The following is a 115,343-nucleotide window of genomic DNA, read 5'->3' as shown; positions in this document are numbered from 1 at the left end:
TTTGTATCATTCCTTTTACATATTCTTTGGATGTCAATACAACGTCATACGACGGTGAGGTATGTACAGTTCCTAATAATATACTTCGATTACTTCCAAGTAAGGATAGCTTTCTGACTAATACAGGTCTATAAGGCGTCCATTCACATTGTTGGGCATGATATACAAGTTCATAACAGTCCTTCTCCCTTATTATGATGGATCTATCACCAAGATACTTGTATTGGTCAATTACGGCAGATTTAGATCTTTCTTCTTTTTTATCAAGACTAACGTTTTTGTTTGCTTCCTCATAAATTTTAATCTCGTTACAGATGATATCGTCAAGAGCAAATTTGTCTTTTAAATAAAATAAAACATAATACTCATACTGAGCGCTTTGTTTTTGTGAGGTATACTGAGTCGATCCAGTTTTGAACTCTATTCCTTTATCAGCACTGTATCCAAGTTTTTGGATTGTATCTAAAAAACATGAATCGAAAGTTTTATCAAATTCATTGACCTCCTGTATTACTAGCAGATCTATTTTAGGTTTCCTATCCAATAATTTTAGAATACATTGTTTTTTATTATTTATATCTTTATTTCCAGAGCTTAGGTGACCAATGTTCCAAGTGCCAACTGTTATTTGATATATATCTATATCTAGGTTTTTATCAGCCTTTCTTTTTCCAATCAATGTAGGTCTGTTACTTTTATGCGTAGGTCTGTTGCTTTTTTTACTTTCCATTTTTGAATCCTGAACTAAAAAGAAGACAATAAAATTTATTGTATTTTGGCACTTTTATACCTTACCTGAGTGCCTAAGTATTCCTTTCTTAAGTACCCACTCCAATAAAGTGAGCCACAGTAGGAACCGGAAAATAAACCGATCGCTCAGACAATTGCATCACCTGTCCATTCCCATCCGTCTGTTCCACTTTTTTCAGTACCACTTGCTGCAATTTCATTTCCGGGTACGCCCACAGCGCCACCGCATCCCCCCGATGTCCTTCAAATTGCACCTTGTTTTGTGCCACTTGGCTAAAACTATCTTTAAATTCCGAAGACATCAGCGCCGCCAATTCTGCTTCCTCCAGTTGGGGATAGCTGGAAATTTTCCCGATTAAATCGTTCAATTCATAAGGACTCATAATTAACCCCGTTTTCATCCGCCCCGATCGCCTGGTAGAATCTTGGTCGTCAATAATGCTCACCGTTTCCATCCTGGCGTTGCTGTTGCGTTCTGGTTCCAGGGCAAAGTAATACTTGCAATCCCAAGAAATCCGCCGCATATTTTCGGTAAAGTTGCCGTGCCAAACCTTGTGCCAGTAGGCGCGGTGCTGTTCTACATCGTTGAGGGGAATCACCTCTCCAGCATTACCCATGCGGTCAAAGCAATATTCCCTGGTAAAATTAACCAACTGAGTCGCATTGCTGCCCAATCGCTTTTGCGCCTGACTGGTTTTCGATTTCGCCACCCACACCAAAGCCACAGAAACAATATAATCTTCATTCGGCTTCAGCCTGGACAACTGCCGCCAACTCAGCCTCGGTACTGCCGCTAACCTGCCAGAAGTAACATTCTCGACCTGATATCTATCCTCAATTAAAATTTCCAAAGTCGTCGCATTAGTAACTAACAAGTGCAGTTCCCCTCTGCTAATCGTCCGAGGCGTATCCACAATTAAAGGAAAATCCACATCCGCGTCACAGCGATACAGCGCCTTCTCCCGCCCCCGAATCATCTGAGGTCTGATATTGGCAAATTGCAACCGCACCCCATCCACCCGCTCAAAATCCGGCACTTGGGTAGGCGCAGCTAATCCCTGACTGAAATGGCGGGTACTGTAATGGACATCTGAACCATTGCTATCTAATGAAGCCGCCACTGACAGTAATTTAGGGCTTTCTAGCATTAAATTGGTCATAGCCGAGAAAGTTTGTAACAAAGGATGGTTAGCATCCTCCCATGTACTCCCCGACTCAACCGTAAATGCTCTCACTACATCAACTAACTCCTGTTGCTGGCTAATATCCAGGCTCATCGCCCCAGCGGTTTCGCTATCCGCATCCGCTGGTGTTTCCTGGGCAGCTTTGGCAGCTTGTTTGAGCAATTTAGCCAAAATTTCAGCTACAGAATCATCGCTTTTAGATTTCTTGGCTTTTTTCTGCAATAAGCTTGTCAGTTGCTTGATAGTTTCCCCATCGGAGAGCAACTTAGCTAAAATAGCCGTTCCATTATCAGCACCCGCCTTTTCCGCCACATCACCGTTGCTAGACCCCCCACCTAAAAAGCTGCCAATAGCCGGGAGTATGTGGGGCAAAGCTTTTGCGACAGTAGGTAAAAGTCTGCTAGCCACACCAGAGACTACACTAGCTAACGTACCCAAAAACATCGCCTCGCTAACAGGAGTCTGCTCCTGATAAGCAAACGGCACAGTTTCCACAACGGGCGGATTTGTTCGTCGATCGGAATCAGTAACAGTTGGTGTTTCCATCACAGCAGTCTCACTGGAAGACATAATAGGCAAATCATCATTATTAGGGGGGTTAGTTGCCAACACTTCCACAATATCAGAAACGGCAGGTCCCTCTTGCGTCTGGGTTCTAAAAGAAGTGATTTGAATAAATCTGTTTTTGCGATCGAAGTCTTTTTTTGGTACTTCCAGAACAGTCCGTCCCAAATTACTTTCTGGCAGAGGGCCAATTAAAGGCGAAGTAGATTTAGGATTTTTTATCAGCGTCAGCCCTTTAGCATGAAGTAATTCCCCGTCCCCAATGGTATAGAAATAAAATGTGTTTGTACCCAGATCGACTTGAAAGCGATCGTGAACCTCATCACTACTTTGAAATCGAAGAAACGCTAATGCCATCGCTTGCAACTCCATCAACTAACGGCTTCAGCCGATTCTGATGCTTGACCATCAGCGTTGCTACCTCCGGGCGATTTTTTGTCTTGGTTCCGCTGCCCTGATGGTTGCAAAATATCTTTAAAGTTATCAAGTTTGAAGTAGTCTGATTTGAAATTAATTTCTACTTCCCCATGCACCTTAGTGGATGAATCTGTTGTAGAGGTACTGTTTGCATTAGCCGTTGAAATAGCAATATTAGTGTGGGTGTCAGTGGTTTGAGTCCCAGCATCAAATCTGACTCCCAACCAAGAAAGAAATGAAACACCTCCTCCATAATTGTCAGTTCTACCTTGTGAATGAATATTTTGCTCGTGGGCGTTATCCGACTTTCTAATGTTTTCCTTTGCCGTGATATTGAAATCAACAGAAGCTTTAATTTTACCGTTCTCTACGACCATGCGGTTCACGCCCATTAACAGCATTTCTTCTAGCAAGCGTTGATTCTGCCGCACAATCTCTAACTTAGCTCTAGCAATCTCGCCTTCAAGTTCTGCTTTGTCTATTTCATTTCCATCCTTATCAGCTAATTGCATCTTTCCACTATTCCCTTCATCAAAGCCTCTCACACCGGGATTAGTAGAACTAGCTAATATCTGGAATTTATCACTGAACTTCTCAGCTAAAAACAGCTTGGCAGATTCGTCATCAATAGTCTTTATCAACTCAGAAACTGGCTTAGTCAGTTGTTTAACTAACTCCACATAGGAATTCATCTGGTCTTGGGTGACCTGGAGGTTAGCATCGAAAACCGATTTGAGTAAATCTTTAACAAACTTAGGAAAATCAATTTGCCGCAGTGTGTTACCAGCCAGTTCTCCCTGTTGTTCAATTCGCCGATTCAGGTGACGGTTGTCATTAATCATGTCACCTGCTGCCATCGCTCCCGAAAAGCTTTGCTCGGCAGCTAATTGTTTATTCCGGCTTTCTATTTCTTTATCTCGTTCCTTTTCTTTATCTCGTTCGTCGTTAACCAATTTGTTATATTCAGTCCTAACTAAATCTTTGTACTGTTCAAATTGTTGCTCCCGGTCTTTTTGGCTAAAATCTGGATCTCGGCTTAACTGCTCGCGAGCTTGTTGGCGAGCTTGGGCTTCCAGTTTTGGATCTGTCGGCATTGGTACTTTTCCTCTCTAAAACTTGATGAACTTCGATGAGTATTGTCCTGATTTACCAATCGTCAAAATCGTTATCCACAGAACCCGCCCCAGCTAGACCCCTGCCGTTGTTAGAGGGAGTAGTTTGACTGTGGGCAGACAGTCTGCTACTGGGAGCCAAGGCAAGCTGACCAGATGAAAGAGAAGCCTGAGAAATAATCCAAGCCTCCGCTGCTTTGCGGAATTCATTGAACTGTTCGCTCGTAACTGTCCTTTCATCAAACTCTGCAATCCACTCAAAAACCCTATTTCCTTGAATTGCTAGAGTTTTAATCGCTTCGGTTTGAAGAGGAATACCCAATCCTTCTTTAACCACTCGTTCGATAATATCCCATAAAGTTTGGCGACGACCGCCAAAGTAGTTACGAATTTCCTCACTGTTGATAATGTCTAAAGCGTCTTGCAAGTGGGCATAGTCTTATTGAACCTGCAAGTGGGCCATACCTGTCATGTGTTCAGTCAGATTTTGCTGTAAATTTCTAGTCAATTGATAAAGCCGTGTTCGGGAAATTCCATTGTTGTTTAATGAGTCTAGATGAGATTTACTTTCTGACTTTTGAATGTACTGAAGCATTTCAGACATCAACTGCTCCCAGTAGATGGGGAAGGCTTCATTAACCACCATATTTTGGAGGACTTGCCCCTCACCTTTATTCAGCACCCGCTTATACAACATGGCCCTTTCTTCTGGGCTATTGCGATTGTCTCGCAGCTTGTGGAAGCCGTAAAGTTTTCCAGCCGTTTCGCCTTCAGGAATATTTAATGTTCCGCCTGCCCACTTCATAATTAGCAGATTTGCGACATCGAAGGCATGAAAGTAGCGATCGAAGTAGTAAATGTAATCCAGCATTCCCGCCGCTTTGATATTTTCTTTTACAATCTCCTGATACTCGTGTTCTGCTTCATCAAAGCGATTGACTGATAAGTTCAACTTAGAACTTCTACCACCACCAAGTACGCTCTTGACAGGATCGTTGTTAGTATGGCTAGGTTTAGTAAGTTTTTTGGCCTCGTTATAAACTGTAGGTAAATGCTGCTTAATGCTTTCTTCATTAAAGGCATTTAACTCGATCAATTCCTCGATCATTTCCTGTCTAATCCTCCGCCTAGCCGAGGCACTGTTGGAAATATCGTATTGATTCAAATAATCATCTACATAAAAAGGAATATCTCCTTCTCTCAGGAAACCTTCAAACAATTTCATAAATGAGGGAATTAATTCTCCCTCTTTAATAGAAATAGGAATATTTTCAGTTAAGAGCAAGTCTCTTAATTGCTTTTGCTTACTTTCAGTATTAATCTGAGTTATGCAAATTAATTTTTTCTTAAAAATATCTGCTGCAAGATACGCCAAAAATTTTCTTCTTGGTCGGTTTGCGACTTTGTTTAAAACTGAAGTGCGAAGAGATGCTACATCCGCAACATTGTCTTCCTCTTTAGCTAATTGAATAATAGCCACATAAATAGCGTCTCTTGAAAGTAAAAAGCGGTTGATGGACTCTAGAGCGATGCTTCTATTAAGTAGGTCTACAACTTGAATAGCATCTGATGTTAATCCACGATGTTTATTAATAAAGTCTCTAGAGTTTGGATGTTCTGCTTCAATTTCTTTTTCTGTCTTATTCAAAGCCTCAACTGCTATCTGATCTATATCCTCAAAAGGTTTGTTGAGTTTCAAGGACTGTCCATTATTAGAAGTATAATTAAGAGCCATTATTTCCTCCTCTATATCATTTCAACTGAATACACTTCATTAGTTCTCTGGTCACTTTATTTTGAGCTGGGCTACAACAAAGACCACTCAATTATGAGGTCGCCTGTCCATTCTTTATAAATATAAGAATGTGGTTTGTCATTACGAATAAAAGTAATTATTTCCATTGGTTCCAGTTTAATTTCGCATTCCAATTCCGAAAAAGCTTCCGGCTCTCGTTTGGAGGAGATACCCCTAGGTGATTGAATCACTAAACAATTTTCTTTAGCTGTTGGCAATAAATAACCTTCGCCTGCTTTTCCCTCAGAATTGCCTCTTGCATCGCATTCCTGGCCACTTCCTTTACGCGCCCAGCAACCTAAAGCTTTAAATTTTATTTGTCGCTCTTTTCCTGAAAAATTTTGAAACTGAGTTCCTGTTAGTGAATCAGCAGATACAGTAAAAATACCTTCAGTAATCAGATAGATAATCTGTTTTTCCAAAGATGGATTAGGAGGATGAGACGGAACTGGTTTTTCGGGTTTTGGATTCAGTTTTTCATCAGTATCAGTTTCAAGTAAATTCTTCATAAAGCCGATAGTTTCATCATTACTGTCCTGGTTAGCAATTTGTGCTTGCATCGTAAGTCTCCATTAATTAAGTTTGTAGTTCAGCATTCGTAGAGCATCAGGCAAATTCAATCTACCAAAACCAGCTTTCTGATGCTTAAACTTGGGATCTATCTTGTCAGCAGTATGCTGCAAAATATGCTTTACCTGGCTATCGGATAAGCGGTGTTTCCACTTTTGCAATGCGTAAGATTTTAGCATAGCAACTGCCCCGGTAACAAACGGAGCGGCTTGAGAAGTCCCGGTAGAAAAAGCATATTTTTTTTCTACCCAAGTGCTAAAGACATTAGTTCCTGGTGCTACAATATCCACTTTGCTGTAGTTAGAAAAATTGGCTATTTCCCCACGTTCGTCAACTGCACCCACAGTAATGACATGGGGGAAAGCACCGGGGTAGTATGACTCTTCAAGACCGTCATTGCCTGATGCGGCAACAATAGTTACATCTTTGCGCTGGGCATAATCCACAATTTCTTGATGAGGAAATGCGCCACCTGTGTGCTTGATTCCCAGACTCATATTAATCACATCGGCCCCTTGGTCGATGGCCCATTTCAATCCAGCATTAATGTTATCAATCAACCCCGCCCCCACTCGTTTATTGCCGGACTTCATCGTTCCCAATACCCGCACTGGCAAAATTCGACATTGAGGGACAATTCCGACTGGAGCTGTTTCTCCCTTAGCAGCGATAATACCTGTTACATGAGTTCCGTGACCAACTTCATCATCAGGACAGCGATCGTAACCCAAGTGCTTTCCGATAAATTGCCCAGCCCCATCAATAATATGAACGAAGTCATCTCCTGGCAGCAAAGCATCTGTTAATTCAGGATGATCTAATTCAACACCAGTATCCAGAACTGCAATGATAATCTGCGGATCGCCACGAGTAAATAACTGGTGAGCAATATCTAAACCAATTGCTTGTCGAGCATGACAATTGATAGTCATGCTCATCTCACTCGCATAAATATCAGGTAAATTAGATTCAACAAGTTGACCAATTTCTATAGTTTCTACGATAGGAAGTATAGAAATTTCTAGGATTGTTTGCTCAGGAATGGGAATATTTTTCTGAACAATTAGTCGATAGACTCTATTAAGTCCACTCTCTAATTCTTCCTGTTTCCAGTCAACCCCGTCGAACTTATATTCCTTAGTTACCCAGACAGGAATATTGTATTTAGCTAAAACCGCATCGATATGAGGATGTATATTACTGGGCGCAGTCACTTCGTCTGACAGAAAATCCTGCCAATGAGGGACTGCCACCGTTGATAAACTTTTATGTAATTTTAACCTAATATGTTTTTTCATAATAATGTGTTTTACAAGCGACTCTAACGCCTTGCAACTGGGAAGCAAAGATCCATAAATCTGGCCATCAGTAAGATGAACTGCGGATAAAAAAATGCGTCCTGCTTGCTATCAAGAGAATACAAAGGCTCTTTCATAGGAAAGTATCAACTGCCCTCCAGGTAAGGTCAAGGGAGAAATCACTTTGCTATCAGCATCGGTTGGGTTCCCGCCCATCCACTTTATGGAGCAACGGTAAACATAATCTCGATACTCCTGCCAGTGAAGCCAAAATATTTGGCATATCTGACGATCGATCGCCACGTTCTGAAAAAATAGATGCGTGAGAATTCAATTTTTTATCCTCAACCTGGTAATGATGAAATACCTGCTGACAGAGGCAATACTTTTATCGGTTAGTTGGGAACCAGCTAACTGTCTTCTATCTTTCGATATAAAAACTCTATTTCTTTAGATAGATGCTTGTCAAGGGGGTTTTACCCCTTTTTTTGGTTATTTATATTAAGAAAATCTACAGACTGTAAAAATTTAACGCCTATTCGCAAACAATACCGTCTGAAGCGAATGAGCGATCGCCATCTAACTCTATAACTGTCACAATCTTGGAAATTTAACGAGTTTGCGCCATTTCAAGCAACGAAAAGTCGAGGTTCGATCCTTGGAAAGACAGCTATAGGATAATCTGGCATCTCCTTAAAAATCGCCTGTAAAAATGCCCCTCTAGCAATTTTTTTGCTTAGGCGGCTTTACGTTTCATCATTTCGGGGCGGATTGCGATCGCTTCTTTTCTGAAGTAAAAACGCCAGTTCCAGAATTCTGCGTGCATTTTTCAAGCGCCCTCCTGACGGCCCGCACCCCAACTGTTGCCCTAAACGGGTATCCCCAAATCCTGCCCTAGTGATGGAATAGTTTTTTGAGAGTATCAGATAAATGAAGCGGTGGACTCAGCCGTTGCAACCGGCACGAGTGAGGCGTCCTTCATCTTCGCCGATCGCATAAGGGGCGATCGCTCTCATCACCAGCAGCAAATGCTGAAGCTATCACGCCGACTGAGAATCAACACCGATACACTCACGGCTTTCCCCAAGCACTAAATCACATCTGGCAATTCATCTTCAACAAACCGCAAGCGCGGATATCGGTAAATAGCAACTGTTACCAGTATGGCTAGAATTTCCATCGTAATAAATAGCAAGCCAATACCGCGGCCCGGCCCCACACCAATGATTTGACCGATGCTTCCAGCTAATAAACCGTCCGCCGCCATTAAAGGTTCAAAGATTCGTTCGGCTAGGGGGCCAGCCATAGCATAAGCTAGGGGGATGCACGAGAAACAAATCATATTAATTGTGGCAAAGACTCGGCCTTGAATATCGGGAGCCACTTTTCGGAGCAAAATAGCATCACACCAACCATTGATAAAAGGTAAACTCAAGAAAAACAAGAAGTTAGCTAGAGCGAAAAGGGCAGTATCGGTGCGTAATCCCAATGTTAAGATGCACAGTTGACTGAGAAAGGTAAAACCAAATACACCACGAATTAAGGGTCTTGGCCCTCCCCAAACACTCATCACTACGCTGCCTACTAACATCCCTGCACCGCCAAGGGATTGAATCGTTCCGAGAACGGTAACTGAAGAGAAGGAAAGTACCAGAGGTGTGAATAAAACCTCAATCATTCCGAGTGCAACATTATTGATGGCAAATACAATGAGCAATGCGAACAGTCCAGGGCGAGTGTAAATGTAAGTCCAGCCTTCAATTGCTTCACGCCAGAGTGAAGGTTTCTCATCTTGGAAAACAGTAGCAGTTTTAACATTAGGAAAGCGAACGAGTAACAGAGTTGTTACAGCAAAGAGGAATGTGGCAAAGTCAATTAAAATAATCCCTTGAAGCTCGATGGTTCCTAGCAAGACCCCTGCCAACAGCGGTGAAATTAGCTGGGCGCACGCTTCTGCTGATTGAACCATACCACTAGCACGAGGGAGAAATTCTTTCGGCACTAATGAAGAGGTGGAAGCAGTGTAAGCGGGTAACTGAAACGCTTTGCAGATGGAACTGAGGCTGACAGCCAGGTAGATGTGCCAGATTTGAAGGCTTCCGGTAGCGAGTAATAGGGCGATCGCCACTGTGGTTATCGCCGCGCCGGAGTCAGACAGAATCATGCACCACCGCCGGTTCCATCGGTCAACTAAGGCACCCGCTACCGGGGAAATCAGGATACTGGGCAGCAGAGCCGATAGCAAAATTAGGGAGAATTCGGTGACTGATCCTGTACGCTGGTACACCCACACTCCCAATGCAAAGCTTGTCAGACCCGACCCGATGAGGGATATCAGTTGTCCGAACCAGACGAGAAAAAAAACACCCATTCCACCTTTTAAGGGGCGGAGATTCTTAAGACTACGCATGATGGCTAATTTTTGCTATTTGGCGGTTATTTTGGCTCAACTTCCAACACATAGCCTTCACAATGCAAGTCGGCTGCCTGGAAACCCAATCGTTCTAAACCTTGATAATGCTGCACGCAAGTTTTCAAATTTAGCAATCCTACAGTCGGTTGCATATCCTTAAAACGAGAAGAGAGGAGACTGGACATAACGCAGCCCATGATATTTAGGGGATTGGTAGGCTTAAACTCGTCTGACCATGAATCTTCATCCATGTTTTTCTTCATTGATTCGGGTAGGTAGATGACCGTTTCTATCGGGTCAGGTGCGTGAAGCGCTCCACCTTCGGTAAACAGAATATCTTTGTGTTTCTCAAAGCGCTCGATCGCCTGTTCTGGGGAAAAACAGTGTGGGCCAGAATCATCAACAATTAGAGTGCCTGGTTTCAGCCGCTTGATGTCGAGAATATCTGGGACGTTGGTTGCCCCAATTATTAAGGTAGCATCGTAGATTTCCCGTGGGAGTTCCGATGAAGAGGAAGAGGTAGCGATTTGAACAGAACCTCGAAATCCTAAATCATCGCTCAGTTCGCGTTGAAGATTTTGAAGCGATTCCAGTTTACTGTAAATATCGCACACTATAATCGATTGAGGATGCGGCAAACATTTTAACATCAGGCGCAGAGTATTAATTCCAATTGACCCCAATCCGATGAAAGCGACTTTCTCTCGCTGTAAAGAACGATTACTAATCTGTAAAATTTTCTTAATGGTCAGAACAACAGTAGAGCAGGTAGTAGCGTGTCCCGTAGTGATTTTCGGTAAGTCTGTACGCCCTTCAATAGCTTTTGCAATCGCACGACCGTAATCCGTTGCGGAGGGAATTAAACCCGTTAAGGAAACTGTTTTTGCACCGATTCGCCCTGCCATTTCTAAAGCTTCGACAACCATTTGGACAAGTGTCTGCTGGTCGCTGTATAGTTCATCCTCGAATATAGGGAGGATTAGACCCGCTATTCGACCCCATTTAGTTTCCATAACAGCATCCCACATCGGAAGGTTTTCAAACCACTTTTGAAGGATTTCATTGCGAGTCAAGCTTGTTTCTTTTAGTAAGGAAAAGGGAATATAACCCAGAGCTGCTGAATCAACTGGTGCTATTTTTCCTACAGCTAACAAGGATAGCAAGGAGCGCTGTTCTAGTTTAAAAAATGGAGAGGAGTCTGTGATTTTGGGTAAAGAAGCGGTCATCGGTTTTTCAACTTCGGTTTGAAGTTCTTTTGGGTTGACAGATGACTCAGTGGTGAACAGCGGCTCGATGGCTTTGGCTAATTTAGCTATAGTGGGATGCTCAAATAGAAGCTTGACTGAAACTTTAAGGTTCATCTCTACTGAGAGCTTGGATACGAGTGAAACTGCTTGCAGTGAATGTCCTCCTAGTTCAAAGAAATTATCATTAATGCTGACCTTTTCTAATCCCAGAACTTGAACCCAGATAGCAGCCAGTTTTGCTTCAGTCGGGGTGCCAGGGGCGACAAATTTGTCTTCCGGTTCGTTGTGAAAGTTATCTGGTGCGGGTAAGGCGCGACGGTCTATTTTGCCGTTGGGTGTCAGCGGCAGCGCTTTCATCAGCACAAACGCGCTCGGTATCATGTAATCAGGTAGCTTTTGTTTCAGGTAGTGGCGCAGGTTGCGAGTTACAGTGCGCTGCAACGTTTTCCACAAGTCTTGAGTGTCCAACTGATAATTTACGCTTTGCTCGATTTGAGCCTGTTCGCTGGGTGTAAGATGAAAGCGAATCCCAGCCTGTGGTGGACGTGACCAAACTACTGTCCCAGAAAGCCAGCGCGGTTCGCTCTCTCCAGGTAGTTGCATATGCACGCGGACGCTTTTACCTCGCTCGATAGCTGGCACCCCCACCAAACCAACGCCGCCAGTGGAGATATCCTGTGTGTGGATTGTGAGGGCGTTACCGTCTAGTTCTAGTTGGCATTCACTGTGATAAGGGACACGTTCTGGAATAAGGTTAGAGACTAGATAAGCTACGAGGCGCTTGTTTCCAGGTGCATCTTCTCGGTCAATGGCTGTCACTGAGCGCACGTTCGGATGTTTTGCCAGTACAGCCTCAATTTCTCCGAGTTCGATGCGGAATCCGCGAATCTTCACTTGGTCATCTATCCGACCTAGGTATTCGATATTGCCGTCGCTCAGGTAGCGAACCAAATCGCCAGTTTTGTAGAGACGTTCACCCGGGTGATTACTAAAGGGATTGCGAATGAACCGCTCATCGGTCAAATCGGGACGGTTGAGGTATCCTCGTGCTACACCAGCGCCACCGATGTGCAACTCACCAGGAATACCAATGGGTAAAGGCTGTCTGTTCCCATCTAAAATGTAGGTCTGGACATTACCAAGGGGACGACCGATGGGCAGATCCCTCAATGCCGTATCGTCGGGTGATAACTCGTATATCGTAGCTCCTATAGTCGCTTCTGTTGGGCCGTAATTATTTACCAGACGAACTTGCTCTCCCACACACTCAAGCCAAGTTTTCAGTCGTTCGGGCAGTGCTTTTTCTCCTCCAATGATTATTAAGCGCAATGATGGGGGTAATGCCACCGTTTTTTGACTCAAGAAAGCAGTCAGTTCGTGCCAGTAGGCTGTCGGCAAAGCCATTACAGTGATTCCCCAATTCTTGCACTTTTGCAAAAATCCCTCAATGGAGTCCAGCATGGAATCAGTACGCAAGACAAGCGTTGCACCCGATGTCAAGCTGGTATAGATTTCTTCAGCGCTAACATCAAAACTAATTGAGGAGAATTGGAGAATGCGATCGCACTTCTCTATCTCATACTCAATATTGACGGCAGTGGTATAGTTTATCAAAGATCGATGCTGAATAGTAACTCCCTTTGGTTTTCCAGTAGAGCCAGATGTATAAATAACATAGGCTAAGTTCTCGGCATTTACGCCGCAGGCAGTGTTTTCTTCGCTGTGTTGGGCGATCGCCTCCCATTGTGTATCCAAGCAGACTATTTGTGCTTCATGCTGGGCCAGTCTGTCAACTAATCGTTGTTGAGTCAGCAACACTGGTACAGCCGAGTCTTCTAGCATGAAAGCCAACCGCTCAGACGGGTATGCGGCATCGAGCGGAACGTATGCGCCCCCAGCTTTGAGAATCCCCAGAAGTCCTACTATCATCTCCAGAGAACGCTCGACACAGATGGCAACCAGTGTTTCTGGTTTTACCCCCAGTGCTTGTAAATGGTGTGCTAATTGGTTAGCTTTGGCATTTAGTTCTCGGTAGGTTAGCTGCTCCTCTTTAAAGATTACTGCTACTGCATCTGGTGTTTGTTCTACCTGCGCTTCAAATAATTGATGAATACATAGATTCTGAGGATAGTCTTGTTGAGTTTGATTCCACTCCACTAATAACTTGGATTGTTCAATTGCTGTCAAAATGGGTAAATCTGATAGTCTTTGTTCGGGATTCGCTACAATACCTGCCAATAGCGTTTGCCAATGCTCTATCATTCGAGCAATGGTCGTGGTATCCAAGAGGTCTGTACTATATTCAAAAGCTCCTGTTAATCCCTGCTTGGTTTTCTGTAAAGATAAGCTTAAATCAAACTTAGCCGTATCATTGCTTCCTGGTTCAGATATGTTAAGTTTTAAATCTTGGAGAGTAATATCAGACATTGATTCATGCTCCATATCGAAACTTATTTGAAACAAGGGCGAGTAGCTTAAGTGACGCTCTGGGTGTAGTGCTTCTACTAACTGATCAAATGGTAAGTCTTGATGATCGTAAGCTTCTAAAACAACTTGTTTAACTTGTTGTAATAACTGAAGAAAAGTAGGTTTTTCTGATAAATCTGTACGTAGCACTAAATTATTAACAAAAAATCCAATCATTCCTTGAATTTGAGGGTACTGACGATTAGCAACGCTCGAACCCACAACAATATCGGGGTGATTAGTGTAGCGATAAAGTAATATTTTAAATGCTGTGAGGAGCAACATAAAGAGCGTGACCCCCTGCTGCTGACTCAAATTTACGAGTGCTTCACTGATATCTTGCTCAATGGTAAAAACTTGAGTTTCTCCGCGAAAGGATTGTACAGCAGGTCGGGGACGGTCGGCTGGCAATTCTAACAACGCTGGCATTCCTGCTAGTTTTTGCTGCCAGTAAGCGAGTTGATACTGTAAAACTTCTCCCTGTAACCACTGCTGTTGCCACACAGCAAAGTCTACATACTGAAGACGGATTTCAGGCAGAGTTGGTGTATGAGTCTCAACTAAAGCTGAGTAAATTGTGGTTAACTCTTGAACAAAGATATTGACAGACCAACCATCAAAGATAATGTGGTGGACTGTTAGCAGTAGAACATTTGCTGTTGGAGTAAGCTGAACTAAGTGTGCTCGGAGTAGAGGCTCTTGGGCGAGATTAAACACATACATTACTGACTGAGAAGCTAATTTCTCATATTCAATCTCTCGTTCACTTGCTGGCAGAGGACGAAAATCCACGACTGGCAGCGTAAAATCTCTAGTGGCAGCGATCGCCTGAACGGGTTCTCCATCTACAGCAATAAAGTTAGTGCGTAAGATTTCATGGCGATTGATGAGTAATTGCAAGCTTGACTCTAAAGCTGCAATATTGAGTTGACCGCTAAAATGCAAGCCAAGAGGAATATTATAGAACGCGCTGTTCGGCTGCAATTGGTTTAGGAACCAAAGACGCTGTTGGGCAAAAGAAAGAGGGAAGGTGTTGTTTTCTGTTCTGGATATAGGAGCGATTGTACTGGCATTTTTCTGATTATTGGCTTGGTGCAAAAAGGAGATAATTTCAGCTTTACGCTCATTAATTTCTGACTTGAGAGCAGGGGTGAGTGTCCCTTCAGGAGCGTTGCAACGCAGGCGATCTCCTTCCATAAATAAGTTGATATCCAGCTTGCGTAGATTATTAAGAAACTCAATTGTATTCATCAAAATTCCACCTCTTCTCGGTTATTAATAGTTGTGTTGCTCGTTTCGATATTTTGATTCGCCCAAGAGATTGCTTCAATGTAGCTAGAAATACCCGCTACAGTGGGAGATTCAAACAACTTCGATAAAGGCAGATTCAGCCCAAAGGTATGACTCACTTTTGAGAGCAGTTGAGTCGCCAGTAAAGAATGCCCACCTGATTCAAAAAAATTGTCATTTATACTCACTTTCTCTACTCCCAAGACCTTAGCCCAGATGGATGCTAGTAATTCTTCTGTAGGAGTCCGAGGAGCTACAAAATCTCCTTTTTGAATCAAACTATTGAGGTCTGGTGCTGGCAATGATTTGCGGTCTACTTTGCCATTCGGTGTCACTGGCAAGCACTCCAAAATAACAAAAGCACTAGGCACCATATAGTCTGGTAATTGCTCTTTCAGAAAATGGCGCAGTTCACTAAAAGTGGGTGCTGGTTCCTGAAGAGGGACAATATAAGCCACTAAGCTCTTTTGACCCGGAATGTCTTCTCGAAGCGTAACAGCGACTTGGAGCAAGTTTGGATGTTGGCTGAGTGCTGCTTCGATTTCTCCGAGTTCGATACGAAAACCGCGCACCTTCACTTGGTCATCTATCCGACCTAAGTATTCAATATTACCATCGGGCAGATAGCGAACCTGATCTCCAGTTTTATAAAGGCGCTCAGTGGGAAAGTCACTAAAAGGATTGCGAATAAACCGCTCATCGGTCAACTCAGGACGGTTGAGATACCCCCGTGCTAAACCAGAACCACCGATATGCAACTCACCAGGAATACCAATGGGTACAGGCTGACGATTCCCATCTAAGATGTAGGTTTGGACATTACCAAGGGGACGACCGATGGGCAACTCCTTCAATGTCGTGTCCGCTACCGATAAATCATATATCGTTGCTCCCACAGTAGCTTCTGTAGGGCCGTAATTATTCACCAGACGAACTGGCTGTTCCACACACTCAAGCCAAGTTTTCAGTCGTTCGGGCAGTGCTTTTTCTCCGCCAATGATTATTAAGCGCAATGATGGGGGTAATGCCACCGTTTTTTGACTCAAGAAAGCAGTCAGTTCGTGCCAGTAGGCTGTCGGCAAAGCCATTACAGTGATTCCCCAATTCTTGCACTTTTGCAAAAATCCCTCAATGGAGTCCAGCATGGAATCAGTACGCAATACAAGTGTTGCCCCCGATGTCAAGCTGGTATAGATTTCTTCGGCGCTAACATCAAAACTGATTGAGGAGAATTGGAGAATGCGATCTGACTTCTCTATTTGATATTCAGCGATCGCAACCGTCGTGTAATTAACTAGGGATTTGTGTTCAATTAAAACACCTTTGGGTTTTCCAGTAGAGCCTGATGTGTAAATAACGTAAGCCAAGTTGTTTGACTTGACGCCACTCGAAAGGTTTTCTTCGCTGTAAGCAGCAATTTCTTCCCAATCAGAATCTAGCTTGATAACATGAGCCGAATTTAGAGGAAGTTTCTCTACTAGCTTCTGTTGAGTCAGTAGCACTGGTACTGAGGAGTCTTCTAGCATAAAAGCCAAACGTTCTTTTGGATATGCTGGATCGAGTGGCACATAAGCAGCGCCAGCTTTGAGGATGCCCAATAATCCGATTACCATTTCCAGAGAGCGCTCTACACAAATTCCCACTAAAACTTCAGGTTTTACCCCTAAAGTTTGCAAACAATGTGCTAGTTGATTGGCTTTTGAATTCAATTCTCGATAAGTTATTCGTTCCTGTTCAAAAACCACCGCCACAGCATCAGGAGTTAATTCCACTTGTTCTTCAAACAACTGATGAATGCACCGATCTTGAGGATAATTTTTCTGAGTATGATTCCACTCTATTAACAACTGATGCTGTTGGGTTGCACTCAGCAAAGATAACTCTGAAATTGGTGTTTTTGGATTGGCAACAATTTCTGATAATAATGTTTGTAGATATCCCGTCATCTGAGCGATAGTTGACCCATCAAACAAGTCAGTATTGTATTCCCATTGCCCGATAAAACCAGCATTAGTGTTTTGGAACGATAGATCCAAATCAAACTTAGCATAGCTAGTTTCTCCTATCAAGCGGCTGACTTCTAATGCAGGTAAAGAGAAGTTAGATATCGGCTCATTTTCAACCCCAAACATGACCTGAAATACAGGGGAATGACTTAGAGAACGCTCTGGTTGCAATGCTTCTACTAATTCCTCAAAAGGCATATCTTGATGAGCGTAGGCTTTCAATGTCACTTCTTTGACTTGATGTACTAACTCTTCAAAACTAGGATTTAAGGATAAATTAGTAACTCTCAGAGCTACAGTATTCACGAAAAATCCGATTAGCTGTTCTGTTTCTTGATAATGACGATTAGCGACTGGCGTACCTAATACAATATCATCTTGACCTGATAAGCGATAAAGTAACGTTTGAAATGCTGTTAAAAGCAACATAAATGGGGTAACAGCCATGCGTTTGCAGAGTGAAATAATAGCTTCACTTAGTTCAACAGGAAGTTGAAAAGATTGGTGTGTACCTTGGTAAGTTTGAATTGCTGGTCTTGTGTTCCGGTCTGTTGGTAATTCTAATAAAGCGGGAATCCCTTTGAGTTGTTCCTGCCAATAGTTAAGCTGTGTTTGGAATACTTCACCAGTTAACCAGTTGCGTTGCCAAACAGCAAAGTCAGCATATTGAATGGGTAATTCTGGCAAGACTGGAGTTTGATTATTACATAATGCTGTATAAATTGTGCTTAGTTCTCGTTCGAGTACTTCAATTGACCAGCCATCAGCAATAATATGGTGGAAGACTAATACAAAGATATAGTCTTGTTCACTTAATTTCAGTAAAGAACTTCTTAGTAAAGGTTCTTGTTGAAGGTTGAAAGGTTGATTTGCCAACTGAGTAACTAATCTTTTCGCTTCAATTTCTCTCGCTTCTTTAGATAAAGGTTCTAAATCTATAATCGGTAATTCCAGCTTGAGATTTGCCTGAATAATTTGAACGGCTTTACCATTTTGAGTAGTAAAGTTAGTCCGTAAAGCTTCGTGACGAAGAATAATCTCATTGATACTATCCTCTAAAGCACTGATATTGAGTTGACCGTTTAACCGTAAAATGTTCGGGATGTTGTAGAATCCACTTTCTGGTTGTAATTGGTCGAGGAACCACAATCTAGCTTGGGCAAAAGATAAGGGAATTTCAGTTGTGCGTTGAACTGGTAATATAGGCGGTCTTTGTACAGGGTTTTCGTGACTTAGTAAAATTTGAATCTGTTCTGCTAGTGAGGCAATAGTAGGGGATTCAAATAGGTGGCGTAACGGAACTTCCACAGCTAAACTTGTGCCAATTCTAGAGATAATTTGAGTCGCTAATAAGGAATGTCCTCCTAAGCTAAAGAAATTATCATTAACTCCTATTTGTTTAATTCCTAGTACCTCTGCCCAGATGTTTGCTAATATTTCTTCTAAAGGAGTGCGCGGTGCAACAAAAGTTAATTCGAGTTCCGGTCGAATTTCTGGGGCAGGTAAAGCACGACGGTCTACTTTACCATTTGGGGTTAAGGGTAAGTGTTCCAGTGTGACAAAAGCACTGGGTATCATATAATCGGGTAGTTGCTGTTTGAGGAAATGACGTAGGTCACTAATGCTGAGTGATACTTCTGTTTGGGGAACGAAATAAGCTACTAATTGTTGGGTGTCTGTGGTATTTTTAATGGCAACAACTACAGTTTCTCGTATAGCTGGGTGTTGGATTAATGTTGCTTCAATTTCGCCTAATTCAATGCGGAAACCTCGGATTTTTACTTGGTTGTCAATACGACCGAGAAATTCGATATTCCCATCGGGGAGATAACGGGCTAAATCTCCGGTTTTGTAGAGGCGAGAACCAGATTCGTCATCGCTAAAGGGATTAGGGATGAACTTTTGCTCAGTTAAATCGGGACGATTGAGATATCCTCGGGCTAAACCAACACCCCTAAGATGGATTTCTCCGGGAACCCCAATTGGTACAGGTTGCATCTGCTCATTAAGCAAATAGATTTTTGTATTCATTACAGGCTTACCAATTGGCGTATTGCCGCTTCTCAGTTCAAAAGAGCTAACAGAATACAGAGTGGCACAAATTGTAGTTTCTGTTGGTCCGTAACCGTTAATAATGTGTAATCCTGGGATTCCATTGCTTATGGATATCAACAACCGAGCGGGAATAGGTTCTACTCCTACGAGCAATCTACGCAAAGCAAACTTATCCGCTCCTGGCAAAACCATTTCAGAAAGCTGATTGAGCATGAACGGAGGAATGTAAGCACTGTGAATTTGATGAAAATTTAACCAGTCAAGAAATCTTTGAGTGTCTGAGCGTACATTGTTTGAAACTATATAGAGTGCTCCTCCGGCTAATAACCCTGAAAATATTTCATAGACAGAAACATCAAAACTAATTGCCGTCCATAAGCTACATCTATCCCCGACAGAAAGAGGCTGTTTGCTCTGAAAATCTGTGTATAGGTTAACGACTCCGGTATGACAGCAACAAACTCCTTTTGGCTTTCCTGTAGAGCCAGAGGTGTAGATAACGTAGGCTAAGTTATCTGGCTCTACTCCGCTCGAAGGGTTCTCTTGACCACAGGAAACAATTTCTTCCCAACCAGAATCCAAACAAACAACACGCGCCGAGTGGAGAGGAACCGTCTCTACGAGCTTTGACTGAGTAAGCAGCACTTGTGCAGAAGAATCCTCTAGCATGAAGACTAGCCGTTCCAAAGGATAAGTAGGATCGAGAGGGACATAAGCACCACCAGCTTTGAGGATGCCCAAAATTCCAACAATCATCTCACAGGAACGCTCCACGCAGATGCCCACTAAGACTTCTGGCCCTACACCCAGAGATCGCAGGTAATGCGCCAACTGATTCGCTTTTACATTCAACTCTCGATAAGTTAGTTGCTCCTCTTCAAAAACTACTGCCACCGCATCCGGTGTACGTTCAACCTGTTTTTCAAACAACTGATGGATGCACTTATCAAAGGGATACTCAGCTTCTGTGTTATTCCATTCGACTAATAGCTGGTGTCGCTCCATTTCTGTCAGCAGGGGCAATTCAGAAAGCTTCTGTTTTGGATTGGCTGTGATCGCTTCTAGCAAGGTTTGGAAATGATCTGTCATTTGAGCGATGGTAGTCTCATCAAACAGATCCGAGTTGTATTCCCATTCTGCTACCAATCCATCAGCCGTATTCTCCATTGATAGGGTCAAATCAAACTTGGCTGTGACGATTTCCACGGAATACGAGCTTACCGCTAAATCAAGCAGTTCCATAGAAGGTACTCCTCCGTCCTCAAAAGCAAACATCACCTGGAATAGAGGCGTGTAGCTTAAATTGCGTGTTGGTTGCAGTGCTTCTACTAACTGCTCGAAAGGTAGGTCTTGATGGGCGTAACCTTGCAGTGCCACTTCCCGAACTCGATTGAGTAACTGCTCAAAACTAGGGTTGCCGCCAAGGTCGGTACGCAGGACTAAAGTATTGACAAAAAAGCCGATTATCCCTTCAAGTTCCCGTCGGTTGCGACCCGCTACAGGCGTCCCTACTACGATGTCATCTTGCCCTGAGTATCGGTAGAGAAATGTCTGAAACGCTGCCAAAAGCGTCATAAACAGAGTGACTCCCGCTCGCTTACTCAACGTGGTAAGTTCCGCGCTCAATTCTTTGGAAAAGGCTGCATAGTAATATCCTCCCCGGAAGGTTTGAACAGCCGGTCGCGCTCGGTCTGTGGGCAATTCTAATAAATTCGGAGCGCTCTTGAGTTGTTCCTTCCAGTAGTGAAGTTGGGTTTCTAGTATTTCTCCAGTTAGCCACTGCCTTTGCCAAACCGCAAAGTCGGCATATTGTACTGGTAACTCTGGTAAAACTGGAGACTTTCCCGTACAGAAAGCTTGGTAAAGTTCTGTTAGTTCTCTTACAAATACGCCGAGCGACCAACCATCAGAAATAATGTGGTGCATGGTGAGCAGTAAAACGTATTCTGTTTCACCTAGCTGTAGCACCCCCCCTCGGAGTAAAGGCTCTTGCTCCAGGTTAAAATGTCGATTCGCTTCCACCATAGCTAATCGTTTCGCTTCAATTTCTCGTTGGCTCTCAGAGAGGTGCAACAAGTTCACAACTGGTAGTTGAAAACTAAGACTTGAGGCGATAACTTGAACGGGTTGACCTTCTACTGTCGCAAAGTTGGTGCGTAAGGCTTCATGCCGCCGGATAATTTCGTTGATAGCTTTCTGTAGCGCCGCTATATTGAGCTGACCGAAAAGACGTAACGCAAGCGGGATGTTGTAGAATGCACTGTCTGGCTGTAATCGATCGAGGAACCACAACCTCGTTTGAGCGAAAGATAATGGGATGGACTCTGACCTTGCAATTGGTAGAAGAGGCAGAGCTTCTACAAATTTTCCGTTTTTGAGCGCTATCTCAACCCGCGAAGCGAATTCGGCAATCGTGGGAGCTTCAAACAAACTGCGTAATGGTAATTCGATGGATATTGTATCGCGCACTCTTGAAATTACTTGGGTTGCTAATAGGGAATGTCCGCCCAAGGTAAAGAAATTGTCATGAACGCCTACAGAGTCAATTAAGAGGATGTTACCCCAAATGCTCGCTAGCATTTCCTCAATTGGAGTTCGGGGAGCGACAAGAGACTCTTCCAGTTCTTTCCGCAAATCAGGGGCGGGTAGAGCCCGACGGTCTACTTTTCCATTGGGTGTTAGTGGTAGTGCCTCCAGAACGACAAAAGCACTTGGCACCATGTACTCCGGCAGTTGTTGTTTGAGGAAGTGGCGCAGGTCAGTAATTGTGGATGTTCCTTCCTGTTGTGGAACAACATAAGCTACTAATTGCTTATTATCTGCAACGAAATCTTTGGCGATAACCGCAGTCTCTCTTACACCGGGATGCTGGCTGAGTACCGCTTCAATTTCTCCTAGTTCGATACGGAATCCGCGTATTTTTACTTGATTATCGATGCGACCAATAAATTCGATGTTGCCATCTGGTAGATAACGAGCTAAGTCGCCAGTTTTGTATAGGCGAGAATTTGGTTCATCGCTAAAAGGGTTGGGGATAAATTTCTCTTGAGTTAAATCAGGACGGTTGAGGTAGCCTCGTGCTAACCCTAAACCAGCAATGTGAAGTTCACCGGGAACACCGATGGGAACGGGTTGTTTATGGCGATCGAGAATATAGATTTGGGTGTTGGCGATGGGACGACCAATGTGAGGTGACGTATTCTGTATGCCATCCCTTTCCACTAATCCAGAAGTCGTGACCACAGTGTTCTCGGTTGGCCCGTAGTTATTGACTACTTTAAAAGGAATTGAAGCTGATGGATGCTGATGAAGTTTATCTCCACCCGTCAACATAATTCGTAAGGCTCCGTCAGAGGGCCATTGAAGAGACAACAACTTTTCTGCTATTGGGGTAGGGACAAAAGTAATTGTTATCTCTTTGGTCAAGAGCCAGTCGCGCAGTTTTTCTGGAGACAGAAGAATCTCTGGCTTGATTAAATAAATACTTGCTCCCGATGCTAAATAAGGCCATACTTCCCAGACGGAAGCATCAAATGCAGTTCCAGCTAGCTGAGTAGCTCGATCTGACGATGTTATTTCAAAAGCGTGTTGGTGCCAAAAAACTAGATTTAACAGTCCTGAATGGGGAATTAAAACCCCTTTGGGCTTTCCGGTTGAGCCAGAGGTATAAATCACATAAGCCAAGTTTTCTGGTGTCACGCCAGTTATGGGAGACAGATCGGGCATCACAGAGATTTCTTCCCAATCAGAATCTAAGCAAACTACCCGTGCTTGATGTTCTGGTAACGAGGCGACCAGTTGTTTCTGAGTCAATAGAACTGGTAGCTGCGAATCATCGAGCATATAGGCGATGCGCTCAACCGGGTAGGCGGGGTCTATGGGGACGTAAGCACCGCCAGCTTTGAGAATGCCTAGTATTCCCACAATGGCATCAAGAGAACGTTCGACACAAATGCCCACTAAAACTTCTGTGCCAACTCCGCGAGAGCGCAAGTAGTGTGCCAACTGATTTGCTTTTGCATTCAACTCTCGATAAGTCAGTTGTTCCCCTTCAAACATTACTGCCACAGCGTCAGGCGAATTCTCAACCTGTTCTTCAAATAATTGATGAATGCACTTATCCTGGGGATACTCAGCTTCTGTGTTATTCCATTCGACTAATAGCTGGTGTCGCTCCATTTCTGTCAGCAGGGGCAATTCAGAAAGCTTCTGTTTTGGATTGGCTGTGATCGCTTCTAGCAAGGTTTGGAAATGATCTGTCATTTGAGCGATCGTGACATCATCAAACAAGTCGATATTGTATTCCCACTCCCCGATAAGTCCCGATGCAGTCTTCTCTATAGACAAAACCAAATCAACCCGCGCCATGCCAGTTTCTACTGCTAATGGACTTACCCTTAAGCCTTCCATTTGGATTTCAGGTAATTCATCGAGCAGCATGAACATCACCTGGAACAGTGGTGTGTAACTCAAAGAGCGTTCTGGCTGCAATATCTCTACTAATTTCTCAAACGGTAGCTCTCGATTAGCGTAGGCTCCCAGTGTTACTTTTCGTACCCTAAACAGTAAATCTTCAAAGCTTGGGTTTTCTGCCAAACAAGTGCGTAACACTAGCGTATTAACAAAATATCCAATCAAATCCTTAAATTCGGAGCGATCGCGATTCGCAATGGGCGAACCGACTACAATATCATCTTGCCCTGTATAACGGTAAAGTAATGTTTGAAACGCCGTTAAGAGCGTCATAAAAATAGTCACTTTTTGCCGCCGACTTAAATCGAGCAGAGCTTCGGTGAGAGGCTTTGGAATGACAAATCTATAATGTTTTCCTCGAAAAGTTTGTGTAACTCCTCGCGCTCGGTCAGTGGGCAGTTCTAATAGAGGTGGGGCATCTAATAGTTGTTCTTTCCAATAAGTTTGTAGGGAATCTAATACCTCACATGTCAAGTATTGCCTCTGCCAAACTGCAAAGTCTGGATACTCAGCCGGGAGTGGAGGTAATTCTTGGGATAAGTCATTGTAGAAAGCTGCTAACTCCCGCCACATAACACCTAATGACCAACCATCCCAGACAATGTGGTGAGTTCTCAGCAAGAATATATATTCTATGTCTGTTAGCTTAAGTACGGTCACTTGGATTAAGGGGTCGCTAACTAAGTCAAAGGGCTTTTGGGCTTGTTCCGTTGCTAATTGTTGGACTTCTGTTTCTCTGTCACTAGCAGGTAGATTGCTTAAGTCTATAACTGGCACTGTCAAAATCAAGCTTTCAGCAATGACCTGAACTGGCTGACCGTTAACCGTCGTAAAGTTTGTTCGTAAAGCTGCGTGGCGATCAACGATTTTGTTCAGGCTTTGCTCTAGTCTAACGATGTTTAGTACGCCCAAGAATCGTAAAGCAAATAGTTCGTTGTAAGAAACGTTATTTGGATCTAACTGGTTCAAAAACCACAGTTGTTCTTGGGGAAAAGATAGAGGTATGTCCCGTTTTTCTGAGACGGGTACAATTGTTCGGTCAGCATCGTTCGCGCTTGTCTTGTTCTGGGATAGCAACGAGATAATTTTTGCTTTATTTAATACCAGGAAATCCCGCTCTTCTGATGTCATTGCCCCCTTGGGAGCGCGAAAACGCAACGTATCGCCTTCTACCCACAATTTGATACCGCGTTCGGCAAGTGCAGCTAAAAATTGATTGAGGTTCATAGTGCGCCTTCCTCCATCTCATAGGAACGGAGTTCGCCACGTCTGCGGACATCCAGCGTCGCGCAATGGAAAGAACCCATGAAAGGATAGTAACTCTCAAACTCGCAAGGAATCGGTTTAAACCCCCAGTCTTTTAATGCTTGAATCGTAGATTCCTGTGATTTTTCCACGATTACTCGCTCTTCGTCGAGACTGAGTACGTTCATATTGACCCACTGACTGATCACTTTTGTGTCATAAAGTGTCATCGGCGTTCGGTTCGGTTTAGGTGCCAGCAGGATATCCCAAGATTTGAAGTAGTCAGGCAAATTGTCAACATCTATGAAAAGCGGATTTACTAACACTTTTCCAGGAGCGAGGGGAACTAGAGTGGTGTCAATATGCAAGGCTTGTGGGCAAAGTGACTGAAGCTCGTGAACTCGATATTCATCGCCCAGGTGCCGTCGCACCCATTCAATCCCAAGACTGTTAGTAACGTGACTCTTCTGGACAAAAATATCTCGTCCAAAGCGTACAAAGTCTGCGGCATCAAAAGTTGGCTCAAACTCAGTGATTACAAAGCGCCTTTCCTCACCTGGAGCAGGAGTTTTGTAATCTGGGTCGTATTGTGAATCAAGTAGCTGTGGTTTGGGAGCCGCAACCCACTTAGCTCCTCCCTTTAAGTATTCTTTAAGTAGGGAACGATAAGCCCACGACTCGAAATAACGACTGCGATCGGCCATTGGAGCTTCAATAATCTCATTCCCAATTACCAAGAAAACGTCGCGGGGATTGGCTGAACAAAAGCCATTCATTACTTCCCAATCAGGTGTGCGGAAGGAAGCAGAATAATCAACAACATCAGGCCGACGTACAACAACTCCTTCGGATTCAAGAATATGAGCAAATTCATCGACACACTTGCTAGCAGCCTGAATCAGCCACTCTGGATAGGGGAGGGGCTGTTTCTCTGTCCGCTTGCTCAGGCTTTCCATTTGTTTCTCCTGACCGGGAAGCACGGTAGCGCGATGAATGGTATGCCAGGAGGGAACCATCGCCCCATCGACGATGCCAACAATTACCTCTTCAAGTGGGTCCCATTCATTGTAGGAACACACGGGAGATGGATTAGTAACCGTGGCTGATTGATGGAACGATTTGGGGGAAGCGAACTCAGTTACTGTAGTTTTTTTGTTATGCGAGGGCTCCTTGTGTGGCTGCTCAGTGCGTAAAAGTTCTAGCTGTTGAGACATTAATTGAAGTTGCTGCGAGATAATTCTTTCTACATTCGTCTCATGTTCTACGTTCTCATTGGATCTATTCATTGCTTTACCTTTGGGGACTGATACAGGTGCATTCAAGCTTTTTGTTTGAGCAAACAATTGGGACGATTTATCAGACTCTATAGCAGGCTTCGGGGGTACACTGCTTAGCTCTAACTCAGGATGTTGCGAGCTTTTTTGCTCTTGTTTTGAGGATAAATTTTGCTCAATGTAGGTAGCTAGAGTCTCGATTGTTTCTAATTCTTCAAAAAACTGTTGAGCTTCAACTTGAACTCCAAAGGTATTTTGAATAAGTCGCATAGCTTCTAAAAGAAGTAATGAATCCATGCCCAATTCTAAGAAAGTGATGGAGACATCTATTTCTTCGATTTCTATATGTAGCAACTTGGCTACCAAAGAACGTAAATTTGAGCTAATACTACCCAATCGTTTGTTTTTTAACTCTGTATCTTCCTGCTTATTTCGCTCCGGTATGTTTATCTCTAAATCAGATTGTTCTATTTCTAATTTCTTGAAAGCCATCTTTTCAGCGTCTTCCTCTAGACTCTTACGATCTACCTTGCCGTTAGGTGTTAATGGTAGGGCATGTCGCATAATGAACACTCCTGGTATCATGTAATCGGGCAGTTTTTCAAAAAGAAAACCGCGCAGATCGCTACGAGATATAACTTTCGAGTTTTTGGGGACAATATATGCTACTAAATATTTGTGGCCTGTAACATCTTGTGACACCACGACCACAGCTTCTAAAACTGCTGGATGTTGTCTTAATATCGCCTCAATTTCACCCAGTTCGATTCGGAAACCGCGAATCTTTACCTGATTATCAATCCGACTGAAAAATTCGATGTTCCCATCGGGGAGATAACGGGCTAAATCTCCAGTTTTGTATAGGTACTCACCTGGAGAATCGCTAAAGGGGTTGGGAATAAATTTCTCATCAGTCAAATCGGGACGGTTAAGATAACCTCGCGCTAAACCAACACCGCCGATATGAAGTTCTCCCGGAACGCCTATCGGTACGGGTTGGTTTTGAGTGTCGAGAATGTAGATTTTGGTGTTAGCGATGGGACGCCCGATGGGCGGTTTTTGGTTCCCATCACTGCAAAGGGCGACGGTAGCCCAAACAGTAGCTTCTGTTGGCCCATAGGCATTGAAGAACCGACGCCCTGGTGCCCAACGCGCCACGATGTTAGTGCTGCAAGCTTCCCCTGTAGCGATGATTGTCTGCAATGCCGGAAACTCTTCGGCAGGCAGCACCGCCAAAACTGTTGGTGGTAAGGCAACAGTCGTGATGGCACAACTCTTGCACAGCTCAATCAAAGCAGACCCCGGTATTAAAGAACTCCGCTGAGCCAGTACCAGTGTCGCTCCCGACACCAAAGCCATGACAACCTCCCCAACTGAAACATCAAAACTAAAGGAGGCAAACTGAAGAATGCGGCTCTTTGGCTGCACGTCGAATAGCTGAATCGTTGATATGGCTAAGTTACATATCCCAGAGTGCGCCAATAATACGCCCTTCGGTTTTCCTGTAGACCCTGATGTGTAGATAACATAGGCTAGGTTATCTGGCTTTACTCCGCTCGAAGGGTTCTCTTTACCACAGAAAGCAATTTCTTCCCAATCAGAATCCAAGCAAACAACACGCGCTGAGTGTGGGGGAAGCGTCTCTACAAGCTTCGACTGAGTAAGCAGCACTGGTGCAGAAGAATCTTCCAGCATGAAGCCCAGCCGTTCTAAAGGATAAGCAGGATCGAGAGGGACATAAGCACCACCAGCTTTGAGGACACCCAACAGTCCCACGATCATCTCGATGGAGCGTTCCAGACAAATCCCTACCAAAACTTCTGGCCCTACGCCCAACTCTTGCAGGTAATGTGCCAGTTGATTTGCTTTTTCATTCAATTCGAGGTACGTTAGCTGCTCCCCTTCAAAAACAACCGCTATGGCATCAGGCGTCCGTTTTACCAGCTCCTCAAATAGCTGGTGGATACACTTATCGTGAGGATATTCTCTTGTAGTGTTATTCCACTCTATTAATAACTTATGCCGTTGAGCATCTGTTAAACTTTCTTCGCTTCTAAGTTCCTGTTCAGGCTTAAATGCTGGGATTTCTGATTTATTAAAAGGAGCTACCATGTGTCTAAGTTCAATTACAAATAAGAGAGTTGCGGGAGCGAGCGTGACATTGAGGGCAATTTTGTAGTGGCAATCCGTTGGCTTGCCCCTAACCGAGTTTGTAAAGGCGTAAGTCTTGGGAAAGCTAAACGGGAAAACCTAGGCCTAACACCTAATCAAGCAAAGAAAGGGAAAACAGGATACCGCCCTCGGTATAAGAGGTGTACAACGGCTAACAGGAATATCCGGGAAGTTTTTTTTCAATAAAGTTAAACTTTACCCAAAGCTCAAAGTCGTTGCAAATAATGCCTGAAGTTACGGCTTGTGCCACTTCTAAATTTTCTCGCATATAGGTACTTCCGGTGTAATTAAGAAGGGTCCTACTCCTGGTAATTAGATAATTTGTTTGATCAATGGGCAGGGATTCGGATAAACGCTGAATTCTTCTCCAACCGCAGCCTATTCCGGCACGTTGCTATTGTTGGATGGTTTTATTAAGCAATAGGTAAATTATGCTATTGCTGTTGTGTTCGTAGATCCCTCGCCTTCACTTAGAAGACAGTCAACTGCACCGACTGTCCTCCTATATTTTTCAGCACCTTTCAAAAAGTTGGCTCGGTACGAAATTTCTTGCCGGACGCTGCTATTGCACCCATACGTCCGCTGTTGAATGCCTTGGTCGCAGTAATACTCGGATTTTTCGAGCTACTACCCTCTGTAGATTCAATTTAATCTTTTTGCAAGCGTTACTCCTCAGTTTGTTTATTTGTCATCTATCTTTAGACATAGTTAGCTTAATTCTTTGGATAGATGCCTGTCAAGGGAAATCAATAAAACTTGTGTAAAGGAAACGTCATGGAAGGTAAAAATTCAACATTTCCTGGTTTGGACGTGAGTAGCGTAGAAAAAGCTTGAGAAGAAATGCCCCAATTTACATTCACTTCTAGAGCAAATAGTTCTGGAGATAATTGGTACATCCTTATATCCCTCCGTCCATAGGGGATTTACTGATATAAAAATGATGGACGCACTATTCTGTAAATTACGAGCTAAACAATAGCCGTAATTTCACGCTCGACGTGCGATCATACACGCTCTGAACAATATGGTAGTAATTAAGTAGAAGTCCCTTGTGTAGCGTGAAACCCTGATTATAACTGTATCGTTCAAAAGCTATGAAAGTCTATTAATTGCTTCCACAGGTTGTGAAACGGCATCTTATCTCTATAATACTTCCTCTCCCCCGCCTTTGTAAGTCGGAAAAGTCGGATCGTAAAGTCGGAAAAGTCGGATCTTGCATAATCTATCGAACTCAGGTTCCTACAACTTTAGCTAGCCAGACGGGAATCCCCACACTATATCGCTTCGATTAGTGTGGGATGAAAGTCGCGTTTCGCTGTGGATTCCACCGTCAACCAATTCAAAACATAGTTTTGAATTGGTTGACGGGTGGATGACGAGACAAACAAACTCTTTATTTAATGGGTCTATTTTCTCCTTTGTACTTGACAGTAAATAACGCATTCTGGTACAGTAACACTAATTGATGCGTACCGACTGCGATCCAATATTTGCCAATTAATGAGAACGGCTTACCAGTACAAACTACGTCCAACAAAACAGCAAGTCATTGAGCTAGACAGATGGCTATCCATGCTGTCTGCTCAATACAATTACCTGTTGGCTGATAGATTTAATTGGTACGAACAAAATCGCTCTCCTGTTAACGCCTGCAATCTCGTCTGTTACCTACCTGAACTGCGAGACAATCCCGATTATTGGTCGCAAAAGAAAACGTTACCTCAACTCAAGAAAACACATCCTTGGTATAGCGAAATATATTCGCAAGTCCTTCAGGATGTAGTTAAGCGAGTTAAGACAACATTTGACCGTTTCCTAAAAGGTGATAGCAGCGGAAAACGCAGCGGAAAACCTCGATTCAAAGCTCGCAGCCGCTATCGCACCTTTACTTATCCGCAAATGAAAGAGGGATGCTTACAGGGCAACTTGATTAACTTGCCGATGTTTGGGAAAGTTAAAGTTGTCTTGCACCGTCCTATCCCTGACGGGTTCAAAATCAAAACCGCATCTGTCACCAAGAAAGCTGATGGTTATTACCTTACGCTCTCCCTAGAAGACAAGACAGTTCCAGAGATAAAGCCAGACTTTAATCCTCGCTCGATAACAGGTATTGACGTGGGATTGAAGGATTTTTTGACAACATCTGAAGGCGAAACAGTCGCCCCGCCCCAATATTACCGTCAAGAACAAAAATGCTTGCGAACTATTCAAAAGCGAGTGTCACGTCGCAAAAAGGGGAGCAATAGCAGGCTTAAAGCTATTAAGCAACTGGGCAGACAACACAAGAAGGTTGCAGATAAAAGAAAAGATTTCCACTTCAAGACAGCTAATTGGCTGCTGTCAAAATATGACGTAATCGCACACGAGGATTTAAACATCAAAGGTCTAGCTCGTACAAGGTTGGCTAAATCTGTGTTGGACGCTGGGTGGTCAAGTTTTCTGTCGATACTGACAAACAAAGCCGAAAACGCGGGTTTGTTGGTTGTCCCAGTAAGTGCCCATAATACTTCACAAGATTGTTCTAATTGCGGCGAGAAAGTACCAAAAAAGCTGCATATTCGTTGGCATGACTGTCCTCACTGTGGGTGCAGTCTAGACCGTGACCATAATGCCGCAATAGTAATCAAAAATAGAGCGGTGGGGCAACCCGTTCTTAAAGCTCAGTTAATGTCCTATGCAATAGCAGGAGTCACTGAGAAGCCTACACCATACTGTACGCCTGTGGTGTAGGAGTTGTCACGGAACTGTGTAGGACTGTTGCAGGACAGCTATCAAAACCAGACAATGCTATGGCTGCGGTGGTGGGACACCGAGGGCAATTTGCTGCTGACAGGTGCAGAACTAGCCTCTAGAACCCAACAAGCACTTTTTGATAATTCCTCGGCTGTTGGGAATGGGATTGAATGCAGAGCAAGTGGGATACGCCCTGGGTTTATCAGTAGAGTTCGTCAGGCAGCATTCCCAATCTTGATGCAGCTAAATTTGGCTTTCCCGCACAAGAATTGTGGATTCTCAATCTAGCAAACCTTGCAGTGCATCCAGCTATCGCCGTCACTCCCTAAAAAACCAAGGACTCTCGTGGTCAGGGGGTAAATTTTTACCCAACTGTCAAGCTCTGCGAGACAACAACATTTTAGTCGATAGATTGTCAGAGTTAGCCAGACAACAAAATTGAACCCGACTGTCAAGCTTTGTCTGACAACAACATTTTGCCTTATTATCGAAGTCTCGTTTTCAGCCTCAACGGAGCGCAAAAACCAGACAGGCCAGCCTCAACTTTATTACTTGCCTAACGGCTGCTATGCTACAAAATCGCTTCATAAATTTTAGCTACCTGCCAATTTTCTCACACTTGCTCAACTTGATTTTTAATTCAATTCCGATACCGGAACTTGACTATTAAATCAATTCGGATTTTGTTAAAAACGCTAAAAAATTAGCTAATTGTTGCGTCAGCTAAAGTCAGGGATTTGCAGTATAAAGTCAGGGATTTGCAGTATAAAGTCAGGGATTTGCAGGTATTTGCAGGAACTGCACTTTACCTGTATTTACCGGAAAATATCCTGCTTTCCGTCTGACTTTTTCGGTCAAATTACTGCTTTTTTGTGTCGAGCGTACATTTGCCTGTTGAGGCAGGTTATGACTGTTCTTGATTAGTAGCAAGCAATGTTTTTGTGATCACAAACCGTGACTAATGCGTGCAGAGAAAAAATAATGCACTCTTATGAATGGGGCATCATAGGTGTTAAATAGCTTGATTTTTACCCGATCTGAGACTGTGCCGGCTGCTCACATTGCTCCTGTTGTTGTGACAACTTCGTAGCAGCACTGGCATCAATTCCTCCCGTCACATCTGGGTAGCGATCGGCTTGAGCGACAGCTCGATCGCCCATGACGGAGCTCATAGAATCAAACAGACGAGCGGCTACCAATCTGGCGTCGTATCTTCAGCTATTGAAGAGGATTTTGCGGCGGCAACCGACGCGGGCCTTTCTTGCATCGGTCGATATTGTGGCGATCGTCGGCAAAACGCAATTTGAAGAGTTTAAGCAGCTAAAAGGTGAGGGGCGATCTCATAAAAACGTATAAAAACGCATAAAAACGCATATTGCCGAAAGTTTTCCTAGGTCTGCCACTCTTTGATTTTTCCTTGCTGACCACGGAGAGACCAGGAGCGATCGCCTTGTTGGGCAGCCTGATTGCTCCGGCTTGATTCCCCGGTAAATCGATAGGGAATAAGAAATTACTATTTCTATAAATGGATAGGCGGGGAAATTTGATTTACTTGATCGGCGTTGCAACGATCGCAGACGCTCTCGCCCTTAAGACACCGTATTAGGGTCTGCTCTTAACCTGCCTTCCTACCAACAGTTTAGCCGATTGCAAAGCGCGGGCCCGACAACAGCAATTTATGCAACTGCCAAGGCTGACATAACGGCTGCTGTGTTGCCAATTTTCTCATACTCCTTATTTGATTTTTTATTCAATTTAGATAACGGCTACTGTGTTGCCAATTTTTTCGCACTTGCTTAAATTGATTTTTAATTCAACTCAGGTATCGTAACTTGATTATTAAATCAATTCGGATTTTGTTAAAAAGGCTAAACAATTAGCTAATTGTTGCGTCAGCTAAAGTCAGGCGTTTGCAGTATAAAGTCAGGCGTTTGCAGTATAAAGTCAGGCGGAAAGCAGGTATTTGCAGGGGGTGCACTTTACCTGCATTTACCTGTAAATATCCTGCAAATGCCTGACTTTTTCGGTTAAATTGCTGCTTTTTTGTGCAAGGACTGCCTTTGCTGGTTGAGGCTGGTTATGGCGGTTCTCAATCGGTAGCAAGCAATGTTTTTGTGATCACAAACCGCACTTTTACGTGCAGAAAGAGAAATAATGCACCCTCCTTTTACGGAAGCCTAACCGTAAGGTCGGGTTTAATACTTTCTTTAGCTTTAATGACAACTGTAACTATTTGTACTACGATTTAAGCTGAATATTCTATAGCTCTAAGAAATTAGAGGGAGAAAATGCTTCAAAAGCAATTCAACAAGCTCATCACTTATTCAAGTGCGATCGCACCTAAATCCACTATTCTATACAAATAAAGAAAATTATAGTCAGTCTCTACCTTAATAAACTGTCTAAACAGCCCTCTCCAATTGGGGGGGATAAAATCACCTGAATAGCGCTTGTCGATTACAGTTGTTAACTTGTATCTTGGGAAAAGGTTTTTACTGATTAAAAACTATGAAAACTTTATCGGAAGTCCAACCTAGAGAGCTGCTATCCAACCATATTCACATTCGCCTAACTGACTCTGACTACAATCAAATTAAAGCTAGAGCAGAGCAAGTAAATTTAAGCATGAGCGACTTCATACGCCGTGCAGCTTTGAGGAGAACCATGCCGCGCCCTCTAGCTGCATTTGACTTAAAAGCCTATCAAGTGTTATGCAAGATTGATGCCCAATTGAGAATTGCCGGAAACAACCTCAATCAGATTGCTAAAGCTTGCAATAGTGCTGTGGCATTGGGAGAACCAGTTGTTGTCAATACAGGACTCTTAGAAAGAGTACAGCAACTCATTCGAGAAAACGGGAAGGCAATTAAAGCAATAGTTGCAAACCTCGCCAAATCTACAGTACGCTAACTATTAACAAGCCAGGGCTTTACCGCCTGAGCAATCGATTCTGTGCAACTGACGGCTTTTTGGTTATGATTGGCAAACAAATCAAAGGTACAGGCTTTCGGGGCTGTCTGAACTACGTACTGGGCAAAAAAGACGCCGCTCTAATTGGCGGTACTATGTGCGGACAAACTCCTGAAGAACTCGCTGCTGAATTTGGCATCGCCCGACAACTAAGACCTAACCTGAAAGTAGCAGTTTTTCACGCCACTTTATCTGTCGATAGCACCGAAAAACTCGAAGATTCTGAAGAAAATGACCAGCGCTGGCTGGCGATCGCAGCCAACTACATGAAAGCGATGGAATTTGACAACAACCAGTACGCAGTTGTCAAGCACAGCGATACAGAACACGACCACATCCACATCGTCGCCAGTCGCATTTGCCTAGATGGAGGTGTTGTTGACGATAGCTGGGATTATTACAAAAGCCAAGAAACTATTCGCCAGCTTGAACGGAACTACAACCTGGAAACTGTTACACCCAGTTGGGAAACAGACAAGCGGGCTCAGACTACAGGAGAACACAGGCAATTAAAAAGCAAGGGAAACAAGAGCGTCAGGGTGCAATTGCAAGACCTAATTGATGAAGTTACCCAAGACAACCCAAGTATGCCAGAATTCGTTGAGCGGTTGCAGCAACAAGCCGTAGAGGTGCAAGTCACACAAACTCGAATCGGCTTCAGTAAAGGCATTTCTTACAATTTAGATGGAGTCGCTTTGAGTGGCACTCAGTTGGGTAAAGCCTACACTTTTTCTGGATTGCAGAAGCATCGAGGCGTTAGCTATGACAAAGGGCGAGATAACGCCCTAATTGAGGCTTTAATCCAGCCACAACACTTAGCTATCGCCCCCAGTGAGGCCGAGAAAAATGAGCTAGAATCGTCACAATCGGAGTTAGAAACAACCCTATTTGCAACAGCAAATGAGTTAGAGTCGTCACAATCTGAGCTAGAAACAACCGCACCTGCAACGAGTACAACAGCAAATGAGTTAGAGTTGTCACAATCTGAGCTAGAAACAACCGCACCTGCAACGAGTGCAACAGCAACACCAAATAAATTAGAGTTGTCACAATCTGAGTTAGTAGCAAGCCCACCTGCAACGAGTGCAACAGTAAATGAGTTAGAGTTGTCACAATCTGAGCTAGAAACAACCGCACCTGCAACTCCTACAACACCAAATGAGTTAGAGTTACAACTGTCAATCCTGCCTGAAAGGAATGAAACTGAGTGGCAAAAAGTCCGATCGCATCTAGCAGTCGAGTACAGTTTACCTTTAGAATTGCTCGATTTATTGCACTCTCATTCTTGGCTGTATGCCTGCTCAGAAAAGGCTGTATTTACAGGACGGACGCTTGAGGGGGAAGCCAGGTTCGCTTTTGTTCTCGATGAAAGAGGCGACTTTACTACAACCCATCCCCTGTCATCTGAAGCTGCTTTCTGGGTAGCCACTACTGGAGAAATTGAGCGAGCTGTGATTGCCTGTAACCCAATAGAAGCCCTTTCAATTTTGCTTATTGAACAGGATAACTCTACAACAGCACCACCCACAATTTACCTAGGAATTGAACGAGCTTCACAACTGCCTATACAATTCTTACAAGAACTCGATAGCGTTATTATAGCGATGGCCGAAAATTCTCAGCTCGCTCGAAATGCAAGCGAGCTGCTACCGAATGCAGAATTTGCTAATCCACAGTCAAGTTGGAATGATATCTGGATACAATTAATTGAGCAAGAACAGCCAACTCACAAACAAAATAACCAACAGTATAAACAGCGCATCCAAGACATTGAACTGGATTAGTTATGGTTCCTTAAAAAAGTTAGTAGTGTTTAATAAAAACGCTACTTAACAAATTTCCAGCTTACGACCTAAATTACTGAGAGTGCTGCCACTAAGTATTACAAATTTGTGAATAGATTTATCAACTATTTTTTCTTAATCTGCTAAGTCAATTGAGACGACGCTTGCTCATTTTTTTTTGTAAACCGACCTTGCTAACAATAAATTATTTATACGTTTTATCCTAAAAATTAGTACAAATAAAATGAGCGCTGTCGCGCCAAAAAATAAAGTCTCGGAGATAAAAGATGGAAGTATCACAAACCAACACCTACTACTTCAATAATTTAACCTGCGTCCACCAAACAGAAAACGAACTGTACATCATGGGCAGGGAAACAACACTTGTACTGAATTTTCAACAAACAAGCTATCAAACGCTCGACAAAATAATCCACGCTCTGCGACTTGTGAGAGACAAAAAAGTCCAAGACCGAAAGTCAATTATTGAACAAGAACTGCTGGCATTAAACTTCCAATTCCCTCAAGAAAGCAGCAACCGTAGCCACAACGACACCAACAATGGTAGCAGCAATGGTAGCAGCAACGGCAGCAACAAAAACTGCGAGCAAAAAATCGACTGGTAATTAAATGATGACGGAGAGATAAGTTTGTTTCTCCGGCGGCCAATAGCAAACATTAAAACCACATTCAAAAATGGCAAACAAAATGGCAGGATATGTGTATCTCCTGCACTAAGAGCAAGCCGATATGTTCGAGTCGTCCGGCGCAACACTACGTCGGCTGGACACTCATATTTGGACGAAAGGCTTTGGAAACATAAAAAAGGCAGAGGTGCTAAATTTTGCGCCGCTGCCCGAGAACGCGGAATAAACTTTGTCTTGGCAGAATGCTGGGTTGCAGACAAAAGTTTTGAGAGGAGAATCCAAAGGTCAAAAAATCACAAACGTTTTTGCCCTCTGTGCAAAAATTGAAAGGAAAAATCAGCTTTTTTGTAGGAAATGCAATCCCACTAGGACGAAACATAACAGTTTTCAAACATTGTGAGATACAGTTGACCGATTACCTTTTTCCCCATTACCAAGAAGCCAATTTTCCGATCTACACCGCTTTCATGAGCTTGCATAAATAGTTGCAACTGGGTGTTAAGTTTCGTACTTAAACTCAACACCCAGTTGTTTGTGCGTAATTCCTGTATCTATTAGACATCTCCCATAATGATTGTGGAACAGGCCGTTGGGCCTGTTCTGAACTGTCTTTTTGGGAGATATCTATTGCTTTCGCCAATACGCATCTACCCCTCGTCCCCGACATTGCAAACGCCCCGCATCCCTCTCCCGGCGCAATAGACGGCGAATCAAATCAATTCCGACTGTTGGACACCGTTCCTGCAATTCCCTAATGGAGAATTCTTGAGGCAAATTGTTAATTGCATCCAATACGATCGCCGTTTTAGTTCCTTTTGCGGATGTAACATATCCCACCCGCTGCTCAAACTCCCGATAAGCTGACAGCAGCATGACTCCCAAGAAATACTCCCACCAAGGTAACAGGTTATGCTGTCCTTCATGCCATCCTTGGGAAGATTGGTAAAGCGTATCGTAATAGCTTTCCTTAGTTCTCTCCACAATCCGTTCCAAACTAATAAATCGCCCGACCTCATAACCGGCTTTGTATAGCAGCAGCAAAGTCAGCAACCTTGCCATCCGCCCGTTTCCATCTAAAAATGGATGAATGCACAAGAAATCTAAAATATAAGTTGGAATCAGCAATAAAGGTTCTATCTCGCCCGATTCCCAGAGGCGATTAAACCGTTCTTGCAGGCGAGGCGTTCCATTGCCGCAGGAGTACCATAAGCGGGAGTAGGTTGAAACCTCACCACTTTAGTTCCATCAGGATAAGTAGCGCTAATTTCCTTATCCACTGTTTTCCAGCGCCCGCCTGTATTAACAGCAAATTGGTAAAGGTCGCGGTGCAGTTGTAAAATAACCCCTGTACTAAAAGGAATGTGGTTATAATTGGTGTGAATTGTGGTTAGCACGTCCCGATAACCCGCAATTTCTTGTTCTGAACGATCGCGCGGTGTTGTTTTTTCAGTTACTAATTTCTTAATCCGTTTTAGCGGCACAGTAATGCCTTCAATGCGGTTAGAAAATTCGGTACTCTGAATAACCGCAGCTTGGCGCAAAGTGCCTAAAACTTGTGGGGCTTGTTGTTTGAATAACTCCTGCTTTCCCTTGTATTCTCCAAGCAAACGAATTGTTTGCAGAAGTCTTTGGTTGAGCTGTTGACTTTCAATGAACCCCTCTTCAAATGACAGCATATCTATTTTATATCCTTTGTATTAATTATAAACATTTATTGCCGTCAATAAGTCGGATATTGCGTGCGCTCGCATCAAAACTTTGAAACCAGATCGCAAGCAGAACCGACACCAAATCCAGGTAAATAAGTAAGGCGATAGTTGCTTTTAGCCATAGCCCTTGCCTCTCTTGTTGTCCAAGGTTTGACGCTCAGTAAATCGGGTTCAGTTTCCAGTTGCTTTAAATAAGAGCGATCGCCCGTTACAAAGGCGATCGCCTGAGCCAGGAACTTACAACAGCTCAAAGGAGCCTGAACCACCTGCTTTTCAGTAAACCTAACCACAATCCAATTCCACTCTAAGAATAATTGATTGCGGCGCATATCACTGTCAGCATCGCAGCAGTGAGTGGGCTTCTTAGATTTGCCAGCATAAGGTTCATCAATCTCGACATCAATTCCGAGTCCAGATGGAGTGTGAATTACAGTAAAATCTGCTGAATAGCTCCTCTGAGATGACGGAATTTTAAACTCTGCTGCTTGGACAACTTCCTCGAAATATTGCTGTAAGTATTGCAAAAAGCGTTGTTCACTCACTCCTTGCCGAGCTTGAGATGTGCCATTAGGACTAACGCGAAGTGACATCAAATCCTTGAGCGCTCGATTTCTGGAATCTAACTCAAGTTTTGCGCTTTTTAAACCTGTCTGCAACCCTTCTTTTTCCACCTTAAAACTAGAAAAGTCTTGCTGTTTATTCGAGGATAAATGTTGAGGGAATAATATATTTTGTTGGTTGTACTCAAGAACTTGCTGCTTATACCTGGATAGGAGCTTTTGGCGACAACCAAACACATAACGATAAGCAGCCGCAATTAAACAGGAATAAGCAGCTACTACCAACAGCACTTCCCACCACAGCCAACCCCAAGAAATAGCTAACAGCGGAAGTGCGATCGCACCATAGAGCCAAAACACCCAAATTAACCACAGCAACTTGACAGGTAACACCACAGGTGGTTGAGGCGGAGTCAGCAAAACAACAGGTTGCTCGAATTGTTGAGTTTCTTGAAGTTGGGATGAGGTGGCACAACTAGAAGTTGCCTCTGGCAAAGGATATTGATGGCAGAACTGCATTACCACTTTTGGGTAAAAAACTATAGGATAATTCATAACTTTAAATACTCCTTTTTTTAAGAGCGCGGTCGCGCTATTTTTAAGAAAGTTTTTTGAATTGTATGCAAAAAATCACCCAGTCAAACTCACAAAATTTAACTCATTCTCAACCAGTTCGCAAAATTCAAAAGGACAAACAAATCTCTCTTAAATCCGACCCTGAAACAATGGCTGCGCTTACTCAACTAGAAGAACGCCGCGATTATTATCACACCTGCATCAACGGAGGATACTAAGCATGAATTTAGCCACAGCGACGCTTGCTCAAAGTTCAATAACTGCGGCTCAAGTTTGGCATCAACTAGAATCTGCAGAAAGCTCAGAAGAAATCGACCAACTGCTGCAATCCCTTTGGCAAACCCAAGAAACCCAGGAACTTGCTGTTGATGCCCATGCCGACTTAGCCGACCAAATTGATGCCGAAATTGCAGGAATTACAGCCCGGATGCAGTATTTGATAGAACTGCATTCAAAAGCTCTCAACAAACTCCAGGGGTGGAGAGAGCGGTTAGACAAAACCGTTCTCTACTTCAACGAGTGCGGCGTGTTAACTTCAGAAATTATTGGCAAACACCGCCGCATTACTGTTAAGGAAAATCCGCCTACCTGTGAAGTTTTGATTGACCCATCTCAACTGCCAGAACCGTATCGCCGAGTCGAAACCAAAACCGTAATTTCTGCCGACAAAAAGGCGATTTCAGACGCTTGGAAAAAAGGAACGCCTGTAGATGGTACTAGGGTTTTCCGCAAGCGCAAAGTGGTCTACAGCTTGCTTCCAGGTAACAATTTGCACTCTCTTCAAGCCAACCAGACGCTTGAGAGTCGTTCTTCGGATAAAACGCAGTCCAAAAAACGGCGTTAGCCATCTTTTCAGGTGTCAGAAATGCCTTGATTTGACACCTGAATTATTAGACATATCCGAGTTAGACACCTCCGAATTATACCATTTATGAAAAGTCATGGAACAGTAGCAACAGTAGGTTGATTTCGTGAAATAAACCCAACGATGCAGATTGTAGCAATACTTTTTAGAAATGGTATTACAATGTGACACGTTTGTTTTGTAAGAGCGAAAACTTAATTTCGGTCGATATCTATTACAAATCAATCCAGTATTGAGGGTTTTCAACTTCTTCTTCGGTGACATTGAATAAGTTTGACGCTCTACCTTTAATAACCCCGTTAGCATCTAGGTTTAAACCTCCCAATTGCTGGCTGTTTTCACCTTCTCCAAAAGCAACGCGAGCAAGTGCATCGCTATCGCTATCAGAGAAATAATCCCGTTGGCTTTTCATAGCCGTAGTTGTGCGAACTATTTTCACTTTTTTTCTCCACATTGGGATTGTGCTCCTGATTGTAACACGCTACTTCTTTCTTCTAAACCCCTCCAATTGGAGGGGGTGAATATCACTCAGTAGCAGGAATTTGTGAAGGAACAACCTTGTCAAAATCTGGACTATTACTGTGCGTAAGTCCTAAAAATGTAAAAACTAGGATTCAGGAGCTAATCAATGAGCAGAAGAAAACTTACCCCAGAACATCGCTCCACAGAATGGGTAGCTGGGGAAGGACTAAAAATCCCAGTCTTTGATATGTCCTTGACTGACGGTAAAGCAAAGGGGCGGTACCAAGCTGAATCAGAAGTGCTGCGTAACTCTTTGCTGGAACTGCTTTTTGAACCTGAAGAATTAGCATCCCTAAGCATCGTTAAACCCGACCCAAATGATAACAGGTTTGACCCTCTAAAAAACATCGATTTCGGAGATGGCATTGCTAGAAGAGTTGCTTTCAGTTCAGGCAAAAATGTGTACTTCGCAGACAAAGAACTCTCAACCAAACTATTGAGCGTATTCAAAACTCAACCTGACCACGCCTGTCGCTACGGCTCACTGCTAGTTAGCAGTTGTAACCAAGGAGCCAAATTGTTAGATAGCTCCCTTGAAGGCGAAACCTTGCGAGTCAAAATTGTTGATTCTCAAAGCGATGACAAGAGTGAAAAAGCGAAAGCTCATAAGTGGCAAACCGGAGACTGTCACGGCAAAATTTCACCGGCACTAGCCCAACAATTGGGAGGTAATGACAACCGACCTTTTCAATTCAGATTTGCCTGGATGCAGGAATGGGGACAAGAAGACTGCCATACTCCAGAAATTAGCTTTCTTGCCAAAGGAACGCTGTTGCCTGATGCTAATTTAACCTCAGACTTAGGTTATGATATCATCATGGATCGCTCCTCTATCAAAGGAGTGGCTAAAGAGCAATTAGCTGAACTTATCCCCTGTGGCGACTACGAATTTCCCAAAGCTATACTAGGAAATCGAGGCAACGCCAAAGTAACTGAATACGAAAATTCCTGGCAATTTTCGATTTGGTATTCCGAAGCAGCTATTGGGGCTGACATAGCCACACCGACCAAAATTGAAGCCCAAAAGCTAGCTGACTTGCAAAACAATCGGCTGCAACTTGCCAAATACTTAGTGGAGCAGCACGACAAAAAAGCGGCTTTTCAATCTAACCTTCACGAAGACAGCAGCGGATTAGAAGATGAAGCAGATGAAAAAGCCCAGCGCAACGAATCCCGGCTAATTTCAATTTTGAGGAACGACAAACTCGGTCAACTCCTCGACTTTCCAAAAGTCGTCGATTTCATGCAAGAACAACTGGCTAAAAAGTGGAAAGACTTAGCAATTAAGGGAGCAATTCATCACGGTTCAGCAATGGCTCAACCTTGTGAAAACCTCAACCCAGGTACAATTGTTGCCCCCCACTTGCGGCACGGCACAGAAGTTATCGTTACCCGATACCCAATTGTCAGTAAAGATAACATCCGCCGCTACACAGTAGACAACAAAAGTCAGCCTGAATTAACGCATTACAAAGGGTGCGTTTTTATTCGCTCTGACCAAGCCATGCAGCATCATCAATGCGATTTTGATGGCGACCAATTAGTGATTACGCCTGCTTCCCGAATGCCGAATATCGCCTCTGAAACTAGGCACGCTAATCAAGAGAATGAGTACGATGCTGTTGAGAAGCGAGAGAAAGTTGACTACAATAAAGCTACCGATAGTGATGGCGATCGCAAGTATACCAAATTGCGGCAAATTGCCGTAGCGATCGCCCAAAATAAAATCGGCTGGGTGGCTACCTTAATCGGGAGAGTGCAATCGTCAGCAGCAGAACCGGGACAGCCAGAAAGTTTATTCAATCAACAGAAGCGGCAGCTTCTTGGAAAGCTGTTTGATGCCCTGCAGATTGAAGTGGACAGTCCCAAAAGTGCTACTCGCACCGAAGACCACCACCCCACCCTGCTGTCCAAGGCTAAGCATTGGTCAGAACAGCACCCAAGCTACCTATTTGACTACAAAGACGACCCCAGGCTTTACAAAACCGTACCATTACCTATAGGAGACGGCACCGCTATCAATTGCATTGCTAAGGAGGCTGTTAACCCAGAGTGGGAACCGACTCGTCTAAAAAGCCGCCACCGCGACGAATTTCGCTATCTTTTTGAGTCTCCTTCCGATTTGGATGAGCGAGAAAAATGGGAGAAACATTATGTCAGGTGGGCGCAAGATATTAAGGAACGCTATCGAGAAAGGATGGGTGAAATTCACTTGGAGTGCGGCGGGGATTCTAAGGCAATTAAAGAAGCCGTCAGCAAGTTATACGAGAGCTTAAGAGCCGATGTGACCGAAGCTTTTCCCAACGCTGAAGAAAGGTTTTCTGCTGCTAGTGCAATGTGGCACGTCGAAACCGCAAATCCCAACTTAGAAGTTCCTCGCAAAGCTTGTAAGGAACTTTCTCGCCAACTGCTGATTGAATTCAACCTTGAACCTGAGTACGAGCGACTGCACGAAGCAATGCCACAAGACACTTACGTTCTGAGTGTCCCTTTCGAGGAATTTGAACGGGACGGCAGCAATAAGACTGTCAGGGATAAGAAGCGACAGCCTGTTGGCAAAGACTTAGCTGGACATTGGAAAGAATTGTTAGACAGCAAAGGCATTAAATATGAAGCAACTTTGCATCCGAGCCTGCCAATGGTCAATTTTGCCTTAATAGAACCCAGCGAAAAACTGGTGGAAATTCTTGAGAAGAAGTTTTGCGAAAATGTCAACGACATCGACAGTTTAGACTTAACCTACCGCGATGGTCTTGGCCGCACCAAAGATGTCAGTTCCCGCATTGTAGCTCCTGCTGATTATACTTGGCTTGATTCCCAAAACCAAACACCTAAAGCAGCATTGGTTCTTAACCTGTTTACGGATGAAATTTGCCAGCAATTGCAAACCTTTCAGTTTGATAGAGCTGAACTGATAGGGCAGAAGTACAATGACTTGAAAGATGTTGACTTTAGCAGTCCTAAATGGAGGCAGAAAACATTGACTTTTGAGGTTGGCTCTGTTAGCGGTAGCGGTTCGAGGCGCGACGGTAGCCCTATTGTCCTCCTTGACGGACAAGAATTAGCTATGTTCTCTGCTAATTCACCTAAATTGCCGATCGGCAGTACCTTTGAGGCCACTATTGAACCCTCGCCTAAAGGTAGTGCTCTAATCTTAAACATCAACCCTAGCTCTGTGCGACTAATTGAATCAGTTGAGGAACTTTCAGAAGTCGCGCCAACTCCTTGTCAAGAGCGATCGCAATCCGTATCGCCAACCACTTGTCAAGAGCGATCGCAATCCATATCGCCAACCCCTTGTCAAGGGCAATCGCAATCCGTATCGCCAACCCCTACCCAAAACAAACCGCCATCTCAACCCGAAGACATTGCTGCCAGCCCCGCCCACCTCTCACAATTGCTGAAAGATGCGATTTCTGAAGCATATAAGCAAACTGGAGAAACTACAATCCCTGTGGGAAACTGGACAGCTTTTATTAGCCAATCTCGCAATAATGTTAGGTGTTTGGTCAGAGATAAAGCTGATAATCCGGTCTTGGCTGCTGACTTGAAAACAGGCCAAATCATTAAGAAACTTTCTGAAAACAGCAGCTCTCAGTTTATCAAATACCTTAAAGAGGTTGATGCTGAATTAGCAGCCACATCCTCAAAAAGTAGACTGGCCGACGCACAACTTTAACGTAATTTCGGAAGTTATATTATGTCCGCTAACTAGACCGTAATTGCAATTCTATTACTTGGCTGTGGCGAATTTACCAATAGCCGCTCATGCGAATCATAGAAACAGCGCAAACCTTTTCAATACGTGTTGTCTAAATATGTCTTGCTTGTGGGAGGTCAAAGTCGAATTACGCAAGAAAAGACATATTCGACTTTGACCTCCCTTGAGGACATTTGTACAACACACATTGAAGCCTGCGGTTTTATACGTATTTTGACGGACATGATATGACACTTCTTTTGCTTCCGCTTAATGAATGCCTTCCCCCTCCGATTGGAGGGGGTCACTTTAACTCCCCAAAACCGCTCTTCCGAGTGAAGTCAGTAGCCATACTGCTCGAATTTCATGGGAAATATCCACTCACGCCGCCACAAAGATTATGGCTACAAAAACAGCATCCCGAAGCCGAAGCCAGGGAAACTACATCACCCCTAACACAGCCGAGGGCAAGAAAATCCTCAACTACCTAAGAAATCGCTGCGAGAAAGCTTTAGATTACTGCCAGGAAAACGGACTCACCAGCGTAGAAGATTTTGCCGATGCAATTCAAGAACTAACGGAAGCCGACGGCAAACCAGGCATTAGCGTGGAGGTCAAGCACAACGGACTCGTCCTCAGTTTGAGCGATCGACCCGAGTACGGCTCTACCACAGGAAAGTACATGATGGAGCACTTGGGAGAGCCGGACGACAACCGATTTACTAAAACAGGAATTGAAGCATTACTCGATTCGCCTCGAACTAAAACAAGGTCTAAAAAAGACAATTTACTAGATGATTTGGATGATGAGCCACCCTCCCCCAAGTCTAAATTTCAAGCGAACACCAAGTCTAAAAAAGACGATTTACTAGATGAATTGGAGGATGATGAACCCTCCTCCACGTCTAAATCAAAAGCGGCAACCAAGTCTAAAAAAGACGAGTTGCTAGATGAGTTAGAGGACGAGAAACCCTTGCCCAGAGCGAAATCTAAAACCCATACCAAATCTAAAAAAGATGAAATAAAAACTTGGGAGGATGACGAACCCTCAGCCACTTCTAAAAACAAAACTAGACATCGAAAAGATGACCTAGAGGAATTGGAGTCGGAGGAACTACTGCTTAAATCTAAACCCTTAACCCGCTCTCCGAGAGATGAACTAAGTAAGCTAGATGAGTTTGAAGTCAAAGAACCTCAACCTAAAGCTAAGCCTCAAACTAAAAGCCACCTTCAAAACTCTGAGCGAGAAGATTTGGAAGACGAAGAATTATCAACTAAATCCCAAGCCAAAAGAAAACTTCAGACAAATGAAGCGGTAGAAGTTGCTGAATCCTTAGCACGCACACCCTCAAAAACCCGAACTAGCCAACAGCGACCTCAAGGCAAAAAATCAAACGACCAGAACATCGATAGTATCCTCGATGCTGCTGTACAAGTTAGTGGTAGAACAGCCATTTCTGGAAGTGAGGTAGAAGGTACAACTGTCAGCGGCCTGAGCGCTCAAGTTGCGGTTCTCGCTACTCTGATGGGGAAAAAAGCAGCTTCTCAAATTATAGAAGCTGCTCTTGGGGCTGGAAAAGAGCGCCAAGTTGCCGGTATTGTCAAAAGGCTCCAAGCTCAAAGCCAGCGAGCTGACTCGCTGTCGCAGCGGGTTACCAACTTGGTTGAAGCGGATTCAGTTGCAGATGCAATGGTCGAATCCGAAGCTTTACCAATAGCTGAACGGGAGCCAGAATCGGAACAAAACATCTTACCTGAACCGGATGCCGAATTTGTCTCAACACCCGGTATGCTCTTAGCTAAAGCTGTTAGCAAAGTCCACGGAAAAGTTGATAAAATTTCCGGTCGTGTGAGAGACAACAATTCTGAAAAAACGGCTTCTATTAAGATTGACACAGAGGCGAGTTTTGAAGAACAGCTCGTACAAATAAATGAAGCACTCAACCGACTTGAAAAGCGACTCGATACCCTAGAAGAGCGAATAGAAGCTTTAGAGAACAAACTTTCTCTTCAAAAAAGCGAGACAGGCGTTCAAGCTGACGATGCAAAATTAGAACCGCCCGACAACTCCACTCCATCCCTCAGCGACCAATTCGTACAAAACGCAACAGAAATAGGTGAAAAAATTTCATTAGAATCAACAATCGCAGCTAGCAACAGCGCTAGCGCTACTGCTAAAAAAATCACTGTGACAGCCCAAAATCTTACTCAGGATGCCCAACTTGCAGCAACACTGGCAAAAATTTACAGCCTAGCTGAAGAAGAGGCAAATGCGGAAGGCATTGCATTAGAAGACGGGGTTGATTTTGGACAAGCCAAACTTTATGTAACAAATTTTGACTTCTCTACCGTTGTCAGCTTAAAAACTAAGGAAGGCGAGGAACTGTTTTCAGCAGTACAGGATAAAACTGGAGAATGGGAAGTTACAAACGACTTCCTGAAACCTGAAGAAAAAGAAGAACTCGACCGTTTAAAGATTTTTCAACAAGCTCTCAACCAAGAGCGTCTAGCTGAAATGGTAAAGAGAAGCGGTCAGGATGAAGTGAGCTTTACCGATTCCCAGGGCTCGCGCCTCGACTTTGAAGTCGAATTCAGCGATAAATCCAAGTCGAAGGGTACTGTCAAAGGCTTTAACTCTCACAGCGAGATAGTTTTTGAGGCTAGCCTCCAAAAAGGTAATCTTGAGGTACTTCTGTGCGACATTCCACCAGAAGTAGTTGAAAATCTCCTCTCCCAACAGCAACTTGCTCCAAACCAGAACTCCAACAAGCAGGAAGCTAGAAAAACTGAGGTGGAAATGGAAACTTGAAATAACTTTTTTTACTTGCACCCTCCATTTGGAGGGGGTCACTCTCACTGTATAAAATCACCTTTTTTGGCGATTTTGCAGGGATTAGATGCAACTTAAATTAGCATTAAAGCACTAAATTAATCGAGATAGTGACATGGCTACTTACTTAGACCAAACAAGAAATGAACGAAACCGCAACTCATTATCACGCTGGTTAAAACAACAGAAAATCAAACTGGGCGACCTTCCCTTCATCGGCATTTGCCTGACCTCACTCATCTACTTCAGCCTTCACGACCCGCTCTTAATTGCAACTTTAGGCTGCTCCAGCATAGTCTTTTTGAGTTTGTGGCACACCGCTAAAGCAATTCCAATTGTAGAGCGATATATTGGCTGCAAAATTCGATTTTGGCACGTTGCTACTGCCATCATTACCTCCACTGCACTGTGCTCCGTGCTCGATTCCCCCGCCAACGCCATCTTCCTCTCCGGCTTAGAAGAATTTATGACTGAGCTAGCAGAAGGAGCGGCTTCCGCAGGAGGTGAAGCTATTGATGCCGAAGTCATCGAACTGATTTTCAACTTAATTCGCGGAGCCTTCCTTTTGTTAGTAGCAGCCGCGTCTCTTTTTGCTTACAACCAAGCGCAGCAAGGCAATGACTGGCGACCAATTGTGACTCAAGTTGCCTTAGCTTTTGCCATTGTAATTGCCATTGACGTAATAACTTTCCTCTTCATTGGCAATGGCGGTGGCGGAGGTGGAGCTTAATTATCCAAAGGGGAAGGGGAAGGGGAAGGGGAAGAATAAATTTTCTAGTTTTGAGTTAAACCTTCTTCTCTTACTTATCAAAAATCATCTCGCTTGCCTTGAGAAGGACGCGATTTTACTCAACTTGTTCCACCCTTCCTCTTCTTTTAATTAGGAACACTGAATACTAGCTATTAATAGCTAACAATCCCCTCTATTTTTTTTCCTTTCCCCCTCCCTTCCCAACACAACTTAGTAGCGATTGAAACTAATAACAACCTGGCTTTCCCTTCCCTTCCCCTTCCCCTTCCCCCTCCCCCTATTACCATGCTCAAAGACCCAGATAAAGATTTTATTTCCGTCAATAAGATTCTCGGCAAACAAGCCAGCATCGGCATCATCCCAGCGGAACAGCTAATTCCCTGGATGCTAATCGCTGTAATTTCCTACACCCTCACCAACGGCCTATTCAGCTTAGGAATGCCTTGGTTTTTCATCACTGCTTTCTGGCTAATTGTAAGCTGGTGGCTCCTGACAGGTAACAAACCTCACCTTTTTGTAGACAGGTTTAGACCTCCGCCGGGGAATGAGTGGTACAACGGTAATCTTTTATACCTTTCTCCCGTTCCCCAACACCGACCAAACCCGATTCGCCACCGAATCAGCGATTCACAAGTCCGAGTCAAACTTAAACCCAAAGTTGCTCCCAATCAACAAGGAGGTAACAGCCGACTTATGCCCTTCCAAAACTACCAAAACCTCCTGTGTTTAGTCACTATCAAAAAGGATGGTCGAGAAGTTTCTGGTTACTTACTGAATGAAGGCAGTCAATACCAAATTGTATTCGGATTCGAGACGGCTGGCTTTCACAACATCCTGTACCGCCAGGAAGTAAACAACGCAGCTACCGCCTTAGAAGAGGGGCTAAAAGACATTGCCCCAGGCGAAAAAATGACCTTTCATACCGGCTGCTACAGCAGCGATTGCGTTCGCCAACAACAGTTAACTGAATTGGCTGACAACTGTCACCTCAAACCCATTTCTGTACTCGTTCGTAACGAACAGAAACGTATTCAAGAACTCAACTTAGCAGGCACCAGACAACTGTGGAACCAAACTATTTTCTGCACTTGGACATTCAACGCTCAATCTGGCTCCAAATCCAACGACCCTCTGAGTAAATTCATCAATGGAATTATCAACACAGCCAACAGCATTGCTGCACAATTTACAGGCAACCAGCGCATCTACTCAGAACGCTTTTACAAACAACTGCTGCTCGACGCTTTCGAGCAAGGCTATATCCGGTGGGAACTCTTGCTAAACACCAAAATTGGACTGGAAATTCAACCCATGAATGCCCAAGCATTGTGGGGATGGCTGTGGCAAAAATTCAACAGCGCACCCGTACCCCCTATTCCCCAACTTCTTACCTTAAAAGAAACCGCGTCGGACTACAAACTAACCGAAACCCTCAACAGTCACAAACACGCCTGCACCATTTTAATTGAAGGTATGAACGGCCGTTCGAGCTGCCCAGAACACAGAAAAGCTAGCTCACGCATTTTGCTCCCCGGCAGAAACGCAGAATGTGGCGTGCTAACAATGGAAGAGGGTCCCGGTGGCTGGCTCAATACCAGAGAGCAACTGCAATGGCTCTGGAAAATTATGAGCAATAGCTACGTCCGCGATACTGAAGCCGTTGTCGAAATTAGCGCCGCTCCCAACTTTATTATTCAAGACAACTTAGCAAGGCAAGCTAAACAATCTAAAAGTGCCAAAAAACGCGCTTTAGAAAAAGGTCAAGGTCGCGATGTAGGAGCAGAAGTCAAACAGGAAGAATCCTTTGAAGCCCAGAAAAAAATGTACAAAGGTGCAAGAGCAATTCACGCTGCTGTCACCTTCTTAGTCTACCGACCAACCCCGGAGCAACTAACACACGCTTGCCAAATGCTCTCCCACAGCTTCGGCTCTGCCAAGGTATTAAGAGAGCGCAATATTGCTTGGCAACTGTGGCTAGAAACTTTGCCCATTACTGTAAGCTGGCTGTTGCACAGCAGTTCGCTAATTAACGAACGCCGCCTCACCTTAGACACCGAAACTGTCCCCGGTATTTTGCCCTTAACTGCTGTAAGGGACATCGACTCAAAAGGAGTTGAATTCATCACCAAAGGCGGCAAACCCGTGTACGTTGACCTCATGCACAACCAAACCAGCCGCGCTGTCATAACAGGCGAGTCTGGTTCCGGTAAAAGTGTTTTGGGATGGCGATTTGCAGCCGATGCAATAGCCGCTAATATCCCAGTAGTCGGTATGGACATCTCAGCAGGAAGCGGCAGTACCTTTGAGACAGCAGTGAAACTGTTAGGCGACGACGGTGCGTACTACGACATCACCTCTGGCAGCTCGAATCTACTCGAAATACCCGATTTGAGGCGTTTTGACAGAGAAGAGCGATCGCGCCGACTAGACCAATGGAAAGAGTTTATCAGAAAAGCGCTGACTATTATCAGCATGGGCAAAGTCCGCGACCCAAAACTAGCGCAGCGAGTCGATGCCATTTTGCTGCTAACTCTGAAAAAATTTCTGGAAGACCCAGACATTATCGAGCGCTACAATACTGCCTTTGAAAAAGGCTGGAAATCGACCGCTTGGCAAGAAATGCCAACCCTCACAAACCTCCTAAAATTCTGCACAAAAGAGCAACTAAACCTGCAAAACTTTACCGACTTCGACCGCATTGCCATCAACCAAATTATCACTCAATGCAACGCATTACTAGCCTCACCTTTAGGGAAAGCAATTGGCAGACCGAGTACATTTTCACCCGAACCGGCTGTTAAGTTTTTTGCCCTTAGCGGTCTGGGCAACGAACAAGACCAGTATTTAATGGCTATTAACGCCCACGCTGCTTGCATCCGCAACGCACTTTCTCACCCTAAAAGCCTATTTATCGGAGACGAACTTTCGATTTTGTTTAAGAAAGACGGATTTGCTGAAGTAGTAGGCGAACTCTGTGCAGTGGGGAGAAAGAATGGCATTTCAGTGCTCTTGCTATCTCAAGATATCGACAGTATTTGCGACTGTAGTGCAGGAAGCATGATTATGCAAAACATGGTGTATCGAATTACCGGAAGATTGACATCAAACGGAGCCACTTCTTGGGTCAAACGTTTGGCATATCCGGCTGAAATTATTACCCAGAATGCCACAGAAGCTTTCCTTCCCAGAGCTGCCGACCTTTATTCCAATTGGCTAATTGAAAAAGGAGGTCGTTTCTGGCAAAGCCGATACTATCCAGGCGAAATGATATTAGCAAGTGTGGCTAACAATCAAGCTGAATTGATGGCTCGCGCCCGAGTGATGGCTCAATATCCGAATACGTTAAAAGGACAATTGCTAGCACTCAAACAATTTGCCTCTGAATATATACAAGCCGTTAAAGAAGGACGTTCTTTAGCCAATATTGGCAAGAATGTAGTCACAGATATCAAGGAACACAAATCTCATCAAGACCTTATTGCTAGCTAGACGGAGAAAAACCGATGAAATCACCGAAATTTATTGTCAAACTTGCCCTCGGCATTCCTGCAATTTGGCTGAGCTTAATACTAAATTCTGTTGAAGCAAAAGCTCAAACCTTTGACAGCAATCCGACTGCTACACAGCTTCCCACCTCAAACAATCCTAACAGCAGCACTTTCAACCGCTCCAGCTTCACAGTTCCCAATCAACAAATAGAAAGCCAAATCCAACAATCAGCTAATAACTTCTTGAACAACCCGAAAGAAATAGGAGGTATAGAAAACACAATTAGCGACATAACAGGCGAAATTTCAGATACCATCTCCACCATCTCCGACAGCATCTCAGGCATCTGGGACAATTTGTTAAATAAAGTCGAAAAATTTAGCAGTGAAATAGAGTCAACCCTCTCTTCATTCCTGGGAGAATTGAAAGTTCCAGATCTAAAAGAAGCAGTTAAAAGCATAATGGACGGCAACACCTCCGAAAGCGAAGGGACAAAACTATCCGCTGCTTTAGAGAAGAGACCGCAAGATTCTTACAGCCTCAAAGAGAATACCGCAGAACTCGCAGAAAGAGAAAGTGCTGTCAGTGAAGCCAATAAAGCCACTCTAAGTAAAGAAGCTCAACAAAAGCAAGCTCAGATGAAAGAAATTGTCCAGCAGAACGTAGAGCAAACTAATCGCGAGAGCCAAAATTCAATGGAATTGGGTGCTGATTCAGAAAGTCAAGATGTCACACAGAACATTATGAGAAACATATCTCAACAAAGTGCGATCGCAGCTAAGCAAGCAGCCTTATCAGCAGAAAATCAAAGTGCCTTAGTCATGCAGGGCCAGCAAGCTCAAATCGATCGCAGTTTTGCCAACATTCTCAATGCTCAACAAGCTGAAGAACTCAACGAAATCAACACAGCCCAGAGACGGCAGGATGCTGCGGCGGCTACCGCTTCTTCTACTCAAGCCGGACTGTTTCAAATGCCGGGAGGCATAACCCTGGGGGCAAGCGAAGACTGAAATCACAACAAGGAGACACCGCGATGCTGACACAACTAATCGCCCAAACTAGCACAGCAGGACAAGCCCTGAACACTCTCTCTGATGCCATAGAAGTCTCTCAAAAAACCGTCGAATCGTGGAATTTAGTTTGGTTTAACACCTTCAACACTCAAGAATCCTCTCTCTGGATTGCCTTAGTCCAACTAGGACTAATTCTGGCGGGAATATCTGTTACTTACCTCGCTGTCACCAGTGGCAAAGAAATCATTGAAAAACAGTCTTGGTCAGAGCTAGTAGCCATGTTTATCTGGCCACTCGTAATTGTAGTATTTCTCAGCAACAACGGTAAAGTCTTAGCTGAAAGCGTCAAATTCATCAAAGCTGTAGGCAGCACTCAAGTTCAAGAAATTATGAAAATTCAAGTCGGAGAAATGACCTTCAGAACTGCCCTGAGTGACGTTAACCTCACCAGTGCTGGAAAAGAAGAGATTGAGAAACTCTACAGCGAATGTCAGGGCAAAGTTGGATCAGCTTTAGTGGAATGTTGGAACAGCAAAAAACAGCCCGCTCAACAAATCCTCCAGGCAGCCGAACAGCAAAATGGAGGACCTCTCAAAAGCTTGCAGCGATTTGTCGAAAACTTAGGCAATGTTGCCAGTCTTCAGGATATAGGAAATGGCGATTTTGCAGGACAAGTTTTTCGGTCTACTGTCTTGCCCATCATTCGCTTAATTCTTAGATCCGTACAGTGGGCTTTTGTCAATATTTTAGAAGCAGCCTTGTTGCTAACAGCTTTATTCGGGCCTCTGGCAATGGGTTTATCACTATTGCCACTGCAAGGAAAACCAATCTGGGCTTGGTTAATAGGGTTTATGTCGTTATTTGGAGTGCAATTGGGCTACAACATCGTCGTTGGATTAGTCGCTGTAGTGATTGTCAAATCCGATGCAGAGTTAGTTACAGATATCGCCTTTTTATTCTTTTTAGCTGTGTTTTCTCCCATTCTTGCCGTGTTAATTGCCAAGGGTGGAGGAACTGCTTTGTACAGTGCGATCGCCAATAGCACCAAACAGCTTACAGATATTGCCAGTAACGCGATCGGCGTTATTGCTGGAAAACTGATCTAGGGGAAGGAAATTCCGATAGCTTTTTCTTCACCGAACCGAGTTGTTACTCACTACTCAAACCCAGTTTGCCAATCCATTTTCTCCCTATCTCCCTATTCTTTATACCCATCTCGCCATCCCCTTCGATAATATGAAATTTCCACAATCACAACCCTTACTCCCTGAATCTAAAAACACCTTAGCCTTGTGCTTTGTTCTACTAACAAGCTTTGTTTTCCTCCTGACAATTACTGTTTTAGTGAATACAGTCAGTTTGAGAGCCTTATCTCAGAGAAAAGTTACCTTTGTCCAGTTAAAAGACGGAACCGCAGCACGAATTGCAGAACAAGATGAACTGTACAGAGAGCCGAAAATCATCCAAAATTTTGTATCCAGTTGGGTAAATTTAACCTGGGCTTGGTCAGGCAAAATTCCCGGCACAAATGACCCAGACCCCGGCATTAAAGTTAAAGGTTCCCAAGTTCCTACAACTGCTTGGATGGGTTCCTTGATGATGGAATCAGAGTTTGGTAAAGCTTCTCTTGTTGAACTTGCCAAACTCGTTCCCAACACCATCTATTCAGGAAAAACCCGCTCTGGAGTCTATATCTCTCACATCTCAGAACCGAGAGAAATAAAAAGAGGAGTTTGGGAAATAGATGTAATTGCTACTCGCGTAGTGCTAGAGCAAGGCATTGGAGAAAGCCGAGAACAGTTTAATCGAACCTTCACCGTCAAAGCCGTAGAAATTCCCAAATCCCCTCTCAAAGAAAACGCTAATGAATTAGAGAAGACTATTCACTCTTTGAGAGCAGCCGGATTAGAAATTTCCCGAATTGTCGAATTCAAACCATAGAAGAGGAAAGAGACATGGAAAGGGGACGAACCGGCAAGTGGGTAAATTTAAAAACCTACCGTAACAACTAAATAATTTAAACATTTAGTATGTTTCATCCCTTTGCTTGAAGTCTTCTCTCTTTGCTTTTTTATGTACAGTTAAACACAACACATTCAACTCTAAAGCCATGACTAACAAAAGAAATGGATTAACCGAAAATCCAATTAATACCACTCCTGATAATAGTACCACTACAGCCAATATGAATCATACAACTGCATCAAGTGAATATACCCCTAATAATGATGACGATAACATCAATTACCCTATTTCCCCTTCTCCAAACCCTTCCCCTTCTGACGATGATATTGATGAAAACTTCATTGCTAATTTCGACCCCAATGCACCCCTAACACTTGAAACTCAATATCAACTCGCTCGAGATGAGGAAAGACCACTGCCCCCGCCTGTTTCCGAAAGAGGCGTTCCTAGAGCAGTGACAATGCTGCTGTTGACTGGTGGAATACTATTGCTAGGACTGCTGATTTGGCAATTTATCAAGCCTAAATCACCTCGCGAACCTATCGCACAATCAACACCAAAAGAAAGCTCTTCTGGCACCATTAAAGATGAAAAACCGGAGTTGCTGGCTAAATTAGCTTACCAAGACCAACAAAAACTGTTAGCCGAAAAACCGCAAAAAACCGCAAAACCCAAAACAGAACCGTCGCCCAAACCGTCAAGAACCCCACGAACTCCGCGAACTCCGCGTCTAGTCGCTACCCGGAGCGCTGCACCGCCACCTACTCCTCTACGCGAACCCCTACCCGCACCCCGAACAGTAGTGCGGACGCTAACAGTACCCGCACCCATACCTCAAAGAGTACCCTCAAGAACACCCGCACCGGCCCCCATACTCAAACCGTTAGTACCCCCACCTTTAATTCCAACTCCAACAGAAGAAAAAATCGACCCGTTTGAGCGGTGGAACCAACTCGCCCAACTCGGACAAATTAGGGGAAATTTTGACCCTAACCGAATAGCGAATGCCGTGAGTGCAACACCAAGCACTCCAGCGACAACAAGTGCTACCGCCGCCGCTCTGACAAAGCCAGCTCCCACAACTGAATTCCTAACAGTCAATGTCGGCAACCAAAAGTCGCAACCCTCATACGTTTCTTTCGAGCAAATCCCAGAAAAACTATATAGCCACCCAAATAACGCCAGCGGGGAAAGGCTACACCCGGAGCTTCCTTATGGAGAGGACAGCCTCGAAACCACCGACAACTCCCAAAACCCCACTAACCAATTAACTCCGGCTCCCCTTTCCCCCCAAACAAGTTCCGATTCTACTGATAACTCAATCGAGACTGCGACTCGACTCAGTGCTAGCCGAACGTCCTTGCCCGATACAGAATTTCAAACCCTTTCCCCAGAAGCTGCTCCAGAGGCTTCTGCCTTAACAAACTCAAACTCCCCAACCCTAGAACAAGTAAATTCCCCAGGGGCAAAAGGCATTCTCAACCGCACGCCCCAAACAGCTCAGGTTCCCCTTGGAACCACAGCCAACGGCGTAGTTTCGGTTCCCCTGTTGTGGGATGAAGGCTCAGGCAAACAGCTTTACGACAAATTTGCCGTCACCCTCACAGACAACGTAACGGCAACTGACGGCTCTATTGCTTTTCGGAAGGGCACGGTTGTCATTGCCAAAGCCAGCACCGTCAGCTTGACCAATCGCATGGTACAAGCTACTGCTGTGGCGCTCGTCTACTCTGATAGAAACGGTCAGATTAAACAGCAGCCGATTCCAGAAGGCGCAATTTTGATTGCAGGAGAGGGCTCTGGGCCGCTGATTGCTTCAGGCTACTTCGACCCAGGTTCAGATATTGCCGGACAGGATATCCTTACCGCAGTGCTGTCGGGAGTTGGACGAGTCGGTCAAGTGTTCGCAGAGCCTAAAGTCAGAAGCTCTAGCAGTATTAGCGGTAGGTTTGGGAGCAGTACAACCACCGTTGAAAGTCGAGACCCGCAAATTTGGTCAGCCGTCCTCGATGGCTTCTTCAGCCCCCTAGCAAAACGGATGGAAAGCCGCTCAGATAGAGCAACTGAAGAACTTTTAAACCGCCCTAATGTAGCTGTGGTTAATAAAGGAACCCCGGTTTCTATTACTGTTAACAGCTTTCTCAACATTTACCGATAACCAAACCGTCGGTAAACGGTTAAGTCGCCCCAACGCGACTGCGGCGATTAGTAAAGGAAATCCCCGTTTCTACTGTCAACAATTTTCTCAACATCAACGAATAACTGCCATGACGAATCGCATCCAATCCCCAAGAATGCTTTCCCTCGGAGGGCTTTTGTTCACAGCAGTGTTCGCTACTGCAAGCTACCCCAACTGTGCTTTTGCTCAATCAAGAGTAACAGGCTATCAAACTGTGGGTCGAGATATTGCCGTCAATAGTGCGATCGATATTTTAGTCTATCCCGGTCGCGCGAGTGCGATCGACTTCAGCTCAACCGATGAAGCTGTCGCCTACGTTTTAATTGCCGACCCCTCAAAAGTAGTTTTCAGCACCGACGCACAGTTGGCAAGCGACCTTGCCAAAACTGTTTTCTTGCGTCCCATTCAAGCGCTCAATTTTCCGGGAGCTACCACAGCTACCATCACTAACCTTTCAATCAAAACTGTAGATTCAAAAGGGAAACAGCGACTTTACAACTTCAACATCGTTCCTACCAACAAAGAACCAGAACACTTAGGAATTCGCATCGCCCCCCTCACCCCAAGAATGTCGCCGACAGAAAACGTTGATAGAAATCGCACCCCCTCCGCATCAGATGTTGAAAAAGGATTGCTAATTGCCATTCAAAAAGGCTATACAGCAGCCAACGACCCGGTAGTCTACAGCGTGCGGCAATTTTTAGCTCTAGTAAGAAACCACAATCTATCGGCGACTGATGCTGCTGCACGAGCCGGAGTAAACTTGTCTGTGATTGTCGAGCTGAGCCTCATTGCACAAGAAGAATTGGGCGTTGCTGAATACAGGTAGGAATTCAGATTTCCCAATTGCTATAAGACCCGGGAGGGTGAGTTTTGTAACATCAAGCGAAAAGTTGATTCATACCGTAAATCAGCAACACCAATAATTGAACTACCCTGGAACAAGATTGCAACAGCGACAACCGCCAACAGCCCGAACTACTCGGCTTCTTAAAAGTCGCTCTGCTTTTTGATTCCAGCCGGAGCTGCGGGAATAGGTAACGGGAATGGGGAATAGGGAATGGGGAAGAATTTGACTGACTGTCTCTTAACTCCAAATTCCGCCTAATAAAAATTGTTGGGAAAAAGGTAATTGGGAAAAAGGTAGTTAACTCATAACTCATAACCGAAGAGTGCGCGCTTGGGGCGAGGCTCTCAGCAATCTCATAACTCCCTATTACCCCTTACCCATCCGATTATCGAAAAGTTGAGTGCAAATCATCTCCTTAATACTGCCCGCGCTGAGTCAGGCGGGAGCCTGTGTCGCTAACGGCTCGCTCTGAGAATTTATGGCTTTTGGCTGATTCAGATTGGTTTGAAGCTGCGCTAATAATAGCAATTAGTCAAACAGCATAACGAGACCGAGCGGGGATGGTAAGGACGAATAGCAGAATTCTTCTACTTCTTGCTCAACGCGAAGCTGAGTTATGAGCTGTGAATTGACCTTTCAAATATTTGTTTGTGGAACAATTCAGCAGTAATACTTTCTCGGAAGAACGTTTTTTTCCTCATTCTCCACTCCCTTGTTCAATCAATGTTCAGCCCAAAAAGCTCTCTTCAAAAAAAGTCTGCCCTCCCGCTGCGCGTTGTGCTTACAGTCCCCAACGCTCTCCTAATTTCAACGTTACTATGTCTGACGGGATGGCTTTCTTTTCAAACAGGGCGGCAGACAATGAATGGCTTAGTTGCACACCTATTGGGAGAAGCAACGAGCCGCATCTGGGAACGCCTTGATAACTACTTAAAAGAAGGGGTTGGGAAAGGAGAAGGGACTTACAATCAAATTCCAACTGGTTCGGTAAACCAACTTTCCCCAAGTCAAACAGCCGGAGTCACAATCAAACCAAATGGGAAAAGAAATGGGTCAGACTCTCCAAAAACAATATTTCGTCAACAAAAAACAAATTCTGCTTTTTCTACCCCAGCCTCAAAATTCAACTTGCACGATTTCCTCATTAGCCCTAACTGTCAAGCCTTTATCTTAGACCGTTCGGGACGTTTAGTGGCTTGGAACGAGGTACCTGAACCAAAACCGTCTATTTCTGTTGACGGACGGCAGCGAGAAAGCGCCCAAGCTCTGCAACAAAAAGTAATCCAGCTTTCAATAGAGTATCTGCTTAAACATTATGGCAGCCTCGCTGCTATTAACAGCAGCCAAAATCTTAACTTTACTGCCAGCAACTCACTATACTTGCTGCAAGTCAGACCTTTTAAAAACTCGAAAGGCTTAAATTGGCTGATTGTGGCAGTTGTACCCGAAACCGACTTCACGAGCAAAGTTCAGGCCAACACCCGCAACACTATTTTGCTCGTGCTGCTGGCTTTGGTTCTTTCTATCTGCCTTTTGCTGTCCATTTCCCTAAGAATAGAACAGCGGTTGCAGCGGTTAATTTCGGCAACACAGGCGATAGCTGGTGGCGACTTCGACTCAACATTTTCAGGTAGCGGTATTGCCGAACTCGAAGCCCTAGCCTGTGCTTTCGAGCGCATGAATTCCCAGTTAAAAGCATCTCGCAAGCGGTTAGAAGAATATTCTGGCGATTTAAAACGGCAAGTTGCACAGAAAACAAAGGAACTAAAACAAGCTAAAATTGCAGCCGAAAGTGCCAATCGCGCTAAAAGTACCTTTCTGGCGAATATGAGCCACGAATTGAGAACGCCTCTGAATGCGATTATCGGCTTTGCTCATCTCCTTGTGAACTCTAAAAAAACTGCACCGGAACAGCAGTCGAGTTTAGATATTATCAATCGCAGTGGCGAGCATTTGTTGAAACTAATCAACGATATTTTGTCGCTGTCTAAGATTGAAGCTGGTCAAATTACCCTCGAATCAAATGCTTTTGACCTTTACAGTTTGCTCTCGGACATAGAACGGATGTTCCACCTCAAAACTCAGTCTAAAGGAGTGCAGCTTGTTTTTGAACGCAGGAAAGATGTACCGCAATACGTCCGAACTGATGAAAGCAAGCTGCGCCAAGTTTTGATTAATCTGTTGGGCAATGCTGTTAAATTTACTGAGACGGGTAGGGTGAAGCTGACTGTAAAATGCCTTCAGTCTATGGCTAAAAAACCGTTACCCAAATTCTTTCTCCAGTTCTCAGTGAAGGATACAGGCCCTGGTATTGCCCCTGAAGAGATTAGCCGTTTGTTCAAGCCGTTCGTGCAAACTGAAACTGGTAGAAAATCGCAAACGGGAACGGGCTTGGGATTGCCAATCAGTAGCTCTTTCGTGAAGCTGATGGGTGGCGAGATTAAGGTCAAAAGTTCTGTGGGGAAAGGAACGGTTTTTAGTTTTTACATTAAAGTCAGTCATGCAACTGAGAGCGAAATTTATGACAGACTGCCACAAAAACGAGTGAAGGGGTTGGCATCCAACCAACAAATATATCGCATTCTGGTAGCGGACGATGAGTCGGCAAATCGGTTGCTGCTAACTCAGATATTGAAGTCGGCTGGCTTTCTTGTGTGGTTCGCTGATAACGGAATTGAGACTCTTAAATTGTGGCGAAAGTACAAGCCGCATTTAATTTGGATGGATTTGAGGATGCCTGTTCTAGACGGCTTTCAAGCTGCTCAAAAAATTAGAGCTCTGCCTAACGGTTCTAACACTAAGATTATTGCTTTGAGCGCTAATGCTTTTGTTAAAACCCAGGAACTCGCCATGTCGAACGGCTTCGATGACTTTGTTGCCAAACCGTTCCGAGAGGCAGTAATTTTTGAGAAGATGGCACTTCATTTGGGTGTTCGCTATATCTATCAAGAGGAGGCGTCTAGGAAGTCCGAACAGGATGAGCCTGTTATGCAACTGACTCCTGAGTCGCTATCTGTGTTGCCTAGGGAGTCGATTGAGAAGCTTTATAAAGCAGCCGCTTGTGGAGACGAGCAAGCGGTAAGGCTATTGATTGAGCGAATTCCCCTGTCGCAGAAGCAAATTGCTCTGGCTCTGACTAAATTAGTTGACAATATGAGCTTAGATATTATCAGCGATTTGACTCAGAATTGCATTTCGGCCGATTGTACTATCGCAAAATCCCAAGACTGCGATCAAAGTTAACTCGGTTTTTAGATTCGTACCTCATATATCAATATATAAAGTTCAACCTTAGTCTATCACCACATCCCAAGACTATTCTCAAAGTTAACTCGGTTTTGAGAATCGTACCTCAGATATCGATATATGACGTTCACCGAGTGCATTTCGGTAGATTAGGCGAGCTCACCATCCCAAGATTGCGATCAAAGTTAACTCTGTGTTTACAACCCGTACCTCAGATATCGATATATGACGTTCGGCAGGTTGTACGATCGCCAAATCCCAAGATTGCGCTCAAAGTTAACTCTGCGGTGAGAGTCTTTACCTCAGATATCGATATATGACGTTCGGCAGATTGTACGATGATCGCACCGTCCCAAGACTGCGATCGAAGTTAACTCGGCGGTTAGATCCATACCTCAGATATCGATATATGACGTTCCGTGTTTCAGTCGAGCGATCAAACTTAAATTCTTTTCAACAATCTTCCCCGTACTAAACTTGACGATAATCTGCTCGTCAGACTAAATATTAACTTGCTGTTTCAACGTGGGGCCCAACGGTGGTTTACCGCGATGCTCTCATATATCGATATCTGATGCCGACTCTCGATATATGATACTTAAATCATCTACTTAATTCAAAACCATGCAAATTCGACTAGCAGTCATCAGCAATGCTGGCGGCACTGGCAAAACCACACTTTCAGTTCACCTCGCCTACGAACTGGGGTTAAGGGGTTTGAAAGTAGCCATTATGGATCTCGACCCCCAAGGCTCCCTGACCCTTTTTTGCGGTCTAAATCCGCCAGAGCCAGAACACACACTGTCCGCCATAATGCGAGAAAGCTTCAACGGCTCTTGGCCTCTTACTCCTACCTGGAGTTCCCACACCAATAATGTAACCGTTTGTCAAGGCGGAATGACGCTGACACAAACAGCAGACGAGTTAGTTCTGCACAAACGTGGCGCTTATCTTCTAGGCGATTGCCTGAGCGACTATCCTTTGGAACACGACCTAATTATCTTTGACTGCCCCGCTACCCTCGGCCCCTTGCCCTTAATGGCACTAACTGCTTGCACTCATATAATAGTGCCCGTACAGCTCGAACCAAAATCAATTCAAGGAGCAGCTCACCTGCTGGAGTGGTACTATCACCATTGCAAACAATTACGCCTCAAGCCACAACCAGAAATCTTAGGGTTTGTACCCAACCAATACGATACGAAACGAGCCGTCCACCGACAACTTTTAGAGTCATTGCCAGCCCAGCTAGAGCAGATGAATATCCGCGTTTTTCCACCAATTCGGGACAGTGCAGAATTTGTCAATGCTAGCGGTCAAGGGTTGCCATTACACCTTTATCGCCCCCTTCACCCTGCTTTAGGCGACTTCAAAGAAATTGTTAAGCACCTGGCTACCTTAATGGGAAATGAAGTTGCCCCGGCTGTTGCCAAAAAAGGCAAAAAAAAGAAATAGTGTTTGATTCACAGTCAAAACTTGCGCCGGCGAAAACGAATCCTTCGTTTATTGCTTTCGCCATGAACTCACTTTCTCCAATCCAAATCTAAAATCTAAAATCTAAAATCTAAAATCGCTATGGCCACCCGTAAAGCTCCCGACTTGGGAAATTATTTTTCATCCGCCAAGCAGTCAATGCACCTCTCTGAAGCTGAATCCGAGATTCAGGAACTCAAAGCAGAAATTGAAGAACTGCGAAAATCGGGTTCAACGGAATTGGAATCTCAATTGACTGCACTGCGAGAACAACTAGAATCCGCCAGCGGTATCCTCTCCATTTCACTAGACCAAATTCAGCCTAATCCTGAACAACCCAGACAGACATTTTTGCCGGAAAGTATCGAGTCCATGTCCCGTTCCCTCGCTAGTGACGGACAACTGCAACCCATTATCTTGATTCAACGGGGGGATTTGGTGATATTCGATGGAGAGCGGCGCTGGCGCAGCGCTAAAAATCTGGGCTGGGAAACTTTACAAGCTGTGATCGTTCCAGAACCCGCGGCTTTGCACCGCAAAGCACTGCTGACTTCCCTGCACCGGGAAGATCTCAATCCCCTCGATAAAGCAGAAGCTATTGTGCGGGAGTTGTCTGAAAATACGGGTTTGGAAGCTGCAACTATCCCCCGCATTCTCTCGACAGTGGTGCGACGCTTGAACGCGCAAAAACGGATGAACTTGGTTTCCGAGTTGGTGACGGTGGCACCTGACGAGCAGCAACAGGGTTTGGCCGCTGTGGGTTTGGATGAACAAGAGTTGGCCGTTTTGCGGACACTGTTGGATTTGCAGCTCAATCCCGCTTCTATCGATGCCAACATTTTCCCGATGCTGTCTTTGGCTGATGACCTTAAGACTGCTATCAGGCAATTAGGACTTAAAGGGGTTCATGCAATGGCTCTTTCTAAACTCTCTGCTAAAAATTTAGTCTTGCCAGAGGAAGAAGCGCAGCCGATTAGAGTTCAAGCAACCGATCGAGTTATTGCCGAGAAATTGTCGGTGACTCAAACTCGTAAATTGGTGCAAGAAATTATCAATTCTAATCTGGATGATTTCCCAGGGGCAGCCCGCCAATTCAAGCAGGTTAAGTTGGCAGCCGGGAATTTGAAAAAGCTCTCACCTCAAGTGTTGGAGCAAGCTGAGGTTGACCAACTTGTGGAGTTGCAGGAGGTTTTGCGCCAAAAGCTGGCGGAAATTGAGGCGGTTTTAAAGCAAAATACTGAGAAATAACGGCAAAGTTTCGATCGGTCTGCTTGCTAAAATCGATCGAGTGGAAACACTCGCCGTTTTCATCGCTCCGTATGCCTCTAATCTTGGCAAACCAGGGTACGAAAAAACCGCTGAGATACCAGCGGGAAGGGGGTTGGTTGATGATTTCTGCGGCGTGGGCTTCGTCGTCGGGGATGGGGCCGATCAGGTCGAGTTGTAAAGCGTCGATTAGGTGTTGGCGGACTTCGGCGGGGGTTGTTGGGGTTGCATTGATCTTCATTATATGCCTTTGCCTTTAATTAAATTGTTTAATAATTAGTCCAAACTTTAATGCCTAAATGATTCCTTACTTGTATCAAAGGAATCTTTTTTTTTGAGTCATAGCTTGCACAGATGTATGAAGGTTTCCTAATTGAATCTTTGTTTTTTTGCCAATAAAACGCTGACCTGTAGTAATCACTGTATAAGGTTTGACTCTCAGCACTTGAGTGCTGGTGTTATAGCTGGTAAAAGTATAGTCATTTATTGCATGACATGGGAGGCGCTAAGCCCCTCCCCTTTCACTTTTACTTTGAGCGGATCGACCCGCCTTGGCTGAACTACGCAGCTCCCTATCCCATTGCTGAACGCATTTGGGATTGCTTTTCTGAGAATATTGTACGAAGCATTCACATCGGAATTAATCAACTGACCAGTCGATGTTTTGTACAAACCCCGCTTAATCCGCTTACCAGTAAACACAGGCTCTTTTTCTGTTTTTCCATAAACAGGAATTGGGTCTAAACCTAAAAAACTGGAGCGGGACGTGTAGGATTCTTCCTGCATAATTACTGTGATTCCCGCCAACCGAGCTTTGTACTCCAACATTTCAATTAATCGAGAGTGAGGAATACTAACAAAGTTTTGATTGGTTCTCTTCCCTAACTCGATTTCGGTTTTCCACTGCGCGTTCTTGCCAATTACTAGCGTCCCAATCTGCTTGGTGAGCAAAAGGTTAATAATTAGACGGCTAGCATGATGTAAGTAATTATCAACTTTTTGATTGCGACAGCGAGTTAAGCGCTGAATGCGGGGCGAAGTTTTGCGATTCCCTTTGAACTGGGATTGCAATCGTGCTTTCCGCTTGTTGTAAAACTGGTTAATCGATTTCAATGGTCGCCCGTTAATCAACAAAGGGATAAATCCCGGTTGATTTGAAGTTAACGCCACTAAATTATCCAGCCCCAAATCAATACTAGCTACAGAGTTGGCATTGCTGATGGTGGACTCCTGTTCATCATAAATCACCTCAATTACATAGGAATCACATTTCGGAACCAGTCGAACTTGACAAATCTGGTTGGGATTGAGTTTAATTTTAATTGAAAGTTCAGTGCCGGAAAGTTTAATGACTCCTTTCTTCAACTGTTGGCTGCTAATTGCTTGAATCGTGTAGACGAGAAGGTTTCGCCCTTTAGTCTTATCTTTGTACTTTGGCAATTTTGGGCTACCCGTGAATCTTGAAGAGTCAGCTTTGTAAACTTTAACGGCTTCAAAAAACGATTTCCAATTCTTGTCTAGCACCATTAAGATTTGCTGACTTACTTTAGCAGGCAAAGCCTTATATGCTTCGTGAGACTTCATCAATCGGTTCATTTCGTTGTAATTGACATAGCCCCACCCATAAATAAAACTCTGACGAATGACGTAATTGGTGGCATTGTAGAGGTTTTTGGACTTGAAAGCTAATTCGTCAATCTGGACGAAACGATGTTCCGTTGATTTAATGATGTGCCTCTCTGTTAGCTGCATTTGAGACTTCCGTTCTTTGGGCTGTGCGTATTTCTTGTTCAACACTCATAGCGATATGATACCATTATTGTTTATAATTGCTTATAAACTCAACGAAGTTTTACAATACGAATTCGGCTTCATCAATTCTTCATAAGTAGTGACAAGATTAACTGTTCGCAGGTATCCAGGGTCTTCCAACAACAGTTTTTCTCCTTCTTTTTTGATATTTTTATAAGCTTTTTCTAAGTTAGAAAATAAAATTAGAGCTATCCCCATAGATTGTGGATTCACTGTACCAGGAATCGCTACCTATTCGAGACTTCCCAGAATTTCCCCTTGATCCTCTTTTAGGTGAGTAAATATCCAAGGCATATCTACCAAATTAATTGTTTCGCTTTGGGTAATCACTCCAATTTCATTAATTACGACAGGATTATAGCTTTTATTTATAACTTTAAGCAAAAAATAATTTATTAAAGGCTGTTATATTGCTGGCAAGCTATCATGCTCACGTTCAAATGTAACTATTATTTTGATTCTATCTTTATTCAAGTCATAAATAAATCTAATTACAGTAATTAATATAAATAAAGTAGTAGTAAACGCAGTATATTTTTGAAATTGAATCGGTGTTAAAGATGATAGCCACGATTTTAAAATATCAAACATTATGTAATTCCTCTGCGCTCAATGCTTCGGCAAGAGCTAGATTGGTAAAGTCATATATAGCAATCCTAATTGAGTTGTGAACACCCATGTGATAAAATATAAAAAGCATAATAAACAGAGAATTGCCAAAATGGATAGCCAGGTATTCGATCGCAAAAAGCAAGAGTTAGAGTTAGATGATTTTATTGAATCAACTTCAGATGCGCGAGAAATTAAACGAGCATTGGTAGTTAAATGGAGTTTTTCAGGGCTATCTTATCGTCAAATTATCAAACAGTTAAACGTTTCGTTGGAATTTATTAGTAAATGGAATAATAAATTTTCAATTGGGGGAGTGAAAGAGCTGAGAATGGGGTACAAAGGGAAGCATGGCTATTTAAGTAAATCAGAAAAAGCCGAAATAATTCTCTGGTTAAGTCAGAGAGAAATGTGGGATTGGGCAGAACTAGCTATCTACATAGAATCCAAATATGGAGTAATTTATCAATCACAACAGAGTTACTATTCTTTATTTGAATCAGCTAAGATTAGTTGGAAAAAGTCCCAAAAGAAGAATTCTAAAGGAAACCCCAAATTGGTAGAATCTAAAAAAAAAGAAATTAACGAGTATTTAGAAACATGGCAGTCAGATATAAAACAAGGTAAGTTATGTGTGTTCATGTTAGATGAATGTCATTTATTGTGGGGAGATTTATGTGGGTATGTTTGGGGAAAAAGCGCTGGGAGAGTAGAAGTAGAAATGACCAATCAAAAACAGAGACAAACCTATTATGGAGCATTAGATTATGGAAATAAAGAATTTTTAGTACAACCCTATGAAAAAGGAGGTTCAGCTCAGACAATTAGCTTTTTAAAATATTTGATAAAACAACGCCCCAACTCAAGAATGACAATTATTTGGGATGGAGCCACCTATCATAAGTCACAAGAATTAAGAGAATATTTAGAATTAGTAAATGACGGAAAATCTCCCGAACAATGGCAAATAAATTGTATTTTATTTGCCCCGAATGCCCCCGAACAAAATCCAGTAGAAGATATTTGGTTACAAGGAAAGAATCTCTTGAGAAAATTTGCCTATCGCTGTAAATCTTTTACCATAGTAAAAAGGTTATTTATGTTTTTTCGCTTATCGTCAAATATTTGGATTTCCCAAACTTTATATGTATGGTTAGTGTTCACAACTCAATTAGGAACGCTATAGCTAGGGCTAGCTAGTAGGGTGCGTCAGTTGTAAATCCTTGGCTAACAGCGATAATTTTCTCCCTGATGCACACTACTTGTATTGTGCTTAGCACGACCGGCATTGTTTTATGTGGCAACAAGGACTTGATCGGGTGACAGAAAAGCTAAGATGATATCGTTTTGAGGAATGCCTTCCTCAATTAAATCTTGGGTAATGCCGCATTCCATACCGTCATATTCAATGTAGATTTTACCAGCTTCCAACGTGATATAAATGAGGTTTCCTCTGATTCGCCGCCCCCGATCCCAACCAACTTGCATCAAGGCGTAGCGATCGTGAGTTTCGTCAAACACGGGATCAAGTCGGATCTCTCCGTGAGAAGGCTTTAATTGGGCATATTTCCCGATTACCTGTTTGACAATTTCTCGGTATGTGGTTGCATTATCCGTTAAGTTATCCATTGTTGAACCTCTATTTTTTGTGACAACTCCTACACCAACTGAGTACAGTATGGTGTAGGCGTCTTTGCAGCCCGATAAAGGGTGTGCAAAATTTCCTTCGCGGTACTGTCATCTATAGTTCCTACTACAGAAAGATTCCCGCCACGGCGTTTTATACTGGGGAAAATGTCTAACCCCAGTTTCTTTAAATTAATCGCCGCGTTCACGTCGCGATCTACCATTAAAGAATGTTGCTCATCCCAATAGTTTCGGATACCGCAATCGGTGAAAATGATTTCATTCCGATAGCATAAAACCATTGACGTGTAAGCAGGTTTTTGCGAAATGACTGCTGACCCAGCTTTTTCGGCTATGTATTCCAGCGTCTTGAAAAATTGACCAAACGCAGCATCCAACCAAGACTTATTCAGTCTTGATTTGGCTGATTGACCGTTTGGAAGATAAACCCCAGCATCATCTTGTTTGACTTTATTTCGTTTAGTCAAACCTTTTAAATTCAAATCTTCATAAAAAAAGAATTTAGCTCCCGACCTCACAAGCTTGTGAGCAGTCTTATAATGGAAATCTTGGCGAGAACGAGCTATCTTCTGGTGCTGCTTTGCTTCTTTTTTGGCTAGCTTGCGTCTAGCTTTAGAACCGCGCTTCCGTTTGTTTCGTTTCCTTGAAATGCGGTCTAACTTAGCTTGGTTTTTGCGAAGCGGTTTTAATGATGGTAGCTTCTCGCCTGAAGACGTTGCCAAGTAAATATCTTCATGAAGCACTGCATCCAAACCCATTGAATTATCCCAGCTTGGGGTAACTTTGTCAGGTACAAAGCTAGGGACAGAAGAGTCTTCCAGTATTAATTGAATGAACCAACCATCAACCTTCCTGGTTACACTAGCTTGCTTAAGGATAAATCCGTCGGGAATTGGACGGTGCGTCCGAACTTTTACGACCCCTAGTTTCGGCAATCGAATATAAATCCAATTCTTGCGAACCAATTTAATCCAATCGTTGTTAGCCGTAGAGAATGTCATCGTTCGGTAATCTGCTTCAGTCTTAAATCGGGGTTTACCCGATTTCCCACCCTTGCTATTACCTACTATAAATCGCTCGAAGGCTTTATCTACTCGCTTAGAAACATCTTGTAGGATGGTTGAATCTACCTCCTTAAAGTCCAACAGCTCGCCACTGTGGAAAACTTTCACCAAGTCTTTCTTGATGACGGGCAATTGTTGTTTTTGCGAGTAATAGTTGGGCTTTTCACGAGGCGCAGAGATGCTAACAATCAACGGACAAGCATTCACAGTCGTGCGGTTCATTTCCCACCAGTCAAATCGATCACCTAACTGCCGATTGTACCAATAGCGACAGATTCTCAACCAGTGGTTGAGGGTTAATTTTTGATTGGTATCGGAATAAAACTGATACTGGTATGTTGTCTTTATTGCGTTACGATCTTTACGCTTTTATTAAGTACAAAAATACCAGAAAACACTGCACCGTGTCAAGCAATTAAATAATTATATTAACAAAGAAGATTAACTCATTAAATAAAGAGTTTGTTCGTCTCGTCATCCACCCGCCCACCTCTCAAAACATAGTTTTGAATTGGTTGACGGTGGAATCCTCACCTCACGCGCCTCTCATCCCACACTAATCGAAGCGATATAGTGTGGGGTTTCCCGTCTGGCTAGCTAACTGTGGTGCGGTAGTGAAGAAATCTCTATCAATGAGAACTCACGCTTGCGGGTGTGGGTTTGTCTTGGATAGAGACTGGAATGCTGCGCTCAACATCCTGAAATTAGCCTTGAGTACGGTAGGGCATACCGGAACTTGGGTCTTAAACCCGAACGCTTCAGGAGATCCGACCTCTACTCTGATTGGAGCAATCTTGTCGCAAGCAAGTTGAGTCTATGAATGAAGAATCCCCGTCTATGAGAGAGCGGGGAGTGTCAAAAGCTCGAAGGCGGTCATGCAATCGAACAAGTATAATAAAGTTAACAGAACTCTACTCCCTACCCCACAAAACTTCTAATTAAGCTACCTCCCATTAAAAAATAACCTATGACATACACCCCATCCAAACTACTTAGCTTTGAGGAGTTTATTGCCCTATATGGGGATAATACACGATATGAACTCATTGATGGAGAACTCAGAGACATGGAACCTACTGGTCCTCACGAAGCGGTTGCAGGTAGTATTGCTGGTAGAATTTACGTAGAAATTTTTCGTGGTAATTTCAATTGGTTGGTTCCAAAAACTTGTTTAATAAAACCCCTATACGCTGAGGCCACAGCACTGCGTCCTGATGTAGTTGTTTTAGATAAAGCAGAACTTAGTAGTGAACCCCTTTGGCAAAAAGAACCAGTGATTTGTAAAGATAGTACAATTAAGCTTGTTGCCGAAGTTGTCAGCACTAATTGGCAAGATGATTATGCAAGAAAAGTGGAAGAATACGCTTTTTTGAAGATTGCAGAATATTGGATTGTGGACTTTCGAGGCTTGGGGGGTTTGCAATTTATCGGCAATCCCAAGCAACCTACTTTCACGGTCTGCCAGTTGATTGATGGAGTTTACCAGCAGCAACAATATCGCTTGGGAGAGCCGATTTCTTCTTACCTCTTTCCCAATTTACAATTGCAACTTGACGACATTATGCCGACTTAAAATTCTAGAATTTATTAAAAATCCAGTGATTAAAATACTAGGTTCTAACTATTGACTAAAACTATGAGTGACAGCACCAGCTCAGAAAGTCTGGCTGAAGTTAGAGATACCCCAGACAAACCGATTACAGAACCTCGTCTGTACCATAATAGACCGATCGCCCCTGTTGCGACACCCCCTCCTATGGTATCCAGCCTCCACGCACAACTCAGAACAGACTTGTGGCAAGAATACCCTTCAGGTGTCGGCTACTTCCAACACCGAGCCAAGGGCAACCCCAACAACATCATTGAGCATTACATTGCCAGCCCCGGCGACATCACGCTGTTGCCTTTAGACGAGGCAATGCAAATTATTGACAGATTTGGGCTAACTGCTGCCAAATTGCACCTGATTTTTGCGGCTCACATTATGAGACAAGAAGAGCCGTGGAAAAGCTTATTCACTCTCGAAGGCAGTGACTTAATCAAGGAAATGGGGTGGGATAAACGTACAGACTTGCCAGTATATCAAAAACTCAATGAAATAGCTAAAACTGCGTATGCTCTGGGTTGCTTAGCAATCAAAGCCACATGGGTTGAAGGCAAGCACAGAAAAGGTGGAATTAGAGCCAGCGTTGACACCTCGCGAATGTGGAATGTTCAAATTCAGCTAACAGGTCAGCAGAATCTGGAGGGCAAAATAGAGCATCCTGATGAAATCTACATAACCGTCCAACCGGGACTCTGGACTCATGCCTTCTTGAACAAAGCAGGTTACTTCGCCAAAGAAGCGTTGTATCAGTTTGGCTATTTAGCTCAGGACATTCTCAAAATTGACGCCTACCATGATGAAATGGCTTTGCGCTTAGCACTTCATCTGACGATGGAAAGCCGATTCCACACCAGTGGCATCTACAAAGTGGAGACACTCCTAAAAGCGCTATTACCCCAAACGGTAATCGATCTAGCTCGGTCAGACCGTAAACAAACTTACAAGGTGACAAAGAACTGGAATCGCACCCTGGAAGTGCTGCTGAAACTCAAGCGAGGGTTTCAGATCGAGTTTGACGAAGAGACTTACCCAGAATGGCTGAGACCTGGTAGCAAGTATCGAAAAAAAATAGGATACTTTGACACGCTGTTGGCAGCCAAAATTACTATCCATCCGCCAGTACCTATCGCCAAACTGCTTGCAACCAAGGCTGAACTCAAACAGCTTGGGCCCCGCATGAAAGAATCTCCCAAGCCTAAACTGACAAGCAATGAGATAAAAGAAGCAAGGGTAGCCAAAGGTTGGAGTCAAGCACAATTAGCAGGTTGGCTAGGGATGTCGCAGCGTTATGTATCTATGTTGGAACGTGGGGAGCGAATCCCAGCACCAGAACTAGAATCCCAAATCTGGCATCTGTTAAGCATTCCAGATTGACAGGACTTACGCACAGCCTCAATATACGGTGTGAAAGTAGAGGCAACCCCCCCTGAAGAGCCTCTATCCTGATGATGCTTAGCCTTAGTCCTAATTTGACATACTCCCCGCTAGTCAAGAGACGGGGATTCTACGCTCAAACAGCGACAGCAAGCAGAGCTTGACTAACATCGCCATCACCTTAGTTTTTTCCCCGGTTCAAGGGCTGTAGCCTCTGTATTCTCGTCCATCAAACTCAGGTGATGACCACTAGCCCTGTCTGGCGTGAGGAACGAGGTTACTAAGTTTCAGCGTTTTGATTGTGAGTCCAAGTTCCGAAAAACAATTTTTTTTGATCGAAGTCTCAAAAACCCGAACGTGAAATAGCGGTTTTATCCTTTTTCTCCGGTTCAGATTTAACACGCCAGACAGGGCTAGGTGATGACCACCCGTGTGTCCAGGACATAACTCTCACCAAAGCGACCCTACAAACCCACCTTTCCCGGCTGGTTTTTTTTTCAGCAAAGAATGCTCGGGCTGTTCTGAAACTTGTTCTAAAAAAAATAGGTATTGAAAATCGCTCTCAAATCCATACCCCATATAAGTTTGACCGTTAGAACAAAACCTCTAGAATGCCGCGACAAAACCTCTAGAATGCCGCGACAAAACCTCTAGAATGCCGCGACAAGTCATTTTTGAAACTCTTACCACGTAAAGTTTTCAGCCTTTAGAACAACTCTGATCAGTCTTATTAGACTGATTCGCCACCAAATCCCGTATCGGCTGGTCTGGCAGGATTGAAAAAATAGTCGCGCACCCTTTCTCATCTTTTAGCAGGGCGGTCAGTCTCAACACTGCTGGATTTAGGACAACTGCATCGCTACAAAAAAGCGATCGCAAAAGTACAAGACCTTAAAACCGCTTCGCTAAAGTTTGCCGATAGTTCAAGCGACGGCGCTATGAATCGAGTTCCGGCGCAACTACCACACCTGGTTGTTGAAGCCAACCTGAAATCCTGTTGAGTGCAGCGAGCGCTGCATTCGCGCTCAATAGCCCGCGGTCAAATTCACAACAACCGCTCTGGCAAACCTTGCGGCTGTCACAGTCGCATGAAGGGACATTTACGCTCATTTTTACCCCGGAACAAAAAATGGTTGCAGATACAACTACCTGGCACAAACCGCCATTCGCCCGACACGCCGCAATTTATGAAGCCCTAGCCGACATACTAGAAGGCGCTACCCCCAGCGCCGTCAAACTCGCCCTCTACCTGTACAGAACCTGCATCGGTGGCAAACCAGAGGAAATCGACATCCATTGCATCCCCTTGGGCGAAAAACGAGCCACAAGAGTCCGAAACGGCAAGCCCTACAGCCCCAACACCAGGCGGGCAGCCCTCAGACAGCTCGAAAAACTCGGCTTGGTTAAAATCCTCAAAAACTACGGGTGTGGCATTTTCCGCATAGCAGTGCAGCACCTGGGCGACGTTCGCCCCTTCACTCACACCAATTCAAAATTCCAAAAACTGAGCAATCCGTCAAAAAATCGACTGAACCAGCCAAAAATTGAGCAAACAGGGGGTTCAAACCCTGATGGTGCCGTACTCTTTACAGAAGATAAAAAAGAACAGCAAAGCACTGAAAATGTTGCTGCTGTTTTTTTAAATTTTTCTCAAGAGGAAGAAAATTTAACATCACCAGATAAAAAACCACAGCTCGTAACTGGGATCAAATCTAAAAGCACTGAATTAAATAAAAATTCAGAACAAGAACTAAAAACCTCTACTGAAAATAAATGTTCCGCCCCAACCGCTGAATGTCTGACTATTAATTCAGATAACAGTCAGACAGTAGATGTGGCAATGCCTTGCACTCCAGAACAAATAGGTTTGACCTCTAAACCCCCGCAAAAACTGCTGACAGAACTCAACAGCCTCGACAATCCAACAATCTTTGCCGCCCAATCACCAATACCTACCAATAAAGCTGTTCCGTTAAGTTCTGAAATATCTTCGCCCGTTACTCCCCAAGTTCCTGAAATTGTCGAAGCGGTTGCAATTGCCAACCCCGATGCGACTGAAACTGTCGAGGCTGTTCCAATTACCAATCCTGATGCAACTGAAATTGTCGAACCAATTGCAATGGCCAATCCTGATGCAACTGAAACTGTCGAACCCATTGCAATTGCCAATTCCGATGCGACTGAGATTGTCAAAGCCGTTCCAATTACTAATCCTGATGCGACTGAAATTATCGAAGCGGTTGCAATTGCCAATCCCGATGCAACTGAAATTGTCGAAGCCGTTACGCGAGCCACAGGAGGCATGAATCCCGAATTAAAAATTTGTGTGCTCCAGCACAGCTTAAACGAAATTCAAGCCGCCATAAACTTGCTGCAAGTCCGAAGCCAAACAAAGCAAATATCCAACCCTTCAGGGTGGGTCGTTGATTGTTTACGCGGTCGCTGGTGGGAAAAAACTAACGGTTTTCAAAACTTGAACCCAACAAATGTTGTTTCGTCTCCAGCTTCAACAGGCTCTTCTCCAACTCCAAAAGATTCTTCTTCTGCACAGACAACAAGAATAACTGAGGATTATGTTGACCCTCATTATATGCCATTAGAAACTCACCGAACGTTATGCGAACAGTTCCAGCAACTAGGCAAAGAAGCTTTTGCAGCGCTAGGTATTCAGCAGCAAATTTACTTGCAGTGGATGCAGCGATTTCCTCAGCACGTAAAACAAATTTTCAACAAATTATCTACTACTTAGTTATTTAGCTTAGCTGTGAAAACAGTGATGATTTAACCCATATAGACAGCTTATAACCCTTTAGGTCACTTTGAAAACAGTTCAATTAACAACAATATCAAAGGAGAATACCAGATATGGCAGTCAGTTTAGTTGACAAAATTATGCCGAGCAACATTGATGCAGAGGAAGCAATTTTAGGCGGAATTCTGATTGACCCAATCGCAATTAAACGAGTCGCAAATATTCTGCGTCCCGAAGCATTGGCAATTACAGTCCACCAACACATTTATCGGGCCGCTTTAGCGCTGCACTCTAAGGAGCAGCCCACAGATTTGATGAACATCACCACCTTCCTCGACGACCACAACCTGCTGGAAGTAGTAGGGGGTCAAACCAAACTGGTAATGCTGGTAGACCGAACTGTTTCAGCCGTCAACATCGACCAATATGCTTTGCTAGTAGTGGACAAGTTTGTCCGGCGCGAACTCATCAAAGTTGGCAATGACATCGTGCAGCTTGGCTACGAGACTTCCACCGAATTGGATGCGATACTAAATAAAGCCGAGGAAAAGATTTTTGCCCTCAATAAGTACAAAGAAGAGCGGCAAAAAGCTATTCGGCCTCTTTCGGAATACTGCGGGGAGCTTTGGCGATATCTAGATGAAATTGAGGAAGAGCGCTTGGAGACTGCTAACTACTTTCCTGGAATCAGCACAGGGTTTTACGACCTCGACGACCTCTTGGGAGGGGGATTTTACCGAGGTGAATTGATTGTCATAGGAGGTCGCCCCGGCAGCGGCAAAACAGCTTTGGCTTGTGCCCTTGGCTACAACATTGCTTCCCTTCCCACGAACGGTCGAGTTTTGATGTTTTCGATGGAAATGCCAGGTCGGGACTTGGCAGCGCGACTAATGGCACTTGAGAGTGGGGTGTCGGTGAAAGATATCAGGAAAGTTAACCTAGCTGGTAAGTACGAAGTGCTAGCTTCGGCTTTGGGGAAAGTTAGCGATGCTGATTTTTGGATAGACGAAAGTTTGGAACCGTCTCCCTTGGAGATTCGTTCCAGAGTTAGGGAGTTTGTTTGTGAGCGCGGTTCATTGGGTTTGGTAATTGTTGATTACTTGCAATTAATGGTGAATTCGGCGGATGAAAATGTTGTCAATAAAATTAGCGAAATTACGCGGCAGATGAAGATTTTGGCTCGCGAGGTTGACGCGCCGGTTGTGCTGCTTTCTCAGCTCAATCGGGGGGTAGAGACTCGCACGAACAAGCGTCCAAGTTTATCGGATTTGCGTGGCTCTGGTGGAATTGAACAGGATGCGGATGTTGTGCTTGGAGTTTACAGGGACGATTATTACAATCCTGATTCTCCCGATCGGGGAATGGCTGAAATTATTGGATTGAAAGGGCGCAATAGCGGAACGGGAACGGTTAAGTTGCTGTTTGATGCTGAATGCTGTCGGTTTCGGAATATCTATAAACTGCCGTAATATTAAAGGACAGGAAAATATTGAGCTCTGTCGCCTTACTTCAAGAGCCCAATCGCCTTGACAAGCTGTTCCGGCTGTACCTCCAAATAGCGCTGGAGACTCGACAAATTTTTGTGTCCCGAAATCTCCATAATCACCCGCAGTGGCACCCCAGCATTGCTCAAATTAGTCAGCGCCGTCCGCCGCATCGAATGTGTTGAAGCCCCCTTAATTCTTACCCGCTTGCAAGCTTCTTTAAAAATCACATCCGATGCGGCGCGAGTCAAAGGCTTCGTATTGTCTCGCCCCGGAAACAAAAAACCCGCATCTGGATTGTAAGCCTTTAAATACTTAGCCAGCATAGGATGGAGCGGCAGCGTTCGCGTTGCTGATTTCCCCTTTGTCGTCGCTTTTCGCAACGTGACTGACCCCCCAACAATGTCGTGAGTTGTTAAAGCTAATGCCTCTGAAATGCGGCAGGCGCAGTAAAAAGTTACAGCAAACAAAAGCCTGTCCCTTGCTGTAATAAAACCCCGGTCAAACAGTCGGTCAATTTCTGCGGGCGTCAAAATCTTAGCGCGCCCATTCCCTTGAACCTTCACGGCGCAGCCTCTTAGGGTAAATTCCTTCATTATTGGACGAAAGGGAGTTTACGTCAAGTAGGCTAACTGGCTTCTATTCTTTGATGGCCAACCAAATCCGGCTTAATCGCTTTCTGGGCAATCGGAGGCGCTTATTGCAACTCACTTCCCGCTTATTGCTATTCAACTGACTCGAATTCTCGGAAAAGTTGATAATCGGCAAGGTAGCGATCGCGTCGATGAGGTCTCTGAAGGTAACAGGTTCAAGGGCTGTCATAACATCGCGCCACCAAGAAAATTATTAGTAACTAATCTAATTATACTATTGTTTGATTCTACCTGCAACCTTTTTTGCTGGCTGGTTATATTCTGAAGAACAAGTCATCAATATTCTCCAATAGTCCTTCTACTTCCCGGTGTGGTTCGATTTGGAGACGTTTGTCGATCATCGCACCTCGCTGACGAAAGCAACTACACCTTTACTATACAAGTCTGCTGCAACCGGACTTGACATCAACGCGATTGGGCGGTATCTCAAAAAACTGATAGCCTAGCCAGAGTTGGGCTTTGAGAATAGTTCGTCAAATATAGATTCCAATTGATTGATTTAAGGAAATATCGCGCTGCAATTTCTTTATCAAGAAATTGGCCTAAAAACCTATCAAAACAAATCTGTTGCAGTCGATGCACAGTTAAGAACTCATGTCAATCTCAAAAGGAAAGCGAGATTTGATTTCGGCCCTGCCACTAAAACAGTTGAAGGATATACCACCTTCAACTGAGTTGCCTGCAAGTTTTGCCAAAATTCATCCCCCGCGCTTTGAGTGTGGCGAGATGGTGCGCTGGGCCGATGTTGGCGAAGAAGCCGATTGGGGAATAGTTATCGGCAAATTTTACAACTACGAACAGCGTCAGCGTTGTTGGATGTGGTGCTACATCATTTGCCTTACTCCTGATTCCAAGAGTGCAAAGTGGTGTCAGTTTGATACTGCCTGGGAGGAAGATTTGGAGAAGTTTGAGGATGATAAAAAAGCAGCAGAATCTGACCGATAGAGAACGCAATTTGATTGCAGTTTACAGTCAATGCCAATTGCGAATGACACCGAGGCAGTTTTATGCAAAGTGGGGAGTGAGTTATGAGGAAATCGCTTTTATTTGTTCTCGTTCTGATTCTACAGTGCGGCGTTGGTTTAAAACGGGTAAAAATCGCAGATTTCCTACTGCTGTCGATTTGCGTCATCTGGCTTTAATGGATTTTTTGCTGGAGCATTTTGAGGAAATTCCAGAGACATTGGTGGCTTTCCTGTGTCCGCATTGTGAAGATAATAGCCTGGATTAATAGTGGCGGGTATAACGGAAAGACTGTTCAGGGCAACGACTGTATACGTTGTCGCAATCATATACTGCTGACTTGTTCCAACAGTTTTGGTGGCTGCTATACATACACCAAGCTTTTTCAGCATCAAAAGATAATTTGAGCTTGTCTTAGCACAAACCTCGTCAAATATCAATGTCACCGTGACCTGTCTTTGACAAGATTATTCAATTACTGTCTTGGCAAGCAATGAAACAAGAGCACAATCTGTTACTTTTACTGCTGAGGTACTAAAATGACCTACTCTGAAAAATTGCACCCGTGGTGTATCATTAGCCTGCTTCCTAATTGTCAGCGTGTTATTGTGGCACGATTTCGTAAGAGAAACGATGCAGATGATCATCTACGGGTTTTGCAGCGATTAGTGAAAACGCGCACATTTGTGATTATTTTTGACATGCAACCAAAGCCTACTGTGCCTAAAGAATAACGGCGAATGCAGCGAAGGTTTGAAATCGAATTAATCGAGATACCTGCGTTAGTTGAATAACCGACTTTCCAGCGATTTCTCCCAGCGACAGAACCTACTGATAGCTGGGAGAATTTTTTATATATTTTACTGATTCTCTACTAACTACAACTTTTTATCATAGTATTGATTGACGCTCTAGAGCGATCGCATTTGTACGGATAGTTACAATTGCATAAGTAAATATGCTCTGATTGATAGCTGTGCAATCGTAGATGTGGCTAATAGTAATATAGCTTGCGAGCGCAATAGATATTCCTTCTCTATCAATACTTCGGAATTTTGAAGAGTTTTTTTGGGAGATGGCTCTGGCGCAAGGTTCGTAGGTGGCTAATGTTGCGCTGAGTTTTTGGATTTCTTGCCATAGCTCTACTATCAAGGCTTCTTTTGCCTCGTTCAATAGTTGCTTTAAGCCGGGTAGTTTTTCCATTCCTTTATCTAATGTCTATCTCGTCTTCTTGTCAAGGGGGTTGAGCAATTACAATCAAAGAATCAATAGAGACAAGTGCGACCGCATCTTGTCGGACAGATAATTAATGGGAATTAAGAAATTTCTTGGGAAACACGCTTACCGTTAAAAATTTACAAAAAATAGATCGTTAAAAGCAAGGCCGCGATCGCGGCAATTTTTGAGAATAAGCTGCACTTGCTTGTACTGCGAATCCAGCCATGACCCAAATAGAACCAAATTCCGAACCAACTGGAGAGGATATTCCACTTTCAGCTACTCAAAAAGTGGGTGAAACCATCAACAAAACTGAGAACACTTCACAGAGTCCTGACTTACTTGATGAAGGAGAATCAGAACCTTATGAATTCAATTTTTGTACAATCAAAATCCACATTGTTATGCGACCAGACGAGGGGCATCCAGAAGGGCGAATCGTAGAAATTACAGCAACGAGCCATGACGACTTACCACTATTAGTACAAGTTAGAGAAAACTCGATTGGAGCTTGGCCAAACCATTTACAAGAATTGCTCCAGCGGTTAGCCTCTAACCTACCTAACCGAAAAGTGAGCGCTCAAATTCGTTCTTCTGTTGGTCAACCCCGAAAAAAAGCCAAACCAAATCTTCAAAATCCTGCTAACCACCCCGTCAACAAAGGTGAAGCTGGAGTACAAATCCCCCTGTTTTAAAGAGGTAACAATGAGTCTAATAGAATATGAAGGCAGGCAAATCGAACTGCCCAACGAAATTACTGCAAATGATGAAAAATTGCTAGAAGTCCTACTTCCTTACTTCCCTGAATTAAGCTCCGCTACAATTGAACGAAAAACAGGTCAACCCATTAAAATCATCAAACAAGCCAAGACAAAGGGTGTAGAAGAAGATTGGAAAAAAGAACTATGCGTACTGCTCACTCCCCATTCCCCACTCCCCTCACTTGTCGCAGCACCGGAAGAACCGAATCAAGCTGTCCAACTCACTTGGGCTCTGCAATGCGACTCTATCAGCGGTTGTGTTACTCCGCTAACCTTGGCAAGTCGGGCTCAAGAACTCTCTGACGCGATCGCTCTGGGTGAGCAAGAACTACAGCGATTTAGAGACACTCTCAAAAAACTCCAACTTGCGCCAGCTATTGCTTGTCTCCAAATTCCTCTTAATTTTTAATGCCTGCAACTATTTTGTCTGTGTCGCAAGCCATTGCCGCTTTGCGACACTCCTACCCAGTAACTAAGCCACTTGAAGCGATTGAATTTCTCAGACAAACGCTCAATAGCGCTCAACTTCTCAATCTTTACCAGCACTTTTTTTCAACTGAATTTGCTACCAGTACCAGTTCTATTTACTCGGATACTCCTGATAATCATAGCCCCCGCGAATTAGAATTCTTCCGTCTTCTTGACGAAACAGAACTTATCCCGATCAGCCCCTGGCAATTAGAAATAGCACAAGAAGAACGCCTCGACCAACTCCTGATTGAGTCTTGGGGGTTGGATTGGTTGAGCTATGAAGATATTGATTCCTTAGCTCCTGAATGGCAAATCCTGCTGTCTCTAAGTTCTGAAGGACTAAATTGGCTAACTGAAAATGAGATGAAAGATTGGTATGAACAAGAATTTGAAGTTTCATTTTCTCAGATTCTACCACCAGATAGGATCAATCATCAGCAATTCCAACAGTTTTGCTCTCTGGCTGAATTTCCCGTAAAAGGGATGCCAATTGTACTGAGTTTCCTCAATTACTCAACGGGTAATATTTGGCTTGACGGCTGCGCTCAACACGAGTATCAATTTGGAGAATGGACAGTCGAAAACTTGATATTTTTATCAGAACAATGGCAAAGTGCTAAAGAATTAATAACCCAGGCTCAACAGGTCATTGACTGGCTTGCTACTGACCGCCATCGACATTTTCAGCAAATTCTTGAACTCTGGAACAAAAGCACCTTGTCAATTTGAATTACCCCTGAATCCGAATAATTACGAGTGAACCAGCAACCGCTAGTGCGGTTGTAGTTGTTGGAAATTGAAGCCTTAATTATGACTGAAACTCTAACAACAGCCGAAAGAATTGCACGTCTTAATGACCAATTACGTCAAGGAGATACCAAAATTGGTGAAATTCGGATTACTCAAGCTGTAAAAGCTCTTCTTCCCGAACAGCAACAAAACTTACTGCAATTACTAAGAGATTTTAACACCTTTGAAGCTGGCAACAACCCCTACGGAGAACGAGATTTTCTTAGCATTCAACTTGACAGTAAAAGCTATTTTTTCAAAATTGATTATTTTGACAGGAAAGCATGGCTGGAAAATCAGGAAGTTAGTTCACAATGTCCAGAAGACCCCGACAAAACTTGGAGAGTTGCTACCCTAATGCAGTCGAACGAATATTAATTTTCAAGCATGAGCTAACCTTACCTATCGGGTTAGCTCCATAACCTCTATCGATTTCAAGTTATTTATTATGCAACATTTGTCAGGAGAAGTCTTTCGTGAAATTCTGCAAACAGCTCCCCGACAGCTAGCAGAAATTGATGCTGAATTACTGTTCATCAAAGAACAATATCTGTTCCATTATCGAGAAGGAACAAAGGAACACTACAAACTACTCTCCTCTGTCAGTTTGAGAACTGCATTTTCTCACGAGCCGATTGATACGGATTGGATGCCCCCAGGAGTCATAAGGTGGGGAACTAACTCTCAAGGAAATTGGGTAGTAAAATTCATATCTCCTGCCCAATATAACCTCCAATTTGATGAGAGTAAACCCATTACTATTCCACTAACTGCCTTGGTATTTGTAGGACAAAACACTCAATATTGGGTATTTGCAACTGATTTTGCTACTTTCAACCCAGAGTCGAAAGCTTACCACACTCCTTTACCAAACATCCATCCAAACGGTTTAATTTGCTGGGGACAAAATACTCCACCTGTTGCTTCAACTCAAACCATTGATATTGCTTGGCAGAGCTTCATAACCACTCCTTTCAATGCTGACTTATCCAGCCAAAAAAGCCGAAAGTTTCCCCAAGATGTCAGAGAACATCTGAAAAGTTTAGCCTTGAGAAAAAGGCGTACCTATCCTGTTAAAGATTTAGTTGAAGTGAGGTACAGTCCTTCAATTGACTCTTTAGTGCAACACCTCCTATTGATTGCTAACCCTACCTAAATCAAAACTTCTATGTAGGGACTGTACTCAATATTTATTGTTCAACACAAAGTTTAAGTTAATGCTAAAACTTTTTAACCACATTCATGCCTCTATTCCCTTGCCTCCCATTGCTACTGGGGTATTCTGCGAATACGTTACAGCCTCTAACGGCGTGTTTGTGCGTTCAGTTCGCCCCGGACTAGAGGCCATGATTCCTGTTGCAAATTCAACGCCCAATACTATCAAAGGGTTGCCACCTATAGAACCATACTTGCACCTTGAGACTCGTTTAGTACCATCAGAACTGCTACTTTCTATATTGACAAAAGCTGTATTCACCAAAGATAGCAGTGGCAATCTCACAGAGATTTTATTTCACCTATCCCTTGACAGTAGTAATCAATGGCAACTGACAATTCCAGTCCAATTGACTACACGAACGAGCTGCCAGCCTTTTGACAATTCATCCTACTCAACTGCTTTAATTGAGTGCCACTCTCACGCAGAATTGTCTGCTTTCTTTAGCAGCACAGATGATGCTGACGAGCGGGGTTTTCGCCTCTATGCAGTCTTGGGTAAAGTTAATACCTTGACTCCTGAGATTTTAGTGAGAATCGGAATTTTCGGACACTATAGCTTAATTAAAGCTAATTCTGTATTTGAAGAGCCACATTTTATCACTGATGCTTACCAAAACTCCCTTAAACCTCGACTTTGAGTACGCAAATTCCACACCTCTCCTTCTCAAAGATTACTCTCACCTTCACTTATGGCTCGTTGGCTGTGGCGGCACTGGCTCTTATGTAGCTGAAAGTTTAGCACGATTAGCTTACGTTTTCAAACAAGTTGGGAAAAATGTCAATATTACCTTTGTAGATCCCGATATTGTGGAAGGGAAAAATTTGGGGAGGCAGAGATTTTGTCAATCTGAACTTGGACTGAATAAAGCCACTACTCTTGCCTTGCGTTACAATCTTACCTGGGGGCTAGAAATTAGTGCAATTCCTGACTATTTTGACCCCAAATTGGTAAAATCATACTGGAATGATTTGGTAATTATCATTGGCTGCGTTGACAATAGTGCTGCTCGCCGTTCCTTGGGCAAAACGCTAGAGAATAACCGCCACGCTGAGATTCCGAGAATCTGGTATCTTGATGCTGGCAATAACTTTGATAGCGGTCAAATTCTACTGGGCAGCCATAATAGCCTTGAAGAGCTAACTCCGCACCTGGATAAGTTCAAGAAAACAGGCATTATGGGAGCGCTTCCCTCTCCTGTTTTACAATGGCCCAATTTGATAGAATTGCGACCTGAAGAATTGGGAAATACCCATTTATCTTGTGCTGAGTTGGCTAATCTTAACGCTCAGAGTCTCACAATTAATCAAACAATTGCCTCAATCGTTACTGACTATCTATTCCGCCTCAGTTTGACAAAGGACTTGCGTAAGTTTGCCACTTTCCTTAACCTTAAATCTGGTTCTATGCGCTCAGAATTTATCAGTTGTTCATCTCTCATAAAGTTTAGTTGTACTTGATACAAATCCTGGTTAGCTACACCTAACGGGATAACAACCCCGTCAAAAGCTTGATAAAATCAAGGACATAGCCCTCATACCCATCTGAAAAATCTGAGAGAGTAGAGGGGAGGGTAAAGGTTGAACAATACACCTTTACCCTCCCCTTCCCCTTCCCTTTATTTTGCTAACTTTATTAAGATTTTTTTTGGTTTAATACTGTGTCGAGTTGTAGCGTTTCGTGCAGGCATCGTCGGCAAAGGATTGAATCAGCTCAATCTGACTAGGATTGACTGTAATTTCCAAGACCTTGACTCGCTCAGGCACTGTCCAAGTTGCTTTCTTTTCATAGAGCCTCACGATACGCGGGAAACTCAGGTGCTTCAGCCCTGAGAGTAGTCAATACTAGGAGAGTTACCATTTTGAGTAATTGATGCAAGGCTTTTTTCGGAAATTTCAGAGTGTTCTGTATCTTGTATTGCAGTGAGATCGCTACTGCTGCCATTCTCTAAAATTCCTGTATTTGTTAAGTATTCTTCTAAGATGGGAATTAGAGAGCGATACCACTTTATTTGAGAACCACTCCATTTGTTTGTTGTTGAAGTAGCCAGCAAGGAAATATCATGAGCTGAGCCGGCTTGTGTCAGTATCCAAATTCGCTTGGCTTCGTTACGCTCTTGATACCCCAATGAAACTAGAGCTTTGTTGACTAAATCTGGCTTGATTTTGCACTCTAAGTTATCTGTGAGTATTGCTGCTAGTTCCGTTACTGTCATCCCAACTTCTGTCAAAGGGGAAGCTGCACCAATCAGTTGTTTTGCCGTCTCTGCTACCCCTTTGAGTTCTGGGTACATAGAGGCCAGCGAGTTGAATTTAAACTGGGCGATCGCGGACGCACTCAGTCCGGTATCTTGTAGCCAAGCTACCAAGTGGTCTATCGTCTCTATGGCGGCAGCAATTTTTTCAGAAGTGGGCATCTTTGCTCGCTTAGTTTTCCATATCGTGATCTTGACAGCATGGCGATATATCTAGCGGGACTTAAACAAATTTAAAGCCTAAATAAAGCCTAAATTTGCTTTATATGCACCAAAGATGCTAGCGAAAACTAGAAAGTTTTAGGCTTCTGTTCGAGAAGATACCCCCTAACGGGAGAAGTTGAAAAAAAATTAACTTCTCAAAGGTTATGGACTCTAACACCGCTTTAATCGGTCTCTCAAATATTTGCTCTAAATCTGACAACACTCCCCCCAGTGAAGTTAAAGAAGTGGTAGCGGTAATTTTCCCTTTTCTCACTCCGCATCCTTCCGATCAACTTCCCTTTAAAGTAGGCGATATCATCAAAACTGGTAAGCATTACGGTACTGTCACTTCTCTAAATCAAACCGATCGACCTGTAAGAATTACCTGGGATGCTAGTAACAGCGAAGACAGCTTTTCTTGGAATTATACACTTGATGAAATTCGTGTCCTCAAAATCTCCCTTGTGCCTCAGTTTATTCCTCAAAAAACTACTGGAGAACTTCCAGCTTGCACAACCATCGTACTTGCTAATTCGCAACAGGTACAATTCAGTAACACAACTATTTTCCAAGTAGAATCGCTGACTGAACACCACATTTTCATCTCGACTATCGACCAATCTTATCTCTTTCCCATTAACTTGTTTCCAGGCTTCCCGACAAGTTGTACCATAGATATTCCTGCACCTCAGCAGTTAAAAGTCGCTCGCAGTTTGTCTGTTGCTGACCTCAAAATCCGAGCTAAGACGTATTTAGCTCTCGAAATACCCGACAACTTCTTAGAATTCGCTATGCCAATTCAAAAACAGCAATTCAAAGAAAAACTGGCTCGACAATTGAGCGAAGAAAATTACGAACTTCTAGAATTTAACATAGCTTGGGAAGAAACCTGGAAGCAGCACCTAGAAAACCTAGCCAAGAAACAAGGATTATACGGATTTAAAGAGGGAGATTACATTTTAAAATGCCGAGAAGGAGTTCAACAAAGGGGGACAGTCCAACGCTTGAACGTTGAAAATCTACGTCCATTCCAAATCGAGTGGAACAGCGGAGAAATCCAAAATTACAGTTTGACCGAACTCAAAGGTTTGGGTATAGCTCGTATCGAATCTATTGTTAAATTATCCCCCAATGTGGCTTATCAGATTAGCGAAGACGGCTCCTACTTTAGAGCTTGGATTGGGTTCCGTACTAAAGCGTTAGCTAAGGCTTGGCTAATACCTGTCAAAAAGCTAGTCGGCTACCTTAGCAACTTAATTGATTGCCAAGTTCCAGATATTCAACATACAGGCTCTAAATACGAATACGCTGTAGAATGTCCCCGGCATAAAACTTTAAGTAAGCGCTTAGAAACTCTCCGAAAAGTTGCTGAATTTGATTTAGAAAAGATGCCAAGATGATGGAATAAATGGGAAATCAAATATAATTGGCTAGTTTATGACAGTGTAAATGCGATAAACAACTCTGTTACTAATCCAAAATATAAATTGCCTAATGGCCGAAAATGTTGATTTTTTTTTCTAGTCGTAAATATCAACTCAAGGAACAATCTTTGAGTTTGAGTGCTATTCAATTCACCCTTGACCCTACAATTCCAGGATCGCATGAACAAAACAGTAATGATTTCCGGTAGTCGTTCCATTAATGAATTGCCTTTAGGAGCAATCGCATCTCTCAATCGCATCATTGAACTAGGATTTGAAGTTATAGTCGGTGATGCTTCTGGTATTGATAGCTTAGTTCAGCAGTATTTGCAGTCTAAGAATTACCAGAAAGTCTTGGTTTACTATGCCTTATTTAGCGGCAATGGCAAACCTAGGAATACTTTTGGTTATCCCACCATTGGCATTCCCGGAAACTATAGCGCTCGCGACATCCAAATGTGTTCGCATTGTGATTACGGACTAGCCATCTGGGACGGACAAAGCAAAGGAACAGCAGCTAATATCAAGCGAGTTAAGAAGACCAAAGTTGTTATTGTTTAAAAACCAACAACCACTGTTCATATTATTAATCAACAAATAAATCAGCGATCGCCCTCTAGTGTACCAGAGCGCTATCGCCTTTTTTTTGTTGATTTAACCTGCTTCGTGAAACAGTCTTGCACTCAAGCTAACGCTTATTAGGGAGGCGATAGAGTTATTATCTAGCACTAATAATGATTCAAACCTTACTAGAACGACCGCAGGAATTTAAACAAATTCCCTTCACTCTCAAACCACAACAGCAGCAAACACTCGACAAATTGAGAACATTTGCAAGCAGCACTGAGTCATTCTTTTTGCTCTGCGGTTATGCAGGCACAGGAAAAAGCACACTTATTTTTCTTCTAATCAAAGAACTCTTGGCTCAAAGCAAGCGCATTGTCCTCACTGCACCTACTAACAAAGCCGTCGGTATTCTCAGAAAAATGGCAGCCTCTCAAGGTATTTTCGGAGTAGACTTTCTGACAATACACCAACTTTTAGGCTTAGGCATAGTTCGCAAAGAACAAGAGAAAGTCTTAGAACAGACAAGCTGTTGTTACCTCCACCTCTACGATATCATTTTTCTTGACGAATGTTCGATGGTTGGAACTCAATTATGGTCTTGGATTGAGCGTAGATTTGAACGTACCCTGTTCAACCACCGCAAATTAATTCTCATGGGCGACCCAGCTCAGCTTAACCCCGTCGGAGAAAAACGCTCGCCTGTCTTCAGCATTACCAATAAAACTATGCTAACCGAAGTTGTCAGGCAAGCTGGAGAAAGTCCCGTCCTCGACTTCATCACCGAATGCCGTTCTTGTGTCAAGAATAAAACCGATATGTTCTTGCCACATTCTACCTACACTCAAGGGAACAAATCTAACGGTGCATTCAAAGTTAAGCCAGAAACACTCCTGCAATACGCCCTCAAAACCATCAAGCGCGAATTCACTTCCAACCCTGACTGCTTTCGGATTCTGTGCTGGACAAACAAGCAAGTCAACTATTACAATCAGGCCCTCCGAGAACAAGTTTACGGTCAAACAGCCCCCAGATTCATACCGGGAGAAAGGCTGATTACTAAGAAACCAGTCATGGCCCCTGATGGTAAGACCGTTATTTTGCCCACTTCAACTGAATTTACCATTAAAGAAGTTGAAACGAGCCAACACTACGGCTATCGAGTATGGCTTTTAAAGATTGTGACCGATGACGGTTTATTTCGGCAAATCTTTGTGCTGCATGAATCCGAAAATAAACGCTACCAGGCTGAACTTAAGGAAAAACTCAAGAGTGCCAAGCGCAGCGGATTTTTATGGCGCAAGTATTATTGGTTTAAGGACGACATATTTGCCGAAATTGACAATTGCTTTGCCCTGACTATTCACAATTCTCAAGGCAGCACTTTTGATGAAGTGGGTTTGGACATTAATGACATTTTGACTCGGCTATTGGTGGGAAAAGAAATGAGCAGCAAACAGAAACTTAAAGAATACCACCGCCTCTTGTATGTCGGAACGAGTCGCTGCCGCCAACGGATACTATTTGTTCCTCCAATTTCATCCAGAGTTCAACTTGCATTAGGATACTTAACTAAATCTGGTTCAAGTAACTTTTGATGATAGGCAGTAGAAAGTAGGGAGAAAATAGCAATAAATCGGTTTGTGAAAAAGGCGACATCTCACTTAGAATAATATATCAGTAGGGCGAAGCATGACCTCCGTAAATATAAGACGTTCACCAATAACTTATATGCCGGAATGCTTCGCTCTCTTTTTTTCGACAAGATGCACTCCCAAAAACTGCTACTTAGATTACGATTTTATTAATCAACAAGCTCAAATTTATCATCCTAAAATAAAGGTTGATTATTACCTTTAATTGTTAAAAAAATAATTACAATAATCCACCTGCTCTCAACCATATTGGTTCCACTCTTTCCACACTTCGACTCTCTTTTTTCAGCCACCGCTCGCGAGTGCTGCTACCGCAGCGGCAAATCGAACTTCTGACACACAACTAATTATGGCAAAATCTAGACTTACAGAAACACCCCCTCAGCAAAAAGTAGTACAGAGAGCAACCAAGAAAAAACGCTCTCCTGAAACAGCGACTAATTCCGCTAAGGCTGAAAAATCTGTTACAAAAATCACAAAAGGTTCTTCAACTTCTGAACCGGAAACAGCACTTTCAGAACAAGTAGAACCCTCTGAAAAATCCACAGAATATACACCAGTTTCAGCCACAGATGCTTCTGATTTAGGAGCTAAATCAAACGATGAGACATTGCCGGAGCCTTCTCCTTCCCCTTCCCCTTCAATCGTTGAATTTGCCTGTGATGCCAGAGAATTAAATGATTACATCCAAACTCTCAAAAGCAGCATTTATAGCAATAACAACCATGTCATTTTATCCAATATTCTCATAGAAGCAGATGCCGCAACTAGACAATTGCATTTAACTGCTTATAACCTGGAATTTGGGATACAAGCGAGTTTTGAAGCTAATGTCAATCAATCTGGAAAGCTCACTCTCCCTGCAACCATACTCGCAGACATTCTCGGAAAATTTCCGAAAAGTCGCGTTACCTTAAAGAGTTCTTGGGAAATTATCAAAGGAAGTGACGTTCCATCAGTCAGTGCCACTCTGACTGCATCAAGGAGCAAGCACGTCATTCGTGGGCTAACTGCGGACGAATTCCCTGCTATCAAGAGCCTTGAACAAAAACTTGTGACCATTCCTGCTAGCGTGTTAATTGCTGTCCTCAAAGCCAGCTTATTTGCTGTAAGTTCTGAAGAAACCAAACGTATCTTAACTGGAGCGAACTTTCAACTAAGCCACGACGCAGAAAGGGGACTTTCTCAATTGAGAGTTTGGACAACAGACGGACATCGGATAGCAATGGTTGTAGGATTCAGTGAAAGCAGTGATTCCGATATTTTGAACACTCGAAACGTGCAATTTACAGTACCCACTAAGGTACTCCGGGTATTAGAGCGGACTTTGAATCCCACTGACAGAGTAGCTATTTACTATGAGACTGAGCCTGACAATAGCAATAACTTTGTTGCTTTTGAGTGGAACAATTGGCGGCTGACAGCGCAGTTATTAGAAGGAAAATACCCGAATTGCGACCAAATTATTGCTCCTTATCGGCATGAACTTAGCCATCAAATTGTGGTAGAGAAGCTCAGCTTTTTAAAAGCCTTAGAGCGGTTAGCTTCTCACAGCGATAAGTCCCATGTTACAGCAATTTTTGAATTAGATTTAGATAGTCAACAAGTGCGAATTTCACTAAATAATACTCTCAGTTCTGGTACTGAGATAGTTGATGCCAAACTATTCGGTTGTGACTTTCGGATCAAGTGCGACATCCGCTATTTAATTGATACAGTTAAAGCTGTTTCTAGTTCGGATTTGCGGATGTTAATGGCAACTCCTACGGCTCCCATACTGATTGCACCGTTTGGAATACCAGCGTCGGGTACAGAGGCTAAGGAGTGCGAATACATTATCGCTCCGCAAGAATAAAAGGTGGGGAGCGGCATCTAAATTTGATGCCCTCTCCTGCCCCAATTCGGAGCCTATTACTGTATAAATTAGGATAATTTAAATTCCTATTTTAACATAAAAATTATCTACAAGTGTGTTCAATACTCTCGCACCAACAACTTATATTAATACTAATTATCAAGACTCATGCAATAGTAGCCGTAGGGTGTGTCGCCATTAAAAATTCCTAATTTAGACAAACAATCTCACAGATACGCACCTGACAAACAGAGCCCACAAACAAAGCTAACAATTCTGTAGCAATATTTTTGAGAAATGGCATAACTTCAGGCACGGCTCCCCTATCGGGGAATAGTTACCAGAAGTATTCTAACCACTCAAAATGTACCAACCACTGCACCTCAAATACCGCCCCAAAAACCTCCAAGAATTAGTGGGTCAAGACACCATCAAAACAACCTTGACCAATGCCATCACCTCCGACAAAATTGCTCAAGCTTACCTGTTTACTGGCCCCAGAGGAACAGGCAAAACCTCAACCGCTCGCATTCTTGCTAAATCTCTCAATTGTTTGAATAGCAAAAAGCCAACCGCCACTCCTTGCGGGGAATGTTCAAGCTGCAAAACCATTGACTCCTGTTCAAGCTTAGACGTAACTGAAATCGATGCTGCCTCTCACAATGGCGTGGATGATGCCAGAGAATTAATACAACACAGCAACTTTGCGCCAGCGATGAGCCGTTACCGCATTTGGATTTTAGACGAATGTCACCAACTCAGTACCAGCGCTCAAAATGCTCTCCTCAAATGCCTTGAAGAACCTCCGGCTCATGTGGTATTTATTCTCTGTACAACTGAAGCACATAAAGTCCTGCCGACAATTATCTCCCGCTGCCAAACTTTTAACTTCCGAGCCTTGTCAGTTGATGCTATTGTCGGACAATTGCACAAAATTAGCTCTGCTGAATCTATTGCGATCGCAAGTGAGGCCATGCGGGAGCTCGCTCGCACCTGCGACGGGGGGTTAAGAGATGCCCTACAATTACTATCTCAGCTTTCACTGCTAAACTCAGAGATTACCCTAACTCAAGTTGCAGAAGTATCTGGCAGCATCAGCGAGCAAGACTTGATCGCCCTTCTCAAAGCCATTCATTCTGGCGATACCTTAAGCGTACTGCAATCTTCGAGAACGCTCATTGACAGCGGCAAAACCCCCAAACTGATTCTCAGCAGCTTGCTAGCAGCAATGAGAGATTTGCTCATTGTCAAATCAACGCGCCACTGCCAGAATTTAATTGCAGGGCCAGTAGGCTACTCACAACTGCGCTCGCTCGCTCTTCATCTCGATTTTGAAACAATTGATGCGGCTTGTACACAATTGCAAAAATCAGAATTTCAATTGAGAACTAGCACCAATGCTGCTACCTGGTTAGAAGTCTGTCTGCTGAACTTGATGCTGTCTTGCAAACTCGCTGCCCCCGAAACGCGGTTGCCGGCAACTTCCCAATCTAATCAGCCTGACAAATTTGATAAAACCCCTCAAAAAATAGAGGCAGATTCTCCTGACTTTGAGACAACTTGGGCGCAAGTAGTAGCAGCAGCGAAACCAGGCAATCGTAGCCTCTTAAACCGCGCTCAAATTGCCGAACTTTCGGCTGATTCATGTGTGTTAGCAGTAGAAAGAAAATACGCAAACAAGTTTCAGAGTCACCTTGAATCCGTGCAGCGGCTCGTTACTAAAGCTTTAGGCCGCTCTGTTACTGTAACTGTCAAACAACAGGAGGAGTTAGCAGCATGATTAGCCTCCTAATTGGGAATGATACCTACGCAATTGAACGAGAAGTTGAAAATTTTAAGACTCAAACTCATCCTCTATGGCGAGATTTCAACATCCACCGCTTCGATGCTTCTTTCCTGGATGCAGCCCTCTCTGCTGCTGCTTCAGTTCCTTTCGGCGGTGGAAACAAACTTATTGTCGTTGAAAATTGCGATTTCAAGCAATTTGGAGAAATGGGGCTAGAATTGCTGCAAATTTTGCCCCAATTACCTGCGACAACGCATTTAGTCTTCACTGCTGCTGTTATCGACAAACGACTCAAGGTAGTCAAGCATTTGTTGCAGTTTGCTACACTTAAGGAATTTACTCTCATTCCTCCTTGGCGTACTGACTTGATTGAAAGTGCGATCGCTGCTACTGCTAAACAGATGAATCTCTCAATTGCCAGAGATGCTGTCAGCTATCTAGCGGTAGCCATTGGCAACGATTCTGCTCGAAGAGTCAGTGAACTGGAGAAATTAGCCATTTATGCAGCAGGCGCTCGCATTACGAAAGAAGCTGCTAAAATCCTCGTTCCAGCTACCACAGCCAACTGTTTTCAACTTGCCGAAGCTATTTTAAAAGGTCAAGCAGTGGCGGCAATTAAGGTGCTTGATGAATTGCTATCTCGGGCAGAGTTTCCTTTAGCAATTATTGCCACTCTCCAAACTCAGTTTAAAACTTGGCTGTGGGTAAAAGCTACTATCAATTCCGACCAACAACGTTCTGATAGCGAAATTGCTAGTATGTGCGGAATTAGTAACCCCAAACGGCTGTATTTCCTTAAGCAGGAGGTTAAGGAAGTATCTGCGAACTTCTTAAGTCGATCGCTCTCCATTTTGTTTGATTTAGAAATTGCTCTCAAAACAGGAGATAAGCCTGACTCAATGTTGCCTGCTTTGCTCAGCATCACTCAACTCACTCACCTTAAATAACAGGAAAGCGCTGCCGAGTTAATTCGGCAGTCTTTCATTAACAATCCTGGAGGCAAAAACTGAAGAGCAACACTATTGGTAGCAGTAAGGTGCGCGGCGTACCCTACAGATAGAGTTTATGCGTCCCGAACTAATTAACTGTAGTTAGTCCTGGACGCAACAATCCTATGGATAGGGGCAACCACGGGGGGTTTGCCCCTACATTCACATCATACAGCAGATTGCAAGTTTATAGATGACAGTAGCAGCATTTAGTAAACCAGTTTTTTAGATGTTGAGGATTTATTAAATCGAGTGATCCGGCAATTAATGTATCAATCATTTTTGTTGTAGTTGGAGAAAAGGTACGCATAAAAGACTTAAGTTGCGCTCACCCTAATTCAATGGGATTAAATCGGGGAAATACGGTGATAAGTTAATAATATTTGCGCTAACTGCTTGAATTATCGGTGCAATTGAATCCATTTTATGTGCTGGCAAATGATCCATTACTACTACCGCTCCTACCCACAATTCCGGCAGTAAAAATTTTTCGATAAACACTTCAAACCCACATTCCACAGGTGCGAGCACAAAATCCAGTATTTTTTAAAGAGGAGAAATATTGAAGCGTCTGATATTAGAGTACAGGAGCTTGACCACTGTGGACTCGTTGCTGGAATCTGTGATGAAATGGGATTAGTCGAACAGATCGACAAACTACTGGGGACTCATTCACAAGAAATCATCACACCGGGGCAAGCAGTCAAAGCCATGATTTTGAATGGATTAGGTTTTGTCAGTGCCCCACTGTATCTATTTGAAAAGTTTTTTGTAGGCAAAGCCACAGAACATTTGTTGGGAGAAGGCGTCAGACCAGAACACTTAAATGACGACAGGTTAAGGCGCATCCTGGACAAATTGTATGCCTATGGACTCACAGAATTATTTGTCACAGTGGCACTGTCTGCGGCACGACGCTTTGGGGTAAACCTGCACAGCCTGCACTTAGATTCGAGTTCGCTACACGTTGATGGCGATTATCGAGCGCGGTGGAGATGACACCGAAGAACCAGGTACAATTCATATCACCCACGGCTATTCCAGAGACCACCGACCAGATTTAAAGCAATTTATGGTAGACCTGATGTGCAGTGGGGATGGAGATATCCCTTTGTACATGAGAGTGGGAGATGGCAATGAAACCGACTCCGCCTCCTGAGCCCAACTGATTGTGGAATTCAGACAACAATGGGATGTGGACGCACTGTTTGTAGCTGATGCAGCTCTCTACACTGCTTCAAACCTCCAACAGATGGCACAATTGAGATGGGTATCCAGAGTGCCAGCTACCTTAACCAGTGCCAAGGACTTGTTGCAACACATCCACCCCGACGCATTAGTCCCCAGTTCCCTCCCTGGTTACCAGATAGCAGCTTGCGGGAATAGCTATGCTCAAATTCCACAACGATGGCTAGCGGTCAAGAGTCAGGCGCGGTTAGCATTAGACCTCAAACAATTGGAGAAACGCTTAGCAAAACAAGAAGCACTCGCCGTTTGTGCACTCAAACAATTACAGAATCAACAGTTTGCCGGTCGGCCAGATACCCTAGCGGAGGTTGCTTCATTTTCGCAACAGTTACCTTACCATCAATTACAGAACTTGCAAGCGATCGAAATTGTGGAACACAAAAGACGTGGCAGACCCCGTAAGGATGCAGTCGGTCAGAAACATTATCAAATCTCTGCGGTACTTGTCCCTAAGGATAGTGTTATTGATGCCGAACGGCAATGTGTTGGATTGTTCTTGTTGGCGACCAATGTGTTGGACTCTTCAGGTATTGAGTGATGACCAAATTATACGAGAATACAAGGCGCAGCAATCAACGGAACGAGGTTTTCGGTTTCTCAAAGATCCCTTATTTTTTACTTCGAGTGTCTTTCTCAAAACCCCTGAGCGAGTAGCGGCGCTAGCAATGTTAATGGGTTTATGTTTGCTAGTTTATAGTTTAGGTCAACGTTCTTTGCCTCAAGCTCTCGATCGCGCCAAGCAAACCATTGATAATCAACTAGGTAAGCCTACGGCAAAACCAACTTTGCGGTGGGTGTTTCAATGTTTCATGTCGATTCATTTATTGACAATTAATAGTGTCAAGCACATTACCAATTTGACGCAAGAACGATTGTGGATTCTCCAATTCTTTGGCGCTCCTTGCCGTAAATATTATCTTCTCTCTTGAGCTGCTGTGCCATCTCAGCTGAAAAAATTCCCGGACGATCGTGCTACCTGCGGAATGTGGGTTAAATAATGCTCCTAAACCGTCTTGGGCAACAATACCGGCGAGTCTTTGAAACATTGCTGACATATCATCTTCCGAGTATTCAGCAAATATTTCTGATTCCCAAAGTATGCTTTCTAAGATATCAGCATCCGTGTCAGGGGAATTTGCCTCCGCTGCGACAAGTGCTACCGCTGCTACGGATTCTTCTAAAGTCAAGCTTGCTTCGGATTGGTCTTCTGAATTGAATATTTTATCAAACTTGCCCACAGATTTTGCCCCGCTAGTGTTTAGTTTTGCTATTCATAGCAAATTTATGACATAAAAAGATAGTAGTCAGGGATACTCTGCGCGCTGGACACCTCGCCGTGCCGTTTCCCTACACATATCGCGCCGGACACTGGGCCGTGTTGTTTCCCTACACATATCGCACCCGACATGGCGCCGTGCCGTTTCCCTACAGATATCGCCTATTACCAAGGACTGCCAATTATTGTGAATCCGGCCCAAAACTTCGGGTGAGAGAAATCTGCATTTGCTACTTTTGTGGCTTGATTAATGTCGATCGCGCCTTGAGTTCCCCGCAATTGACCGTTTTTAAGTAAAATTTGTTTGTGGATCATTGCCAGTTGAGCTTTTCTGAGCGCTTCAGCTTTAATTGGCGCTGAACGCAAATTGCCATAAAACTCGGTCATCAACGTCAAAGTGCCGATATCATTAACTTTCCACAAACTCGCCAAAGCTGATTTGACACCGCTGCGGACGGCCAGTCCAGCAAAACCCATTTCTGCTGCTGTACTGTCACCGATCGCCGTTTCGCAGGCACTCAGCACTAATAACTCTACTTGTCTGCGATCGTACCACTTCGCCGATCTAAATTCATCCAGTGCCAAAGAACGGTTCCACAAATGAATCTCAGCTTCCTTGCGTCCGTTTTGATTTTGCGGAAAGCTAGCGTGAGTAGCAAAGTGAACAATGTCAAATGCCTGTTGCTGCCGCTGTTTGCTGAGATTTTCTAGGGTAAAGTTTTCGTTGAGAAAAGAGCGTCCCCGCCACAAGGGCAATTCGGCAGCAGGATTGAGAAAACTTTCATTTCTGCTCAATCCCGCTTGATTTTTCCTGTCGCTTCTGGTACCGGCGATCGCAGATAATTCGATCGGCACCGCAGGCAAAGGATCTTGCTCGGTGTGTGGAAATTCGGAAGCACCCATCGCTAAAACTTGAGCGTTTTTCAAACTTTTATACTTTGTGTTACTCAGGCTGACACTGGGAATTGAGCCTACACTGTACTTTTCTACTAGAAATTGCTTGCCGTCGTGCAAACCTGCTAGCGGTAGTTGGCGCAAACCGGCATCAAAAGAAAACACTAGCGTATCTATATTTAATGCTTCTAAATTTGAACTAATCGGCGCAATTAACCACTGGTAAAGTTGCTGAGCTATTGGCAAATATTCTTCACTTTGCGAATCATTAGATCGACCCAAAGAGCGATGAAATTCTGCCACTTTTTCCAGCAAAACTGCGCTACTGACAGGAATATTTCTGAGAATCGGAGGGCCGTCTGGAACTACTAACACTAGGGATAATTCTTCGAGACGGACGATCGCGTAAACAATTACAGCTTGCTTCCCGGTTTCCTCTTTGATTGTTTTGAGAGTTTCTCTCAGATATTGAACGTTGATTTTTTCATCTGTAAAGTTTTCCCCATAATAATTTTCGTAGTCTTGTTCAAAGAGTTGGTCAATTAGAGCAACAGCATCATTAGCATTACCTTGGTCTAAAGTTTGTTCGACGAGCGACCTGCTAATTTCTGAGGGAAAGAGATTTGGGATATCTGCGGGTAAGGGATTTTCTGCGATCGGAGGGGGAATTGGCGCTGGTGCGGGAATTGGCGCTGGTGCGGGGGCAGGAGTTGGAGTTGGGGCTGGTGTTGGTGCGGGCGCAGGAGTTGGTGCTGGTGCTGGAGTTGGTGCGGGTACTGGATTAACGGGAGGTGATTCTATTTGGGGCAGAGAGATTTGGGGAATATTTGCCAACCAATTAGTAGGGTTTTCAGCAGGTTGTTCTGGAGGAGGCGTCTCGGCCGGAGGGGGATTTAAGACTATGTATCCGTCGGGTTGTTCGGTGGAAGAAGCGCCAAGCTGCGGCGGGTTTTCGGGAGGGTTTTCTGAAGCTGGGATAAAGGTAAGATTGGGTGTTTCAACAACGGGCGGTATGTCGATCGATATTTGTCGATTATTTTCTAGTTGAAAGCCAACTCTGGTATTTCCAGTTTCAGGATTTAGCTCGAAAGAAGTTTCAGCACCCAATAAATCGCCAATTAAAAAAGCTAAATCTTGTTGGGGATTTTGGCTTGGGCTGACAGCGGGTGCGGGGACGGGTGCAGGTGCAGGTACGATCGCACTTGCAGGCGCGGGTACGATCGCACTTGCAGGTGCTGGCTGAATTGGAGCTAACGGCTGGGTTACGGAGGCAAGAGGGGCTGTGGGCGCGGGATTTGGGGCGTTTGAAGGTTGAGGGGCGATCGCAGGTTGAGCGCCGAGGGATGAGGTGATTTGGGAAACAGAGGGAAGGGTAGGCCTCGAAGCTAGGCGGGCAGCAGCGTTTGGCGTTGTGGGTGTTGAGGGCTGTGTGGGGCGCGCGCGCGGTGGCAGTACGAATGAATCCGGCAACTCAGGTAGTTGGAAGTCGATGGGAAAACCAGGTATCGGATCGGGTGTTGCCGAAGGTGCGATCGAGCTTTCGGGAATTGGGGCAGGTTCGATAAATATTTGGGGAATTGGGAAAGGTGCGATCGAGTTTTCCGGTGTTGGGGCAGGTGCGATCGAGCTTTCCGGTGTTGGGGCAGGTGCAAGGGGTAAACGCGGTGGGGGTTGCGGGGAGGGTGTGCCTGCGGGCGCTGGAGTCGGTGTTGGGGAAGGCGCTGGAGTAGCTGCGGCTGTGGGTGCGGGCGATGGAGTAGCTGTGGCTGTGGGTGCAGGCGTGGGAGTAGCTGTGGCTGTGGGTGCAGGCGTGGGAGTAGCTGTGGCTGTGGGTGCAGGCGTGGGAGTAGCTGCTGGTGTGGGTGCGGGTGTTGGAGTAGCTGCGGGCGTTGGTGCAACTATTGGCGGCGGTACGGAAATAATTTGAATGCGATCGCCATCCTGTCTGTGAGTATAAAGATAGGAGTTATCCCGCAAAATTGTTTGAATAGGATTAGAATTTCCCCTAGTAATTGCACCCGCCGTTCCATTTATGGCAGAATCACCCACGATAAACGGCGTTAATCCTGCGCCTCCGTGGCGGATAATTATAGTACCGCCCTTGCTATCTCCAGGATTTCCCGCCGTAGAAATGCTGGCATTAATGCCGTTTCTGTCTGTGAAGGAATTGAGCGATCGAAAAAACCTTCCCATCTGAATCTCCACATTTCCGCCGATACCGCTGCCCTGACTCTGAGCATTAATTTGATTCACAGTAATATTGCCCGAAGTGCTGCGGTTATAAGCCGTGACATTCCCTGCATTCCCCTGCGCCGAAGAGTCAATTTTACCAACATTAATACTTCCGGTAGCGTCGAGCAAGATACTGCCGCCATTACCAGCAGAAGAGGTATTGATATCGCCTGCAGCAATATTAGTTCCAGCATTCAGATCGATATTGCCACCAGTGTTAGAAGAAGTCGCAGTGAGATTTTTAGTCGTGATTTCTCCGTTCTCACTAAACAAAGAAATTCCGGCGGGTGAGGTAATATTTTGGGCGGTAATATTATTTGTAGTAATAATGTTAATTGCACCGGAACTTTCGGGGATATCATCTTGAATATTGACGCTGTTGAGGGGAGAGACACTGCCCACAGCATCACCAAAATCAACACTTCCCGCATCGGGTTGAACAGTAAGACTGTAAGGCCCGTCAACAGTAGACTTAAAAGTAATATCGCCAGTCTCTAAAATTTTGACTGACAGGTTATTACCTAATGTTACGGGAGCGTTAAAAGTAATATTATTGCGGTTAGTTTCGATCTTGCCACTGGCAGTAATAGAGTCATTTGCCTTGACATCAATATTGCCACCAGTCACAGTAATACTGGGAGCGAAAGTGCGGGAATTAATATCCGATGTCGCAATAGTTCCTTGAGAATTGATCGTGACATCTCCACCCTTACCATTTGCCGCAGCGGTAATAATTGGGCCTGCTGTTGTGTCGATATTACCGCCGCTTTGAATGCGAAGATTGCCGCTATTGGCGTTGAACCCACTTAATAATAAAGCGCTACCAATTCCTGCCGTACTGATGTTGGTTCCAGCTTCGAGGGAAATATTGCCGCCGTTGTTGCCACCGATCGCATTGATGATTCCGGCCGTAGTGTCGATCGCCCCGCCGCTCTTAAAAGTAATCGATCCGCCGTCTTGAGTGCCACTGGCTTGAATACCACGAGTAGTAATGTTGCCAGTGCTGGCGGTAATATTAACACTTCCACCCTGCAATTTTCCGCCAGAATTGACATTACCTATTTGAATATTACCGTTAATCGTAGATAGAGTAATGTTGCCACCATTCCCATTAGGAGAACGAGTCGATAATAAATCTAAGCTATATCCTGGTATTTCACTTGGTGTTTCTATGCCATTCTTAGCTTGGAGGTTGATATTGCCAGCATTGCCACTAATATTAGCTTCGGTATTGAGAATGCCTGTGCTAATTTTACCATTCATGCTAGTGAGGCTAATATTACCGCCGCCAGTATCACCTGGTATGTACACGCCTGAAATGCTTAGAAGATTAATATCGCCATTAGCCAAAATGGTTACATTACCGCCAGTACCCTTGCTGTCAGATCGGGCATCTATGGAGCCAGCTACTGAGTTTGCCGATCCAATAGAGATCGCACCTCCACTTGAAAGAAAAATATTACCAGGAGTATTACCAATTGTATCGATCTGACCTGGAGAAATTATAATGTCACCATTGGTAGTCTTGAGGGTAACATTCCCACCCGTTGGGCATGGAGGGCCACCAGCGCTGATGCTATTCCCATTAAGATTAATTCCATTACCAGCCTCCATAGTTATATTACCACTAACACCATTACGAGAATCGGAATTAACACTCCCTTTTAAGCTAAGGCTCTTATCACCTATCAACGTTATTGCCCCACTATTTTGCAAGGCAGATGAACCAATGCTATTAGTAGTAATATTGCCACCCGCACTGAGATTAATTGCGCCACCTCTGTTAGTTGAAGTGAACAAGGAACTTTGCAACTGACTTGTAATGATATCGCCCTTAGTGTTGGTAATATTAATATTTCCACCCTGCAATATACCAAAAGTATCTACGCTACCAATATTAATATTTCCATTAGTAGTAGATAAAGTAACGTTGCTGCCATTGCCGTTACTAGAAGTACCCGCGATAATTCCTGTTGTCGGTGTTGTGATGCCACTGTTAGCTTGAATTGTAATATTTCCAGCAGCGCTATCGCCCGTTGTATCGATCGTTCCGATATCAATTGAACCGCCGCTCGTAAGTGCTATCTGCCCGCCGTTTTGAATCGCCTTTACATTGAGATCGCCAGTCGTAATAGTGCCACCTGCATTCAAAGTAATATCGCCGCCATTCTTGAGACTGCCCAGACTAAGCCCAGTAGAAAGTGTACCTGTAAGGATGTTGCCTCCAGCAGTTAAAGATATTATACCACTACTATCATCCATTGTCTGACCTGTATTAATACTTCCTGTTTGAATGTTGCCTGTGGCTTGCATAATTATAGGGACTGTATTATTTAAAGTAGGACTATAAGCCCAAAAGTTTCCTGTTTGAATGTTGCCGCCAGATTGTAAAATTACCGCTCTAGAACCGCCCCAAATCAATTCATAACCCGTAGGAGGGCTACCATAAGCTGCAGCGGTACTGGTAATTCTTATATCTCCATTAACAATAATATTTCCCGTACCCGAAGTCGTATCTATTTTGATAGATGGACCTATATAAGTTCCCGAAATAATAATGTCATCTATAGCTTGCATAATTACAGGGCCTGCGTTCTTGGTTAGAGAGATATAAGTATCAATACCTCTTGTTTGAATCTTGCCGCCAGATCGCAAAATTACCGCTTGCGAAGTACGCAGAATAAATTCATCTGTGCCGGGATCACCGCTAGTAATATTTGTGTCTGGACTCGTAATACTTATATCTCCATTAAAAATAATATTTCCCGTACCCGAAGTCGTATCTACCTTGAGGGAAGCCCCCGTATATCCCCCAGAGATATAGTCATTGGGCTGCGTAAATATTGGATCGTACAAACTGGTAAAATTAGCAGGTTTGCCCGATCGATCGAGAATTGACATATTATTGCCACTGCGAAAGTGAGCATCTGTAGATATCATGCCATCACTCACTAAAGTCAAATTTCCACCGCTCACAAATGGCGTTTGCGAAAGATGATTCAGCGCCAAAATATCGATACTTTGATTTCCCTGAATGTAGAGATTTCCGCCAGCATTCGCCACAAACGGATTTGCCACACTATCGCGCACCCGCACTGTATTGTCAGCCAGCAAATTCAAATCGCCAGTTGTACGCAACAGACTTTCAACTAATGTCAAATTGCGATTAGCTGACAGCGTTGCATTCTCCGCAGTTACTTCTTTAGCAGTGACATCTCCATTCTCTACCTGCAAACCAGAACCAGTTAATTCTATTTGCCCTCCAGCGTTGACTGTCACCCCCGTTGCACTTCCCCCGCCACCAGTCAACAACTGCGGCAAAGATGCAACTGGCAACACCCAATTTTGAGGCAAACTCCCCGCGACAGATTGCGGCTGAATCTCCAAACTCAACAGATTTCCCGGTTGACTAATTCTGACTAAATTCTCACCCGGTACAGCCGCAACAGTAATATTTCCTCCCGGTGCAGAAAGTTGTCCCGTACTCAAAACCGTGCCGCCCAATAAAGTTAAATTTTGCCCTTGTCCCACTGCCAGATTGCCTAAATTGATAATTCCTCCCGGTTGTGTATTTGTAAAAGCAAAAGTATTCGGATTTCCGACTAATTGAGCATAATTATTAGTACCAGTCGCACTAAACCAGTTATTGCCAAAACCGATGCCCGTCGCAGTAGTAGCAGTGAAAGCACCAGGCACGTTCAAACTAGAATTTGCACCGAAAACAATCCCCGCAGGATTCATTAAAAATAAATTGGAATTGCCGCCAGTTATTTGAATTAATCCGTTAATCAGCGAAGCATCGCCGCCGACAACTCGCCCTAAAATATTGCGAATATTGGGATTAGATATAAAATTGGCAGTTTGTCCTTGAGTTAAACCAAATTCTTGGAAACTGTGAAAGAGATTTGCACCGTCGCCGGATTGTTGGCCGCCGTTGATGTTAAATTGGTTGCCGCTGGGAGTAATTTGAGTATTCGTGCCGTTGGTTGCGGGGGTAATTTGGGCTGTGGCTGTTTGGGCTGGGGCGAAAAGTCCTATTTCCCACATTGCTAAGGTGGTGAAGGAGAGAAAGGTGAGGAAAAAGCGGGTTTTCTTGTGTGTTGATTTCATGGTTTTTGTTAGTAGATGATATCTTGTACACTCTGATAATTGCGAAAGTCCGCCAGCGCCCTCTGACAGTCCCAAAGTCCATCAATCCGCCAGGGGTTGAAACCCCTGGCTAATAGCGAAAGTCCTCTGAAGAGGACTGTAGAAAAAGTTTAATGTCAGTCCACTTCAGTGGACTTTTGCTTTGAGGCAGGGAATGAATTCCCTGCCGGAATTAACGTCACATCCCGCGAGTCCGCCAGGGGTTGAAACCCCTGGCTAATAGCGAAAGCCCTCTGAAGAGGACGGTAGAAAAAAGTTTTATATCAGTCCACTTTAGTGGACTTAAGCTTTGAGGCAGGGAATGAATTCCCTGCCGGAATTAACGTCACAATTTCTGCCGGAATTAACGTCACAGCCCGTTACTATTTCCTGTCTTCCCTCCTTTGCAAATCCCGCAATTGTTTATCAATCTTTTCCGCCATTGGCAAATCTCCCAAAGTTGTATATCCATCTTTTGCCATTCGCAAATATTTCATAGCTTCCAGATTATTTCTCATCGCTGAATGAACTTGCCCCAATCCGTATCGAGCCGCTGTCAACTCCTCAATATCGTCAGGTTTCGCCGTATTAATCACCTTGGAATAGTAGACTTCAGCCTGGGGAACCAGTTGTAGCTTTTCTAGATACAAATCGCCCAATGCTCGATTAATTGGCGGTGTTTCCACTCCTGATTTTTGTGTATTTTCTAAAATTTCTATTGCTTCGGCAATCAAGTTTGTGTTAAGATAAACGCTAGAAATTGCTAATTTTTTGGCGTTTTCGTTAGGTACTTGTTTGTCGATCGCCCCAACCGCATCCTTAACAGCCTCAACTTGCTTCTCATCCAGCAAGCTAAACTCTGTATCTCTTTCTCCCACAGCACTTTCTGAAGAAACGCCCGTATTCGCCTCGACAATTAATCTGTACTTAACACCCGGTTTCAGCGCCGGTTCTCCCGGATACACCGCCTCAGTACCGCTAACAGTCATTTCCCAGTTTAATTTTGCTCCCTTTTCCCGGAGACTCAACTTATAGCTAGTAGCACCAGCAACCGGATTCCACCGCAAAATTGGCTTGCTGTCGAGTAATTTCGTGCGCCGCGGACTGATTATATAAGGAATTGGCGCGCTATTCCAAGCAATTTTATCGTCGCCGCGATCGGGACATTTAATCAAGTCGGCGCTGCAATCAGATTTCGACTCTTCTTTGGCTAACAAACAGCTATTCAATTGATTTTCACCCGGTGCGATCGACTTAATTCCCAAATCTGCACATTGGATCGTCAGTTGGGCGTTTTGTGCTGTTCGCAACTTGTCTCCCGGATAAATCGGCGTACCGCTGGTAGGGCGAACAATTCGGCCGTTTTGGCGCTCGATCGCAACTTCCCCGCTACTATGGATAATCAGTCCGTTGGATATTCTGTTACTGGCTGCTAGTGCGCTAGTTGCGATCGAGCTTAAAGCTATAAAAGTTGCAATCCTGATTTTCACTTGATATTTCCTTTTGCTTGTAAACGTTGCTGGGCAATCTGGATACATTCATCTTGTTTCGGCACGCGGTAATCTGAATATTTAAGCGCCTGATTCCAGGCTTCTAAGGCTGCTTGCGGCTTACCTTTGATTTCGAGAACCTGTGCTAAAAGGCATTGAGCTTCAGGGCTATCGCCTCTGAATCCTATTGCTATTCTTAAATCTGCTTCAGCAGCGTCATATTGCTTTTGTTTAAACCGCGCCCAGCCGCGATTTTTAAAACAAGCGGCTTTTACTCCGTCATATTCAGTGTGTTCTAAACAGCGAGCGATAAATTTTAAAGCTTCTTGAGGTTGATTGTTGAGAATCAGCGAGCGAGATATTTGAGCATTCGCCTCAGAAGAACCACGTCGCGCTGCCTCCTTCATTGCTTTTTCTGCGTACTCTTTTTCATTCAAGCTCTCGTATAGCGTAGCCAAATTATAGTAAGAGCCAGCATAATTTAGATTTAGTAAACTTGCTAATTGATAGCATTTTTCAGCAATTAATAGTTGACCCTGACTGTGGCTGGTTTTTCCAATTTCATTGACAACGCGGCCAAGTATCGGGCCCATTAACATATAACTGATAGCGGTAATACCTAAACTTTTTGCCGCCCGCTGCATCCAATCAATTGGAAGAATTAAGGGTTGCTTGTTTGGTCGATCGCCCGCCGCATCATCTGCGGCTGAAATTAAAGATTTAGTTGCGCCACCTCCCGGTAACGTTAGTTCCTCAAAATTTGGATGCTGACATAGTACCGGAATCCCGCTAGCGCCCGGAAATCGAGATTCCCAGCGCAGCAAATCATCCTTAGCTTTTCGCACTGCCAAAAACAAAGGCTCTCCATCGGCTAAATATTTGAACAAAGACTTCACAAAATCGTGAGCAATTTGGTCGGGAATTGGTGCGCGCATCACAATTATTGACGGCAAAGGGTAGTTCTGGGCCACCAAGTCCGCCGCCAATCCCAAACTCGAACAGGAATTAAAGATTAGCAACTGCAAACCTTTGAAACTCGCTTGCTTTACACCTATTTTTAAATCTTCTACTTTGATAGTATTGTTGCCAGGATTTTGATTGATATGCAGCCGTCCGTTTGTAGCATTATCATCGCTATCGCTGTGTCCGGCAAAAAATAAAATTTGCCAGCCTTTTTCATCAAAAAGGCGCTCGTTAAATTCTTCCTGTGTCGGGTTATCCAGCAATTCTAATTGACAGCGTTCGCCCAAACATTTTTCAATAATCCTTTTATCTTTTTTAACATCTATTCCCTTACTATTACCTAAAACACATAGAATTCTACCTCGCGAAGATAGATATGTTCCTGCTTTAGTTTCCTGTTGAGGAGGTATTGTATACTCTGACGGACTGCGGATGATTTCACTGTGGCGGTACTCTTCGCGAAAAATCCACGCATCCCAAGGCAACTCCGAAATCTGAGAATCATCGCACTCTAGAAATATTTGAACAACAGCTTGCGATGGATTGCCGATTTGTGTCCTGAGATTTACCTCAATGTTGCTGTAAAAATGGTCAGTCTTCAGCCATGTTTGTATCTCTTTTTTTAAACCTTGATATATAGCATCAGGATTGCTTTCAGAAATGTGAGTTTTGCTTGCATGATTGACTTTAATTCGAGCAGCGCTTCTGCTAGATTGGAGTCCGGTACAAACAGCTTTCCATCTTCTGTGCAGCACCTCAACGTCTGGTGCTGGTGGCAAGCTTCCTTTGAATTGAATACTGATAGGTCTTGCTTGGTTTTTCAACTGCGCTGTGATGTGAGGAAATCCTTCTTGAAGATTTCCAGACCCTAAAGCCAATATGACAGTCCAGGTCATAAATTTGCTATGGTAACAGTAATTGCAAAATCATACCATAAAATTTTCTGTTATGCTCAAATCATCCAGCGCAAGTCGAATACTAAAACTTTCTTCGGGTTCCACGTAAAATTCCAGTGAAATACACTGATCTTGAACAGTCGATTCAACCTCATCTAAAATTTCTCCAGCATGAGATATTAACGACAATTTAAGGTGACGAGGCAAATAAAGATCGCCGATCGCCGGATGCAACTGGACGTGAACTCTGAGAGTGCGATCGCTCTCTTCGGCAATAGCCACCAACAAAGCAACAGTTGTCGTACCCAAACGCATTCCCAAGTCAATCAATTTAGCCCGCGTCACATCAGCTTCGGGAAACCTATTGATGCTGCTTTGACGGCCTTGCAAGGCAGATTCGGCTCTCGAATTTCCACCTCCTCGGAATGCAAAATTGGGGGTTTCTTCAGGAAAAATTAGGTTTTCTAAATTTTCCTTACCTTGCTCAATTTTCTGCCAACCTGTTTCTGCAGCATTCTTAAACCAATTGCCTAAATTAGATTTCACTGGGTTTTCAATTTCAGTAGGAGAAGCCTCCGGCTGCGGATTAAAGATTGATTCAACTGACTCCCAATCTGATGTAAATACATTCTCCAGCCACTGATGCAGATTGACTTGAGATTCAGATATATGTTCGAGGTGGAGCAAGAAGTCATCCAGGGAATGCAACTTACTCAATACTAACTCGCCCGTACCTGCTGTTGGGGAAAATCCCAGCAATCTTGCTTCCTTTTCATCCTCCTCAATTTTTACTACCAGATAACCGATGCGTTCCTCCCTTGCTTCGGGGGGAATGTGACAATTATTGGATAGGTTTTGCGGCGAATTGATGTGATTAGTTTCTCCATGTGTCGGCAAAGTTATCAGCGGACGGCATTCGATTTTTCCGAGATTTTTGATATATAAATCAGCCACATTTTCCAACAAGCGAACAACTGGATTCCAGCTATCGCAGTTAGTTAAATCAGTTTCAATATCTAAAAGGGTCAAGTAATCGCGGACAGCCAACACAGCCAAAGTGTTGAAATAAACTTGTTCTTTTTTGTGGGGGTGGCGCTGTTCGGCAGCAAATTGCCGTGCTGAACGAATTGCCTTTTGGGTAATTGGCATTGGCAAGGATTGGTTTCCGATGCTGTTACTCTGTGCCATTGTTAACTCCTTTGATGATTAAGATTCGTAATTTTCGCGAAATTTTTGCAAGTGAGGGCGACATTGATCTCGGTGAAAGCTATGCAGGGTAGAATACGAGCTGGAAAGTTCTGCTGCTAATACGGTGAAACTTTTGCCCGCTGATAAACCTTTTAATATAACTTGACAAGTTATATCGGGTCGCCCTCTAACGTGTTTGCTCAACACCCGATCGGGATCGGTTTCAATCCAGGCTTGAAGTTCTGTAAAAAGCTGAGATGTTTCGAGAATGTGAGTTCGATCGCGATCGGGCAAATTTTCGATTCGATCGATCGGCGTTCCGTCTTCTGAAATTTGTTCTCGATCGTCTCTCCTGTTATTTTCTCTCTCTACCCTCGAAGCCCAATTTTGCAGCCGTCGCTTGAAATAATACTTGAACCAAGTAATGACATTGCCGCGAGTGCGATCGTACTGAGTTCCAGTGCGGGATTCGCACAAATTGCTAGAGAAAAACTCCCACTGTTCTTGCAAAGCATCTTCATAGTAAGGTAGATTTTCCTTCCTGATCAGGCCGGAGTTTTTCATCTTAGTCACAAGCTGGTTCAACAAACGGCTGCGCTTCCAACCAGGAGGATGCTGGCAAATTTCGGTGACAAGGCGATCGAGCTCTTGATATAGAAGTTGTCTGTGGGATAAATTCGATTCTCCCTCACCCTCAACAGCATCGGTTTGGTTCTCGGATAAATTCGATTCTCCCTCACCCTCAACAGCATCGGTTTGGTTCTCGGATGGGCGGTCTTCCCCCTCGGAGGGGATGTACTCGTCATTCATAGTTCAGTGCGGCCGCAACTTTGTTCCTACATTTATTTATCAGGGTGAGTTGGAGGAATTTATGCGAAATTCTGAAAGTTTTTTGAGCCGATGGTTGAAAGTCTTGCTGTGCGGTGGATTTGAGCGATCCCAGAGGATGTTAAGCTTTGTAAAGAGTGGCAAACATTGGTAAATACGTATAATTATACGTATATCAATTGAAAAGCGTTCCGATGTTGATTGAGGTGAAAAAGCTATGCTGAGTGAATCTTCGCGCCTGGTGTACGGCGATGAATTAATTACCGCCACCGAATTGAACCGGCAACCAGGTAGAGTGCTGGATTTGGCGATGGATCACCCTATCACCATCACTCGCAACGACCAGCATTTTGCTTTGCTGCGCCGCGACGAGATGGCGCTGTTGGTAAAAGCCGCCGCCTTTTCCCTGAGAGTCTTTGAGGTGACGGCCGCTGCTTATAGGTTGCGTTTGGGAGAAGAGATTGGTTCAGAACATCCCTATGGGTGGCTGAAAGTATTTGACAAGGAGGAACTTAGCGAACTGATCGCAGAACTAGAGAAAGAGTACCGTCTTGTGGAATCGGAACCTGCGGCTTGGGATCGGATTGAGGCAACGATTTATGAATGGCATGAAAGCGCGATCGCAATTTCTAGCCCCGAACTCGCAGCAGCTTTCAGTGACGAAATTGAAGAAGTGTTACTGACAAAACCGACAGCAGAAAACACTACCGAATCGGCTTCTGTATGACCGACTCTGCACCCATTCCAGACGATTCAGAAAGCCCGGTCTCTCCTGAAGAACAGCCGACACCATCACCCGCAACTCTTGAAGCCGAAACCGAAATTCCCGCACCAGCGCCTCTACTGTCGGAGTTGGTAGTACCTCCTGAAGAACCGCTGACGCCACCGCGAACTGCGCCATCTGCTAAAGAAAACGAAGTCAAACTTATCGCGCAAGTACCTGTATCGCCCTGGTTAGTAGTAGCGAAAAACCGACGGGTAAACCGAGACTGGGAAGCCTTAATGTTACGCGCTCCTGAGAATACTCGTCGATGCTATCAGGATTTATGTAATGCGCCAATGGTGAGAAAACCAAAGAGAGTTTTTCCCTTAAAAGGTAAACTCTACAAAGGTGCGTGGGAGTATGAAGTAACAAGCTCAGACCGAGTATTTTATGTACCGGATGAAGACCAACACAAAGTGCTTGTTTACTACGCTGGGAGTCATCCTAAATCAGCTCCATTTCCTCCGTAAAGCAAGTGGTAGGGTGCGTCAGTTGCGAGATTCTCGATCGCCACAAAAAGTATAATCCTGAACGCATCAAAATCAAAGAAACCGGGTTTTTGGGGTTTTTGCCATTTGTAACGAGTATTCTCCGAAAAAACCCGGTTTCTGACCACCCGTGGGTAAGCCCTAAACTGGAACCGATCGCCCTTAAATCCCGAAAACACCCGTTGTTCCGTACTTTCACTCAGTGTTTGCAAAACTTTATCAAAAAACTTGAGAGTTTTGCATAAAACTACCGAGCTCACCCTGATAAGTAAATGGAAGCGAAAGTCCGGCTGTAGGGTCGATCGATCTTTGGCGCTAACAACCAGATCGATCGCGCAATCCGGTTATCTCGCAATCCCCAACTCCGGCAAGGGTTGAAACAAGAGCCTCATAGCGAAAGTCGTCTGAAGACGACTGAAGAATTTATCAGTCCTCTTTGAGAGGACTTGTGCTATGAGGCGGGGAATTCATTCCCTGCCGGATCGTGGGGAAGCGCGTTATTCGATCGCCCTTAAATCCCGAAAACACCCGTTGTTCCGTACTTTCACCAGTGTTTGCAAAACTTTATCAAAAAACTTGAGAGTTTTGCATAAAACTACTGAGTTTACCCTGATAGATAAATAGGAAGAACAAACAGGCTTTAGGGGCGATCGCCCTTAAATCCCGAAAACACCCGTTGTTCGGTAGTTTCACAGTGTTTACAAAACTTTACAAAAAAATCCGTAGAGTTTTGCATAAAACCACTGAGTTCACCCTGATAAGTAAACAGAAGGGAAATTGCGAAGTTCGCTCGCACTTGTTGAGATTTATTCAAAAGTCGCATCGCCCGTAACTTCCCGATCGAAATCCGAACCAACATCCCAACGGATATTGGAAAGGGCTTCTTCCGATGTTGGGTTAATCTATTTCCACGGTTGCATTTATTGAGTTGATTTGAACCGGTAATTGCGACGACAGAGTTGAAGTGCGAGTGCATTTCGCGAGGCTTCAGTTTGGGTAAATGACAGATATACGACGGCTAGAGAGTGCGAAAGTGCAGAAGTGCGATCGGGCTTGTCGATAGAGTCACTTTGTCAATTTTCAGAACACATTGTATTTACCACGCGAGGACAAAAATCATGGCTACTTCTAATAACTCATTCAATTCTGTGATCGAAGCTTCTCTGCAACAGGCTTACAGCACTTTAAATAATTTTGCCAATGGTGATGATTTTGTTACCAAAGTTCAAAGTATTTTCGGTACAAATTTTGATGCTGGCAACTTAGAAGAGATCCGCCAGCAGTGGGTTAACAGCGACTTTGGATCTCTGCCTGCGATCGAAATTCGCACTGGTTCTGAACTCCAAGGGGCTAATGCTGCTTATGCGCGTTCAAATAATACCATTTATGTTTCCCAAGACTTTTTGAATCAAAATAATGATGATCCTCAAGCAGTTACCAGTGTTTTATTGGAAGAAATTGGTCATTCTGTGGATTGGCACATTAATACTTCGGATACTCCTGGGGATGAAGGGGCATTATTTTCTGCAACAGTTTTGGGCCAGCATTTAGACGCTTCTACTTTGGATGCAATTAGCCAAGAGGATGACTCGAATATTTTGACTTTAGACAATTCTAGTATTGTTGTAGAACAGTCAATAACAACAGGTACTTATTCCGATGGTATCGACTTTGGTCGTTATACTTTTCAGGCTGAGACAGCAGACTATATAGAAAAGTTTTCCGGCATAAAGATTGAGAATGAGTATAACTATGACTCTGAGGATAATTTGATTCTAAAAACAGGATACCCAGGCTTTGAGAAAACTTTTTTTGATGAAGGGGGCTTGAAAGCTGGAATCAAGCTAGAAGGTGGCTCGTTTGACGCAGGGTTTAAAGCATATGCAGGTCTAAATTTAGGTGAAATAGATTTCGATCTTCCATTGCAAGCTCTTTTGAATGCAAGTGATGCTGAGAAAAAACTTCAGTTTGATTTCACGACTATATTTGATGCAAAGCTTGACTATAATATTCCTTCTGCCTATGCAGTTTTAGATGCTGTTTTTGACTACAATATTGGTTCGCTGAGTGCATCTGCAAGTATTGCGGGAGCAGGTATAGAACAAACCATTTTTGGTGGATTAAGTGGAGATTTTACACACAGAATGGTTAACATCAATACGTTAAACGATCCAGCAATACAAGTGAACCTATTGCCAGGACAAGTTAATTTTCTAGCCCCTTCAATGAGTATTAATACAATTTCCCTATTGGGTGGCTTAGCAACTTTTAAAGCAAGTCCTCTCCCCAATTTTAACTTTAGTCGGGAAAATTCATCTACAGAAGATCAATTTTCTATCAAGGTTAGTAATCAAAGACCTCTCGATCCTGAAGATATTACTCCTGGTGAACCTAACCCCGATCCATCTCTTCCAGATGAGTTGGCTCGCCTGACCCTAAATTTTGATAAACTTCTAGCAAAAATACCACAATTATCATTTCTCGCTCAGAGCATAGAAACTGGACCTTTTAGTGTTGGATACAGGCTACTACCGATCGAGCTTACTGGTATAGTAAGTGCAATTTATGAACTTGAGGTAGGGATTAGAAATACTGAACCCAAAATAATTGCTGGTGAAATTTTAGATCTTGCCACCCCATATTCTGAGCTTGATGAATTACTCGCAAAGGATCTAGATAATGATTCCAAAATAGATGTAAAATTTGAACTGAATCCAGATGTTTTCTTCAAGCCAAGCTTTGCATTAGATTTAGAAACACAGTTTAATGTAGATATTGGGAGGCTTAGCGCAAAAGTAGACTTTGGTAATACAGTCTTCAGCAATCCCTTAGTGAAAAATATCAGTGCAAGTGTTAACCTTATTGACCTACCTGAAATCGTTATTGATGAGTTGAGCAGTCGCATTGATATTTTCAAATCTGATGTCAGCATACCCTTCAACGATTTGTATGCGAAGTTTAACGGGGGTGTGGCTCCAGAATTTAACAAAATTTCTGTCCAGATACCCTTTAATGCCATTTATCCAAATGTAGGAACGGCTGGAGATGACGTTTTAAGCTTACCTGAATCTGCTGGTGTTGAAAATCTCTATGGTGAAGCAGGCAATGATGTCCTTTACGGCAATTCATACGCCAATAGAATCATGGGTGCTGAAGACAATGATTCTATTTACGGAGGGACTGGTAATGACAGTCTTTATGGCGAACAAGGAGATGACATCTTACAAGGTGAAGCAGGCAATAATTTGTTAAATGGAGGAATTGGCATAGATACAATCAGTTACGCAAATTCAGTTAGTGGCGTTATTGTCAACATTGATGAAAACAACAACTATGGACACCAACAAACAGCAGGAATATTTGACCTTGAACCTAATTTTGCGATGGGTTCAGGTCAAGCATTAGATGGGTTTGGTTCAGAAGATAGTATCGTTGGAGTTGAAAACATTGTTGGTTCTTCTTTTGACGATATTTTAATCGGCAATGCTTTAGATAATGCCATTGAAGCCGGTGCTGGCAACGATCTTGTTGTTAGCAGTGCTGGTAACGATCGACTAGAAGGAAATGGAGGAATTGACACTGTAAGTTTCCGCCGCGATCCTAATGGTGTTTACGTCAGTCTGAAAGATGGTATTGCTACAGATGGATTTGGCGGACAAGATAATATTTCAGGTCTAGAAAATGTTGTCGGTTCTGGCTTTAGCGATCGCATCGAAGGTGATGATGGAGTTAATATAATTACCAGTGGCGGTGGCAATGATTTTGTTGATGGGTTAGCTGGAAATGACACCATTTATGCTGGCACAGGTAACGATGAGGTACATGGTGGTGAAGATTCAGACTTACTTTACGGCGAAACAGGCAACGACAAACTCTTCGGTGAAACTGGCAATGACCAACTCTTCGGCGAAGCAGGCAGCGACACCCTAGAAGGAAACGAAGGCGAAGATATCCTCGATGGCGGCATCGATAGCGACCTCCTCTACGGCAACGCCGGCAACGACATTCTCTACGGCCGCGAAGGCGACGACATCATCGACGGCGGCAGCGAAAACGACCAACTTTACGGCAACGAAGGCAACGACAAACTCTACGGCCAAACTGGCAACGACTTCATCCAAGGCAACGCAGGCGAAGACTACGCCGAAGGTGGCAGCGGCCGCGACTTTATCCAAGGCAACGAAGGCGAAGACATCCTCTACGGACAAGATGGCAGCGACACCATAGAAGGCAACGCCGACGATGACTTCATCGATGGCGGCAACGGCCAAGACTTGCTTTTCGGCAATACCGGAGATGACAGAATTTACGGACAAGCCGGCAACGATGTCATCCAAGGCAACGAAAATAATGACTGGCTAGAAGGCGGCGACGGCCAAGACATCATTGATGGCGGGGCCGACGACGATGATATTTACGGACAAGCTGGCGAAGACAACCTTTTCGGCAGTCAAGGTCAAGACTACATTGATGGCGGCGACGGCAAAGATACCCTGTTTGGCGGCTTCGATGACGACGTACTTTTAGGCCAAGCGGGCGATGACACTCTCAACGGCAACGCTGGCAATGACGAATTATTTGGCGGTACTGGCAATGACTCGTTAATCGGAGAAATCGGCGATGATTTAATTGACGGCGGCGAAGGAATCGACCTCGTTAATTACATTAATTCTCCCAGTGGCGTTATCGTTAATATTGACGAAAATAGCGACTACGACAACAACACTAACCAACGCTTCAAAGAATTCGTCACCGCAGTTAATCCCAGCGAATATTACACCGAACTAGAACGGGATTTTGAAATTGCTGCTGGTACTGGTAAAGACGGTTTTGGCACTACCGATGCTTTGAGAAACTTAGAAGACATCATCGGTACTCGCTTTGAAGACATCCTAATTGCCAACGAAAAAGATAACCGAATTTGGGCATTAGAAGGCAACGATTTATTAATTGGCAATGCCGGCAATGACTCATTTTACGGCGGAGAAGGCATCGACATTCTCAGCTACCGCCGCGACCCGAACGGCGTTACTGTCAATTTACAAACAGGCGATGCTACCGACGGCTGGGGAAATCAAGACAAAATTGCCGACATTGAAAACGTCGCGGGTTCTCGGCATGACGATAATATTACCGGCGACGATACGGTTAACGTTATCACCGGCGATGCTGGGGACGAGCGCATTGACGGACTCGACGGCAACGACCAACTCTACGGCGAATTCGGCAACGACCTAATCTACGGTGGCGAAGGCGGCGACAGCATCTACGGAAATCAAGACCGAGACACGCTTTACGGTGAAGCCGGTCAAGACTACATCCGAGGTGGGGATGCCGACGACTTAATTTATGCCGGTAGCGATGACGACACCGTTGCCGGAGACGCTGGTTACGGCAACGACACAATTTTTGGCGAAACAGGCAAAGACTTACTCTACGGCGGCGCTGGCGACGACTTTGTGTATGGTGGCGAAGACAAAGACACCATCTACGGCGAAGGCGAAAACGACAAACTCTACGGACAAGGAGACACCGACTTAATCTACGGCGGCACCGGCGACGACGAACTCTCCGGCGGCTACGAAAAAGACACCCTCATCGGCGAAGCCGGAAACGACACTCTCGCAGGCGATGCAGGCGACGACACCCTAGACGCCGGAACAGGCAACGACTATCTCTACGGCGGCACCGGCAAAGACACCCTGAATGCAGGCCTCGGCAACGACCAACTCTATGGCGGTGAAGATGCCGACATCCTCCTAGGCGACGATGGCGACGACAACCTGTTTGGCGACGCGGGCGACGACACCCTCGATGCAGCAGAAGGCAACGACAACCTCTACGGCGGCGACGGCAAAGACATCCTCGATGCCGGAATTGGCAACGACCAACTTTGGGGAGGTCAAGACGATGACACTTTATACGCCAAAGCAGGTGATGACAACTTGTTTGGCGAAGCGGGCGACGACATCCTCGATGCAGCCGAAGGCAACGATTCCCTCTACGGTGGAGACGGCAAAGACATTCTCGATGCTGGAATTGACAACGACTATCTCTGGGGTGGTCAAGGCGATGACACTTTATCAGCCCAAGCTGGCAACGACTACCTCTACGGCGAAAACGGCGATGACATCCTTGATGCTGGCGAAGGTAACGATTCCCTTTATGGCGGCGACGGCAAAGACATTCTCGATGCTGGAATTGACAACGACTATCTCTGGGGTGGTCAAGATGACGACACTTTATCAGCCCAAGCTGGTGATGACTACCTGTTTGGGGAAAACGGCGATGACATCCTTGATGCTGGCGAAGGTAACGATTCCCTCTACGGTGGAGACGG

At 44.1% G+C, this 115,343-nt stretch carries 73 protein-coding genes and 4 pseudogenes (1 of these 77 running past the window's edge); 46 read left to right on the top strand and 31 right to left on the bottom strand.

The window, feature by feature from the left end; all coding sequences use genetic code 11:
* The 7 genes from QUB25_RS12760 to QUB25_RS12730 form a co-directional block, all read right to left on the bottom strand.
* A protein-coding gene (locus QUB25_RS12760) for a hypothetical protein (RefSeq protein WP_333183606.1) crosses the window boundary here: on the bottom strand, positions 1–730 show its 5' portion. Its footprint begins 614 nt before the window's first position; the window shows 730 of its 1,344 coding nt (coding positions 1–730); its start codon is at positions 728–730; the stop codon falls past the left edge of the window.
* An 88-nt stretch (positions 731–818) separates the two neighbouring features.
* Positions 819–2,855: a hypothetical protein gene (locus QUB25_RS12755; protein WP_333183605.1), complete on the bottom strand. Its 2,037-nt coding sequence runs from the start codon at positions 2,853–2,855 to the stop codon at positions 819–821.
* 14 nt (positions 2,856–2,869) lie between these two features.
* Positions 2,870–4,009, bottom strand: coding sequence for a hypothetical protein (locus tag QUB25_RS12750; RefSeq protein ID WP_333183604.1), 1,140 nt, complete (start codon positions 4,007–4,009; stop codon positions 2,870–2,872).
* 52 nt (positions 4,010–4,061) lie between these two features.
* Positions 4,062–4,454, bottom strand: coding sequence for a hypothetical protein (locus QUB25_RS12745; RefSeq protein WP_333183603.1), 393 nt, complete (start codon positions 4,452–4,454; stop codon positions 4,062–4,064).
* Positions 4,455–4,466: 12 nt separating this feature from the next.
* The gene (locus QUB25_RS12740; RefSeq protein ID WP_333183602.1) at positions 4,467–5,762 is read right to left on the bottom strand and encodes a hypothetical protein; all 1,296 of its coding nucleotides are present in this window, start codon (positions 5,760–5,762) and stop codon (positions 4,467–4,469) included.
* Positions 5,763–5,833: 71 nt separating this feature from the next.
* Positions 5,834–6,382: a hypothetical protein gene (locus QUB25_RS12735; protein ID WP_333183601.1), complete on the bottom strand. Its 549-nt coding sequence runs from the start codon at positions 6,380–6,382 to the stop codon at positions 5,834–5,836.
* A gap of 12 nt (positions 6,383–6,394) precedes the next feature.
* A complete protein-coding gene (locus QUB25_RS12730) occupies positions 6,395–7,690 on the bottom strand; it encodes a S8 family serine peptidase (protein WP_333183600.1) in 1,296 nt (431 codons plus the stop codon).
* A 938-nt stretch (positions 7,691–8,628) separates the two neighbouring features.
* Between QUB25_RS12730 and QUB25_RS12725 the strand changes: the two genes are divergently transcribed.
* The gene (locus QUB25_RS12725; RefSeq protein ID WP_333183599.1) at positions 8,629–8,784 is read left to right on the top strand and encodes a hypothetical protein; all 156 of its coding nucleotides are present in this window, start codon (positions 8,629–8,631) and stop codon (positions 8,782–8,784) included.
* Here the strand turns inward: QUB25_RS12725 and QUB25_RS12720 are convergent.
* The 5 genes from QUB25_RS12720 to QUB25_RS12700 form a co-directional block, all read right to left on the bottom strand.
* Positions 8,781–10,100 (bottom strand): MFS transporter, encoded by a 1,320-nt coding sequence (locus QUB25_RS12720; RefSeq protein ID WP_333183598.1) that lies wholly within the window; start codon positions 10,098–10,100, stop codon positions 8,781–8,783. The genes QUB25_RS12725 and QUB25_RS12720 overlap by 4 nt on opposite strands.
* A 26-nt stretch (positions 10,101–10,126) precedes the next feature.
* A complete protein-coding gene (locus tag QUB25_RS12715; protein ID WP_333183597.1) occupies positions 10,127–15,067 on the bottom strand; it encodes an amino acid adenylation domain-containing protein in 4,941 nt (1,646 codons plus the stop codon).
* On the bottom strand, positions 15,067–24,867 hold the full coding sequence (locus tag QUB25_RS12710; RefSeq protein WP_333183596.1) for an amino acid adenylation domain-containing protein: 9,801 nt from the start codon (positions 24,865–24,867) through the stop codon (positions 15,067–15,069). The genes QUB25_RS12715 and QUB25_RS12710 overlap by 1 nt, the downstream gene beginning before the upstream one ends.
* Positions 24,864–28,271, bottom strand: coding sequence for an amino acid adenylation domain-containing protein (locus QUB25_RS12705; RefSeq protein ID WP_333183595.1), 3,408 nt, complete (start codon positions 28,269–28,271; stop codon positions 24,864–24,866). Before QUB25_RS12705 ends, QUB25_RS12710 begins: the two co-directional genes overlap by 4 nt.
* 806 nt (positions 28,272–29,077) lie before the next feature.
* Positions 29,078–29,227: a hypothetical protein gene (locus QUB25_RS12700; RefSeq protein WP_333142294.1), complete on the bottom strand. Its 150-nt coding sequence runs from the start codon at positions 29,225–29,227 to the stop codon at positions 29,078–29,080.
* Positions 29,228–29,831: 604 nt separating this feature from the next.
* Between QUB25_RS12700 and QUB25_RS12695 the strand changes: the two genes are divergently transcribed.
* Both QUB25_RS12695 and QUB25_RS12690 read left to right on the top strand, forming a co-directional pair.
* The gene (locus QUB25_RS12695) at positions 29,832–31,061 is read left to right on the top strand and encodes a transposase (protein ID WP_333183594.1); all 1,230 of its coding nucleotides are present in this window, start codon (positions 29,832–29,834) and stop codon (positions 31,059–31,061) included.
* Between the two features lie 18 nt (positions 31,062–31,079).
* Positions 31,080–31,302 (top strand): annotated as a pseudogene (locus QUB25_RS12690) (Uma2 family endonuclease); the annotation flags it as partial.
* 790 nt (positions 31,303–32,092) lie between these two features.
* On the opposite strand, the gene QUB25_RS12685 reads toward QUB25_RS12690, so the two are convergent.
* Positions 32,093–32,236, bottom strand: coding sequence for a hypothetical protein (locus tag QUB25_RS12685; RefSeq protein WP_333183593.1), 144 nt, complete (start codon positions 32,234–32,236; stop codon positions 32,093–32,095).
* Here QUB25_RS12685 and QUB25_RS12680 point away from each other — a divergent pair.
* From QUB25_RS12680 to QUB25_RS12665, 4 genes are all read left to right on the top strand, one after another.
* Positions 32,223–32,420, top strand: coding sequence for a hypothetical protein (locus QUB25_RS12680; RefSeq protein ID WP_333183592.1), 198 nt, complete (start codon positions 32,223–32,225; stop codon positions 32,418–32,420). The genes QUB25_RS12685 and QUB25_RS12680 overlap by 14 nt on opposite strands.
* A 1,152-nt stretch (positions 32,421–33,572) precedes the next feature.
* Positions 33,573–33,974, top strand: a complete 402-nt coding sequence (locus tag QUB25_RS12675; RefSeq protein ID WP_333183591.1) for a plasmid mobilization protein — start codon at positions 33,573–33,575, stop codon at positions 33,972–33,974.
* Between the two features lie 65 nt (positions 33,975–34,039).
* The gene (locus tag QUB25_RS12670; protein WP_333183590.1) at positions 34,040–35,818 is read left to right on the top strand and encodes a relaxase/mobilization nuclease domain-containing protein; all 1,779 of its coding nucleotides are present in this window, start codon (positions 34,040–34,042) and stop codon (positions 35,816–35,818) included.
* Positions 35,819–36,105: 287 nt separating this feature from the next.
* Complete coding sequence (locus QUB25_RS12665) at positions 36,106–36,444, top strand: hypothetical protein (RefSeq protein ID WP_333183589.1); 339 nt, start codon at positions 36,106–36,108, stop codon at positions 36,442–36,444.
* A gap of 645 nt (positions 36,445–37,089) precedes the next feature.
* Here QUB25_RS12665 and QUB25_RS12660 read toward each other — a convergent pair.
* The 3 genes from QUB25_RS12660 to QUB25_RS12650 all read right to left on the bottom strand — a co-directional run bounded on the left by QUB25_RS12660 (position 37,090) and on the right by QUB25_RS12650 (position 39,289).
* On the bottom strand, positions 37,090–37,590 hold the full coding sequence (locus QUB25_RS12660) for a Fic family protein (protein ID WP_333183588.1): 501 nt from the start codon (positions 37,588–37,590) through the stop codon (positions 37,090–37,092).
* Positions 37,591–37,598: 8 nt separating this feature from the next.
* Positions 37,599–38,141: a hypothetical protein gene (locus QUB25_RS12655; protein WP_333183587.1), complete on the bottom strand. Its 543-nt coding sequence runs from the start codon at positions 38,139–38,141 to the stop codon at positions 37,599–37,601.
* 74 nt (positions 38,142–38,215) lie between these two features.
* Entirely contained in the window at positions 38,216–39,289 is a 1,074-nt protein-coding gene (locus tag QUB25_RS12650; protein WP_333183586.1) for a hypothetical protein, read from the bottom strand.
* 65 nt (positions 39,290–39,354) lie between these two features.
* On the opposite strand from QUB25_RS12650, the gene QUB25_RS12645 reads away from it, so the two are divergent.
* Together QUB25_RS12645 and QUB25_RS12640 are read left to right on the top strand one after the other, a co-directional pair.
* Positions 39,355–39,528, top strand: coding sequence for a hypothetical protein (locus QUB25_RS12645; protein ID WP_333183585.1), 174 nt, complete (start codon positions 39,355–39,357; stop codon positions 39,526–39,528).
* Between the two features lie 2 nt (positions 39,529–39,530).
* Entirely contained in the window at positions 39,531–40,154 is a 624-nt protein-coding gene (locus tag QUB25_RS12640; protein WP_333183584.1) for a siphovirus Gp157 family protein, read from the top strand.
* Between the two features lie 235 nt (positions 40,155–40,389).
* Here QUB25_RS12640 and QUB25_RS12635 read toward each other — a convergent pair whose 3' ends face one another.
* Positions 40,390–40,629 (bottom strand): hypothetical protein, encoded by a 240-nt coding sequence (locus QUB25_RS12635; protein ID WP_333183583.1) that lies wholly within the window; start codon positions 40,627–40,629, stop codon positions 40,390–40,392.
* 174 nt (positions 40,630–40,803) lie between these two features.
* Here QUB25_RS12635 and QUB25_RS12630 point away from each other — a divergent pair, with 174 nt between their 5' ends.
* From QUB25_RS12630 to QUB25_RS12575, 12 genes are all read left to right on the top strand, one after another.
* Positions 40,804–44,376: a hypothetical protein gene (locus tag QUB25_RS12630; protein ID WP_333183582.1), complete on the top strand. Its 3,573-nt coding sequence runs from the start codon at positions 40,804–40,806 to the stop codon at positions 44,374–44,376.
* A 421-nt stretch (positions 44,377–44,797) separates the two neighbouring features.
* The gene (locus QUB25_RS12625; protein WP_333183581.1) at positions 44,798–47,206 is read left to right on the top strand and encodes a hypothetical protein; all 2,409 of its coding nucleotides are present in this window, start codon (positions 44,798–44,800) and stop codon (positions 47,204–47,206) included.
* A 136-nt stretch (positions 47,207–47,342) separates the two neighbouring features.
* Positions 47,343–47,957 (top strand): hypothetical protein, encoded by a 615-nt coding sequence (locus QUB25_RS12620; RefSeq protein WP_333183580.1) that lies wholly within the window; start codon positions 47,343–47,345, stop codon positions 47,955–47,957.
* Between the two features lie 306 nt (positions 47,958–48,263).
* Positions 48,264–51,467 carry a hypothetical protein gene (locus tag QUB25_RS12615; protein ID WP_333183579.1) on the top strand — a complete coding sequence of 1,068 codons (3,204 nt, stop codon included), beginning with the start codon at positions 48,264–48,266 and terminating at the stop codon, positions 51,465–51,467.
* A 14-nt stretch (positions 51,468–51,481) separates the two neighbouring features.
* The gene (locus QUB25_RS12610) at positions 51,482–52,477 is read left to right on the top strand and encodes a hypothetical protein (protein ID WP_333183578.1); all 996 of its coding nucleotides are present in this window, start codon (positions 51,482–51,484) and stop codon (positions 52,475–52,477) included.
* A gap of 23 nt (positions 52,478–52,500) precedes the next feature.
* Positions 52,501–53,586: a hypothetical protein gene (locus QUB25_RS12605; protein WP_333183577.1), complete on the top strand. Its 1,086-nt coding sequence runs from the start codon at positions 52,501–52,503 to the stop codon at positions 53,584–53,586.
* A 238-nt stretch (positions 53,587–53,824) separates the two neighbouring features.
* Positions 53,825–54,421: a hypothetical protein gene (locus QUB25_RS12600; RefSeq protein WP_150111742.1), complete on the top strand. Its 597-nt coding sequence runs from the start codon at positions 53,825–53,827 to the stop codon at positions 54,419–54,421.
* Positions 54,422–54,590: 169 nt separating this feature from the next.
* Positions 54,591–56,603: a hypothetical protein gene (locus QUB25_RS12595; RefSeq protein ID WP_333183576.1), complete on the top strand. Its 2,013-nt coding sequence runs from the start codon at positions 54,591–54,593 to the stop codon at positions 56,601–56,603.
* Positions 56,604–56,712: 109 nt separating this feature from the next.
* On the top strand, positions 56,713–57,453 hold the full coding sequence (locus QUB25_RS12590) for a hypothetical protein (protein WP_333183575.1): 741 nt from the start codon (positions 56,713–56,715) through the stop codon (positions 57,451–57,453).
* A gap of 882 nt (positions 57,454–58,335) precedes the next feature.
* Positions 58,336–60,717: an ATP-binding protein gene (locus QUB25_RS12585; protein ID WP_333183574.1), complete on the top strand. Its 2,382-nt coding sequence runs from the start codon at positions 58,336–58,338 to the stop codon at positions 60,715–60,717.
* Between the two features lie 627 nt (positions 60,718–61,344).
* Positions 61,345–62,175: a ParA family protein gene (locus QUB25_RS12580; protein WP_333183573.1), complete on the top strand. Its 831-nt coding sequence runs from the start codon at positions 61,345–61,347 to the stop codon at positions 62,173–62,175.
* A 120-nt stretch (positions 62,176–62,295) separates the two neighbouring features.
* Positions 62,296–63,441: a ParB/RepB/Spo0J family partition protein gene (locus QUB25_RS12575; RefSeq protein ID WP_190655504.1), complete on the top strand. Its 1,146-nt coding sequence runs from the start codon at positions 62,296–62,298 to the stop codon at positions 63,439–63,441.
* 501 nt (positions 63,442–63,942) lie between these two features.
* Here the strand turns inward: QUB25_RS12575 and QUB25_RS12570 are convergent.
* The gene (locus QUB25_RS12570) at positions 63,943–65,211 is read right to left on the bottom strand and encodes a transposase (protein WP_333183572.1); all 1,269 of its coding nucleotides are present in this window, start codon (positions 65,209–65,211) and stop codon (positions 63,943–63,945) included.
* An 81-nt stretch (positions 65,212–65,292) separates the two neighbouring features.
* A complete protein-coding gene (locus QUB25_RS12565) occupies positions 65,293–65,469 on the bottom strand; it encodes a hypothetical protein (RefSeq protein ID WP_333183571.1) in 177 nt (58 codons plus the stop codon).
* 523 nt (positions 65,470–65,992) lie between these two features.
* On the opposite strand from QUB25_RS12565, the gene QUB25_RS12560 reads away from it, so the two are divergent.
* Positions 65,993–67,037 (top strand): IS630 family transposase gene (locus QUB25_RS12560; protein ID WP_333183628.1). Its coding sequence is split into 2 segments (ribosomal slippage): positions 65,993–66,982 and positions 66,984–67,037, totalling 1,044 coding nucleotides; the frame shifts between segments, so codons are not numbered across the junction.
* A gap of 136 nt (positions 67,038–67,173) precedes the next feature.
* On the opposite strand, the gene QUB25_RS12555 is transcribed toward QUB25_RS12560, so the two are convergent.
* Positions 67,174–67,509, bottom strand: coding sequence for a XisI protein (locus QUB25_RS12555; protein ID WP_333183570.1), 336 nt, complete (start codon positions 67,507–67,509; stop codon positions 67,174–67,176).
* Positions 67,510–67,538: 29 nt separating this feature from the next.
* Complete coding sequence (locus QUB25_RS12550; RefSeq protein WP_333183627.1) at positions 67,539–68,939, bottom strand: transposase; 1,401 nt, start codon at positions 68,937–68,939, stop codon at positions 67,539–67,541.
* A gap of 248 nt (positions 68,940–69,187) precedes the next feature.
* Here QUB25_RS12550 and QUB25_RS12545 point away from each other — a divergent pair.
* The 5 genes and pseudogenes from QUB25_RS12545 to dnaB form a co-directional block, all read left to right on the top strand.
* Positions 69,188–69,431: pseudogene (locus QUB25_RS12545) on the top strand (zinc ribbon domain-containing protein); the annotation flags it as partial.
* 127 nt (positions 69,432–69,558) lie between these two features.
* Complete coding sequence (locus QUB25_RS12540; protein ID WP_333183569.1) at positions 69,559–70,164, top strand: Uma2 family endonuclease; 606 nt, start codon at positions 69,559–69,561, stop codon at positions 70,162–70,164.
* A gap of 63 nt (positions 70,165–70,227) precedes the next feature.
* Positions 70,228–71,571 (top strand): helix-turn-helix transcriptional regulator, encoded by a 1,344-nt coding sequence (locus tag QUB25_RS12535; RefSeq protein ID WP_333183568.1) that lies wholly within the window; start codon positions 70,228–70,230, stop codon positions 71,569–71,571.
* 1,129 nt (positions 71,572–72,700) lie between these two features.
* Positions 72,701–74,320, top strand: a complete 1,620-nt coding sequence (locus QUB25_RS12530; protein ID WP_333183567.1) for a hypothetical protein — start codon at positions 72,701–72,703, stop codon at positions 74,318–74,320.
* A 116-nt stretch (positions 74,321–74,436) separates the two neighbouring features.
* Positions 74,437–75,792 (top strand): replicative DNA helicase, encoded by a 1,356-nt coding sequence (gene dnaB / locus QUB25_RS12525; protein ID WP_333183566.1) that lies wholly within the window; start codon positions 74,437–74,439, stop codon positions 75,790–75,792.
* Positions 75,793–75,827: 35 nt separating this feature from the next.
* Here the strand turns inward: dnaB and QUB25_RS12520 are convergent, their stop codons facing one another.
* Together QUB25_RS12520 and QUB25_RS12515 are read right to left on the bottom strand one after the other, a co-directional pair.
* A complete protein-coding gene (locus tag QUB25_RS12520; RefSeq protein WP_333183565.1) occupies positions 75,828–76,403 on the bottom strand; it encodes a site-specific integrase in 576 nt (191 codons plus the stop codon).
* A 43-nt stretch (positions 76,404–76,446) separates the two neighbouring features.
* Positions 76,447–76,629: a hypothetical protein gene (locus tag QUB25_RS12515; RefSeq protein ID WP_333183564.1), complete on the bottom strand. Its 183-nt coding sequence runs from the start codon at positions 76,627–76,629 to the stop codon at positions 76,447–76,449.
* 425 nt (positions 76,630–77,054) lie between these two features.
* On the opposite strand from QUB25_RS12515, the gene QUB25_RS12510 reads away from it, so the two are divergent.
* Positions 77,055–77,405, top strand: coding sequence for a hypothetical protein (locus tag QUB25_RS12510; protein ID WP_333183563.1), 351 nt, complete (start codon positions 77,055–77,057; stop codon positions 77,403–77,405).
* Positions 77,374–77,691: a helix-turn-helix domain-containing protein gene (locus QUB25_RS12505; protein ID WP_333183562.1), complete on the top strand. Its 318-nt coding sequence runs from the start codon at positions 77,374–77,376 to the stop codon at positions 77,689–77,691. Before QUB25_RS12510 ends, QUB25_RS12505 begins: the two co-directional genes overlap by 32 nt.
* A 623-nt stretch (positions 77,692–78,314) precedes the next feature.
* Here QUB25_RS12505 and QUB25_RS12500 read toward each other — a convergent pair.
* The gene (locus QUB25_RS12500) at positions 78,315–78,626 is read right to left on the bottom strand and encodes a hypothetical protein (protein ID WP_332946638.1); all 312 of its coding nucleotides are present in this window, start codon (positions 78,624–78,626) and stop codon (positions 78,315–78,317) included.
* Between the two features lie 239 nt (positions 78,627–78,865).
* On the opposite strand from QUB25_RS12500, the gene QUB25_RS12495 reads away from it, so the two are divergent.
* The 7 genes from QUB25_RS12495 to QUB25_RS12465 all read left to right on the top strand — a co-directional run bounded on the left by QUB25_RS12495 (position 78,866) and on the right by QUB25_RS12465 (position 83,338).
* Positions 78,866–79,336 carry a hypothetical protein gene (locus QUB25_RS12495; protein ID WP_333183561.1) on the top strand — a complete coding sequence of 157 codons (471 nt, stop codon included), beginning with the start codon at positions 78,866–78,868 and terminating at the stop codon, positions 79,334–79,336.
* 10 nt (positions 79,337–79,346) lie between these two features.
* The gene (locus QUB25_RS12490; RefSeq protein ID WP_333085764.1) at positions 79,347–79,811 is read left to right on the top strand and encodes a hypothetical protein; all 465 of its coding nucleotides are present in this window, start codon (positions 79,347–79,349) and stop codon (positions 79,809–79,811) included.
* A complete protein-coding gene (locus QUB25_RS12485; protein WP_332946641.1) occupies positions 79,811–80,602 on the top strand; it encodes a hypothetical protein in 792 nt (263 codons plus the stop codon). Before QUB25_RS12490 ends, QUB25_RS12485 begins: the two co-directional genes overlap by 1 nt.
* Before the next feature lie 81 nt (positions 80,603–80,683).
* The gene (locus QUB25_RS12480; RefSeq protein WP_333183560.1) at positions 80,684–81,040 is read left to right on the top strand and encodes a DUF3768 domain-containing protein; all 357 of its coding nucleotides are present in this window, start codon (positions 80,684–80,686) and stop codon (positions 81,038–81,040) included.
* Between the two features lie 70 nt (positions 81,041–81,110).
* The gene (locus tag QUB25_RS12475; protein ID WP_333183559.1) at positions 81,111–81,818 is read left to right on the top strand and encodes a hypothetical protein; all 708 of its coding nucleotides are present in this window, start codon (positions 81,111–81,113) and stop codon (positions 81,816–81,818) included.
* A 61-nt stretch (positions 81,819–81,879) separates the two neighbouring features.
* On the top strand, positions 81,880–82,518 hold the full coding sequence (locus tag QUB25_RS12470; RefSeq protein WP_333183558.1) for a hypothetical protein: 639 nt from the start codon (positions 81,880–81,882) through the stop codon (positions 82,516–82,518).
* Positions 82,484–83,338, top strand: a complete 855-nt coding sequence (locus QUB25_RS12465; RefSeq protein WP_333183557.1) for a PRTRC system ThiF family protein — start codon at positions 82,484–82,486, stop codon at positions 83,336–83,338. The genes QUB25_RS12470 and QUB25_RS12465 overlap by 35 nt, the downstream gene beginning before the upstream one ends.
* Before the next feature lie 362 nt (positions 83,339–83,700).
* Here QUB25_RS12465 and QUB25_RS12460 read toward each other — a convergent pair whose 3' ends face one another.
* On the bottom strand, positions 83,701–84,294 hold the full coding sequence (locus QUB25_RS12460) for a hypothetical protein (protein WP_333183556.1): 594 nt from the start codon (positions 84,292–84,294) through the stop codon (positions 83,701–83,703).
* A gap of 206 nt (positions 84,295–84,500) precedes the next feature.
* On the opposite strand from QUB25_RS12460, the gene QUB25_RS12455 reads away from it, so the two are divergent.
* The 7 genes and pseudogenes from QUB25_RS12455 to QUB25_RS12425 all read left to right on the top strand — a co-directional run bounded on the left by QUB25_RS12455 (position 84,501) and on the right by QUB25_RS12425 (position 94,786).
* Positions 84,501–85,736 carry a hypothetical protein gene (locus QUB25_RS12455; protein ID WP_333183555.1) on the top strand — a complete coding sequence of 412 codons (1,236 nt, stop codon included), beginning with the start codon at positions 84,501–84,503 and terminating at the stop codon, positions 85,734–85,736.
* 204 nt (positions 85,737–85,940) lie between these two features.
* Positions 85,941–86,321 carry a hypothetical protein gene (locus QUB25_RS12450; protein ID WP_333121254.1) on the top strand — a complete coding sequence of 127 codons (381 nt, stop codon included), beginning with the start codon at positions 85,941–85,943 and terminating at the stop codon, positions 86,319–86,321.
* Between the two features lie 173 nt (positions 86,322–86,494).
* Positions 86,495–87,922: an ATP-dependent DNA helicase gene (locus QUB25_RS12445; RefSeq protein ID WP_333121253.1), complete on the top strand. Its 1,428-nt coding sequence runs from the start codon at positions 86,495–86,497 to the stop codon at positions 87,920–87,922.
* Positions 87,923–88,328: 406 nt separating this feature from the next.
* Positions 88,329–89,834: a DNA polymerase III subunit beta gene (gene dnaN, locus QUB25_RS12440; RefSeq protein WP_333183554.1), complete on the top strand. Its 1,506-nt coding sequence runs from the start codon at positions 88,329–88,331 to the stop codon at positions 89,832–89,834.
* A gap of 364 nt (positions 89,835–90,198) precedes the next feature.
* On the top strand, positions 90,199–91,614 hold the full coding sequence (gene dnaX, locus QUB25_RS12435; RefSeq protein WP_333183553.1) for a DNA polymerase III subunit gamma/tau: 1,416 nt from the start codon (positions 90,199–90,201) through the stop codon (positions 91,612–91,614).
* The gene (holA, locus tag QUB25_RS12430; RefSeq protein WP_333183552.1) at positions 91,611–92,567 is read left to right on the top strand and encodes a DNA polymerase III subunit delta; all 957 of its coding nucleotides are present in this window, start codon (positions 91,611–91,613) and stop codon (positions 92,565–92,567) included. The genes dnaX and holA overlap by 4 nt, the downstream gene beginning before the upstream one ends.
* 603 nt (positions 92,568–93,170) lie before the next feature.
* Positions 93,171–94,786, top strand: a pseudogene (locus tag QUB25_RS12425) (IS1634 family transposase).
* On the opposite strand, the gene QUB25_RS12420 reads toward QUB25_RS12425, so the two are convergent.
* From QUB25_RS12420 to QUB25_RS12395, 6 genes are all read right to left on the bottom strand, one after another.
* Positions 94,679–95,095, bottom strand: a complete 417-nt coding sequence (locus tag QUB25_RS12420) for a hypothetical protein (RefSeq protein ID WP_333061461.1) — start codon at positions 95,093–95,095, stop codon at positions 94,679–94,681. The pseudogene QUB25_RS12425 and the gene QUB25_RS12420 overlap by 108 nt on opposite strands.
* A gap of 203 nt (positions 95,096–95,298) precedes the next feature.
* Positions 95,299–102,369, bottom strand: coding sequence for a CHAT domain-containing protein (locus QUB25_RS12415; protein WP_333183551.1), 7,071 nt, complete (start codon positions 102,367–102,369; stop codon positions 95,299–95,301).
* Positions 102,370–102,770: 401 nt separating this feature from the next.
* Entirely contained in the window at positions 102,771–103,877 is a 1,107-nt protein-coding gene (locus tag QUB25_RS12410) for a hypothetical protein (RefSeq protein ID WP_333183550.1), read from the bottom strand.
* Positions 103,874–105,736 carry a CHAT domain-containing protein gene (locus tag QUB25_RS12405; protein ID WP_333183549.1) on the bottom strand — a complete coding sequence of 621 codons (1,863 nt, stop codon included), beginning with the start codon at positions 105,734–105,736 and terminating at the stop codon, positions 103,874–103,876. Before QUB25_RS12405 ends, QUB25_RS12410 begins: the two co-directional genes overlap by 4 nt.
* Positions 105,737–105,766: 30 nt before the next feature.
* On the bottom strand, positions 105,767–106,924 hold the full coding sequence (locus tag QUB25_RS12400) for a DUF1822 family protein (RefSeq protein WP_333183548.1): 1,158 nt from the start codon (positions 106,922–106,924) through the stop codon (positions 105,767–105,769).
* A gap of 18 nt (positions 106,925–106,942) precedes the next feature.
* Entirely contained in the window at positions 106,943–107,734 is a 792-nt protein-coding gene (locus tag QUB25_RS12395) for a hypothetical protein (RefSeq protein ID WP_333183547.1), read from the bottom strand.
* Positions 107,735–107,969: 235 nt separating this feature from the next.
* Here QUB25_RS12395 and QUB25_RS12390 point away from each other — a divergent pair, with 235 nt between their 5' ends.
* The 3 genes and pseudogenes from QUB25_RS12390 to QUB25_RS12380 all read left to right on the top strand — a co-directional run.
* Positions 107,970–108,479, top strand: coding sequence for a hypothetical protein (locus tag QUB25_RS12390; RefSeq protein ID WP_333183546.1), 510 nt, complete (start codon positions 107,970–107,972; stop codon positions 108,477–108,479).
* Positions 108,476–108,985 carry a hypothetical protein gene (locus tag QUB25_RS12385; RefSeq protein ID WP_333183545.1) on the top strand — a complete coding sequence of 170 codons (510 nt, stop codon included), beginning with the start codon at positions 108,476–108,478 and terminating at the stop codon, positions 108,983–108,985. The genes QUB25_RS12390 and QUB25_RS12385 overlap by 4 nt, the downstream gene beginning before the upstream one ends.
* A gap of 1,136 nt (positions 108,986–110,121) precedes the next feature.
* Positions 110,122–115,343 (top strand): annotated as a pseudogene (locus QUB25_RS12380) (hypothetical protein); the annotation flags it as partial.

It is taken from the genome of Microcoleus sp. B3-D7, from assembly GCF_036705305.1.
Classification (GTDB): domain Bacteria; phylum Cyanobacteriota; class Cyanobacteriia; order Cyanobacteriales; family Microcoleaceae; genus Microcoleus.
The sequence above is the reverse complement of the archived record's forward strand: the minus strand, read 5'-3'. Positions and strand labels throughout refer to the sequence as shown.

Coding starts and splice junctions, on each gene's coding strand:
- QUB25_RS12755 (WP_333183605.1), bottom strand. CDS start 2,855: ATGGCATTAGCGTTTCTTCGATTTCAAAGTAGTGATGAGGTTCACGAT.
- QUB25_RS12750 (WP_333183604.1), bottom strand. CDS start 4,009: ATGCCGACAGATCCAAAACTGGAAGCCCAAGCTCGCCAACAAGCTCGC.
- QUB25_RS12740 (WP_333183602.1), bottom strand. CDS start 5,762: ATGGCTCTTAATTATACTTCTAATAATGGACAGTCCTTGAAACTCAAC.
- QUB25_RS12735 (WP_333183601.1), bottom strand. CDS start 6,382: ATGCAAGCACAAATTGCTAACCAGGACAGTAATGATGAAACTATCGGC.
- QUB25_RS12730 (WP_333183600.1), bottom strand. CDS start 7,690: ATGAAAAAACATATTAGGTTAAAATTACATAAAAGTTTATCAACGGTG.
- QUB25_RS12720 (WP_333183598.1), bottom strand. CDS start 10,100: ATGCGTAGTCTTAAGAATCTCCGCCCCTTAAAAGGTGGAATGGGTGTT.
- QUB25_RS12715 (WP_333183597.1), bottom strand. CDS start 15,067: ATGAATACAATTGAGTTTCTTAATAATCTACGCAAGCTGGATATCAAC.
- QUB25_RS12710 (WP_333183596.1), bottom strand. CDS start 24,867: ATGAACCTCAATCAATTTTTAGCTGCACTTGCCGAACGCGGTATCAAA.
- QUB25_RS12705 (WP_333183595.1), bottom strand. CDS start 28,271: ATGGTAGCTCCTTTTAATAAATCAGAAATCCCAGCATTTAAGCCTGAA.
- QUB25_RS12700 (WP_333142294.1), bottom strand. CDS start 29,227: ATGTACCAATTATCTCCAGAACTATTTGCTCTAGAAGTGAATGTAAAT.
- QUB25_RS12695 (WP_333183594.1), top strand. CDS start 29,832: ATGAGAACGGCTTACCAGTACAAACTACGTCCAACAAAACAGCAAGTC.
- QUB25_RS12680 (WP_333183592.1), top strand. CDS start 32,223: ATGACGGAGCTCATAGAATCAAACAGACGAGCGGCTACCAATCTGGCG.
- QUB25_RS12685 (WP_333183593.1), bottom strand. CDS start 32,236: ATGAGCTCCGTCATGGGCGATCGAGCTGTCGCTCAAGCCGATCGCTAC.
- QUB25_RS12675 (WP_333183591.1), top strand. CDS start 33,573: ATGAAAACTTTATCGGAAGTCCAACCTAGAGAGCTGCTATCCAACCAT.
- QUB25_RS12670 (WP_333183590.1), top strand. CDS start 34,040: ATGATTGGCAAACAAATCAAAGGTACAGGCTTTCGGGGCTGTCTGAAC.
- QUB25_RS12665 (WP_333183589.1), top strand. CDS start 36,106: ATGGAAGTATCACAAACCAACACCTACTACTTCAATAATTTAACCTGC.
- QUB25_RS12655 (WP_333183587.1), bottom strand. CDS start 38,141: ATGCTGTCATTTGAAGAGGGGTTCATTGAAAGTCAACAGCTCAACCAA.
- QUB25_RS12650 (WP_333183586.1), bottom strand. CDS start 39,289: ATGAATTATCCTATAGTTTTTTACCCAAAAGTGGTAATGCAGTTCTGC.
- QUB25_RS12645 (WP_333183585.1), top strand. CDS start 39,355: ATGCAAAAAATCACCCAGTCAAACTCACAAAATTTAACTCATTCTCAA.
- QUB25_RS12640 (WP_333183584.1), top strand. CDS start 39,531: ATGAATTTAGCCACAGCGACGCTTGCTCAAAGTTCAATAACTGCGGCT.
- QUB25_RS12635 (WP_333183583.1), bottom strand. CDS start 40,629: ATGTGGAGAAAAAAAGTGAAAATAGTTCGCACAACTACGGCTATGAAA.
- QUB25_RS12630 (WP_333183582.1), top strand. CDS start 40,804: ATGAGCAGAAGAAAACTTACCCCAGAACATCGCTCCACAGAATGGGTA.
- QUB25_RS12625 (WP_333183581.1), top strand. CDS start 44,798: ATGGCTACAAAAACAGCATCCCGAAGCCGAAGCCAGGGAAACTACATC.
- QUB25_RS12620 (WP_333183580.1), top strand. CDS start 47,343: ATGGCTACTTACTTAGACCAAACAAGAAATGAACGAAACCGCAACTCA.
- QUB25_RS12615 (WP_333183579.1), top strand. CDS start 48,264: ATGCTCAAAGACCCAGATAAAGATTTTATTTCCGTCAATAAGATTCTC.
- QUB25_RS12610 (WP_333183578.1), top strand. CDS start 51,482: ATGAAATCACCGAAATTTATTGTCAAACTTGCCCTCGGCATTCCTGCA.
- QUB25_RS12605 (WP_333183577.1), top strand. CDS start 52,501: ATGCTGACACAACTAATCGCCCAAACTAGCACAGCAGGACAAGCCCTG.
- QUB25_RS12595 (WP_333183576.1), top strand. CDS start 54,591: ATGACTAACAAAAGAAATGGATTAACCGAAAATCCAATTAATACCACT.
- QUB25_RS12590 (WP_333183575.1), top strand. CDS start 56,713: ATGACGAATCGCATCCAATCCCCAAGAATGCTTTCCCTCGGAGGGCTT.
- QUB25_RS12585 (WP_333183574.1), top strand. CDS start 58,336: ATGAATGGCTTAGTTGCACACCTATTGGGAGAAGCAACGAGCCGCATC.
- QUB25_RS12580 (WP_333183573.1), top strand. CDS start 61,345: ATGCAAATTCGACTAGCAGTCATCAGCAATGCTGGCGGCACTGGCAAA.
- QUB25_RS12575 (WP_190655504.1), top strand. CDS start 62,296: ATGGCCACCCGTAAAGCTCCCGACTTGGGAAATTATTTTTCATCCGCC.
- QUB25_RS12570 (WP_333183572.1), bottom strand. CDS start 65,211: ATGCAGCTAACAGAGAGGCACATCATTAAATCAACGGAACATCGTTTC.
- QUB25_RS12565 (WP_333183571.1), bottom strand. CDS start 65,469: ATGGGGATAGCTCTAATTTTATTTTCTAACTTAGAAAAAGCTTATAAA.
- QUB25_RS12555 (WP_333183570.1), bottom strand. CDS start 67,509: ATGGATAACTTAACGGATAATGCAACCACATACCGAGAAATTGTCAAA.
- QUB25_RS12540 (WP_333183569.1), top strand. CDS start 69,559: ATGACATACACCCCATCCAAACTACTTAGCTTTGAGGAGTTTATTGCC.
- QUB25_RS12535 (WP_333183568.1), top strand. CDS start 70,228: ATGAGTGACAGCACCAGCTCAGAAAGTCTGGCTGAAGTTAGAGATACC.
- QUB25_RS12530 (WP_333183567.1), top strand. CDS start 72,701: ATGGTTGCAGATACAACTACCTGGCACAAACCGCCATTCGCCCGACAC.
- dnaB (WP_333183566.1), top strand. CDS start 74,437: ATGGCAGTCAGTTTAGTTGACAAAATTATGCCGAGCAACATTGATGCA.
- QUB25_RS12520 (WP_333183565.1), bottom strand. CDS start 76,403: ATGAAGGAATTTACCCTAAGAGGCTGCGCCGTGAAGGTTCAAGGGAAT.
- QUB25_RS12515 (WP_333183564.1), bottom strand. CDS start 76,629: ATGACAGCCCTTGAACCTGTTACCTTCAGAGACCTCATCGACGCGATC.
- QUB25_RS12510 (WP_333183563.1), top strand. CDS start 77,055: ATGTCAATCTCAAAAGGAAAGCGAGATTTGATTTCGGCCCTGCCACTA.
- QUB25_RS12505 (WP_333183562.1), top strand. CDS start 77,374: ATGATAAAAAAGCAGCAGAATCTGACCGATAGAGAACGCAATTTGATT.
- QUB25_RS12500 (WP_332946638.1), bottom strand. CDS start 78,626: ATGGAAAAACTACCCGGCTTAAAGCAACTATTGAACGAGGCAAAAGAA.
- QUB25_RS12495 (WP_333183561.1), top strand. CDS start 78,866: ATGACCCAAATAGAACCAAATTCCGAACCAACTGGAGAGGATATTCCA.
- QUB25_RS12490 (WP_333085764.1), top strand. CDS start 79,347: ATGAGTCTAATAGAATATGAAGGCAGGCAAATCGAACTGCCCAACGAA.
- QUB25_RS12485 (WP_332946641.1), top strand. CDS start 79,811: ATGCCTGCAACTATTTTGTCTGTGTCGCAAGCCATTGCCGCTTTGCGA.
- QUB25_RS12480 (WP_333183560.1), top strand. CDS start 80,684: ATGACTGAAACTCTAACAACAGCCGAAAGAATTGCACGTCTTAATGAC.
- QUB25_RS12475 (WP_333183559.1), top strand. CDS start 81,111: ATGCAACATTTGTCAGGAGAAGTCTTTCGTGAAATTCTGCAAACAGCT.
- QUB25_RS12470 (WP_333183558.1), top strand. CDS start 81,880: ATGCTAAAACTTTTTAACCACATTCATGCCTCTATTCCCTTGCCTCCC.
- QUB25_RS12465 (WP_333183557.1), top strand. CDS start 82,484: ATGCTTACCAAAACTCCCTTAAACCTCGACTTTGAGTACGCAAATTCC.
- QUB25_RS12460 (WP_333183556.1), bottom strand. CDS start 84,294: ATGCCCACTTCTGAAAAAATTGCTGCCGCCATAGAGACGATAGACCAC.
- QUB25_RS12455 (WP_333183555.1), top strand. CDS start 84,501: ATGGACTCTAACACCGCTTTAATCGGTCTCTCAAATATTTGCTCTAAA.
- QUB25_RS12450 (WP_333121254.1), top strand. CDS start 85,941: ATGAACAAAACAGTAATGATTTCCGGTAGTCGTTCCATTAATGAATTG.
- QUB25_RS12445 (WP_333121253.1), top strand. CDS start 86,495: ATGATTCAAACCTTACTAGAACGACCGCAGGAATTTAAACAAATTCCC.
- dnaN (WP_333183554.1), top strand. CDS start 88,329: ATGGCAAAATCTAGACTTACAGAAACACCCCCTCAGCAAAAAGTAGTA.
- dnaX (WP_333183553.1), top strand. CDS start 90,199: ATGTACCAACCACTGCACCTCAAATACCGCCCCAAAAACCTCCAAGAA.
- holA (WP_333183552.1), top strand. CDS start 91,611: ATGATTAGCCTCCTAATTGGGAATGATACCTACGCAATTGAACGAGAA.
- QUB25_RS12415 (WP_333183551.1), bottom strand. CDS start 102,369: ATGAAATCAACACACAAGAAAACCCGCTTTTTCCTCACCTTTCTCTCC.
- QUB25_RS12405 (WP_333183549.1), bottom strand. CDS start 105,736: ATGACCTGGACTGTCATATTGGCTTTAGGGTCTGGAAATCTTCAAGAA.
- QUB25_RS12400 (WP_333183548.1), bottom strand. CDS start 106,924: ATGGCACAGAGTAACAGCATCGGAAACCAATCCTTGCCAATGCCAATT.
- QUB25_RS12395 (WP_333183547.1), bottom strand. CDS start 107,734: ATGAATGACGAGTACATCCCCTCCGAGGGGGAAGACCGCCCATCCGAG.
- QUB25_RS12390 (WP_333183546.1), top strand. CDS start 107,970: ATGCTGAGTGAATCTTCGCGCCTGGTGTACGGCGATGAATTAATTACC.
- QUB25_RS12385 (WP_333183545.1), top strand. CDS start 108,476: ATGACCGACTCTGCACCCATTCCAGACGATTCAGAAAGCCCGGTCTCT.